Raw genomic sequence first — 115343 nt, 5'->3', positions numbered from 1 at the left:
CCTGGTCTACCACCAAAAATTGAGGTGATTAAACCAATCATAAAAGCAGCATAAAGCCCAACTAGCGGATCTACTCCAGCCACAAAGGCAAAAGCAACAGCTTCTGGTACTAAAGCCAAAGCTACCGTAATACCACTTAAAATATCGTTCTTAGCATTTGCTGCTCGTTTTCTAATAAAACTTGTCATAAGGTTGTATTATTTTGAAAGGCGCAAAAATACATTAAAATGTAGAAGCACAAACCTATATTATTATATTTCAATGAAGTTTTTTGCACTAAAACGTTTGAGATACTTACAATCTAAACGTAATATTGTTTTTCTATATACTCCTCAATAAATAACTATTGAATTTTAAAATCAAAATATGTTTTTGGAAATGGTTCGCCTCGTAATGTAAAATGCCACCATTCTTTAGCGTAATTCCTAAAGCCGTGCTTTATCATAACTTTTTGTAACAGTTGTCTATTTTGTTTCTGTTTTAAAGTTATACCATCGTAATTTACCCAGGATTCTTGCCCAAAAAAGTCGTATGGACTCCCCATATCTAATGCTTCACCTGTATTACCGTTAATAATGGTTAAATCGACTGTACTTCCGCGACTATGTCCAGATCGTGTAGCTATGTATTCTTCTCGAAACAAATGGCGTTTTTCAACTTTGGGATAAAACTCTTGTTTATTTATTGTATCATTCAAATCTTTGGCCCAAACCATAAAATGATTAACAGCTTGTTGTGGACGATACCCATCAAAAACTTTTAAACATAAATTTTGCTCTTGCAATTCTTCTTGTACTTTTTTTAAAGCCTTTGCAGTAGATTCTGTTAGAATTAGCTTATTCGCATAATAACCTGTTATGGTATCTCCTACAAAATTATTTGTAGAATAATATTTTAACTCAACTGTTATGTCTGGAATAATCTCTTGTACATTGACAAAGCCTTCTGGAAGAGTGTATTGATTATTTACCAAAAGAAATAAGATAATATACAGTGTTGTTTTAAGTTTCATCATATATTGACTAATTTAGAAAAAAATAGGTTATGGACTTATTTTCAAACGAAAAAAACACCTTTAGTTTACCAGATGCTGAACTAATTTATTATCCTAACTTTTTAGAACAAACAAAAGCCAATATTTACTTTAAAACTCTTTTAAAAGAAACCCTTTGGCAACAAGATGATATTACTGTATTTGGCAAAACCTATAAACAACCAAGATTAACAGCTTTGTATGCTGAAAATAACAAACCTTATTCTTATTCTAACATAAACATGCATCCCAAAAAATTCACAAACACGCTTTTAAGTTTAAAATCAAAAATAGAAGATGTATGCAATCACAATTTCTCTACTGTTCTTCTAAATTTATATAGAGATGGAAATGACAGTAACGGCTGGCATGCTGATAATGAAAAAGAATTGGGCAAACATCCAACAATCGCTTCTCTTTCCTTAGGCGCAAGCCGAGTGTTTAAGTTTAAGCATAAAACTTTAAAAAAAGAGAACCATAAACTGTTATTACAACATGGAAGTTTACTTATAATGAAAGGCGCAATGCAAGAATTTTGGGTACATCAAATACCCAAAACAAAACAACACGTTGGTAAAAGAATCAACCTAACATTTAGGTATATTAACTAAAAAACCGAGGTCCCTCAACCTCGGTTTTCTGTTTCATTTGCATTTATATATGTAGTTAGATTTAGGGTCTCTAGTATCAACAACATAATGCAAATATTAATTAATTAATCCATTGAACTAAAAAGTAATTTTCTAGTACACACCAAATGTATAATTAAATACCTACAAGAACGTTTAAAGACATATATTTTCGATGAAATACATGTTTTTTTAACATTTAAGGTCGAAATATTTAATTTTATCGACGAAATACACGCCTAAAAATTAAAAAATCCGTTTTATATGCTAAGAATTATTATATCTTTAGATAAAGAAAATAAAAAACAACTATGAAAAATTTGGCACGAATTATTTTAATCACATTTATAGTGTTTCCTTTAGTAACTAAAGCACAGGACACAACATTCCAAGCTAAAGAAATAGCTATTACAAAACTTATTGATGGCACATTATTAACTCCAAATAATAAAACGTCCAATTTGGTTATCATTATTGCTGGTTCTGGTCCTACCGATAGAAACGGTAACCAAAACTTTATGAAAAACAATTCGTTAAAAAAACTTGCCGAAGGAATAACTAAAAATGGTATCGCTACATTTAGATACGACAAACGATCGGTAAAACTTATCAAGCAAGGTAAAATAAATGACAACAATATTTTATTTGATGATTTTGTAACCGATGCCCAAGCAGTAGTCAATTATTTTGTGAATACTAAAACGTACAAAAACATATATATTGCTGGCCACAGTCAAGGGAGTTTAATTGGCCTTTTAGCTTCTAATAAACATGTAGCAGGATTTATTTCACTTTCGGGAGCTGGAAAATCTATAGACAATGTGTTGTTAGAACAAATTGAAAAAAGTGCGCCAATTTTTAAAGAACCTTCAGAAAAAGTGTTAGCATCGTTAAAAAAAGGACAAACAACTAGCGATTACCCACCAGCTTTAGCAAGCCTTTTTAATGAAGATTTACAACCCTTTATGATTAATTGGATACAATATAATCCACAAGAAATTATAGCCAAACTAGAAATTCCCTGTTTAATTATTAATGGCACAAAAGATTTACAAGTATCTGTCGAAGAAGCACAACTACTCCATCAATCGGCTAAAAACAGTACCCTAAAAATAATCGATAATATGAATCATATTTTCTTTACTATAAAAGGTGATACTCTAGAAAACTCGAAATCTTATAATGAATCTGCAAGATCTATAAACCCAGAAGTTGTAAAAGCAATAGTTGACTTTATTAAATAATTAATTTCCCGTTTTACAAAAAATAAAAAAGCAGTTCGAAATCGAACTGCTTTTTTTTCAACTAACTAACCAACCAAAAATATGAATACTGTATAAAACTTACTTTGTAATCTACAGTATTAAATGTAAAACAATATTTGTGCCAAACTTTAATTTGGAATTAAACAAACTTAATTATATCTTTATGATATCATTTTAATATCACTTTAAATTAAAAAATATGACACAAGAAAAAATTATTGTTCCAGCAAATGGTTATTTGATGTTATTTATTTTTGCTTTAATCTTATTTGGAAGCATAGCAGCAATTATATTAACTAAAAGTCCATGGTTTATTATATCCATCCTAAGCGCTATTATATTAGCCATTGGTTTTGTTATGGTACAACCTAACGGTTCTAGAGTTCTACTATTATTTGGAAAATATGTTGGTACAATTAATAAAAATGGTTTTTACTGGGTAAATCCATTCTATTCAAAAAAGAAAATATCATTACGTGCTAGTAATTTTGATAGCGAGCGGCTTAAAGTAAACGACAAATTAGGAAACCCAGTAATGATTAGTACTATTTTGGTATGGCGCGTAGAAAACACTTACAAAGCAGCTTTTGATGTTGATAATTACGAAAATTTTGTTCGTGTTCAAACAGATGCAGCAGTAAGAAAATTAGCAAGTATGTACCCTTATGACAATTTTGCTGATGAAGGTATGGATGAAGACATCACACTTAGATCAAGCGTAAATGAAGTTAGTGCTGCTCTAGAAAAAGAAATTGATGAAAGACTCTCTATTGCAGGCATAGAAGTTCTTGAAGCAAGAATTGGCTATTTAGCTTATGCTCAAGAAATAGCAAATGCCATGTTAAAACGCCAACAAGCAACAGCTATAGTTGCCGCAAGACATAAAATAGTAGAAGGAGCTGTAAGTATGGTAGAAATGGCACTTGAAGAATTAGGCAAAAAAGAGATTGTTGACCTAGACGAAGAACGTAAAGCAGCTATGGTTAGCAATCTAATGGTTATTCTTTGTGGTGATAAAGACGCCTCACCAGTAGTTAATGCAGGAACATTAAATCATTAAAATAAAATCCAAATAATCAATGAAAGAGTATAAAGTCATTTCCAAATCTATTGGGTTTAGAAACCCTACACAAAAACTGGAAGATCATCTTAACCAATATGCAAGGGAAGGTTGGCAAGTTATACATATTAACACATCTATGACAACTATAGTCTTTGAAAGAGAGAAAAACAGGTAACAATGTCTAAGAAAAAAGCATTTGCATTACGACTTAACGAAGATATGCTCAAAGCCATTGAAAAATGGGCTTCTGATGAATTCAGGAGCACCAATGGCCAAATCGAGTGGATATTAATGCAAGCCTTAAAAGAGCACAACAGAGTTCCTAAAAACAAATCCGATAAAAATAAAAGCGACTAATAAGTCGCTTTTTTTATACCCATTAATTTTGGTATTTTGCAGCACAAATTATAACGACACATGGAAAACCAACCAATATTCACAAACGATGCCATAGTTTTTGGCCTTTTAATGCTAGCTCTTGGCTTTGTATTTTATACCGAATCTAAAAAAACAGGCTTCTGGCCCGTATTTTACAAATACATTCCAGGGCTGTTAATGTGTTATTTAATTCCAGCTATTTTTAACTCTTCAGGGTTAATCTCTGCCGATATTTCTAAAACTTACTTTATTGCTAGTAGATATTTACTACCTGCATCATTAGTTTTATTAACCTTAAGTATTGATTTAAAAGCTGTATTTAACCTAGGTTGGCGTGCTTTAGCTATGTTTTTCACAGGAACTATAGGTATTATAATTGGTGGACCAATAGCTATTTTAATTGTATCGACATTTTCTCCAGAAACCGTTGGTGGCGCAGGATTTGATGCCGTTTGGAGAGGTCTTGCAACTTTAGCAGGAAGTTGGATTGGCGGTGGTGCTAATCAAGCTGCTATGCTAGAGATTTACGAATTCAATCAAGAGCTTTACGGTGGTATGGTATTAGTTGATATTGTAGTTGCAAACATTTGGATGGCTATTATTCTTTTAGGTATTGGAAAACGAAAAAAGATTGATAATTGGTTAAAAGCCGATAATACAGCCATTGATGAGTTACAACAAAAAGTACAAAATTTTAGTGATAAAATTACCAAAATACCAACGCTAACCGACTTAATGCTTATTCTCATGTTTGCTTTTGTGGCGGTTGGAATTGCGCATTTTGGATCGGAAAAAATTTCAACATTTTTAAACGACAATTTTGAAGCTGTTAGCGATCCTAAAAGCGCTTTATCCTCGTTTGGAAGTGGATTCTTTTGGTTAATATCTATTGCTACTTTAATTGGTATAATACTATCATTTACCAAAGCGAAAAACTTAGAAGGTGCTGGCGCAAGCAAAATAGGAAGTGTTTTTATTTATATTCTTGTTGCAACCATTGGTATGAAAATGGATTTAGGGAAAATATTTGAAAACCCTGGACTAATTTTAATTGGTTTAATTTGGATGGCCATTCATGCTGGATTGCTCATTTTAGTCGCAAAACTTATTAAAGCACCTTATTTCTTCCTAGCTGTAGGAAGTCAAGCAAATGTTGGTGGAGCCGCTTCTGCTCCAGTTGTTGCCGCAGCATTTCACCCGTCTTTAGCAACTGTTGGTGCTTTACTGGCTGTTTTTGGGTATGTTGTTGGAACCTATGGCGCCATTATATGTACCGAACTTATGAAAATAGCTTCAGGTGCTTAAAAAATCGTTTATATTTGCCGCTTAATTTTTAGAACATTTAGTATGAAAAAACTGTTTTTAGCCTTAATTACTTTATCTATTATTAGTTGTAATAACACATCGCAAGACCTCATTGTTAAAGGTCATGTAAAAGGTTTAAAAAAGGGAACACTTTACTTAGAAAAAGTACAGGATTCCTCAATTATTATTTTAGACTCTTTGCTTCTTAAAGGAGATTCCAACTTTGAATTATCTTCTGCATTAGAAGTTCCAGAGGCCTTATATTTAAGGTTAGATAAAAACAGTACAAAAAATACCGATAATCGTATTGTATTTTTCGCCGATAAAGGAATAACTGAAATTAATACAACACTAAAAAACTTTGTTGTTGATGCCACTATTAAAGGCTCTAAACAACAAGCGCTTTACGAAGACTATTTAAAAGTAATGAGTCGTTTTAACGATAAAAGTTTAGAGTTGTACAAAGATAAACTTGAAGCTATAAAATCAGGAGATTCATCAAAAATAAATGAAAGTCAAATTGCTATTAATAAGCTTATTAAAAGTAAGTATTTATATACCGTAAATTTTGCTGTAACTAATAATGACAGTGAAATAGCGCCATATTTAGCCCTTTCTGAAGTTTACGATGCGCAACCAAAATGGTTAGATACCATTAACCAATCGCTTACACCTAGAATTAAAGATTCTAAATACGGAAAAATCCTGGACAACTACATTTTAGAGTTGAAAGAAAACTAATAAAAAAAGCCTCTCAAAATTTTGAGAGGCTTTTTTATTTAAGAGCCGATGGAGGGACTCGAACCCACGACCTGCTGATTACAAATCAGCTGCTCTAGCCAGCTGAGCTACATCGGCAAAAAACGTGCGCAAATATAACTCTGTAAATTAAATTTGCAAACATTTTTTTAACCAAGTTTATTTATTTTATCCACTAAAGATCTAGCCTTGGTTTCTAAATCGTTGTTAATTGCCTTAAAATGAGCCTTTGCATCATCAAGACCTCTTTTATTTACACGTTCCATTAAATCGTCAAACGTTTCAATAGCTTCATCTATGATAGCTTCACCTTTTTTAGAGTTTTTATCGGTATTAGTATATTCCCATATATAAACCGATTCGATAATGTCTCCTAAAACATAATTAATGTCTTTTTTTAAATCTCTTTTATTTGCCATAATTTACTTATTTTATTCTTTTAAATTTATATATAAACTTCCAAAAGCTTAGTGCTTTCAGCTTTTATTTTAAATGTTTTTAATGCAGCAGGAAGTAATACGGTTTCTCCTGCTTGTAATTCAACGGTTTTATTTTCTGAAACAATTTGGGCATCACCTTCAACACACATATAGATTATAAAAGAATCGTATGTGTTTTCTTTGTCAAGTACTGTATCGAGTTCTAAATAGTTTGTCGTGAAGTAAGGACAGCTCACCATTGAGTTCGATTGATTTTTATCCTTATTGTAAGCTATCTTAAAATTATTAGGCATATCAAAACCAATAGCATCAAGAGCCAAATCGTTGTGTAACTCACGCCCATTACCATTAGCATCAACACGATTCCAGTCATAAATACGATAGGTAATGTCGCTGGTTTGTTGTATTTCTGCCAACATTACGCCTGCTCCAATGGCATGTACACGGCCTACTTCTATAAAAAATGTGTCGCCAGATGTTACGTTTTCAAAATTTAATACTGAAGGTAACGTTTTAGCTTCTAAATGTTTTAAATAAACTTCTGGTGTAATTTTTTCTTTAAAATCTATAATCAGGTTGGAGCCTTCATCGGCCTGCATAACGTACCACATTTCGGTTTTACCAAATGAGTTATGACGTTTTTTTGCCAATTCATCATTAGGATGCAATTGAATAGATAAATCCTGCTTGGCATCAATAAACTTGATTAACAAAGGAAATTTGTCGCCAAAAACCTTATAGTTCTTCTCGCCTATTAAGTTAGATTGGTAGGTTTTTAATAATGTTTTTAGTGTTTTTCCTTTTAACTCACCATTTGAAACAATTGATGTATCTCCTTCTACATCGCTAATTTCCCAACTTTCACCAATATTAGACAAATTACTTTGCTTGTTAAGTAATTGTTTTAATTTTTCGCCACCCCAAATTTTTTCTTTAAGTATTGGTGTAAATTTTATGGGATACAATAATTCTTCTTTCATAAGTTTAGTTTCCTGAATAGGTCACAAAGTTTCTTGGTGTTTCGTAAAGGGTTATTTCCAAACTTAAATTTGAAGGTAACTTAGGTTTTAGCTTGTTATAAATGACAACCGAAATGTTCTCCGCTGTTGGGTTAAGTTCTTTAAACTCTGGGACCTCTAAGTTTAAGTTTTTATGATCGAAAGCCTCTTCTATTTCTACTCTAATAAGCTCTTTAAGCTCTTTTATATCTATCACATAACCCGTTTCTGGATTAATATTGCCAGTAACACTAACGATTAACTCATAGTTGTGACCGTGAAAATTAGGGTTATTACACTTACCAAAAACTGCCTTGTTTTTGACATCGTCCCAATCTTTTCTATTCAACCTATGTGCTGCGTTAAAATGTGCTTTTCTACTGACGGTGACTTTCATCCTTCTACATTAATATGTTCGTAAAACTTTTCGAAAATAATTTTAAACCACGCTGTATACTGATTTGGATTCGCTTTTATGTCTGTATTTACAGCATGTAAACTCATCCACTTCCAATCGGCTACTTCACTTGGATTAATGTTTGGGGCATCATTATAATACCCGATTAAAATATGATCGTATTCGTGTTCGGTCAAACCATTATCAAACGGTGCTTTATAAATAAACGATATGGTTTCCTTTAAATCGGTTTTAAACCCCATTTCCTCCTGCAAACGACGTTTCCCTGCCGAGATATTATCCTCACCTTCTCTTTGATGACTACAACAGGTGTTAGTCCAAAGCAACGGCGAGTGGTATTTATGTCCCGCACGTTGTTGTATCATTAATTCATTTTTATCATTAAACACAAACACCGAAAATGCCCGATGCAGTAACCCTTTTTCATGGGCTTCCATTTTGGGCATTAATCCTATTTGTTCGTCTTTTTCGTTAACTAAAATTACTTGTTCTTCTTTCATTAAAACAAAAATACCAAATCCGTTTTTTTAAAGTATTAATATTTCTATAAAAATAAAAACCTAATCATTACATTCATTTTTATTGTAAACAATAATAGTATCTTTGCACACCATTGTTTTATTTGATTTTATGAGCTTTAAAAAAGAAATAGAAAGACGACGTACCTTTGGTATTATCTCGCATCCAGATGCTGGTAAAACAACATTAACCGAAAAATTACTGCTATTTGGTGGCGCCATACAAGAAGCTGGTGCTGTAAAAAGCAACAAAATAAAAAAAGGGGCGACGAGTGACTTTATGGAGATTGAGCGCCAACGTGGTATATCGGTAGCAACATCTGTTTTAGCTTTTGAGTATAATGGTACCAAAATTAACATTTTAGATACACCTGGTCACAAGGATTTTGCCGAAGATACTTTTAGAACCCTAACAGCTGTCGATAGTGTTATTGTGGTTATTGATGTGGCTAAAGGGGTTGAGGAACAAACCGAAAAGCTAGTTGAAGTTTGTAGAATGCGAAACATCCCGATGATTGTTTTTATAAACAAGTTAGACCGTGAAGGAAAAGACGCTTTCGATCTTTTAGATGAAATAGAACAAAAGTTAGGTTTAAAAGTTGTTCCTATGAGTTTTCCTATTGGTATGGGCTACGATTTTAAAGGTATTTACAACCTATGGGAAAAGAATGTGAATCTTTTTAGTGGCGATAGTAGAAAGCATATTGAAGAAACTATAGAGATTTCAGATTTGGCTTCTGAAGAACTTGACGAACTTGTTGGAGAAACATCAGCCAATACCTTACGCGAAGAAATTGAACTTGTCGAGGGTATTTACCCATCGTTTAATAAAGACACCTATTTAAAAGGTGAACTTCAACCTGTATTTTTTGGGTCGGCTTTAAACAATTTTGGTGTTCGCGAACTTTTAGATTGCTTCGTTGAAATAGCGCCAAGACCAAGACCAAAACAAAGTGAGGAACGCCTGGTAAAACCCGATGAAAATAAGTTTACAGGCTTTGTTTTTAAAATTCATGCGAATATGGATCCTAACCACAGAGACCGTTTAGCATTCGTAAAAATTGTGTCTGGCGAATTTAAAAGAAACACACCTTACCTACACGTTAGAAATGGTAAAAAGCTAAAATTCTCAAGCCCAAATGCTTTTTTTGCTGAAAAGAAAGAAATTGTAGACATTTCTTATCCTGGTGATATTGTAGGATTACATGATACTGGAAACTTTAAAATTGGAGATACTTTAACCGAAGGTGAAGACATTCATTACAAAGGTATTCCTAGTTTCTCTCCAGAGCATTTTAGGTATATTAATAACGCCGATCCTTTAAAATCTAAACAATTATATAAAGGTATCGATCAGTTAATGGACGAAGGTGTTGCCCAATTATTTACTTTAGAGCTTAATGGACGAAAAGTAATAGGAACTGTTGGCGCCCTGCAATACGAAGTGATTCAATACCGTTTAGAACACGAATATGGTGCTAAATGTAGTTATGAAAACCTAGCCGTTCATAAAGCGTGTTGGGTGGATCCTGACGATCCTAAAAATGATGAGTACAAAGAGTTTTTAAGAGTAAAACAACGCTATTTAGCTAAAGATAAGCAAGGGCAATTGGTGTTTTTGGCAGATTCGCCATTCTCATTACAAATGACCCAACAAAAATATCCAAGTATAAAATTTCATTTTACATCTGAATTTGACTAAACATTATCAATTTCTCAAAAAAACGTGAGAAAATTAAGATAAATAAATTTTTAACCACTTAATATTAGGATTTTATCGATTTTTTTACTTATCATTGAATTGAATTCATAAATTCATATTGATTATTAACCCCAAAGATGATCTACTATGGAAATTCAATCTAATGTTTTTACAAACGGTGATATTACCGTTACCTACGAACCCTGTAAATGTATTCACGCCGAGAAATGTGCACGAGAACTGTCGAGTGTGTTTAGAACATCTGTAATCCCTTGGGTGGATTTAGGTGGGGCTTCCACACAACAAATTATCAATCAAATTAACAAGTGTCCTTCTAAGGCATTACAATATTATTTAAACAAAAAAGAAGCTTCTTAAATTTATCAAAAAAAGAAAAAGCCCTTATAAATAATTTATAAGGGCTTTTTTTTTAAGCTTCACCAGTTGGACCAAAATTAAGTGGTATTGGTGGTTGCTCATAATCTTTTATTTCTCCATGAGCACTTTCAAATCGTTGTACGTTGTCATTTAATGCCTTAAGCAAACGTTTGGCATGCTGAGGCGTTAAAATAATTCTAGATTTTACTTTACTTTTAGGAGTTCCAGGCATAATACGAACAAAATCGACTACAAATTCAGATACTGAGTGGTTAATGATTGCCAAATTAGAGTAAACGCCTTCGGCTACTTTTTCGTCAAGTTCTATATTAATTTGCCCTTTTTTCTTTTTATTATCGTTTTCTGCCATAATTATAATGGTTAAAAAATCCCGCACTAGGCGGGATTTAATTTATGTATTAATTAAAATTAACTTCTTGTTTAGCTTGCATCATTTCATCAAACTCTTCTTTAGAACCCACTATAATGTTGCTGTAAGTTCTCATTCCTGTACCTGCAGGAATTCGGTGTCCAACAATAACATTTTCTTTAAGTCCTTCAAGCGTATCAACTTTACCGTTAACAGCTGCTTCGTTAAGTACTTTTGTTGTTTCCTGGAACGATGCTGCAGAAATAAATGATTTAGTTTGAAGCGAAGCTCTAGTAATACCTTGTAAGATAGGTGTTGCTGTTGCTGGTTTTGCATCACGAGCTACAACAAGCTGTTTATCTTCACGACGTAAAATAGAGTTTTCATCTCTTAAATCTCTAGGCGAAATAATTTGACCTGCCTTAAGATTTTCTGAATCTCCTGCTTCTTCTACTACTTTCATTCCAAACATGGCATCATTTTCCTCGATAAAGTCTGATTTATGAACTAATTGATCTTCTAAGAATGTTGTATCACCAGAGTCGATAATTTTAACCTTACGCATCATTTGTCTTACAACAACCTCGAAGTGTTTATCGTTAATTTTCACCCCTTGTAAACGATATACTTCTTGTACTTCGTTTACTAAGTATTGTTGTACTGCTGATGGTCCTTGGATATTTAAAATATCGTTTGGTGTAATAGAACCGTCTGATAATGGCATACCTGCTTTTACAAAATCGTTTTCTTGTACAAGAATTTGATTTGATAATTTTACAAGGTATTTCTTAATTTGACCTGCTTTAGATTCTACAATAATCTCACGGTTACCACGCTTAATTTTACCAAAAGAAATTACACCATCAATCTCACTCACTACTGCTGGGTTAGATGGGTTACGTGCTTCGAATAACTCGGTTACACGTGGTAAACCACCGGTAATATCACCTGCCTTAGCCGATTTACGTGGTATTTTAACTAAGATTTTTCCTATCTTAATCTTATCACCATCATCAACCATTAAGTGAGCCCCTACTGGTAAGTTGTAAGATCTGATAACTTCGCCTTTTGAATCTTCAATATGAAGCGTTGGAATAAGTTTCTTATTTCTAGTCTCAGAAATCACTTTTTCTTGGAATCCGGTTTGCTCATCAATCTCTACTTGGTAAGTCACCCCTTGTTCAAGGTTTTCATATTTTACTTTACCAGCAAATTCTGAAATAATAACACCGTTATATGGATCCCATTGACAAACCACATCACCTTTAGATAGTTTTTGACCATCTTTTACAAATAAGGTCGATCCATAAGGAATATTATTGGTGCTTAATGTAATACCTGTTTTCTTATCGACAAGTTTAAGTTCAGACGTTCTTGAGATAACGATATCTATTTCGTTACCGTCTTGATCTTCACCTTTAACGGTTTTAAGATCTTCGATTTCGGCTACACCATCGTGCTTAACAATTAACTTGTTTTCTTCTGAAATGTTACCTGCAATACCACCCACGTGGAATGTACGGAGTGTTAACTGTGTACCAGGCTCACCAATAGATTGAGCTGCTACAACACCAACGGCTTCACCTTGCTGTACCATTTTACCAGTTGCTAAGTTTCTTCCGTAACATTTAGCACAAATTCCTTTCTTAGCTTCACATGTTAATGGCGAACGAACCTCGACAGTTTCAACCGCAGAAGCTTCAATTTTCTTGGCTATGTCTTCGGTAATTAAATCGTCTGCAGATACCAATAATTCATCTGTAATAGGATCTGTGACATCGTTTAATGATACACGACCTACTATTCTATCTTTTAATGGTTCTACAACTTCGTCATTTTTCTTTAATGGCGATACTTCAACACCTCTTAACGTACCACAATCTTCGCTATTTACAATAACGTCTTGTGATACATCTACTAAACGACGTGTTAAATAACCAGCATCGGCTGTTTTAAGTGCGGTATCGGCAAGACCTTTACGAGCACCGTGAGTTGAGATAAAGTATTCTAAAATTGAAAGTCCTTCTTTAAAGTTAGAAAGAATTGGATTCTCAATAATCTCGCCACCTCCAGCATTCGATTTTTTAGGTTTAGCCATCAGACCACGCATACCTGTAAGCTGACGAATCTGTTCTTTCGATCCACGAGCTCCAGAATCAAGCATCATAAACACTGAGTTAAATCCTTGTTGGTCTTCGCGAATACGCTTCATAGACAACTCGGTTAACTCGGCATTAGTCGATGTCCAAATATCAATAACTTGGTTATAACGTTCGTTATTTGTAATTAATCCCATGTTATAGTTTGCCATAATACCATCTACTTGCTTGTTAGCAGAGTCTATCATGGTATGTTTTTCAGCTGGGATAATAATATCACCTAAACTAAACGACAATCCTCCTTGGAAGGCGAAATTATAACCTAAAGATTTTATTTTATCTAAGAACTCGGCTGTTTCTGGCACTGACGTTGCTTTTAATATATCACCAATAATGTTTCTTAGCGATTTTTTAGTCAATACTGCATTTATAAATCCAGCTTGTTCTGGTACATTTTGATTAAATAACACACGACCAACTGTAGTTTCTACAATTTGCATGACAAGTTTACCTTCGTCATTAAAGTCTAGTGTTCTTACTTTTATAGAAGCATTAAGGTCTACACGTTTTTCGTTGTATGCAATAACAACTTCTTCATCTGAATAGAATGTTAACCCTTCACCTTTAATTGGGTGGTCTTTGGTTGACTTTCTTTCTTTAGTCATATAATAAAGACCAAGAACCATATCCTGAGATGGTACGGCTATTGGCGATCCATTTGCAGGGTTTAAGATATTATGAGAGGCTAACATTAATAGTTGCGCTTCTAGAATAGCTTCTGGCCCTAATGGTAAGTGAACCGCCATTTGGTCACCATCGAAATCGGCATTAAATGCCGTACATACTAATGGGTGTAATTGAATAGCTTTACCTTCAATTAATTTTGGCTGGAACGCTTGAATACCTAAACGGTGTAAGGTAGGAGCACGGTTTAGTAATACAGGATGTCCTTTTAATACGTTTTCAAGAATGTCCCATACAACTGGCTCTCTTCTATCTATAATCTTTTTAGCAGACTTAACTGTTTTTACAATACCTCTCTCTATTAGTTTTCTAATAACGAATGGTTTGTAAAGTTCGGCTGCCATGTTTTTAGGAAGACCACATTCAAATAATTTTAATTCTGGTCCTACAACAATTACAGAACGCGCCGAGTAATCAACACGTTTTCCTAATAAGTTTTGACGGAAACGTCCTTGCTTACCTTTTAAAGAATCAGATAACGATTTTAATGGTCTGTTAGAATCTGTTTTTACCGCAGAAGATTTACGTGTGTTATCGAATAACGAATCTACAGATTCTTGTAACATACGTTTTTCGTTACGTAGGATTACTTCTGGCGCTTTAATTTCAACTAGACGCTTTAAACGGTTATTACGGATGATAACACGACGGTATAAGTCGTTAAGGTCTGATGTTGCAAAACGGCCTCCATCTAATGGTACTAATGGACGTAATTCTGGTGGAATTACTGGTACCACTTTCATAATCATCCATTCTGGACGATTCTCTCTATTTTCATTAGATTCTCTTAAAGCTTCAACAACTTGTAAACGTTTTAAAGCTTCGGTTTTACGTTGCTTAGACGTTTCTGTATTTGCTTTATGTCTTAGTTCGTAAGACAGTTCATCTAAATCTATTCTTGATAATAGCTCTATTAAACATTCAGCTCCCATTTTAGCGATAAACTTGTTAGGGTCTGAATCTTCTAAATATTGATTTTCTTGAGGAATAGTTTCAAGAATATTTAGGTATTCTTCCTCTGTAAGGAAGTCCATTTTTTGTAATGGATCGCCTTCGGCATTTTTAGCAATACCTGGTTGAATTACTACGTATCTTTCGTAGTAAATAATCATATCTAACTTCTTAGAAGGTAACCCTAAAAGGTAGCCTATTTTATTTGGTAACGAACGGAAATACCAAATATGAGCTACTGGTACAACTAAGTTAATGTGCCCTACGCGATCGCGACGTACTTTCTTTTCTGTAACTTCTACGCCACAACGGTCGCATATAATGCCTTTATATCGGATACGCTTATATTTTCCACAAGCACATTCGTAATCCTTTACAGGACCAAAAATACGCTCACAGAATAAACCATCTCTTTCTGGTTTGTGAGTTCGATAATTAATAGTTTCTGGCTTTAAAACCTCACCTCTTGACTCTGCTAAAATAGATTCTGGTGACGCTAAACCAATGGAGATTTTATTAAATCTCTTTACTGTATTCTTATCTTGTTTTCTTGCCATAATATATGGTACTATCGAATTATTTGTAAACTTATGATTCCTAGAAACTCCTAAAGATTATACTTTAGGAGTTAAAAGGATGTATTATTCTTCTAATCTGATGTCTAATCCTAGACCTTTCAATTCGTGCATTAATACGTTGAAAGATTCTGGTAATCCTGGTTCTGGCATTGGTTCGCCTTTAACAATACTTTCGTATGTTTTAGCTCTACCAAGAACATCATCAGATTTCACGGTCAATATTTCTCTTAAAGTACTAGATGCACCATAAGCTTCTAATGCCCAAACTTCCATTTCACCAAAACGCTGACCACCAAACTGTGCTTTACCACCTAATGGTTGTTGTGTAATAAGCGAGTATGGGCCAATAGAACGCGCGTGCATTTTATCGTCAACCATGTGACCTAGTTTTAACATGTAGATAACACCTACAGTTGCTGGTTGGTCGAAACGTGATCCTGTTCCACCATCGTAAAGATAGGTATGACCAAATCTTGGAATACCAGCTTCGTCTGTAAAGCCGTTTATTTGATCTAATGTGGCACCATCAAAAATAGGTGTTGCATATTTGCGTCCTAATTTTTGACCTGCCCAACCTAGTACAGTTTCATAAATCTGACCAATGTTCATACGAGATGGTACCCCTAATGGATTTAATACAATATCGACTGGTGTTCCATCTTCTAAGAATGGCATATCTTCATCTCTTACAATACGTGCCACAATACCTTTGTTACCGTGACGACCTGCCATTTTATCTCCTACTTTAAGTTTACGTTTTTTAGCAATATAAACTTTTGCTAATTTGATGATACCTGATGGTAACTCATCTCCTACTGAAATGGTAAATTTCTCACGACGTAAAGCTCCTTGTAAGTCGTTTTCTTTAATCTTATAGTTGTGAATTAAATCGGCAACTAATTTATTTGTGTAATCGTCTGTTGTCCACGTTCCTGTTGTTAGGTGTGTGTAATCATCAACAGAGTTTAACATTTTTTGCGTATATTTCTTACCTTTTGGTAAAACTTCTTCTCCTAAATCGTTAAATACACCTTGAGCAGTTTTACCATTTACAATGGCGTAAAGCTTATCGACTAAGATAGATTTTAACTCGTCGAATTTCACTTCATACTTTTGCTCTAATTGTGCTATATCTTCTTTATCCTTAGCTCTTTTACGCTTGTCTTTTATAGCTCTAGCGAAAAGTTTTTTATCGATTACAACACCATTTAATGACGGTGATGCTTTTAAAGAAGCGTCTTTAACGTCTCCAGCTTTATCACCAAAGATAGCACGTAATAGCTTTTCTTCTGGTGTAGGATCGCTTTCTCCTTTAGGTGTAATTTTACCAATTAAGATATCGCCAGGTTTAACTTCGGCACCAACGCGAATCATTCCGTTTTCATCAAGGTCTTTTGTGGCCTCTTCAGAAACATTTGGTATATCGTTAGTTAACTCTTCGTTACCTAATTTTGTATCTCTTACTTCTAGTGAGTACTCATCAATATGGATTGATGTAAAGATATCTTCACGTACTACTTTTTCTGAAATTACAATCGCATCCTCAAAGTTATAACCTTTCCAAGGCATGAAAGCTACTTTCATGTTTCTTCCTAAGGCAACTTCTCCTTTTTGTGTGGCGTAACCTTCACATAATACTTCGCCCTTCTTAACTTTATCGCCTTTTCTTACAATAGGTTTTAAGTTAATTGAAGTTCCTTGGTTAGTTTTTCTAAACTTAACTAAAGGATACGTTTTTGTTTCGCTATCGAAACTTACTTTAGCTTCGTCTTCTGTTCTATCATATCTGATAGTGATTTTTTGAGCATCTACATACTCTACAACACCATCTCCTTCAGCATTAATTAGTACTCTAGAATCTGATGCGACTTGACGTTCTAATCCGGTTCCAACAATAGGTGCATCTGGACGTAATAATGGTACGGCTTGACGCATCATGTTAGATCCCATTAAGGCACGGTTGGCATCATCATGCTCTAAGAACGGAATTAACGACGCCGATATAGAAGCAATTTGGTTAGGAGCAACATCTGTGTAGTGTACCTGATTTGGTTCTACTACTGGAAAATCGCCTTCCATTCTTGCAATTACCTTATCGTGTACAATTTTACCATTATCATCTACTTCTACAGTAGCTTGAGCAATCATTTGCTCTTCTTCTTCCTCTGCACTTAGGTAAATTGGTTTTCCTTTAATATCTACAACACCATCTTCTACTTTTCTATAAGGTGTTTCAATGAATCCCATAGAGTTTACTTTCGCATAAACCGAAAGTGATGATATAAGTCCAATGTTTGGACCTTCTGGTGTTTCGATAGGACATAAACGACCATAGTGTGTATAGTGAACGTCACGAACCTCGAAACCTGCTCTTTCTCTTGATAAACCTCCAGGGCCTAAAGCTGATAAACGACGTTTGTGAGTAATCTCGGCTAATGGATTGGTTTGATCCATAAATTGAGATAACTGGTTTGTACCAAAGAAAGAATTGATAACAGAAGATAAGGTCTTCGCGTTAATCAAATCTATTGGTGTAAACACTTCGTTATCACGAACGTTCATACGTTCACGAATAGTACGTGCCATACGAGCTAAACCAACACCAAATTGCGATGATAATTGTTCACCTACGGTACGTACACGACGGTTTGATAAGTGATCGATATCATCTATCTCTGCTTTAGAGTTTATAAGCTCGATTAAATACTTTATAATAGTAATGATATCTTCTTTGGTAAGCACTTGCTTATCCATGCCAATATCAAGACCTAATTTTTTGTTCATTCTGTAACGACCTACTTCCCCTAAAGAGTAACGTTGGTCACTAAAGAATAATTTATCTATAATACCACGCGCAGTTTCTTCGTCTGGCGGCTCGGCATTACGTAATTGACGGTAAATATGTTCTACAGCTTCTTTCTCAGAGTTTGTAGGATCTTTTTGAAGTGTATTATGAATAATGGCATAATCTCCTTGTTGTGCACTTTCTTTATGTAAAAGAATTGTTTTTACGTTTGTTTCAAGGATTTCTTCAATATTATCTTTATCTAGTACCGTATCACGGTCTAGAACTATTTCGTTACGCTCGATAGATACTACTTCTCCTGTATCTTCATCTACGAAGTCTTCGTGCCATGTGTTAAGTACACGAGCAGCTAATTTACGTCCTAAGACTTTCTTTAATCCAGATTTAGAAACTTTTACTTCTTCTGCTAAATCAAAGATTTCAAGAATATCTTTATCTCTTTCAAAGCCAATGGCTCTAAATAATGTTGTTACAGGTAATTTTTTCTTACGGTCGATGTAAGCATACATTACGCTGTTAATATCTGTTGCAAATTCAATCCAAGATCCTTTAAAAGGAATAACTCTGGCAGAATACAACTTGGTTCCATTTGCGTGGAAAGACTGTCCGAAGAAAACTCCTGGCGAACGGTGTAATTGCGATACTACAACACGTTCTGCTCCATTAATAACAAATGTTCCACTAGGTGTCATGTAAGGGATTGTTCCTAAGTACACATCCTGGACAATGGTTTCGAAATCTTCATGTTCAGGGTCTGTACAGTACAATTTAAGTCTAGCCTTAAGTGGCACGCTATAGGTAAGTCCTCTTTCTATACATTCTTCTATGGTATATCTTGGAGGGTCGACAAAGTAATCTAAAAATTCTAATACGAACTGATTACGGGTATCTGTTATTGGGAAATTTTCCATGAAGGTATTGTAAAGCCCTTCGTTTCCTCTTTCTTCAGATTTAGTTTCTAACTGGAAAAAATCCTGGAAGGATTTAATCTGAATATCCATAAAGTCTGGATATTCTGTTCTATTGATAATAGAAGAGAAATTTAATCTTTCAGCTTGTTTTGCTAACATCAATGGACGGAATTTAGATTAAAAAAAATGAATGCGCGTACACTTACTTTTATATACGCAAAATGGTCTAGGTCATATCCCGCTTTTGGGATAGACCTAAACCTTTAAAGTTTTGGGTTGTTAAGCTTACTTAAGCTCAACCTCTGCACCAGCTTCCTCTAATTGAGTTTTTAAAGCTTCTGCTTCGTCTTTTGCAATACCTTCTTTGATTGGGCTTGGAGCGTCATCAACTAAACCTTTTGCTTCTTTTAATCCTAAACCAGTTAATTCTTTAACTAATTTTACTACTGCTAATTTAGAACCACCAGCGGCTTTAAGGATTACATCAAATTCAGTTTGCTCTTCAGCAGCTTCACCACCACCAGCAGCAGCGCCACCAGCAACAGCTACAGCAGCAGCTGCAGGCTCAATACCGTATTCTTCTTTTAAAATATCAGCTAACTCATTAACTTCTTTTACTGATAAGTTAACTAATTGTTCTGCGAAATCTTTTAAATCTGCCATTTTTCTATCGTTTTAATGTGTGTTTTTAATTTAAATATAATTGTGTAAAAAGTGCGTACTCTTTTGGTTTATCCTTCTTTTTCGGATAATGTTTTTAAGATACCTGCTAACTTGCCACCGCCAGATTGAAGTGCTGAAATAACATTCTTCGCTGGAGATTGTAATAAGCCAATGATATCACCAATAACTTCTTCTTTAGATTTGATCTCAACTAAAGTATCAAGTTGTTCGTCTCCTAAGTAAATAGCCTCTTCGATAAAAGCACCTTTTAAAAGTGGTCTATCTGACTTTTTACGGAAATTCTTAATTACTTTTGCTGGAGCATTTCCAGTTTCAGAATACATTACTGAGGTGTTACCTTTTAATGTAGAAGGTAAATCGCCAAAGTCTTTTTCTGATGATTCCATTGCTTTTGCAAGCAAGGTATTTTTAACTACTGCTAGTTTTACGTTTGCTTTAAAGCAAGCGCGTCTTAAGTTTGAAGTACTTGCTGCATCTAAACCTGAGATATCGGCTAAATAAATATTAGCAGATTCGGCTAATTGTGCAGTTAGGTCTTCAATTACTTGTGATTTTTCTTCTCTTGTCATAATAAAAGTTTTAACTACTTAACCGACCAGTTTTTAGTATCTACAGCTACACTAGGACTCATTGTACTAGACATAAAAATACTTTTTACATAAGTACCTTTTGCAGCAGTTGGTTTAAGTTTCATTAATGTTTGTAATAACTCGTTTGCGTTACCTGCTATTTTCTCAGCATCGAAAGATGCTTTTCCTATAGAGGCGTGTACAATTCCGGTCTTATCAACTTTAAAGTCAATTTTACCAGACTTCACATCGTTTACTGCTTTAGCAACATCCATAGTTACCGTACCTGTTTTTGGGTTAGGCATTAATCCTCTTGGCCCTAAAATACGTCCTAGAGGTCCTAATTTACCCATAACACTTGGCATGGTTATTATAACGTCTACGTCTGTCCAACCACCTTTAATTTTATCAAGGTATTCGTCTAAACCTACGTAATCTGCTCCAGCTTCTTTAGCTTCGGCCTCTTTATCTGGCGTTACTAATGCTAAAACTTTAACGTCTTTTCCTGTACCATGTGGTAATGTTACAACACCTCTTACCATTTGATTAGCTTTTCTTGGATCTACTCCTAAACGAACTGCTAAATCTACAGAGGCATCAAACTTGGCGTTTGTGATGTCTTTTACTAATGCAGATGCTTCAGCGATAGAATAAAGTTTTCCTTTTTCTATTTTTGCTAAAGCTTCTTTTTTCTTTCTTGTTAATCTTGCCATTTAATAATTTTTTAGATTAATTAGGGGCTTCGCCTCCTTTTACAGTTATCCCCATAGATCTTGCTGTCCCAGCCACCATTCTCATGGCAGAATCGATTGTAAATGCATTTAAATCTTGCATTTTATCTTCAGCTATGGCTCTAACTTGATCCCAAGAAACTTTAGCTACTTTTTTTACATGAGGTTCTCCTGAACCTTTCTTCACCTTGGCCGCTTCTAATAATTGTACAGCAGCAGGAGGCGTTTTGATTACAAAGTCGAATGATTTATCTGAATAAACAGAAATCACAACTGGTAATACTTTACCTTGTTTATCTTGGGTTCTTCCGTTAAATTGCTTACAGAACTCCATGATATTAACTCCTGCGGCACCTAAAGCGGGTCCAACCGGTGGCGAAGGATTCGCGGCACCTCCCCTAACTTGTAGTTTAACTACTTTACTTAACTCTTTTGCCATTTTAATTAATTTAATTTGATACAAGCCTTAATTATGGAAGCAAAGGTTGCATCTATATCATGTAACAATTATTATACTTTTTCTACTTGCATATAGCTTAGTTCTAATGGTGTTTTTCTTCCAAAAATTTTCACCATGACTTCTAGCTTACGCTTTTCTTCGTTTATTTTTTCAATGGTACCATCAAATCCGTTGAAAGGTCCATCGATAACTTTTACGGTTTCACCAACTTTGTAAGGTATCGCTACATTAACATCAGCTTCTACAGCTAGCTCATCTACCTTACCTAACATTCTGTTTACTTCAGATTGTCTTAATGGTACTGGATCACCGCCTTTGGTTTCACCTAAAAAGCCAATAACATTAGTTACAGACTTAATAATATGTGGTATTTCACCTGTTAAGTTAGCCTGTATCATAATGTAACCAGGAAAATATACTTTTTCCTTGTTTATTTTTTTTCCGTTACGGATTTGGATGACCTTTTCCGTTGGAACTAAAACTTGGTCTACATAATCCTCTAAACCTAGTCGAGCAATTTCATTCTCTATATAGGTTTTTATTTTATTTTCCTGACCACTAACGGCTCTAACCACATACCATTTTTTCTCGCTCACTTCAGACATATTCTAACCGTTAATCCATTTAAAATAAAAGCCAACAACCTTACTAAAAACAGTATCTACTCCCCAGATTGCTAGAGAAAAGATAATTGAAAACACTGCTACTAACACTGTTAAACTTTGTCCTTCTGACCAAGTTGGCCATGTTACATGGTGTTTTAGTTCTTCGAAAGATTCTTTAATATATTTTACAATTCCAGCCATTGTATTATTTTATTTGCACGGGTTGAGAGGCTCGAACTCCCGACACCTGGTTTTGGAGACCAGTGCTCTACCAACTGAGCTAAACCCGTAAATACAAGTCAAGGCATTTCGATTTATCGAAACACCTTAACCTATATATTAAACTTTTAATTAGTCTAAAATCTCAGTTACCTGACCAGCACCAACTGTTCTACCACCTTCACGGATTGCGAAACGTAAACCTTGGTTTAGTGCAATTGGCTGAATTAAATCAACAGTAATAGTTAAGTTATCTCCTGGCATAACCATCTCAACTCCATCAGGTAAGTTAATGTTACCTGTTACATCAGTTGTACGTACGTAGAACTGTGGACGGTAGTTGTTATGGAATGGTGTGTGACGACCACCTTCTTCTTTTTTAAGGATATAAACCTCTGCTTTAAATTTAGCGTGAGGAGTAATTGATCCTGGCTTACAGATTACCATACCACGACGGATATCTGTTTTCTCGATACCTCTTAATAAGATACCTACGTTATCACCAGCTTCACCTCTATCTAATATTTTACGGAACATCTCAACACCTGTAATAGTAGATGTTAATTTTTCAGCTCCCATACCAATAATCTCTACAGGATCTCCAGTGTTTGCAACACCAGTTTCGATACGTCCAGTTGCTACTGTACCACGACCTGTAATAGAGAATACATCTTCTATTGGCATTAAGAAATCTTTATCGGTATCACGTACTGGCTCTTCAATCCAGTTATCAACAGCCTCCATTAATTCCATTACTGTATCTACCCATTTTTGCTCACCGTTAAGTGCACCTAAAGCAGAACCAGAAATTACAGGACCATTATCACCATCGTATTCGTAGAAAGATAATAAATCTCTAACTTCCATATCAACAAGCTCTAAAAGCTCTTCGTCATCTACTAAATCTACTTTGTTTAAGAAAACAACAATACGAGGAATACCTACCTGACGTCCTAAAAGGATGTGCTCACGTGTTTGTGGCATAGGACCATCTGTAGCAGCTACCACTAAGATAGCACCATCCATTTGCGCAGCACCAGTTACCATGTTTTTTACGTAATCGGCGTGACCTGGACAGTCAACGTGTGCATAGTGACGGTTAGCTGTTTGGTATTCTACGTGAGATGTATTAATTGTAATACCTCTTTCTTTTTCTTCTGGAGCATTATCGATAGTATCGAAATCTCTTTGCTCAGATAAACCTGCGTTAGCTAATACTGTAGTAATTGCTGCAGTTAAAGTTGTTTTACCGTGATCTACGTGTCCAATTGTACCTATATTTAAGTGCGGTTTGGAACGATCAAAAGTTTCCTTTGCCATGTTTGTAAAATTTAATCTTAGTTATATAATAATATTAGTGTAAAAACAAAATTTATTCCTAGCAGAGCCAATGACGGGATTTGAACCCGTGACCTCTTCCTTACCAAGGAAACGCTCTACCCCTGAGCTACACCGGCTTAAAAGTTCAAAGTTTAAAGCTCAAAGTTTCGCTTTGAAGTTTTAAACGACACTCAAAGTTTAGAGCGGGAGACCGGGTTCGAACCGGCGACATTCAGCTTGGAAGGCTGACGCTCTACCAACTGAGCTACTCCCGCAATTCTCAACTTAAATAATTTCTTATTTTTTTGAGTTTTCCGTTTTCACGGAAATTTTTGTGGGGAGAGCAGGATTCGAACCTGCGAAGTTAAAAAACAACAGATTTACAGTCTGTCCTCGTTGGCCGCTTGAGTATCTCCCCAATGTTTGGTATAATTCAGTATTTCTTAGAACTTAGAGCCGATGGAGGGACTCGAACCCACGACCTGCTGATTACAAATCAGCTGCTCTAGCCAGCTGAGCTACATCGGCTTTTTTATTGACTTTTTTTGCCTAAAAAAAGCCCGCTATTTCTAACGGACTGCAAATGTATATATTTATTTTCTTATTCAAAACATTTTTTAAAAAATTTTCATTAAAATTTTACAAATAAGATTTTAACTTGCCTTTACGCCTTTTTAATTGCCTTTCTAATGAGGCTACAGCCATATCTGTTCCCTCTTCAAAACTCTTACATTGTTTCTTTACAATTAAGCTATCTCCTGGCACACTAACTCTTGCTTCAAAAATTTTATTTTCTTTATCGCTGGTATTTTCTACTTTTAAATAAACATCTGATTGAATTATCTTATCGTAAAACAAATCTAACTTATCCATGCGTTTTTGAATAAAATCTATCAACTTTCTATCGGCAGAAAAATTGACTGACTGCGTGTTTACTTTCATATTTTTAATTGTTTTAAGGGTTAGACATAAGATTTAATGCTATTTATTACTTCTTGGATGGGCATTTAGATAGACTTTTTTAAGCTCAGCAATACTGTTGTGTGTGTATATTTGTGTAGCAGCTAAGCTGGAGTGCCCTAAAAGTTCTTTAACAGCATTTAAATCGGCTCCTTGATTTAATAAATGCGTCGCAAAAGAGTGCCTTAATATATGTGGGCTTTTTTTAACCTTTGCAGACGCTTTACTAAAATACTCATTAATTGTTCTGTAAACAAGAGTTTCATAAATTTTAACGCCATTTTTGGTTAAAAATAAATGGTCGGAATCTTGAATTGTATTTAATGATTCGCGTTTCTCGAGGTATAATTTTATGGTTTCTATGACTTTAGTTAGCAATGGCACATAACGTTCTTTATTTCGCTTTCCCACAACCTTTAACATTTTATTAGGCAAGTCTAAATCGGGAAGTTTTAGTTCGATTAATTCAATACGACGCATGCCAGTTGAGTAGAACAATTCGATTATTAAACGGTCTCTTAAGCCTTCAAAGTCGTCTTCAAAATGTAATTCATCAAGAACGGTAGCAACTTCGGCCTCGGAAAATGGTACTTGTATTTTTTTGCTTGTTTTTAAAGCTTTGTGTTTGGCTAATGGATTGGATGCTACGTCGCCAATTTTTAGTAGAAATTTATAGTAGGAGTTTAAGGCTGATATTTTTCGGTTTATACTCCTATTTGATATACCGTCTTCTACCATAAGAACAATCCAGCTTCGTATTTGCGAATAGTTAACTTCAACCATATTATTTGTGTCGCAGTTCTCTTTTAGAAATGCTAAAAAATTCTCCAAGTCGGTTTTATAGGCTTTTACCGTAAGCTTAGAGTATTTTTTTTCTAGTAATAAATAATCTAAAAAGGGGTGAAAAGGCATTTATTCTTATTTAGTATAGCAATATAATGATATTAACTATAAAATGAAAGGCTGCATTATCGCAGGAATTGTTTTATTTACTATTCATTTTTTCCATCGATGAAAAAACGAATCAAAAAAAAATCTAGACTTACGAATCTTTATCTAAATTTATTGCTTGCCACCTAAATTTTAAGAACTCATCCGATTTTAATCGGATTCAAACAGCTCAAAACTTAACGGTACCTTCTCTTCAAATTTCACGATAAATTTTCGTAGGTCAAAACTAACTTCTATAATATAAAATATCACAAATTGAAATATAACAACTAAATTTACTCCATAAAAAAATCCTGCAATTTGCAGGATTTTATATTCTTTTAAAAAGCTAAACTTAGATGTTTTCTTGATCTCTAAGTCTTTGTATATACTGTGCTTTTTGTACTTGCGCTCTTCTTGCGACAGAAGGTTTTGTAAATTGCTTACGTGTTTGCAATTGACGTTTAGCTCCTGTTCTATCGAACTTACGCTTAAAACGCTTTAGCGCTCTATCTATATTTTCTCCTTCTTTTACTGGTATTATTAACATAGTGCCTTAACCTCCTCTCTTTTAAAATTTCGGTGTGCAAATATACTTTCTTTTTTTATACGTGCAACTGTTATTTTAAAATAATTAGTTAATCTTTATATAGTTTAGATCTTTTGGTTAAATCTTGAATTAATTTTTCGTCCTCTTCGCTTTCTAAAAGGATGTTATAGCCTTTCCAGAATTCTTTATTGTATGGCTTAGGTGAAAAAATATCGGCGTCCCAATCTTTGCTTAATGCTTCAGAGATTTTCTCCTTATCTTCTACAACTTCTGAAAATAATATCTCTTGTACTGTATAATAATAACGTTCTTCTTTGTTATAACGTTTTTCTTCTTCTTTATTCATTTTTCCTTTGGGCTTATACCCTACATTAACCAACTTAGGGGTTTCGTAATACATATAACTAGGATACATTTTATCGTTATACGCCATGTAATTAATAACCAGTTTATGATTAGTTTGTGTTCCAAAGAGTGTTTTACTACGACTTTTTTGTGCTGGTGACGCGGCTACTAATTCGTACTCTATTTTTTTAATGGCATAATTATCCCAATAAATGTACATCCAACCTTTTGGGTAATAACCTTCATTATAAATACCTTCTGTATTTAAGCCAACATACTCGTTTCCTTTTGCTATTTGAATTTTGTAAATCTTCCTATCGTTATCGACTAAAATAGTGTCTATTGCAAATAAGTGTTTGTCTAAAATATCTTCACCAAAAAGGGCGTCTTCTTCTTTCGAGTTTCTAACTAAGTTAAGTTTTCCTTTAAAAAGATTAGGTAAGCCATTAACTCGCGTATCATTCCATTTAATAGACTTTGTTAATCTAGATGTTGGAATGGTATCGCGTTTTAAATTTTCGGCTTTTAGGCTTCTGTTTCCTGTTGTGTTTTTTAGGTATGTATAGTAGGTAAATAAACTATCTACATCGCGTAAGTCGTAACTCTTACGCATTTGATCGACGTTTACTTTTAAATACTCACTACTAGGAGACGCAAAACCAGAATCATAAACCGATATGGCACTTTCTATAAGCCACTTAAATTCTTTAGTGTTTCGTTCTTTATGGCGCAAAAACCCTTTTTGTATATAAGCCGAATCGGGCATATTCTCTTGTAGTTTCTCTAAAGCTTTTAACACTACTCCATTCCCTGTTTCGGGTCTAGGGTCGGCCACAATTAAAACTTCATCCAGGGAAGCCACATCTTCATCTAAATAAATTATAGCGTCGTTATCAAACTCATCAACAGGTGTTTTGTAACTTTTGTACCCTATGGTAGAAATAACCAAAGTATCTTTCGCATGTTTCTTAGGTACTTGCAACACAAACTTTCCATCAATGTTACTTACTGTTCCAATAGTGGTATTTTGAACATATATACTTGCACTCTCTATGGGATAGTCTAAAATTGAATCGACAATTTTATTTTTTAATTCAATTTGAGAATAACTCGAAAAACTAAAAGCTACAATTAGTACAATTAATAAACTTAAGTTTTTGTTTTTTGAAACCATAGATAAATTATTTTGCTGGTTTATATGTTTTTTCGTCTATTATCATTTTGGCGATAATAGATTGGTATTTTCGCCAAAACGCTAAACTATTTTATTTTGCCGGTTTATATGTTTTTTCGTCTATTATCATTTTGGCGATAATTTCACGAAGAATTTCAGAGGTTCCACCTCCAATAGGCCCTAAACGACTATCGCGAAGCATTCTTGCCATTGGATATTCTTCCATATAACCGTAACCTCCTAAAAACTGTAAGCAATGATAAATCACTTCATCGGCCATTGCTGTTGATTTTAACTTAGACATTGTAGCTTCTTTTACAACATATTCTCCTTTATTTAATCTATCTGCTACGGTGTAATTAAAAGTTTTACACATGGTCATATCGGTATATAACTCTGCAAATTTGTGTCGTAATGCTTGAAACTTATCTATGGTTTGCCCAAATGCCTTGCGTTCGCTCATGTATTGCTTTGCATACTCTAAAGCGTATTCTGCTCTGGCGTGAGCATTAACTCCCATGATTAACCTTTCTAAAGCAAAATGCTGCATAATGTAAGGAAATCCTTTTCCTTCTTCACCCATTAAATTTGATGCTGGGATTTTAACATTATCGAAAGCGATTTCTGCTGTATCTGAAGCACGCCACCCTAACTTATCTAACTTTGTGGATGATATTCCTGGTGTATCTCTATCCATAATAAAGATACTTATTCCTTTGTTTCCTAACTCTGGATTTGTTTTAGCTGCTACAACTAAATAATCGCTATAAACACCGTTGGTAATAAACGTTTTTGAGCCGTTAATAACATAAGAATCGCCTTCTTTAACAGCTGTTGTTCGCATACCAGCGACATCGCTACCTCCAAAAGGCTCTGTTATACACAAACAACCTATTTTATCGCCTGTAATACTTGGTGTTAGGTATTTTTCTTTTATCTCGTGACTCCCTTCGGCATTAACATGCGTCATCGCTAAATAAGTATGTGCCCAAATATTAGCGGCAAAACCACCTGAGTTTATTTTTTGAAGTTCTTCTAAAAGAATTACGGTATAAAACGTATCTAACCCCATACCGCCATAGGCTTCTGGATATACTAATCCAAAAATCCCCATATCGCCAAACTTTTTCCAAATAAATCGTTCTACAGTTCCTGTTTCTTCCCATTTATCGATATGCGGTACAACTTCTTTCTGCAAAAATTCTTTAAAACTTTGCCTAAATAATTCATGTTCTTCTGTGAAGTACATATTATTCATATATAAAAATTTAATTATTCTTAGTTTAGGGTCAAATATAACTTAATTATATCAAATTTATTTAAAGGAAAGTCCTCAACTTTTAACAATTCGTCATAAGATTTAAACCCATCGCGGAGCGTTCTTTGTTCTAAAATATTATGAGCGACTTCATAATCAATATATGGTATTAATACTAATTGGTCTCTTGTTGCTGTATTAAGTTTAATTTTTTGAATCGTTTTAGGCGTTTTAACCGTAAAGTGCTGCAAAACCCTTTCAATAACCTCTTGCTGTAGGCCGTAAACTTCTTGTAATTCTACATTAGCTATAAAGCCATTGTTTTTAGTTCTATAATCTACAATACGCTTGCTTAAAGTTTTTCCTATACCATACACTTTTTGAAGTTGACTTGCTGTAACAACGTTTAAATCGGTTTTTTCTTTAAAGGTTTTTGGTATATTATTTTTACTACTGAAAGTTTTTCTAGGCTTAGGGTTTGTAACCCATTCTGGAAATTTAAAATATGGAGAAATTACTTTTAACAAGGAATCGGATACCTTGGTAACTTGCTGAAATTCTTTGGCGGAATTTACCCATTGGTTTTTTGATCGGAACTTATGAAGCCTATCAATTTCCTGATTACTCATCCCTAAAACGTACCCTTTATAATCTGTAATGTAATTCGGGTTAAAAGGATAAATTTTAGGTTTATTGTTTTCTTTGGCAACCTTTTTTAATGAGTCTATTTCTTTTTCATAATCTTCAAGATTGGTAGGATTGGGCTGGTTTTTAGGCGTGAAATTCACAAACGAATACACCAATTGAATAACTATAATAAGGAATATCAACAAAAAAATCCCATTTCGCTGTTGATTAGTAAACTTGAAATGGGATTTTATATTTTTCATAAAACTTTATTACATATGCTTGGTCAAGTCTTCGGCTCCATCTTCTAGAGCATCTTCTTTCTTATTAATAGCATTCATGTATTTTTTTAATTCTTTTCTAATTACTGGAGATAGCATAATGACACCTATTATATTAGGTACAACCATAGCAAAAATCATAGCATCAGAGAAGTCTATTACTGCTCCTAAACTAATAGATGCTCCAACAATTACAAAAATTAAGAAAAGAAATTTATAAATTAAATCGGTTATTTTTCCTTTTCCAAATAAATAAGCCCATCCTTGCATCCCATAATAAGACCATGAAATCATAGTTGAAAAGGCAAATAATATAACAGCTACTGTAAGTATCACTGAGAAATGAGGAATAACGGTATCGAAGGCACTTGCTGTTATTTCTACCCCTTCCTTAATTTCTACACCATATTGCATAAATCCACCATCAAAATTTGTAATTACAATAACTAATGCCGTCATTGTACAGATTACAACAGTATCGACAAAAGGCTCTAATAATGCTACAATACCTTCAGAAGCTGGATATTTTGTACGTACAGCGGAGTGTGCAATTGCTGCAGAACCAACCCCGGCTTCGTTTGAAAAGGCTCCTCTTCTAATTCCTTGAATCATTACACCAACAAGACCTCCGGCAATTCCTAGACCTGTAAATGCACCGTCATAAATTAAACCAAAAGCATCGTCGATTAAAGTAAAATTAGCGCCTAAAATGATTAATGCGGCTAATACATAAATACCCGCCATAAACGGTACTATTTTTTCTGTTACAGAGGCAATACGTTTAATTCCTCCAATAATAACAATTGCTACAAGACCTGCCATTACAAAACCAAAATACATTCCTGCATTATCGCTTTCAAAATTAAAAAGCTTAGTAAACTGAGCTGCAGCTTGATTAGCTTGGAACATATTTCCACCACCAAAAGAACCTCCAATAACAAAAACAGCAAATATGGCAGCTAAAATTTTACCTAATCCACCAGCTCCTTTTTCTTTTAATCCTTTTGACAAATAATACATTGGGCCACCATATACGGTACCATCTTCGCCTACATCTCTATACTTTACCCCTAAAGTACACTCGGCAAATTTAGAAGCCATTCCTAATAAACCAGCAATAATCATCCAAAAGGTTGCTCCTGGTCCACCTATAGATAAGGCCACGGCTACTCCGGCTATATTTCCTAATCCTACAGTTGCCGATAATGCTGCGGTTAAAGCCTGGAAGTGCGACACTTCGCCATGTGCACTATCATCTCTTAGGGTTTCTATGATGTTGTGATCTTCATTGGGTGTTGGATCTCCATAAAGTGTATCGGCTCCATGTTTTTCAATGTCTTCATACTTACCTTGTACCACTCTTACAGCAGTTCCAAACCCTGTAATATTTATAAGTTTAAAGTAAAAGGTGAAAAATAGTGCGCCACCTACTAAAACGATGAGCACCCATGGAATTTGAAATGTATCGGAAAAAGGTATTTCATAAAAAATAGCATCTACAAACCAACCTGTATAGTCTTTAAAAAGTCTGTCAAACTTCTCGGAAGTTGATTCTTGAGCAAACGTTAAAAAAGGTAAAATTGCAGTAAAAAAAGTAAGAAGATATCTCTTCATTGTTGTGTTATTTTTTAGTTAGTTTTTAGAAAATAAATTGTTAAAGCCGACAAGATGCTAAAAAAAAATGAGTTATTAAAACATCTCGCGTTAAAATGGGAAGTTACTAATCAATGTTATACACTGTATTTAGCTTTTGAATTTGCTCTGGGCGACCTAGTACAATAATCTTAGAATTAGGCACTAATCGTGTTTCGGCTTCTGGGTTTACTACGTAATCGCCTTCGCCATCTTTAAAGCCTATCACGTTACAGCCTGTTTTTTGTCTTAAATCTAAATCTTTAATTGTTTTTACTGTTGATACATTATAGAGTTTCTCGACTTCTATTTCTTCTATATTAATATTTGATTTACCAACAATAGATAAATTATCAATAAACTCTATTAAATCAGGCACAACAACTAACGATGCCATGTGGTCGCCTCCTATTTTATCTGGTAAAATAACATTATCTGCCCCGGCTAATTTTAATTTTTTATACGAGGTCTCTTGCGATGCTCGACTAATAATACACAGGTTTTTGTTTAGTTGCCTTGCCGAAAGCACAACAAAAAGATTATCGGCATCGTTGGGTAAAGCACAAATTAAAGTACTTGCTCTATTAACGCCTGCTTGTATTAAAGTTTCATCTTCATTTGCATTACCATGAATAAAATGCATGTCATCATCGGTAAACCTATCAATTAGTTCCTTATCTTTTTCTATAACCACAAAAGCTTTGTTATAAGCCAATAGCTTTCTTGCTGCTTGCGTTCCGTTACGGCCATAACCACAAATTATAATGTGATTGTTTAATTGGTCTATTTTCTTTTGCATTTTTTTTTGCTTTAATTCTTCTAAATTATTCTTGCTTAAAATGTATTCGGTAATCACGCTAATGGCAAAACCTACAATAACGACACTGGCTAAGATTAAAAATACGGTAAAAACTTTAGAGTATTCGTCAAGTGGTTGCACTTCTCCAAAACCAACTGTGGTAATGGTAATAACCGTCATGTAAAGCGAATCTACCCAGGAATATCCAGACATAAACCGATAGCCAAAAACACCTATTACAAGCACACAACCCAATAACAGTATAGCCGTGTAAATTCGAGACTTAAAAAGTTTTAAGAAAGTATTATTCATAAATGTTATAAATCAAAAACCGAGGTACGCTTTGTATAGATTAAGTCTTTTATTCGCATCCAAAAAGCAATAAACAAATACAGGGCAAATCCAAAACCTAAGGTTACAAAAGTTAAATATAAGAAAGATGTTCTTACAACTTTTGCACGAATACCCAAACGGTCGGCAATACGCTGACAAACATAATAGCCTCTTTTTTGAAAGTATAGTAATGCTTTATAAAAAATATTCATACTACAAAGTAACGGTTTATTTTGCAATTAACGTATTGCCAATAGCACATTGCAAACACTTATTATAATTACAGTACTTATTTTTAAGTTGCAGTAACGCTTGTGTTTGTAATGCCGAATTTGCCATAGGACGCAACTTGTTAAATGCAGTAATCACTTGGTTTTTTTCTGGTTTTATTTGACTTACTAGTTTTAGTATGGCTTCGTTATTACGTTTTCCAATAGATTGATTATAAGCGAATTTTAAAGGAATAATGGTGTTAATAATTAAGAGATCTATAAAAGATTTTGATAAGTTTTTTTGAGTGGCTTTTGATTCTTTTTGAAACGTATAATGTGTTTCCCAGAATGTTGATGTTCCTGTTTTAAACATCTCGTAAATATCTTTTTTGTTCTTTACATTTATTACTTTAAAAAACAGCCCTTGATGTGTACTGTAAAGCATAGCCAATTGAGACAACCTTATGGTTGGAAAGTTTTTAGGGCGCAACCTAAAGAACTTTAATGGTAAAACCGACTCATTAGATAACCTAAATTTTTGTTTTATAAAATTGTATTTTGAAGATAGCTCAAGAAAGTACGGAACTTCTGAAACCTCATTAAATAATCCAGATTGTCCAAAAAACAAAGCTTCCAATTCGTCTGGTTTTGATGATAATTTTCTAACTACAGAAAAATCGAATGATTTCGACATGCTAAAAAATGCCTCGCCATTAACTTTCAATCCAAAATTTTTAGCTAACAGCTTAAACAACACGGCTTCCCAATCGTTGTTAGATGTTTTTAAAAGTTGTTGTATAACGTTGGTTTTATCTTCTAGCCTTTCAAAGTATAAACGTTCAAGCCAATTATCAATAATAAAATCTTCTACTAAATTAATTTGATTTTCACAGTTAAGCCACTTTTCCGATTTGGCAAGTAAGCTATTATAATTAGATAATATGTCTTTGGAGATGTAATTCTTTAGTTCTAAAGTTGGTAATACCGAATTGTCTTGCCTAAAAATATCGGTATCGTGGTTATAAACCACATGCAGAATCACATTATCATAAGCTTTATCCTGTTCGTGATGATGTGCAAACCAATCGCTAGAGTTTATATGTATTTCTACATTTCCCGCCCAAAGCTGTTCACCTATTCGTATTTGAGCATTAAAAAAATCTGGCCCAGAATTGTGATTATGTTGCCCAACTGAAGTTATAGTTAAACTTTCGTATTGTGTTGTTTGGGCGTGCAACACATCAAACTTTTTATGTTTCCAAATATAATGTAGAAACGCTTCTTGCATGTAACTAATATAGTGTAGTTTAGACTATATAGCAATAAAAAAGCCCAAAACATCATTTGGGCTTCTTCTTTATTTGTTATTTGAAACGTTGGTTTTTTACTCTAAAAACCCTTGTTCTTTCATCCAATCGTTATTAAACATTTTTCCAACATAGCGGCTACCATGATCGTGAAAGAGCACAATTACTACATCGTCTTCTTTAAAATGTTCTTTTAATTGCAACACACCTTTTATGGCTGCTCCAGCAGAATTCCCTAAAAACATACCTTCTTCTTTCGCTAATCTTTGTGTGTAAACTGCTGCGTCTTTATCGGTTACTTTGGTAAAGCCATCTATAATATCAAAATTTACATTTTTAGGTAGAATATCTTCACCAATACCCTCGGTTACATAAGAGTAGATTTCATTTTCATCGAAAACCCCAGTTTCATGGTACTTTTTAAAAACACTCCCATAAGTATCTACGCCCCAAACTTTCACATTGGGGTTTTGTTCTTTTAAATATTTTCCTACGCCAGAAATGGTTCCTCCTGTTCCTACACCAACAACAAAATGCGTGACTTTACCATCGGTTTGTTTCCAAATTTCTGGCCCAGTACTTTCGTAGTGTGCTTTTGTATTGCTTGGGTTATCGTATTGGTTAACATACCAAGCATTAGGTGTTTCTTCTGCCATTCTTTTAGATACCGAATAATAACTTCGTGGATCTTCTGGAGCAACATTTGTTGGGCATACAACCACTTCGGCACCAACGGCACGAAGCACATCAATTTTTTCTTTTGACTGTTTATCGGCTATAACAAATATACACTTATACCCTTTTACAATGGCAGCTAATGCCAATCCCATTCCTGTATTCCCTGAAGTTCCTTCAATAATTGTTCCGCCTGGTTTTAGTCTCCCATCGGCTTCGGCATCTTCAATCATTTTTAAGGCCATTCTGTCCTTAACCGAGTTTCCTGGATTAAAGGTTTCATATTTGGCTAATACTAAACAAGGTAAATCTTTGGTAAGTTTATTTATTTTAACCAGTGGTGTATTACCTATGGTTTCTAAAATATTTTTTGCGTATTCCACTCTATAATTTTTTGTGCGGCAAAGTTACGTGTATTGTTTGAAAATAAAAGTTAATCAATTCTTATTTCCATCCTATTCAAACCTCATGGCTTTTACTGGAGATATTTTAGAAATTAAATACGATGGCACTAAAAGCATGATTAAACACATTAAAAATGTCCCTAAATTTAATAGTAAGATATAACTTAGGTTTAAGTATATAGGGACTTCGGTAACATAATACACTTCGGGGTTTAATGGTATAAACTTAAAGTATTTCTGTGCAAATAATAAACCAAGTCCTATTACATTTCCCCAAAACAGACCTAGTAAAATAAGGTAAGATGCATTGTATAAAAATATCTTTCTTATGCTCCAATTATTACTTCCTAAAGCTTTAAAAACGCCAATCATTTGTGTACGTTCTAATATAAGAACCAACAACGCTGTAATCATGTTAATTCCCGCAACTAGTATCATAACACCTATAATACCGTAAATGTTATTTTCGAAAATTTTTATCCATTCGAAAATAGAGGCGTATTTTTCTTCAACCGAATAACTATTAAGTTGTGATGGCGTATTTTGGTAAACTTCGATGAGTTTGTCGTTTATCTGGCTATAATCATCTAAAAAAATCTCAAAATTCCCAGCTTGATTTTCACCCCATTTATTAATGCGTTGCAAATGCTTTAAATCGCCAATTATATAGGTTTTATCAAAATCGCTAAAACCAGAATTATATATACCTACTATGTTATACGATATCATTCGTGGCGGTTTGTTAGGATCGTCTTCTCGCCTAAACATGGTTATAAACTTATCGCCCACTTTAAAATGCATTCTATTCGCTAAATATTCCGATATTAAGACATCTTCATTCATTTTACCTGAATAATCTGGTAAATCACCATCGACTAAAAACTCTTTAAAATAGCTCCAATCATAATCGCCACCAACACCTTTAACTATAACAGCTTCAAAATCGGTTTCGGTTCTAATAACACCAAGTTTTGTTGCCACAGCTTGAATGTGCTTTATACCACTAACCGATGAAAATTCTGGGTAAAAATCTTGCTCCATAGAAACTGGTGCGCCGCTTTCTTGTGAATTGTTACTGTCGAAGTTTGAAATAATTAAATGTCCGTTAAAGGCCGATACTTTATCACGGATTTTATGTTGTAGCCCAATCCCTGTGGCAATAGAAATAAGCATCACCACCACACCAATAGCAATAGCAGTAATTCCAATTTTTATAATTGGTGCCGAAACGCTACTTTTATACGTTTTATTATCAATTATGCGTTTTGCTGTAAAATATTCGAAATTCAAACTATGCGCTTACTTTTAAAGATGTTCAAAAATACAGTTTTATTATTTGTTTTAGTATTGATTTCTTGCGGAAACTCTCCAAAAGAAAAATCGTTACTCAACACACCTATAAAAAATCAAGTCTTAGAAACAAGTCGTGATTCTGTAATAAAAAAACCTATTGTTGTTGGTGCCAATAAAACACAAGATTACTTTCCTAAACTAACAGGTAAAACTATTGGTATTGTAGCAAACCAAACATCGGTTATTTTTAACGAGAATGACTATACGCATATTGTAGATTCACTTTATAATTCTAACATAAATATTAAAGCCGTTTTTGCCCCAGAACATGGTTTTAGGGGTAAAGCAGATGCCGGTGAAATTGTAAAAGATGGTATAGACACAAAAACAGGTTTGCCAATTGTATCGTTATACGGAAACAATAAAAAACCAACCCCAGAACAATTACAGGATATAGACCTTATTGTTTTTGATATTCAAGATGTGGGGGCTAGATTTTACACTTACATTTCTACATTACATTATGTTATGGAAGCTTGTGCCGAAAATAACATTTCGGTTTTAGTATTGGACAGGCCAAACCCCAACGGACATTACATTGATGGCCCTATTTTAGAACCAGAATACAAAAGCTTTGTTGGTATGCATCCTGTTCCTATTGTTCATGGTATGACCATAGGTGAATATGCCCAAATGATTAATGGTGAAGGTTGGTTGAAAAATGGTGTGTCTTGCGGTTTATCTGTTATTAAAATGATTAACTATTCGCATAAAACGCCATATAGCTTACCTATAAAACCATCTCCTAATTTGCCAACAGATCAAGCGATAAACTTATATCCTAGTTTATGTTTTTTTGAAGGCACTAATGTTAATGCTGGTCGCGGCACAAAAACACCTTTTGAAGTTTTTGGCAGTCCGTTTTTAAGTCAAAATACATACACTTACACATACACACCACAATCTAACGATGGCGCAAAATACCCTAAACACAAAGATGTATTGTGCTACGGAAAAAACTTAAGCCACATTAAACAACTAAATCATTTAGATTTAAATTATCTAATTGAAGCTTATAACAATACGAGTGACCAAACAACGTTTTTTAATAGCTTTTTCACCAAGTTAGCAGGAACCAAAACACTTCAAAAACAAATTGAAGATGGGCTAACAGTTTCCGAAATTAAAAAAACTTGGGCTTTAGACTTAAATGCTTACGAGAAGATGCGCAAACCGTATTTGTTGTATAATTAAAGTTAGTCTTTCAACAATGGGATTAACTTATTGGGGTAATCGGTAATTATAGCGTTTACACCAAAATCTATCATAACTTTCATATCGTCGACTTCGTTTACCGTCCATGGAATAATTTTAAACCCTTGCTTTTGGTAATCTTTCACCTCGCTTTTTATAAGAAGCTCATAATAAGGACTAATAATCTCTGGTTTAAAAGATAGTTTAGCTAATTTGTCATCGATTTCTTCGTTATCATCAATTAACAACGCGACATCCATTTTAGGTGCTTGTTGTTTTATTTCTTCTAAAATACGCACATCAAACGATTGCAAATTACATCTATTAAAAACTTGTTGGTTATTTATTTCTTTTAAAACAAGTTCTACAAACTCTTTTGGCTCTGGTGTATACACATTATCGTATTCTGGTCTCGCTTTTAACTCAATATTATATTTAATGTGCTCGTTTAAAGAATCTGCCATAACAAAAACCTCATTTAATAAAGGTTTGTAGGTTTTCATCTTTTCCTGCTCTGGGTAGCGTTCGTGTTTTTTACTACCACAATCAAACTGTTTAATCACCTCGTAATTCATAGTATAAAGGTTTAACAGTTTATCTACTTCTTTAGGAATTTCTGCGCCGCTTGGATCTAAACAATAAAACCGACTAATAAAAGGTTCATGAGAAACAACCACTTTTTTATCTTTTGAAATCGCTAAATCTAGTTCAAGCGTGTTTACTCCTATCTCGATAGCTTTTTTAAATGCTGGCAGCGAATTTTCTGGTAAAATCCCTCTGCAACCTCTGTGACCTTGAACACCAATGGTATTCTTATGTTCACAACTCATAATAATTGTTGACAATGTAATAGCAAATACTGTTTTAAGAGATTTCATTTGTAGGTAGAGTTGTGGGCTTTTTATATTTTTGAAAGGGTTGGGTTAATAAGTTTTTTATACGGCTATTTTCATCTTCATAAGGAAATACATCTACGCCGTACACTAGCTTTTCTCTATCTAATTCCACATATGTTCCAAATAATCTATCCCAAACAGAGAAAATATTACCATAATTAGAATCGGTATATGGTAATACATAATGGTGGTGAACCTTATGCATGTCTGGTGACACAAAAAAATAGCTTAATATTTTATCAACTTTTTTGGGCAGTTTAATATTGGCATGTGTTAATTGTGTGAAAATAACAGAAAGTGATTGGTATAAGAACACCAAAGCTATTGGTGTACCAATAATAAACACCCCTAGTAAAGTAAAAGCAAATCGTATGACACTTTCTATGGGATGATGCCTGTTTCCTGTTGTTGTATCGACTTTATGATCGGTATGATGTACTAAATGCACCATCCATAATGGTTTTACTTTATGCTCGACATAATGTGCTAAATACGCGCCAAAAAAATCTAACAACATCACGCCCAAAATAGCGTATAACCAGAGTGGCATTTCGGGCAGCCAGTTTATAATTCCAAAGTTAGTTGTTTTTACCCAATCGGCTGTTTTAAGTAGTATAAACGCTAATCCAAAGTTGATGATGATAGTGGTAAGTGTAAAAAAGAAGTTAGGAATAGCATGACGCCATTTTTTATAGTTGAATTTAAACAACGGCACTGCACCTTCTAATACCCAAAAAAAAGTAATCCCCCCAACCAATAAAATGCTACGGTGTAAGGAAGGAATAGTTTCGAAATAGTTTAAAATACTTTCCAATAAAGTAACTTTTTGTGTTTAAAGATAAAAAGTTTGATGTAATAAATTAAAATTTAATGCGCTTTTTCATGGTTTCAACAATATTAAATGCTGCTGGGCAAATAGCCACATTTTTCATGGTTAAGTTTGAAATTTGCTGAAATTTCTTCCTATCAGTATGCGGAAACTCACGACATGCTTTTGGTCTTACATCGTAAATCATGCAGTAATTATCGGCACCTAAAAATGTACACGGTACACTTTTCAACACATAATCGTTATCTTCATCAATGCGTAAATATTGGTCAATAAATTGCGATGGTTTCATTCTAAAATGTTTAGAAATACGCTGTATATCTTTATCTGTAAACAACGGCCCAGTAGTTTTACAACAATTAGCACAGGTTAAACAATCGGTTTTTTCAAACTCCTCTTCATGAAGTTCTTGCATAATATAATCCAATTGCTTTGGCGGTTTCTTTTTTAGCTTTTTAAAGAACTCTTTATTTTCCTTATGCTTATCTTTGGCGCGTTCTGGTAAATTATCTAGTTGCTCTTGCATAGGGTAAAAATACTTAAACTTTTAGTTAACATAAAAAGAGTTTCTCTTTTCCATAGAAAATAAATATGAAAGATATTTTTGGTAAAGCCTTATTAGATTACCATAACGGTAATTATACCGAAGACATTACAACAGCTACAAATATTTCTGATGAGGATACGTTACCGCTTCCTTATTTGTTTAGAAGTTATAACAATATGCCTAAGCTAGAACAAAAAGCGCTTCAACTAGCAAAAGGCACTGTTTTGGATATTGGTTGTGGTAGCGGAAGCCATAGCTTGTATTTACAAGAAAAAGGACTACAAGTTAAAGCGATAGATATTTCTAAAGGTGCTGTAAAAGTGGCTAAAAAAAGAGGTGTTAAAAACGTTGCGTTAGCATCTGTTTTGAATGAAACCGAAACTTTTGATACCATTTTATTGCTAATGAATGGCACAGGAATTTTTCAAGAAATAGCACAAGTCTCAAAACACCTAACCCATTTAAAAAGTCTTTTAAATCCAAACGGACAAATTTTAATTGATTCGTCTGATATTGCTTATATGTATGAAGATGATGACGGCGGACTTTGGATTGACACCAACGCGAATTACTATGGCGAATTGGATTACTTTTTAAGCTATAAAGGCGAACAAGAATTACCTATGAAATGGTTATATCTTGATTTTAACACGCTTTATACTGCTTGCAAAGCTGTTGGTTTAGAATGCGACTTAATTATGGAGGGCGATCATTTTGATTATTTAGCTAAACTTTCGTTAGCTTAAAAGCTATTGCTCTTCTCCATCAATAAATAAGCTTTCAACTTTTATAGTAGGTATTTTGTTTACCTCAACAGCCATAATATCCTTATCTAGGATAACAAAATCGGCAAATTTACCTTTTTCAATACTTCCTTTTTCTTGATCTTCAAAGTTAGCATAAGCCGCCCAAATGGTCATCCCTTTTAAAGCTTCCTCACGTGTTAACGCATTTTCTTTTTGGAAACCTCCTTCTGGAAATTCTTCTAAATCCTGTCGGGAAACAGCGGCATAAAATGTTAAAAATGGGCTTACTTTTTCTATAGGAAAATCGGTTCCTAACGCAATCTTTCCAGAAGCTTTTAACAACTCCTTATAAGCATAAGCTTGTTTAATTCTATCTGCCCCTAACCTATCTTCAACCCAATACATATCACTCGTGGCATGTGTAGGTTGCACCGATGGAATAATGTTACTATCCTTAAAAAACTCAATGTCATTATTGGTTAAAACTTGCGCATGTTCTACACGCCAACGCTTGTCTTTTTTATCTTTTAAAGCAGCTTTGTATGCTTGAAGTACAACTCTATTCGCCGAATCGCCTATGGCATGCGTATTCATTTGAAAGTTTGCTTGTTCAATCTTTTTGGCCAATGCTTTAATGTTTTTAGGGTTTGTTACCATCGTTCCAAAATGATTATGCTTGTCGCTGTAAGTTTTTTTTAACGCTGCTCCGCGTGATCCCAAAGCACCATCGGCATATACTTTTACCGATTGCACATTAAGTTTATCGGTTTTAATTGGCCCATTGTTTAAGTAATAGTCAAGGTTTTTTTGGGTATTACTCACCATAGCATACACGCGCATGTTTAAACCTCCTGTTTGTTGTAAACTATCGATAAGCTGAATGACGCTTTTATCTAAACCAGCATCGGAAACTGTGGTTAGTCCTAAATCGAAACAAATATCTTGGGCTTGTAATAAAGCGTTTATTTGCTCTTGTTTGGTTGGATTTGGGTAAACAGCCTCAACCATCGCCATAGGGTTATCAATTAAAATACCTGTAAGTTCGTTATTTTCAATAACGACTTCTCCCCCTTCAATTTTTGTCTGTTTAGTAATTCCCGCTAAATCTAATGCTGCTTGGTTACACAACATAGCATGCCCATCTATTCTAGTTAAGGCAACTGGCGTATTAGGAAAAAGGGCATTTAACAATTTATTGTTTGGAAAGGCTTTTTCTTCCCAATCGTTTTGATCCCAACCGAGACCTATTATAAAATTAGTTTGTTTGGTATTTTGAAAATCTAACACACGTTTCATAACCTCATCAAAACTAGAGGTCTCTGCAAGATTTACTCGATTTTGCTCTAGTCCTAATCCGTAAAAATGGCAATGTGCATCGATAAACCCTGGTACAATCGTTTTACCAGAAACGTCTAAGATATTTTCGGCATCAAATTTATCTGTAATTGCTTTTGAAGTACCAATAGCAACAAATTTACCATCTTTTACTGCAAAGGCTTCAGCTTTATCAAAAGTGTTATTTACTGTATACACATTAGCATTTACAATTACAGTGTCAACGACTTCTTTATTTTTTGCACATGACCATATTGTAATGGCTATTAATAGGGTTAAAAGCTTTTTCATTGATAAAAAAATGATTGGTAGTTAGTTAATGCTCTTAAAAATCGAATTTATAGGTTGCTCCTGCTAAAGCTTGAAAACTTTGTACCGGATAGTTTAGCCAACGGTTATAATTTTGATTGGCAATGTTATTTACTTTTGCAAATACTGATAATTTATCGTTTACATGATACCCAGCATGGGCATTGGCATCGAAATAGCTATCTAATGCTATTGTTTCAATAGTAACAGGCACTAAAGAATTGGTATAATCCATTTGCGCTTTTCGTTCGCCTACATAATAAATGTTTGCGCCGGCAAACCAATGTTTGTTTATTTGGTAATCCATAAACAACGATCCTGTAATTTCTGGTAAGTTCCAAGCTTCTTCTTGATTATCTACATCGTACGCAAAATAATCGGCTTTAATACCTAAAGTAAAGTTACGGTTAATATCTACGCTTAATTGGCCACCAATATTAAATGTAGACACATCATCGTAAACAAGGCCGTAAGAATTAGCATGCTGATATACCTCTTCGGCACCGTTAACAACCAATTCGTTACTTTTAAACAAAGCTTTATCACGTTCGGCTAAATACGCCCCTTTAATGTTATAACTTACACTATTAGACACTTTTCCTTTTAAACCTACAAAAGCATTGTATTGCTGATTGGTAGGTGCAATAAATAATGTTGGCGACACAAATGGGTTATCTTGTGCAAAATCGTAATAAGAATTTTGAATTAAATCTCCTTTTATGCCTCCATAGGCAATTAATACCTCATTAACCACTTTATAAGACGCCGAAATGTTTGGATAGATGTAAAACTTATTATCACTATTCTCTATATCGTTTAAATAAAAAGTAGAAACACCTAAATCTAATGTTAAATCGTCGTAAATCATTCTGTAGGTTGGCTTTAATCCAATATTAAAATTACCATATTTTAACGCTTCACTGGTATAATAATTTCTATCAAAACTCCCGCCTAAATAATCCAGCACTAAAGTTGTTGTGATTTCTTCATCAACAATTGGAATATCTGCTGTTGCCGTGGCTTTAAATCTATTTTCAGCCGAACTATAATCATCGCCAAAATGTCTAAACAAGACATCTATATTTTTTAAATAAGTGTCTTCAAATTGAATATCGCCTCCTATGTTAGCGCCATAAAATGTATGGTTTACATCCATGTTTGCTTCTGGCGATTCTGTGGTAAAATACGGTTGTGGTAAACCATACCAATTATAAGCTTGATGCAAAAATCCACCTTCAATATTCCAAGATAAATCTCGTAATGTTCTAGAGTAATTTACATTTATCTCACTGTCGTAAAAATGGTCGTCTAGCAACACCTCTTCAATACCACCTTGAGAAGAATGATGGCTAACATATCCACCAACATTATCTGTTCTACTAATAGCATGATTTAAATATACTTCACCTAAAATGGTGGTATAACTACCAAAGCCTAAAGTGGCATAATTATCATATAATTTCGCTGGCTTTTCTTTTTCTACTGTTGCGGCTTTTCCTTTTGCTGGTGTAAATGTAGACGCCACAGGAAACGAAAAAATATTATATTTCACCTCTTTTTTTGTTGCGGTAACCTCATCATCTAAAGATGGGGTTTCCTTAACCTTAAAGGCATCGGAAATCGATGGTGTATAAGGTTTTACAACATTAATTACATTAGTTCCTATGGTATCGTTGTCGCGTTCTTGACTCCAACTTAACATTCCTGTTAAAGTAAATAATACAACGGATAAATATTTCATGTGCTTGCGCATAAATTTCATTTAATGTTTTTGACTGATTTTTTTAATCTTCTGGTTGAACAGACATGTTGGTTTTAGCTTCTTCTGCTTTAATTTTAGACAACTCGGCCTGGGCTTCTGCAACAACATCGTCGTAACCTTTAAAGTTTTCTATCACACTTTCAAGAATGTAAGTTGCCTGAAAAGCATCGCCTAGTTGGTAATGGTTTTTCGCCATAATAACCAATCCTTTTGCACTGTAATATTTATATCCAGAAAAATTCTTTACTAAATTTTGAACTGTACTATTAGAGGTTTCGAAGTCGCCTTTTTTATGCTGAAAATAAGCTTTGTAAAACATGGCTTCGGCAGCGGCTTCGCCTGTAGCTGTTTTTTCAACTTCTTGATAAGCTTGTTCTGCTTTTGGCTCATTGCTTGTTTTTATAGCCGAACGTGCTATAATTAAATAGGCATCGCTTTTTATTTTATTGTCAATGGTGTTTTGTTCAAGTACTTTCTCTGCGTAGGAAACGGCTTGTTCATATTGTTCTAATTGATAATTGGCTTTCATTAAGTTAGATTGCGCAAAAACCACATTTTGTGGAAAACTAGCCTGAACCTCTAAACGTTCTAATAACGGAATTGCTTTATACCAACTTTTCTGCTCTAGTTCAATTTGTGAAGCACGCAATAAAGCTTCTTCTGTAAACTCATTTGAAGTTCTATTAACAACCTCCATATAATGTGGCAACGCATTTTCTTTTAAATCTTTTTTAAAGTACAATTGTGCGACATAAAAATGCGCTTGTAAGGCATGTAATCCTTTTGGGAATTGATTTAAATATCCATTAAACTGACGAATTGCAGCATCTGATTGGCCATCTAAATACTTTTTTTCTGCCGATTCGTAAGTGGTATTATCTAAATCGGCGTCGGTCACTTCTACATAATCTAACGTTTGCACCCAAGCAGCATAAGCATCTACTTGCCCTAAGTCGATATAAATTAAACGTGCTGTGGCAACTGCTTGATTTGCTTCTGGTGTATTGGGAAACTCTTCGGCGACTTGCTTAAACTTGGTTAAAGCTTGATCGTTAGTTCCAGAATTATAATGCACCAAACCTTGGCGTAATTTAGCCTTTGGCACAAAGGTACTCATACGGTATTCGTTGTTTAAGCGACTATACATACTTAACGCTTCTGAATTTCTATTAGCTTTTACTAGAGAATTTCCCAGCTCGTACATGGCATCGTCACGCAAGGTTGACTTTGGGTAACGCTCTATAAATGTGTTAAGATCTGTGATTTTTTTATTGGGATTTCCAGCGTAACCAATACTCATTGTTTTTTGAAAAAAGGCATAATCTGAATTCACCTGATTAATTTTTATGGCCTCGCTGTATGCGTTAATAGCATCGTTATATTTACTAGATACAAAATTGACATCGCCCAACCTTAAATAAGCATCATTTAACCTAACGTTATCGTTCTTATGCTTATTTATAAACTGATTAAAAAAGGTAATGGCTTGTGCATAGTTTTTCTGTTTAAAATACGTGTAGGCCAAATTATAATCAATGTTTGCTATCTCTTTTGTTGTCGACGCTTCTTCTATTTGCTTAAACTGTTTAAAACCAATTAAAGCATCGGCGTAATTTGATAAATTATAATTTGTTTCCGCTTTCCAAAAAATGGCTCGTGCCGTATAAGTAGGATTTATTTCTTCTTTTAGCGACTTATTAAAAAAGTCTTGAGCGTTTTGATAATCGCCTTCATTATAAAGCTCTACACCTCTATAAAAGGCCACTTTTTGATACGCTTTTTTATTTTCGAAGCTATTTTTTCCTTCTAGTAACTCTAAAGCTTCTTTGTAGTTTTTTGAGGTAATGTAAGAATCGATTAAAAGCGTTTCTATTTCATCTTTATATGCAGTATCTGGATAAGCCTCTAAATACTGGGTTAATACTTGTGGCACCGATTGGTAAGGATTTCCTATTTCGTAACTAATCTTAGCATAGTTTAACCAAGCATCTTCTTGAATTTTTAAATCGTAAGTCATTTGTGAGGCATTACGAAACGCATTTAAAGCTTCTTGTTTTTTATTTAAATGCACATAACTTTCGCCTAAATGATAATAAGCATTTTGAGCAACGGCATCTTTTCCGTCTATAATTTTGCTAAACTCGGCTACTGCATTATCGTAATCTTTTTGCTTGTAATACGTATATCCTAATTGGTAATAATCGGTGTTGGACCATTTACCACGCTTTCCTTTATATTCTTTCAAGTAAGGAAGTGCTTCTTCATACTGCTCTAAGTTGAAGTAGCTTTCGCCTATAATTTTATTAAGTTCTGAAATTTCTTCGCGATTACTTTTTGGTAATTGCTCTTTAGCTAACTCGATAGCTTTTTCAAATTTACCTAGTTTAAAGTTTAAATCGGCTTGATAATAGGATAGCTTTTCTTGGTATTTTTCTTGGTCGCTAACTTGATCGAAATATTGTGTTGCTTGGTCGTAATCATCGCCTTCATAAGCCATAAAACCAATATAGTATTTAGCTTGCGAGCCATATTTTTTAGAGTTTTCAACACGACTTAAATATTTCCTAGCGTCTTTATAGTTTTTGGTTGTAAAGGCGACGTAACCATTATTGAAGTTAAATTTTTCACGCTCGTTGCCTGCCAATGAGTTTTCATCTACTTTATCATACCATTTTTTGGCATAGGCATACTTTCCGTTAGTAAAATAATAGTCGGCAACATCTACAAAAGCTGTATTTCGTTTGGTGCTTGTAGGATAATCTTCAACAAAATCTTCCATTAAGGTATCGGCGTTTTGCTGATTTAATCTTACCGCACAATTGGCAATATAAAAGGCACAATCAGATTCTAAAACATCTGTTTCAGCCATTTTTTTCACTTGTTTAAAAAGTGTTTGCGCTGCTAAGTATTGATGGTTGTTATATAACGAAAGGGCTTTTTGGTAATCTACTAATTCGCTAGTGTATGCTGCGGATTGTTGTGCATAGGTTACACCACAAAAACAAAGAGTTATAATGAAAAGGAAAACTCTATTAAGACTCATAAAGTATATGATTTGTTTATATTAAGTTCAAAGATAATTTTTCTATACATTTTATAACGTTAGAATTCTGTTATAATTATAAACACTAAAAAAAAATGATTTATATAGACCTGTTGTAACACAGCTTACCTTAAAAACCTTTGATGGTTTAGGTTTTTAATAATACATTTACAAAAATCGTTTCCTTGTTTTTAAATATTTATGGCAAACACTTGCATTATCATTCCTTGTTATAACGAAGCAAACAGATTGCCAAGTGAAGATTTTTTAGCGTTTTCTAAAAACAATAATTCTATTCACTTACTTTTTGTGGATGATGGTAGCCAAGACAATACCTTAGCTGTTTTAAAAGATATATCGGATTCCTTCTTATCGGTTTCGTTATTAGCTTTAGAAAAAAACTCAGGAAAAGCCGAAGCTATAAGACAAGGTCTTTTACATTTAAACAATCATTACAAAACTATTGGCTATTTAGATGCTGATCTTTCTACACCTTTATCAGAAATAACACGTTTAATTACAATAGCTCACACTAAGAATATGCCTTTTGTCATGGGATCTCGGGTAAAACGGTCTGGTGCAACAATTAACCGGCGGCTTAAAAGACATTTATTTGGTAGAATTATTGCCACACTTATAGATTCGTGTATATTAAAATTAGGAATTTACGACACCCAATGTGGTGCTAAAGTCATTGACGCACCTTTAGCAAAAGAGCTTTTTAAAACACCTTTTAAAACCAAGTGGCTTTTTGATGTAGAATTACTACTTAGAATGAAACATAAATACGGAAAAGCCTACTGTAAAAACAACATTCTTGAAATCCCTTTAGAGTATTGGCGCGATGTTGGCGCATCTAAAATTAGTTTTTTAGATATTTTAATAATTCCTTTCGACCTCTTAAAGCTTTATTTTTCAAGAAAATGATCATAAAAAAACTATACGCATCGGTTTTAAAGTCACCTTTAAAGTTTTTACTTATTTATAGTGTTTTAATAAGGGTATTTTTTGTGTTTACTTACCAGTCGGTTACTATATTCCCAGACAGCGAAGATTATATTACATTAGCTAAGTACATTTCTAATTGGAGCTTACAAGGTTACACCGGAGAAAGAACACCGGGTTTCCCAACGCTATTAGCATTGTGTGGCAATAGTCAAAAAATAACGGTTCTGTGTCAGTTACTTTTTGGGTTGGCAAATATGTATTTTTTATTCCAGTTAAGTTTTAAACAAACCCAACGAAAAGATATTGCTTTTTGGGTAACATTTGTTTTTGGTTCCTTTATAAATATTGTCTTTTTCGAATTTGCTATTTTAACAGAAACACTCACACTAAGCCTTCTTTTACTATCGTTTTGGTTTATCTCCAAATATAATTTACTATCCCAAAAAGCCTCTATTAAACATTTAGGTGTTTTATCTATAATCTATAGCGCGTTATACCTTACAAGACCCATGTTTATATATATTCCTTTAGGTTTTTTTCTTTACCGCCTAGTACTTCTTTGGAATATAAAAAGTATTTATAAAACGTTAATTGTTATTATGTTTCCGGCTTTGGTTTTTTATGGTTGGAATACATTAAACAAAAAAAATATTGGGCTATTTACAAGTAGTTATTACCTTGGTTTTAATTTGGCTCAAACAGCTACTTCATTTTTTCACCTTGCACCTGATGAAGATTATATTATTCGAGATATTTTTGTTAAACACAGAAACGCTGTTAAAGAAAACGAGCCATACCATGTTTACCCTATGAGCGTTTGGAAAGCACACGACGAACTCTTAGAAGAAACCCAATTAACTCGTGTTGAGCTTTCTCAAGAATTAAAACGTATTTCTATAAATTTATTTAAAAAACACCCCGATTTGTACGTAAAACAAGTCCTAATTTCTTGGAAAGACTTTTGGGGTTCTACAGAAGCCATTCTCTGGAATGTTTCAAAATTTCAAAATAAACTAGTTAGAAAAGCTCTTATTGGCTTTTGGATTTACTTTCAAAAGTACCTTTTAATAACGATTAACATACTATTTCTTGTTTTTGGGTTTAAAAAACTGTGGTCTTTTATTAAACATAAGCACATGGATTTTAATCTTTTTTTAGTAGCTATTGTATTATCTGGTTCCTTAACTCAAGCATTAGTTGCTTACGGATCAAATTCTAGATTTTGTATTCCTTTTTTCCCTTTAATTGTTTACTTTGTAATTTACAGTATATTTACTTCAAAATTTATAGCAAAACTTTATGCAAACAGTACTTCATCTTAAAGATGCTTCAATATATCAAGGTAACAACTTAGTATTAACCGATGTTAATGTAGATGTTAACAAGGGTGAATTTGTTTACCTAATTGGAAAAACAGGAACTGGTAAAAGTAGTTTTATGAAAACTCTTTACGGAGACTTACCGCTAACAAAAGGTGAGGGGCAAATTGTTGACTTTGATTTAAAAACACTTAAAGAAAAAGAGATTCCATTTTTAAGACGAAAGTTAGGTGTTGTTTTTCAAGACTTTAAACTACTTACAGACAGGACTGTTAACGAAAATTTGGCGTTTGTACTAAAAGCTACAGGTTGGAAAGATAAAAACGACATTAAAACTAGAATTGATGAAGTTCTTGACAAGGTTGGCATGAAAACTAAAGGCTTTAAGTTTCCCCATGAACTTTCAGGTGGAGAGCAACAACGTGTTGCCATTGCGCGTGCTTTATTAAATAACCCAGAACTTATTTTGGCCGACGAGCCTACTGGAAACCTTGACCCACAAACTAGTGTTGAAGTTATGGAAGTGCTTCGAGATATTAATAAAAACGGCAATACTATTCTCATGGCTACACATGACTATGCCTTGCTTTTAAAATATCCTAGTAAGACTTTAAAATGCGATGATAATCAGGTTTTTGAAGTGGTGCAGAGAAAATAATACTTTTATTAAGGAGTAAGCCCTAAAAAACATCATTACTCAGAATGCTTTCAATTTTAATTCCCACATACAATTACAATGCTTATCCGTTAGCCAAAGAAATTGAAAAGCAAGCAATAGCAAGTAATACAATTTTTGAGATTATATGTATTGATGATGGTTCTAATTCGCCCATAAATGTTGAAAACCAAAAAATAAATACATTAAAAAATAGTGTGTTTATTGAAAACAACCAAAATATAGGAAGTTTAGGAACAAGAGTTAAATTAGCTAGTAAAGCAAATTATAATTGGTTATTATTTCTTGATGCTGATACATTTCCAAAAAATCATGATTTTTTGTCCAATTATCTTAAAGAAATCCCAAATAGTTACGATGCCTTTTTTGGAGGTTTTGCTTACAAAAAGTCTTCATATTCTCTTAACAAATCCTTACGTTATACTTTTGGCAAACAAAGAGAAGAGGTCTGCGCTTCTATAAGAAACAAAACACCATATAAAATTATTATCTCCGCTAATTTTTTGATTAAAAAAACTGTTTATCTAAAACTTAATAAAAATCATCTAGATAATAATTATGGCATGGATTATTTATTAGGTTCTTTACTTAAAACAAAACAAATAAAAGTAAAACATATTAACAATGAAGTTTATCACTATGGTCTAGATGATAATTATAAATATCTAGAAAAAACAAAACGTGCTGTAGAAACACTGGCTGGTTTATATTTGAATAACAAAATCCCAGAAAACAATATTAGCTTAATAAAAGCTTACCAAAAAATTAAAAATCTGAGGTTACATTATCTCTTCGGAAAATTGGTTGCAATTTTTAATAAGCCCATTGAGAAAAATCTAAAAAGCCACTCGCCTAGCTTATTTCTATTTGATTTGTACAGATTAGGGTATTTTTGTAAAATAACGTCTTAAAATTACTTTTCTACTTTTTTTTATTAGATATCATTTGCTTAAAAAGCGTTTCCCATTGATTCATTATTTTTTCTACATTATAGCTTTTAAGAGTTTCAAAAGCTTTTTCAGATAGTTTCTTTCTTAAGTTTTCGTCTTGCATTAGCAACTCTGCCTTAGATGCAAACTCTTCTATATTAGCATATTTTACTAAAACTCCATTGTCTCCATTCTGAATTAAAGAAGACGGCCCAACAGGACAATTAAAAGCAATACTAGGAATACCATAAGCCATAGCTTCTAAAATCACCATACCAAATCCCTCGTACCTAGAAGGTAAAAACAAAAGCGAAGCATCGTCATAAATTTCATCTACATTTTTTACTGGTTGATGGTGTATTATGTTCCTATTCTTATTTGTGATTAATGAAAACTCTTTGGTGTTCTCTCCAAATACATGAAGTTCCCAATCTGGAAATTTCCTGTAAAGGATTTTCCATATTTCAAGTAAAAAATCGACTCCTTTTTCTTTAGTCAACCTTCCTACAAAAATGACTTTCTTCTTCTTTTTTTCATGTTCTATTACTTTGGGATTAAACCAAAGTGCATTTGGAATAACACAAATATTTTTGTGTTCCCACTCTTTTTTCATTTGTTCATTAAGTACAACAATAGCTGTAAACTGTTTAGCTAAATGTAAAATAGGTGACTTTACAAATACATTCTTTATTTTTTGAAAAACACTTCCTCCAACGGTAGGAAGCTCTTTAATTGAACCATGCCTTTCATAGAGAGTAGGCGTGCCTTTAATCCATCTTGGTACTAAAGTTCCTTTTAAACCATTATCTACAACCAAAACTATATCTGGTTTTTCTTGGTTTACAAAGTATGTAACTTGCTTTTTAAACTTTGTTAAATACGAAAGACCTCTTCTATGAGGTAAATCGAGTGTATGAAAAACAATTTTTTTATGAAATGAAAAATGAGGTGTCATTTGTCGTTCATTAGAAAACAACACAACTATATCGTAGCCTAAATGCTCTACAAAATAATTAAGTTTAACTGAAAGCATTCTTTGAACCCCTCCAGCGCCATTAATGTGCGGCGTTATATAAAGCAGTTTCACTTTCGAGATTTTAAAAATTCATTAAAATCTCTTATGTAATCTTCTTCTAGATAAACATCTGAAGACAACACTAAACAAACCGCTCCTGAAGAAAAGTTTTTTAACTCTCTCCATATACCTGGTTTTATATGTAATCCTTTGTTAGGTTTATTTAAAAAGTAACTTTGTTCTTGAGTACCATCGTTTAAAACAACTTCAAAACTCCCTGAAATAGCGACAAGTGTTTCGTGTTGTTGTTTGTGAGAATGCCCTCCTCTGTAAGAGGTACTTGGAACATCGTATAAGTAATATACACGCTTAAATTCGTAAGGCAGAACTTGTTTTTCTACAATAGCTAAATTCCCTCTGGAGTCTTCTACGACAGGAAAATCTATTATTTCTATATCTTTAATTGTATTCAATTTGATAAATTTAAAAGCTTATTCTTTCCTTGTTTTGAGTACTGAATGGCTTTATTTATTTGTTTAAATTTTAATTTGTTTTGTTTAAGATCAAAAAACAGTTTTAATACAATCCAAAACCACATGGTTTTTGGAAATAGCTTATAACATACGGCTCCTTGCGCTAAATACTTGTCTTTAACTGTCGTTTTATTTATAGTAGACATCTTATTGTGAAAAGCAATGGTATCTGCTTTATAAATCATGTTTAAACCGCTTTCTTTTATTTTATTTAAAAACAACTGCTCCTCTCCCATTTTAAATTCCGCTCCTAGTCCAAAACGTTCATTAAATATAATTTTCTTGTTTACAACCTCACGTCGTTTAAAAGCAACCTCAATTGATGACGTGGATAAAATATCTAGCACATTAATTTTTTTAGTGTCTAATTTAGAATAGTTTTTGAAAGGATCCCCTTCAAAAGTTTCTATTTTAAACCTGACTAAGGTAACTTTTTTATTTTCATGAAAAGTATTTAAAACAACTTCTTTAAATCCTTTTACAAAAACTTCATCATCATCAGCTATTAGGCAAATTTCTCCAACAGCATTAGCTATGGCTAAGTTTCTACTTTTACTTATACCTTTATCTAAAACATTAAAAACCCTCACATTTTCTAGAGTAGACATTAATTCTTTACCCTTAATAGTTTGATTTATAATAAGGACGCGAGTCTTGGATAAATCATTATGCTGAAACATATAATATAGAAAATCAAGCGAAGTTCTATTCATGGTTGAAATTAACACTTCAAAATCAACTTTACTTTTATTTTCCATCTAAGTTTTTAAGGTTTACCTTTGAAACAAAGGTATAAAATAAGCATGAAAATACTTTTAATAGGTGAATTTAGCCGATTACACAACTCTCTCAAAGAAGGTTTAACCAAATTAGGGCATGACGTTTTATTAGTTGGCTCTGGTGATGCCTTTAAAAAATACCCTGTAGATATTGACGTTTCACCTAAAAGCTTCAACAATAAACTAGGACGGTTCCTTAGAAAAATTACAGTTCGTGTTTTTGGCTTTGACATTGCTGATTTAGAAACTTATTTAAGGGGTAAAAAAAACCTTCATCAATTAAAAGGTTTTGATATTGTACAATTGATAAACGAAGATGCTTTTAACTTAAATCCAAGCTTACAAAAATTAATTCTAAAGCCTATATTTAAACACAATAAATTTGTTTTTTTACTTTCTTGTGGTGACGATTACTCTAGCACCAATTATTACCTAAACAATAAAAATAGATACTCTGTTTTAACACCATATTTTAATGATTCTAGTTTAAAAAACTACTTTCAATACTCCTTAAAATATGTAACACCTCCTTATAAAAAGCTCCACGACTTTATCGTAGCTAATTGTAAAGGTATTATTGCATCGGATATAGATTACCATATACCATTGCTTAAACACCCCAAATATTTAGGATTAATTCCTAATCCTATAAATATTGAAAAAATTGACTTCTCTCCCATAAAAGTGAACGACAAAATCAATATTTTTTTAGGAATAAACACACTATCTCGAATAAAAAAAGGGATTCCTTTTTTTGAAGAAGCATTAAATATTATTCAAAAAAAATATCCTGAAAAAGTTGATATAAAAATCACAAAAAACCTCCCTTATAACGAGTATATTAATATTTATCACAAAGCGCATGTTGTGTTAGATCAAGTTTATGCTTACGATCAAGGTTATAATGCTTTGGAAGCTATGGCAAAAGGTAAAGTAGTTTTTACTGGTGCAGAAAAAGAATGGCTTAACCATTATGATTTAAAAGAAGATACGGTTGCTATAAATGCACTTCCTGATGTTAATCAAATAGTAAAAAAAATAGAGTGGTTAATACAAAACCCTAAAAAAATCGAGGAGATATCAAAAAACGCTAGAGCTTTTATTGAAAAGGAACATCATTATATTACAATAACCCAATTATATTTAGACACTTGGAAAAACCATTAAGAATCCTCTGATTCTTCTTCATTATCACCTTTTAAAGTTTCATCTGGAATAACCCCAAACAGCGAAGAGCTAAATATTAATAAAATAATACCGTAATACATTACATAGGAAACAAAATGTGCTATTGTGGCTCCTTTTACGCCATACATATCTATAAAGTAAATACTTGTTGCATACAAAATAGCCACAGAAAAGGCTTCTGTAATAATGTAATGCCAAAACATTTTTTTAGCTAAGAACTGGTAAGCAATAACAATGGAAAGCACTTTTATAAAGTCGCCTAAAAGTTGCCATAAAAACAACTCTTCTACAGGCTGAAAGTCGCTTGAAAAAACAATTTGAACAATAAAACCTCTTAAAAGATAGATAACCAATAAGCCCGTAAAAAATATAGGAATGATGGATTTATAAAAGCCAAAAACTTCATTTCTAAAATCTTTCACATTATCAATTTCAGATAATCTAGGCAGTACATATAATGTTAGTAAGGAACTCACAAACATTAAGTAGTATTTAGAAATACGATTCATAGCTTCTAAAAAGCCAGCCTCTTCATCGCCTATAGTGTCTATAACATAAGTCCTTATTGCTAAAGCTACCATAGGAAGTACAATAGCGGAGAATAAAGCCATTAACGAATAAGACCCTAATTTTTTTACATAATTTAAAGAAAATCGCTTCACCTTAATTAAAGGCGCTAAACTTCTTCTATTTATTACACCTACAAGTGTTATTAAAAAAATTAATGACTCGGCAATTGCAACTGCTATTAAAGCTCCGTCTATACGGTTTTGGTAAATTAAAAGTAAGGTTACGCACAGTCCTAAAATTTGCCCAATAATGTTAATTATGATAAGTATTTTAAACTTAGAAAACCCATTAAGTATTGAAAATGTAAACATATTCAATACATAAAAAGGTAACGCTATAGCTGCAATTTTAATAACGTAAGCATAATCGTTATACGCTGGAAAGATTATTGTATTTATATAATCGGCATTAAAATAACATAAAAAGGAGACTAAAACCGTAGAAATAAACCCAAGATAGAAAACCGTGGATATGGTTTTACTTAACTCAATCGTGTTTTCTTTAAATTGAGCGATATATTTTACAACACCATTGTATAACCCTAAAGTAGCAAACGATTTTACCGAGCTAAGAAAATCTCTTAAGTTACCTATTAAAGCCAAACCTTCTGGTCCAACAAACAAGGCAATGGCTTTTGATGTTAAAAAACCAGCTACTATTCTAGTAATTACAGACGCCGAATTTAACGATGCTACTTTAAATAAAACATTATTATTTATGTACTTTAAGAGTCTTCTCAATTAATAGGTGTTTACAATTTTTACTACATAACTCACTTCTTCATCGGTCATAACAGGACTTATGGGCAAACTTACAACACTTTCATGAATAGCCTCGGTTATTGGTAGGTCTTTATCAGAAAAACTACTCATTGCCTGCTGTTTGTGTGGTGGTATTGGGTAATGTATTAAGGTTTCTATGTGATGCTGTTTTAAATAATTTATAAAACCGTCTCTATCGTTAACCCTAACCACAAACAGATGATAAACATGTGCTTTTTCACTATTTACAAAAGGAAGTTTGACCTTATTATTCTTTATTTCTGAAAAATATATTTTAGCTATTTCTTGTCTTCTAGCGTTATCTACATCTAAACTTGGTAATTTTACGTTTAAAATAGCAGCCTGAAGTTCATCTAACCGCATGTTAAACCCAAGATATTGATTAACATACTTTTTCTCGGCACCGTAATTTCTTAAACTCCTAATGACTTCGGCCAAATCTAAATGGTTAGTTGTTACTGCTCCAGCATCACCCAAAGCGCCTAAATTCTTGCCAGGATAAAAACTAAATGCAGCAGCATCTGATAAACTCCCAGCTTTATTTCCTTTTTTAGAAACAGCTCCATGAGCCTGAGCAGCATCTTCTAAAACAAGTAATCCATGCTTTTTGGCAAAAGCAATAACATCTTCCATATTAGCTAATTGCCCATATAAATGAACCGCTAAAATAGCCTTTGTATTTTCTGAAAAAGCATTTTCTATGTTCTCTATATCTATATTGAAGGTTTCTATATCTGGCTCGACTAAAACTGGCTTTAAACCAGAATTTATAATCGCTAAAATAGAAGCTATATAAGTGTTGGCCGGCACAATTACCTCATCGCCTTCTTGAAGTTTACCTAATACTTTATAAGCTTGAAAAAGCAACGTTAAAGCATCTAACCCATTGCTTACACCAATACAATATTTTGTTCCGCAGTACTTAGCATAATTTGCCTCGAAAACAGCTACCTCGTTACCAAGAATGTAACGTCCAGAGTTTAAAAACTTAGAAAAAACGTCTTGAAACTCATTTTCAAACCGCTGGTTAACCTTATGTAAATCCAAGAATTTAATCATATAAGCACGTTATTAAGTTTCTCATGGTTTTTAACGTTTATCTTATAAAAATCTTGTGTAATGCCACGTCCTCCAAATCCTTCTTTCCAATATTGCAACCCTGTATTGACTTGCTTTCCATTGTTTTCATTTGAAATTCCAAAATCGAAATACACTTTATCAGCAAACACCTGTGTTATTAAATGATGATGTAAAAAGTCTAGGCTTCCTAATTGATTTTTATCATGGTTTCCTGATATATACTGTGAATGAGCCACTTTATCGGTTATAAAAATGGTTGTCCCGGCTACAATTTTGTTATCATGATACACATTAAACTGTTTAATATTATTAGGAAACTTAGCTTTGAGTTGTTGAATTTCTTCTAAAGAATGTACTGGTTTAGCTTGATGCTTTTGTTCTAAATTAGGAATTAAAATGGTGTTCCAAAAAGCTTCAAAAGTATCATCTTCTTTTATAATTAGTTTATTCTTTCGCCCTCTTTTAACACCATCTTTTCGGTCTTTTGAGAACTTTACATGAGCCTTTAAATCAACTACCGAAAGTAAATCTCGTCTTAATAATTGAGCTTCTAGTAAAAACATTAAATAAGCTTGCTCTTCACTAGGAACATGACAATAAATGTTTGGTAATTGCTTTACAATTAAGGCATCTAGATGTTCATTTTCTAAATACTGCAAGAGTGTTTTAAAGATCTTAATAACAGAGTTAAATTTTAACCTATTACAAAACACTAAACCGCCGTAAGTTAATCCTTGATGAGAATACACGGTATCTTCTAAAATATTAGCTGGAAAGATAGCTTTTAGGTTATCCTTATCGTCAAAAAATAACAGCGAAAAATCATCGAATTTATGGTTATGATACTCCATAAAATCTCTATAAAACAAAAACGTGCTGTTTTTTGCTTTTGCAACAAAAGTATCCCAAAGGACTTTATCTGAAGTTTGATATTTTCTTACTGAATAACGATTCAAAAGGATTATTTCCTAAACTAATTTAGCATCTAAATCTAATGTATTTCTTTTTAAAAAAGAAAAAAGCCAAGTTTTAAACTTGGCTTTTAATTAATCTTAGATGTTTTTTGAACGTTTACGATCTACTTCTTTTAATAATATTTTTCGAAGACGTAAGTGATTTGGTGTCACCTCTACATATTCATCTTTTTGAATATATTCTAAAGCTTCTTCTAAAGAGAATTTTATGGCAGGAACAATTTTTGCTTTATCATCGGCTCCAGCACTACGAACATTACTTAACTTTTTAGTTTTAGTAACATTAACTGTCATATCATCTTGACGAGAGTTTTCGCCAATAACTTGTCCTTCGTAAATATCTTCTCCTGGATCGATAAAAAACTTACCGCGTTCTTGAAGTTTATCGATAGAATAAGGAATAGCTGTTCCGTTTTCCATAGAAACTAAAGAGCCGTTTAAACGTTCTGGAATGCCACCTTTTAAAGGTTGAAATTCTTTAAACCTATGAGCCATAATAGCCTCGCCAGCTGTTGCTGTAAGCAATTGATTTCTTAAACCAATAATACCACGAGATGGTACGACAAACTCGCAAACCATTCTATCGCCTTTAGCTTCCATACTTAAGAGTTCTCCTTTACGCATGGTAACCATTTCTACGGCTTTACCAGACACATCTTCTGGTAAATCTATTGTCATTTCTTCTACAGGCTCGCATTTTACGCCATCAATCTCTTTAATAATTACTTGCGGCTGACCAATTTGAAGTTCGTAACCTTCACGACGCATGGTTTCTATTAATACAGATAAGTGTAATACACCACGACCGTAAACCATAAATTTATCGGCACTATCGGTTTCTTCAACACGTAAGGCTAAGTTTTTTTCTAGCTCTTTTGTTAAGCGCTCTTTTATGTGTCTTGAGGTAACGTATTTTCCATCTTTTCCAAAAAATGGGGAATCGTTAATAGTAAACAACATGCTCATTGTAGGCTCATCAATAGCAATTGTTTTTAAGGCTTCTGGATTTTCCCAATCGGCAATCGTATCGCCTATTTCAAATCCATCAAGACCTACAACAGCACAAATATCTCCTGCAAATACTTCATCCACTTTCTTGCGCCCTAATCCTTCAAAAACATGAAGCTCTTTTATTCTAGATTTTACAATACTACCGTCGCGCTTTACCAAAGATATATTTTGATTTACTTTAAGCTCGCCGCGTGTTAAACGCCCAATTGCTATTCGTCCTGTAAACGACGAAAAGTCTAAGGATGTAATTAACATTTGCGTGTTTCCTTCAGGAATTTTAGGTGAAGGGATGTGCTCGATAACCATATCTAATAATGGTTCGATATTTTCGGTTGGTTGTTGCCAATCTTCACTCATCCAATTGTTCTTTGCAGAACCATAAACCGTAGGAAAATCTAACTGCCACTCTTCTGCACCTAATTCAAACATTAAATCAAATACCTTTTCATGAACCTCATCTGGTGTACAATTTTCCTTGTCTACCTTATTAACTACAACACAAGGCTTTAACCCTAAGTCGATTGCTTTTTGAAGCACGAATCTAGTTTGCGGCATTGGCCCCTCAAAAGCATCTACCAACAATAACACACCATCGGCCATGTTTAAAACACGTTCTACTTCACCACCAAAATCGGCGTGACCTGGTGTATCGATAATATTAATCTTTGTGTCTTTATAAGTTACCGACACGTTTTTTGAGGTTATTGTAATCCCTCTTTCGCGTTCTAAATCGTTATTATCTAAAATTAAATCGCCTGTATTTTCGTTTTCACGAAATAACTGGCAATGGTACATAATTTTATCAACCAGCGTTGTTTTACCGTGGTCAACGTGAGCTATAATTGCAATATTTTTTATTTGAGCCATAATTTAAAGCCTTGTTTTAAGCGCGCAAAGGTACGTTATATTTTAACATGTTGAGTAATAATCACTAATATTTAGTTAATTAAATGTTATAACGAAATAATTTGGCAATTTTGGGTTGTATCTTTCGTTATGGAAACAACTTACTAATCAATTCTGAGTTTTATATTAAACCCTGATAAACAAAAGAATTATGGCACTTTTTAGCAAGTATTACAAATACACTCCTTACTTGTATTTTATAGCTGTTACTGCTTACTGGTTTACGCAAGTTAATCGTACCGAAGGTATAACCGCCTATCCTATTTTACTATTTAGCCTGCCCTTTTTGTGGCAAATTATTAAACCAAACAGAAAACTAAATGCTATTTTAGGCATTACCTTTGTGTGTTTATCTTCTTATTTAATTTTAGCTTTGTTATCACATGCTTTACATCTAGTTCCAAAATCAAATGCTTTCTCGCAATATTTTACTTACGGTGGTTTATTTGCTGTTATTAATTTTATTATGGCTGTTTGGATGATACGAAATACTATTAAAAAAAGCTTTTAATTGATTATCTTTGCTGCTTAATATTTAAGCACCATGAAACTATCTGAAATCTCTAAAATAAAACATCCTAATTCTGATAATTTTTTCTTGTTATGTGGGCCTTGCGCTATTGAAAGTGAAGATATGGCATTACGCATTGCTGAAAAAGTGATTTCCATAACAGATAAATTAGAAATTCCTTATGTATTTAAAGGAAGTTTTAAAAAAGCTAATCGTAGTAGGATTGATAGTTTTACAGGTATTGGAGATGAAAAAGCGCTTAAAATTTTAAGAAAAGTGTCAGAAACATTCGATGTTCCTACCATTACAGATATTCATGAAGCTTCTGACGCAGCTATGGCAGCCGAATATGTTGATGTGCTGCAAATTCCTGCATTTTTAGTTCGTCAAACCGATTTAGTTGTAGCAGCTGCCGAAACAGGAAAAGTGGTCAACCTTAAAAAAGGACAATTTATGAGTCCCGAAGCCATGAAACACGCCGTACAAAAAGTAAAGGACTCTGGTAGTGATAAAGCTTGGATAACAGATCGCGGTACTATGTTTGGTTACCAAGACATGATTGTTGATTTTCGTGGAATTCCTACCATGAAGCAATACGCTCCTGTTGTGTTAGATGTTACTCATTCTTTACAACAGCCCAACCAAAGTGTTGGTGTTACAGGTGGCAGACCAGATATGATTGAAACAATTGCTCGTGCTGGTGTTGTAAACAATGTAGATGGTTTATTTATTGAAACACATTTTGATCCTGCCAACGCTAAAAGTGATGGTGCCAACATGTTACATCTAGATAACCTTGAAGGTTTATTAACTAACTTAACAGCTATTAGAAAGACCATTAATAGCCTGTAGTAGGTTATATAGGTAATACTTCTTACGCTTCTGTTATTTTTTTTTATTCAATATATTAAATACAAATTAATGTATGAAAATTAAAATATTTTCATTTACTTTGTATTTCAAAGTTCTTTATATGAAGTCAAAAGATTATTTAAAAGACATTAGCGAGATTAAAGATTTAATGAACAAATCCTCTCGCTTTATTTCATTAAGTGGTTTATCGGGTGTTTTAGCTGGCATTTACGCTATTATTGGGGCTACTATTGCTTACTTTCTGGTTAACAACTACAGTTATGGCACATTACTTTTAGATGGGCAAATATTTAGATGGGTCTTGTTAGACTTAATTTTAATAGCGCTATTTAGCATTATAACAGCTATTATATTAACAACAAGAAAAGCCAAGAAAAATAACGCTAAAATCTGGGATACATCATCAAAACGGTTAATTGTGAATTTTTTAATTCCTTTGGTTACAGGCGGATTGTATATTCTAATTATTTTAGGACAACAGAAGTACGGACAAGCAGGAGCGTTAATGCTTATATTTTATGGTTTATCGCTAGTAAATGCCTCAAAATATAGTATTGGAGATATTAGATATTTAGGATATATAGAAATTATTTTAGGACTTGTTTGTGCTCTATTTCCTGGTTACGGATTTTGGCTTTGGGTTTTAGGCTTTGGCATTATGCATATTATATACGGCACTTGGATGCACTTTAAATACGACAGAACATAAATTAATCTCTTTAAACATGACTATAAACAAAAAAAGAATCGCAACCATACTAATAGTAATTTCAGCACTATTACTGGTGCCTTTAATTGCTATGCAATTTAATAGCACGGTTAATTGGAGTACCTTCGATTTTGCTATTGCTGGCATCATATTATTGGCTGCTGGACTAACTTTAGAATTCATATTAAGTTCTGTTAACAAAAAAAGGATAAGAAACATACTAATTATTCTACTTATTCTGTTCTTCTTATTACTTTGGGCTGAACTTGCTGTAGGCATTTTTGGATCTCCTTTTGCGGGAAGTTAATCTAGATATTAATGAGTCTTATAAATAATATAAATAAGGTTTTTGATCATAGAGTAAGATTAGGCATCATGTCTATCCTTATGGTAAATGAGTATGCCGATTTTAATACATTAAAAGAGTTGCTAGACGTTACCGATGGTAATTTAGCTAGCCATACAAAAGCCCTTGAAAAAGCTGAATATATTATTATTGAAAAACAATTTATAGGAAAAAAACCCAACACAAGATACATTGCTACTAAACTAGGAAGACTAGCTTTTCAAAAGCATATCGATGCTTTAGAACAACTCATAAAAAACACTGAATAATTTTTTTAACTTTTTACTTTGAAAAACAAAGTGCTTTTAAAACAATAAAATATGGAAAACTCAAAAAAACCTCAAACAAGCAAATTATGGCATTGGCTAAAAACATCTATCACGGCAAGGTTACTTATGGTTGGCTTTTTAGTTGTTGTACTTTTAATACCATTATCATACATAAACAGTTTAATTACCGAACGCTCAATAAGACAAAAAGATGTTGTAAATGAAATTAATGATAAATGGGGGCAAAATGTATTGGTATATGGCCCTATTTTAAAAATTCCTTACAAAACCTATACCGAAACCAAAACCTACAACGAAAAAACCGAAACCTATTTTAAGGAAACACAAACGCATATTAACTACGCTTATATTTTTCCTGAGACTTTACATTTAGATAGTAATGTGACTTCAAAAACATTAAATCGGGGTAACTTTGAATCGGCTGTATATACTACGCAAATGACCTTTAATGGTGAGTTTAGCCCAATTCAATTGCAACAAAAAAATATTAAACATGAAGACATTGTATGGGATAAAGCCACTATTATTATAAAAACATCAAACTTAAAAGGCATTAAAAGTGAAGTCAACCTAACTTTAAACAACCAAACCTATAGTTTTAGCACTAATTTTAATAATGATAATCAAAGATACTCCGAAAGGTTAGATGAGCTGGAATCTGTTTATATTAACGAAAATCATCTTCCTAAAAATAGCAACAAACAATTCCGGTTTAACTTAAACTATAACGGCAGTAAAGACATACAAATTATTCCTATTGGTAAAACAACCACCATGACAATGACATCAAACTGGCCAGACCCTAGTTTTGTTGGCAATTTTCTTCCCAATAGCGACACAAAAAAAATTACTAAAAAGGGGTTTAAAGCAGATTGGCAAGTCCTTCATATAAACCGAGCGTTTTCGCAACAATATCTTAATAAAATACCTAATTTAAATCAGTTCTCATTTGGCACAAAATTTATGGTTATGGTAGATGAGTACCAAAAAAGTGAACGTTCTGCTAAATATGGATTTCTCGTTATTGGATTAACCTTTTTGGTATTCTTTTTAATACAAACACTTAGTAAAATTACTATTCATCCGTTTCAATATTTAATGATTGGTTTAGCCTTAGTTATGTTTTACACACTTTTAGTTTCCATATCGGAACACGGCACCTTTTTAAAAGCCTATCTTATTGCTGGCATATCGGTTGTATTATTAATATCATGGTACTCTAAATCTATTTTAGGAGCGTTGAAATTCCCTTTGTTTATAGGACTCTCTTTAACCGCACTATACACCTTTATTTATGTTATTATACAACTAGAAAGCTATGCATTGCTTGTTGGAAGCGTTGGTTTATTTGTCATATTAGCCAGTGTTATGTTTGTTTCTAGAAAAATTGATTGGGATAATAACTAACACCTATTACACCTCGCTTGTTACAAATAAGCGAGGTTCTTTTATTAAACGTTAATTATGAAAAATAGCTTAATCATCACTGGTCAAATAACTGCTTTACTAAGCTTTATAATAGGAACTAGTTTATTTTCAATTCAACTATATTTTGGCATGTTTGCCATTCCTGTCTTATTAATTGTAGGGTTTCTTTTAACAGCATTTATAGCCAACTTGGTCATCTTATCTGTTATCGTTGGTGCAAGTATTTTAAATAAAATAGACCGAAATGAAGGTTTAAAAACGTGCCTCATTATGCTATTAAATATCCCCATAGCACTACTCTACTATTATTTAACAATAACGTTTTCTAGAAACAGTTTCTTATTTTAAATCAAGAAATATCGTTGATGACAATTTATTCTTTCCTGTTTTTCTCCTGAATATTTCTTACAATATTAGCAGCCATCTTTCTAGGAACAAATCTAGGTAATGTTGCTAAAAACTTATTAAACGTCCCTGGAATAGCCACTGGCTTTCCTTTTTTTAAGGCTTTATAACCATAAACAGCAACATCTTTAGCGTTAGCCATATTAAATGTTATTTTATTCTCTGAAGTACCACTAGATACCACTTCTTGAAACGAGGTTTTTGTAGGTCCAGGACACAAAGCTGTTACCGTAACTCCTGTTCCTTTTAATTCGTTAGAAATGGCTTCTGAAAATGATAAAATATAGCCTTTTGTAGCATAATAAAGTGACATTAAAGGTCCTGGTTGAAATGCCGCTAACGACGACAAATTTAAAACTTTCCCAGAGCCTCTTGCTACCATTTGTTTTAACACAAGCTTGGTTAAATGCGTCGTTGTTACAACATGTAAGTTTAGCATTTGCGATTCACGCTCCCAAGATGTTGTATGAAAAGATCCAAACAAACCAAAACCAGCATTATTTACTAAAATTTCAATTTGCTTATCGCCAACATCTTTCATAATCTCTTCCGATATATTTGCTTGGCTTAAATCTTTAGTAAGTGTTAGCGCATTTACACCATATTTAGATTCAATTTCCTCTTTAGCTTTCAATAAGTTTTCAGGGTTAATATCTACCAAAACTAAATCATAGCCATCTTTGGCAATAACATAAGCTAACTCTAAACCTAAACCAGAAGCGCCACCAGTAATTAATGCTGTATTTTTCATGCTTATTCTTTTCCGTCTATATAGTCTTGTAAATATTTAAAACGTGTCGTTAATTGACCATTTTCGGTAATTTTAGCACGTTCTAAAACCCCTTCTTTATCGTTGTTAAAAAAGGCTGGTATAACATGTTGTAAAAACAACTCTCCAAAACCTTCGCTAGCATCTTTAGGTAACTCGCAAGGCAAATTATCAACTGCCATAACTACAATGGCCTCATCGTTCATAAAATCAATCTCTTTTTCGGTTTCTGCATGATAACCATAAATGGGATCTGCAATTGTTGAAGGTCTAATTGTGGTTGCTACTGGCCCATCAATGTCGCAACTTACATCGGCTACGAGTTTAATATTAAAGTCTTCTGATTTAGCATCGTCTCTAGTATACAAATAAGGGGATCCATCGCCGTAAAAATGGCCTGCAATAAAATAGTCGGTTACTTTTGCAAATCGCATAAAATCCGACACATAATCTTCTGGGTGATTATAAAAATCTTTATTATTTATCACCTGACCATCTTTACGCTTATTGTAGTCTAAAACATCTATTTTACAATATACAGGCTTATCAAACGAAGTGTTTAAATACTCATGTACAGAGACAGAAGTAATATGCATAGCGTCTAGCATTTCCTGTGCGCCATTTGCTACTTTTCCGCTACCGGTTAGTAGAATTTTAATATTGGGGAATTTTATACCCTGTAGTTCTTCTATTAAAGCTTTTTGGTCAGGCAAGGTTTCTGCTTTAGGCAAATTCCAAGAATTTTGTTTTAGTCCCCAAGCTCTAAACCCATTGTAAGCACCAACAATTCCAGCATATCTACCAAAACCTATTAACCTGGCACCTGTTTCCTTCACTATCGTTTCATGATCGTAAAGCTCGATATTTTTCTCTAAAATAGCTTGAAGCAGCTTTCTATTATAGGGCTGCTTTTTTATAGTATGCGAAAAGAAAAAGTATTTTTTATTAGGAATTAATGCCGTAACAGGAACTTCTTTTACTCCAAGCATAACCTCACAATCTGAAACATCTTCAGACACTTCAAAACCAAGATTTTTATAGGTTTCATCTGAAAACACTCTAATATCTGAACGTTCTATTTTAAATGAAGCTTCTGGATATTTCTCCTTTACTTCTAACAATTTTTCTGGCGAAAAAACTACACGTCTATCTGGCGGGTTTTTACGCTCTTTTATAATAGCAAACTTCATATATTTTTGGTTTTAAATAGCTGCCTGACATTTTTTAAACTGGCATAGAATTTGCACGAAAATACATGGATTTAGCGTGTTGCACAACTTTTTTTAGTAACTTCGCCATCCTTTAAAAAAATACGTTCATAAATATATTGGGGTCGACTGGTTTTGACAGCGAGATTTATTAACCAGTAAGCACGTCGTGCTATGATATTAACACACGTAACATGTTGTATCAACTTTTTAAACGGCGAGAATAACTACGCTTTAGCTGCATAATCTGAATTATAGTAAGATTTGCCTCGGCGCACAAGGTGCGCAAGCTAAATGTCCTTGGAAAGCCTTGGTTAGTGGCGTTCCGCTTAAGGGCATCGTAAAAATTAACCTAGAACCATTAGCGCTTTGATAAGGGTTCGACATTTTAAAAGCTAAGTTGTAATTAGGTTGTTTTTTGCCGGCTTACAAACGAAAATTAAGAAAAAACTAAACGTGTAGAAAGCTGCTTGGTAACTTGTTTGGACGAGGGTTCGAATCCCTCCGACTCCACTTATAAAAAAAGCCTCTCAACTTTGAGAGGCTTTTTTATTACTTTACGGTAACTTGATGGCCTTCATGCTTCCATTGTGAAATACCACCATCTAAATCGTAAACCTTTACAAAACCTGCTTTAATAAGTTTTTCGGCGCATTTGGCGCTTCTGCCTCCCGATTTGCAATATACAATTACAGGCTTTGTTTTATCTAGCTCAAGTATATCTTCTTCAAAAGTATCAGAATAATAATCTATATTTTGTGCATGGTCTATATAACCTTCTTTATATTCCTCTGGTGTTCGTACATCTACTAATTGTACATCATCCATATCGAGTAATGTTTGCATTTCTTCAGATGAAACAACGTTAACATTCTCACTCCTACTAATGCAAGACATAGCAACTATAGAAAGTAAAACTAAAACAAAGGCTGATTTTTTCATAATTATATATTTTCTACATCACCTTCCCATTCGCTAAAACCACCAAGAAGGTTATGGGTCGTTGTAAATCCTAATTGGTTCATGATAGCACAAGCTTGACCACTTCTATTACCTGAACGACAATAAATATAGTAATTTTTTGACTTATCTAGTTTTTCTACTTCATCTATAAATCCTTGCCCCATGTAAATGTCTATATGTTTGGCATTAGGGATAATGCCGCCTTCTACCTCTTCTTGGGTTCTTACATCTAAAATAATTGCATTATCATCTTCTGATAATTGCGCTAACCATTGGTCTTGTGTTAAATCTGCCATATTATCTTTTTATTTGCAAATTTAAGGTTTTACAAAGACATTTATCATAAAAAAACCGAAGACTTATTTCTTCGGTTTTTTCAATAAAATTAGTTTCTTTTTTAACGGTTATACTTTTATAGTACAACCAATAGCTCTTGTATGTGTTTCTTTAACAGATTTACCTTCTAATAAAGCATCAACAGCGTCTTCTACATACTTTTGGTTAACAGCATTAACGTCTTTATAATTATCATCAATAGCTCCAATATATTTTACTACATTTCCTTTGTTTTCTTTTTGAAGCACGAAAACATGTGGTGTTTTTGTGGCGCCATATTGCGGATATATTTCCTGACCTTTATCCATTAAATACGGAAATGTAAACCCTTTAGCTTTAGCTCTAGCTTGCATAGCTTCCATACGGTCTCCTGATTGTACTTCTGGATTGTTTGGCATAATAGCAATAACAGGATAGCCTTTTTGGGCATATTTTTTATCGAGTGCTATTATTCTGTCTTCATAAGCTACTGCATAAGGACATGTATTGCAAGTAAAGACAACGATAAAGCCTTTGGCATCTTTATAATCCGATAATGATACCATTTTACCATCTATATTTTCTAATGCAAAATCTGTAGCTACATCGCCTACTTTATAGCCTTTGTTTTCTGTAGTATTAGTAAATGCTGAAAACAGCAAAATGGCCATAATCACAAATAAAGATTTTAGTGTTTTCATAATATTTTTAGTTTAAGAATGGTTTAAGTTCGGTTTCTAGCTCATTATAAGTAAAAGATTTTTCAAAAAACTTCCGTTCTGTTTTGTTAAAAATAAGTGTAGCCGGAATGGCTCCAGACCAATTTTCGTCTACTTTAGGAATCCATGTATTCATATCTGGATCATCTAATGCCACTACATTTGATTGTAAATTGTGTTCCTTTATAAAAGGTTTTAATTTACTCTCGTACTTAGCAGGAAAATCTAGGCTTACAAGAAGTAGCTCCACGTTTTTCTCTTTGTAATTACTACGTAACTGCTCAAAATAAGGCAATTCCTTTACACAAGGTTTGCACCAAGTTGCCCAAAAATTAACCACGTAAGTTGTATCGCTTTGAGTTGAAAGCATTTTTTCAAGTCCTCTAAAATCGTAAACCTCAAGCTCTATAGCTTCTGAAGTTTCAACACCTTCTTTTTGAACAATAGATGTTGTTTTTTTCTCTTTACAAGCAACCAATACAATAGTCGCAATTACCAATGCAATTCTTTTCATACGTTTAAAAATAAACACTTCAAACCTTAGCGCTTGTTCATTTAACAAAATTTTATTGCTTTTAACATTCGTATGCCTAAAATAAATTTTCAACAAAAGTTTGAAAAGCAGAATTTCGTTTCTATATTTGACCCATATTAAATCATTAATGAACACAATTTTAAATAATACTTGGTGGTGGAACTTTCGAAACGCAACTTTCGTGAAGTAACCCTATTGTATATTTAAAACTTATAATATCAAGGCTTGTCAATTCACGACAAGCCTTTTTTTTATCTAAAAATGAAAAAATTCAGTCTTTATACACACTACAAAAAAATCCTAGCAGATACTATCACACCTGTTAGCATTTACTTAAAAATTCGGGATAAGTTTCCCAATAGTATTTTATTGGAAAGTAGCGATTATCATGCTAGCGACAATAGTTTTTCATACATCTGTTGCAATCCCATTGCCTCCATAAAAGTTCAAAATGAAACCATTACCGAACGGTTTCCAGATGGTAGCATCCTAAACACCAACACAGGACAAAACACTAAGGTTTCTGAATGCATTCATAAATTCACAAAACGTTTTAAAGTTAATATTGACAAAGACTTCAAATTTATAAACAATGGTATTTTTGGATATTTGACTTACGATGCTGTACGTTATTTTGAAGATATTGATATTCAAAAAAAAGCAAACAACAATAACATTCCCGATGCTTATTATGCCGTTTACAAAAACATCATAGCCATTAATCATCACAAGAGCGAAGCCTATATTTTTGCACATTGTTTTGATAATGATAATAATATTGAGCAAATCCACCAGCTCATCAAAGCTAGAAATCACGCTGTTTTTAACTTTTCAACAGTAGAAAAACCAACTTCCAACCTCACTGATAATGATTACAAAAACCACGTAAAACTGGCCAGAAAACATTGTGCGCGTGGCGATGTGTTTCAATTGGTGTTATCAAAAAAATTCACACAACAATTTAAAGGCGACGAGTTTAATGTTTATCGTGCTTTAAGAAGTATCAACCCCTCGCCTTACTTATTTTATTTTGATTATGGCGATTTTAAACTCTTTGGAAGTTCACCAGAAGCACAACTTATCGTAAATGATGGTACTGCTGAAATTCACCCTATTGCAGGAACCTTTAAACGCACAGGAAATGATGAAAAAGATGCTGAACTTGCCAAAAAATTAGCACAAGACGACAAGGAAAATAGTGAACACGTGATGCTTGTGGATTTGGCTAGAAACGATTTAAGTCGCCACAGCAGTCAAGTCACCGTAAAGACCAATAGAGAAATTCAGTTTTTTTCGCACGTCATTCATTTGGTAAGTAAAGTCACAGGAAAAATCCACGACAACACTACCACCATGGAAGTTGTCGCTGATACTTTCCCTGCCGGAACCCTAAGTGGCGCTCCAAAACACAGAGCCATGCAACTCATAGAGCAGTATGAAACCTCAAGCCGGGAGTTTTATGGTGGCGCTATTGGATTTATGGATTTTAACGGTAATTTTAATCACGCCATAATGATAAGAACCTTTTTAAGCAAAAACCACAAACTCCATTGGCAAGCTGGCGCTGGAATTGTATCAAAATCCAATGCCGAAAACGAATTACAAGAAGTATATAACAAATTAGGGGCGCTTACAAAAGCCTTGGAAATTGCAGAAAAAATTTAACATAGATGAAGCATATTTTAGTCATTGATAATTACGATAGTTTCACTTACAATCTAGTACATTACTTAGAAGACTTAGATTGCAAAGTCACGGTAAAACGCAATGACCAACTAAGTTTGGAAACGGTTGAAGATTACGATAAAATATTGTTATCGCCAGGACCTGGAATCCCAGACGAAGCTGGTTTACTTAAAACCATTATTGCAACATATACAGGTAAAAAAAGCATTCTGGGCGTATGTTTAGGTATGCAAGCCATAGCTGAAGTTTTTGGAGGATCGCTTATTAATCTTGATACCGTTTATCACGGTGTTGCCACTAAGATTACCATAACCAAAGACGACGAACCTATTTTTAAAAACTTACCACATAACATTTCGGTAGGTCGCTATCATTCTTGGGTAGTCAACAAACAGCTTCCAGACATTCTTGAGGCAACGTCGTTTGATGAAAACGGTGAATTGATGTCACTTAGACATAAAATTTACGACGTTAAAGGTGTTCAATTTCATCCAGAATCGGTGTTGACTCCAGACGGCAAACAACTATTAAAAAACTGGGTGAATAGTTAAGAAAACCACAATGAAAAATATCTTAAACAGACTTATTAATCACGAAAACATATCCACAGAAGAAGCTAAACAGGTTCTAGTGAATATTTCCAAAGGCGATTACAACCAAAGCCAAATTGCAGCCTTTCTTACGGTATATATGATGCGTAGCATTACCGTTGAGGAATTGCAAGGCTTTCGTGATGCCTTATTGGAGCTTTGCATTCCTGTAAATTTAGAAGACTACAACACCATTGATTTGTGCGGTACTGGCGGCGATGGCAAAAACACCTTTAATATTTCAACTCTGGCATCATTCATTACTGCTGGAGCTGGCGTAAAAGTTACTAAACACGGTAATTATGGGGTGTCTTCGGTTTCTGGTTCGAGTAATGTTATGGAGTTTTTTGGTGTTAAATTCAGTAATGACGAAGGATTTTTAAAAACCTGTTTGGAGCAAGCCAACATTTGCGTGTTGCACGCCCCGTTATTTCACCCCGCAATGAAAAACGTAGCTCCTATTAGGCGAGAACTTGGTGTAAAAACATTTTTCAATATGCTTGGCCCCATGGTTAATCCGGCATTTCCAAAAAATCAATTGGTTGGTGTTTTTAATCTGGAATTGCTGCGTCTCTACGCTTATCTCTATGAGCAAACTGACAAGAATTATTGCATTGTTCATGCCTTGGATGGCTATGACGAAATTTCCTTAACCGGAAATGCCAAAGTTGTAAAAAACGAGGCTGAACATATACTTAAACCTTCTGACTTCAACTCCGAAACTTTTAAACAATCGGCCATTCACGGTGGAAACAGCATTAAAAGTTCGGCTAAAATCTTTGAACATATCCTTTCTGGTTTTGGTACTGAAGCCCAAAACAATGTGGTTTGTGCCAATGCGGCTTTAGCCATCTCAACCGTAAAACATTGCAACTTAGAAGATGCTTATAATTTGGCTTACGATTCTCTAAAAAGTGGAAAAGCAAAAGTGAGTTTCAACACCTTAATCCAATTAAGTCAATGAGCATTTTAGACCAAATTGTAGCAGACAAACGCCAAGAAGTGGCTTTAAAAAAAGCACTCATTCCTGTATCTCAACTCGAGCAATCGGTATTGTTTGAACGCAATACCATCTCATTAAGCAAACGATTAAAAAACAGTCATTCGGGCATTATTGCCGAACACAAAAGGCGTTCGCCTTCAAAATCGGTCATCAATAATTCGTTAAGTGTGCAAGCTGTTGCCAAAGGTTACGAAAACGCAGGTGTTTGCGGAATATCAGTGCTTACCGACGGAAGGTATTTTGGCGGATCGCTGGACGATTTAATACTTGCAAGGGCAAATTGCAACCTGCCGCTTTTAAGAAAAGAATTTATTATTGATGCATATCAAATTTTGGAAGCCAAGGCTTATGGTGCCGATGCTATCTTACTTATTGCGGCCATATTAACACGTGATGAGATAAAGCAATTTTCTAAACTCTCGAAACAACTCAATTTAGATGTGCTTTTAGAAGTTCACAATGAAGAGGAACTCAACAAATCCATAATGCCTAGTTTGGATATGCTAGGCGTTAACAATAGAAATCTTAAAACGTTTGAGGTCAACTTAGAAACCAGTAAAAACCTGAGCGCTCAAATCCCCAATGATTTTGTAAAAGTTTCTGAAAGCGGCATCAGTTCTATTAAAGCTATTCAAACGCTTAAATCCTACGATTTTAAAGGGTTTTTAATAGGTGAAAATTTTATGAAAACCGACAACCCTGGTAACAGCGCAGCACAATTTATAAAACAACTGGAGCAATGAAATTAAAAATCTGCGGGATGTTATACGAGAACAACATTGTTGAGGTTTCTAAATTGCAACCTGACTACCTAGGATTCATTTTCTATGAAAAATCCCCTCGATATTTTGATAAAACCATTCCAAAACTTCCCAAAACCATTAAAAAAGTGGGTGTTTTTGTCAATGACGGTTTAGAAAGCATCAAAACCAAAATAAAAATCCACGATCTACAAGCTGTGCAATTACACGGCCAGGAATCTGTTGAGTATTGCAAACATTTAAAGCACACGAATGTTGAAGTCATTAAAGTATTGTCAATTAAGGACACCTTTAATTTTGATACCCTGAAACCTTATGAGCCTTATGTAGATTTCTTTCTTTTTGATACCAAAGGAAAACTTCCTGGTGGTAACGGTTACACGTTCAATTGGGAGATTTTAAAAAAATACACCGCAACAACGCCTTATTTTTTAAGCGGTGGAATTGGATTGGACTGCATTGAAAACCTCAACAGCTTTTTTAAGACATCGGCCTCAAAACAATGTCATGCCGTGGATGTCAACAGCAAGTTTGAAATTAAACCAGGGTTAAAAAACAGTCAATTATTAACTGAATTTAAATCTCGATTATGAGTTACAACATAAACAACAACGGGTATTACGGAAAGTTTGGCGGCGCTTACATTCCTGAGATGTTATATCCCAATGTCGAAGAACTTCGGCAAAACTATATAAATATTATGGCTGAACCCGATTTTCAAGAGGAGTTTCAGCAGCTTTTAAAAGATTATGTTGGCAGACCTTCACCTTTATATTTTGCCAAACGCCTTTCAGAAAAGTACACTACCAAAATTTATTTAAAGCGCGAAGACTTAAATCATACTGGCGCCCATAAAATAAACAATACCATTGGACAAATATTGATGGCAAAACGCTTGGGAAAAACACGCATTATTGCTGAAACTGGTGCGGGACAACACGGTGTTGCCACAGCCACAGTTTGTGCGCTTATGGGTATTAAATGTGTGGTTTATATGGGTGAAGTTGACATAAAAAGACAAGCACCAAATGTCGCCCGAATGAAAATGCTGGGCGCAACAGTTGTTCCCGCCACTTCTGGAAGCAAAACCTTAAAAGATGCGACTAATGAAGCTATTAGAGATTGGATAAGCAATCCTACAGACACGCATTACATTATTGGCAGCGTGGTAGGGCCACATCCTTACCCTGATATGGTAGCACGTTTTCAAAGTGTAATTTCCGAAGAAATACAAAAGCAATTATTAAAACACGAAAACAGTAGCAACCCAGATTATGTTATCGCCTGTGTTGGTGGCGGTAGCAATGCGGCTGGTGCTTTTTATCATTTTTTGGAAGATACCAATGTAAAACTTATTGCTGCGGAAGCAGCTGGTCACGGCATAGATTCTGGTGAAAGCGCGGCGACTTCAGCTTTAGGTCGTGAAGGCATTATACACGGTAGCAAAACCCTACTTATGCAAACTTTGGACGGTCAAATCACCGAACCCTATTCAATTTCGGCAGGATTGGATTACCCTGGGGTTGGCCCAATGCATGCCCACTTGTACGACTCTGGTCGCGCAGAGTTTATCTCGGTTACCGATGCTGACGCTATGAAAGCTGGACTTGAACTCTGCCAATTGGAAGGTATTATCCCAGCCATTGAAAGTGCTCACGCTTTGGCTGTTTTCAGCAAAAAACAATTTAAACCAAACGATGTTGTTGTGCTGTGTCTTTCAGGGCGTGGTGACAAGGATTTGGACAATTACATTAACTATTTCAATATTTAAATGAGATAAATATGAATAGAATTAACAAAGCGCTGCAAAGCGACAAAAAACTGCTTTCCATATATTTTACAGCAGGGTATCCTGAATTAAAAAACACAATAACCATTCTTGAACACCTTGAACAATCGGGTGTTGATTTGGTTGAAATAGGTTTACCGTTTAGCGATCCATTAGCCGATGGGCCAACTATACAAGCGAGTTCTACGCAAGCTTTAAAAAATGGTATGACCACCGAAGTGTTATTCGAACAATTAGAAAATATTAGAAAAACCGTGTCCATTCCCTTGATCATTATGGGCTATTTTAATCCTATTTTGCAATATGGCGTAGAAGCATTTTGCAAACAATGTCAAGCCATTGGGATTGACGGCCTTATTATTCCTGATTTACCGATAGATGTTTACCAAAATGAATACCAAGCCATTTTTGAACGTTATGGCCTGATTAATGTGTTTTTAATCACACCACAAACCTCTGAAAAACGTATTCGTTATATCGATTCTGTTTCCAACGGATTTATTTATATGGTGAGTTCGGCAGCGACTACTGGAAAAACATCAGGCTTTGGTGATATGCAAATGGCATATTTTAATAGAATTTCAGCATTACAGCTGAACACGCCTCAAATTGTGGGGTTTGGCATTAAGGACAACGCCACTTTTAAACAGGCGACTACTTACGCCAAAGGTGCCATCATTGGAAGTGCTTTTATAAAGCATTTAAATGAGTTTGGTATTGAAAAAATAGATACTTTTATCAAAACTATAAGAGACTAAACACATGTTTAACGAGAAAAATTTCATCGTCTTATTTATTACGTTATTAGCCTTAGAACTTCTTTGTTCAAGTATACCGGAACTGAATTCTTTTCGCTATGTTACCAAACCACTAATTCTATTATCATTAATTATTTTTTTTAAGAATAATTATTCTCACTTAAGTAAACGTATACAAAACCTAATGTTACTGGCTTTAGTTTTTTCGCTATTGGGTGACATTTTCTTGTTATTTCCAGATATATCTCCTCATTTTTTCACATTAGGTTTAGTGTCCTTTTTAATAGCACATATTATGTATGTTTTAGTGTTTTCCAAAAAGGCAAAACCATTTTTTAAAGCCTGGTTTTTTATAATTGTTTTACTAGGTTATGCGGCATTTTTGTTTACTAAATTAGAAAACGGCCTAGGCAATATGCTAATTCCTGTTATTATTTATATGGTTGTTATTTTAAGCATGGCAGCATCAGCTTTCTTAAGATATAATAAAGTTGTTAAAACTAGTTTTACACTGGTTTTTATAGGCGCACTTCTTTTTTTGACTTCAGATAGTATTCTTGCTTTAAACAAATTTTACAAGCCTATTACTTTTGCTAATGTTAGTATTATGCTTACTTACGGTTTGGCTCAGCTTTTAATTGTTCTGGGAATTTTAAAACAAAAAAATGATTAAAACTGTAACAACTTGAGAATTTAGTATACAAATACATTAAACACCAACCACAAATATTTGAGCAAATCTTTAGAACATAGTTTTGTTGAACTGCTAGAAAAGCATCAAAATATTGTGCATAAAGTTTGTAGGCTTTACACCAATAATCAAGCAGCACATAACGATCTTTTTCAAGAAGTAACCATACAACTTTGGAAAGCTTACCCAAAGTTTCGTGGCGACTCCAAATTTAGCACATGGATGTATCGTGTGGCTCTTAATACTGCCATAACACTATACAGAAAATCGACAAGACGTGTAAAAACACAAGCGTTTGATGCGGTTCAATTTAAGATAAAAGCTGAGGAATATGATCGTACCGAAGAACAACAACTTAAACTTATGTACCAAGCCATACACGAGCTTAACGATATTGAAAAAGCGTTGGTACTACTTTATTTAGAAGATAAAAATTACAACGAAATTAGCGAGACTTTAGGAATTACCGAAGTTAATGCAAGAGTGAAAATGAATCGTGTAAAAAAGAAATTAAAAACCATATTAAATCCGTGAGATTATGGATGAATTGGAATTATTAAAAAAAGACTGGCAGAAAAACGACGGAAGATACCCTAAACTATCTTACGACGAGATATATAGAATGATTCTTAAACGATCATCCTCTATTGTAAAATGGATTTTTATTATAAGCCTATTAGAGTTTATTTTTTGGACTGTTATTTCATTTTTCCTAAAGGATAATGAAGGCATGAAGCGTTTTCAAGAATTAGATACCGACATGGTCATGATTCCTCTCGCTGTTATTGGGTATGGTATTTTAGCCTACTTTTTTTACTTATTTTTTAGGAACTACAAGCGCATCTCTGCTACCGATAGTGCCAAAGTGCTTATGGAAAATATTTTAAAAACTAGAAAAACGGTAAAACAGTATGTTGCCTTTAACTTAATTTATCTTGTGGTTTCTGTAATAGTTGTGTTATGTGTTGAATTTAAAATGGATCAACAACTAATCTCACAAGTAAATGAAGCCGCTACAAACGGAGAAGCTTTCAAGTTTTACGCCACATTCATTCTTATAGTAGCGGGTATGCTAATTTTAATTATTGGAGTTCTTTTACTATTCTATTGGTTAATCTATGGTATTTTATTAAAACGGTTAAATAAGAATTACAAAGAACTAAAACGTTTGGAGGCTTGAAACTATTACCACTCGCGCTGTTTATTGAGTTTTTCTTGTTCTTCTAAAACATCTTGTGGAATTACCTTTAAGAATGATGAGTGTTGCTCTATGGCATATTCTATTTTCTCTACAATATCGGCAACAGATTCGTTATCATAATCTATATCTAAAGGATTTTTAATTTCCATAGATTGAAGAATATTCTTCTTTTTAATACGCAGTCCTTTTTTATCGAAAGAGCGTCTAAAACCATCTATTACAATAGGCACAACAATTGGTTTGTATTGTTTTATAATATGTGCTGTACCACGCCTGATAGGTTTAAAAGGTGTTGTCGTACCTTGTGGAAAAGTAATAACCCAACCATCATCTAGAGCCTTTTTTATGTTAGTAATATCGCTCATTTTTACTTGGCGCTTGACTTCTTTTCCTGCAGAACGCCAAGTTCTCTCTATAGGAATAGCGCCTGCATAAGCCAAAATTTTAGGTAAAAATCCAGCTCTCATAGTTTCTTTAGCAGCCACATAATAAATATTTAGTTTGGGCTTCCACAAGTAACTAATATTCTTAATACTATCGTCACGATTGCTTAAACTGGCATTAAACACATGAAACATAGCCACTACATCGGCAAAGTAAGTTTGGTGGTTGGAAATAAAAAGCACATTAGTTTCTGGCAGGTTTCTTAACACATCAGAGCCTTCAATTTGTAATTCATTGAATCCTCGAAATCGCCTATGACTTATGGCTCCCATTATTCTAATGAGCCATTTTTTCAAAAAAAGTATATGTCCAAAAGGATTTTTTTTAAATAATCCCATAACGTGTGTTCGGTATTAAACAGAACTACAAAAATAATAAAACTACACGTTTATAACGCCTTATTTAACAAGTCTTTTATTTCGCTTAGCATCATGGCTGTTGCTCCCCAAACCACATAACCATTTAATTTAAACGCTGGCACAACAACATCTTTTTTATATGATGTAGACACCGTCTTGTTAATCACATTTTTAGGATTTAAAAAATCGGCTAATGTTACGTGAATAATCTCTTCTACCTCTTCGTCTTGTTTAGAAAAAACAGGTGTTTTTTTGGTATATCCTATAAACGGATACACAAAAAAATTGCTGGGCGGAATGTAAACTTGGGTTAGACCTCTTAAAACATCAACATAATGCCTAGAAACCCCAACTTCCTCTTCGGTTTCTCTTAAAGCAGCACTTTCCATAGAGTCGTCAAACGCCTCTAGCTTTCCTCCTGGAAACCCAACTTGCGCAGAATGCACACCACGATACGTTTTTCTTAAAATAAGAACTAAACGCGTTGTTTTTGTGCTATCTGGATAAAACAACGCTAATACTGCTGCTTTTCTAGCTGTTTTTATGGCGTCTTTTTGTTGCTCTTGTAATGCTTCTCTAAATGGTGGCGACATTTTAAGTTGCGACAATTCTGCTGGGAGTGGTATATTTTTTATTTTTGGGATTGAATTTAAAAAAACTGTAAAATCCATTTGTAATAACTTTAATGGAACCAAAAACGACTCCTAAATAATGAAAAAAATCTTCTTCATACTTCTCTCTACATTACTACTTGTAAGTTGTGAAAATAATAAAAATAAAACATCTATATCTAAGTCTAAAACTTTAACGAAACAAAAAACAATAAAAAAAGATTCGATAAAAAAACCTGAAAGAGAATTCCCGCTTCTTACAGATGATAATGCAATGGAATTTTTTCTTCAATATGAAAAAGAACACCAAGAAAATAAGGTTAGAATTACTACAGAATTTGGTGATATTGATATTTTACTTTTTAATGAAACCAAATTCCATAGAGCAAATTTTATTTTTTTAACGAAACAAAAATACTTTGATGACACCCAATTTTATCGCGTGGTTAATAATTTTATTATTCAAGGGGGAAGTACTGACGATAGGGACGTTATGAGAAAACGTACTAAAATAGGCAAATACCTTTTACCTCCAGACACAAAACGAGGGTTTAAACACGATCGTGGTGTGGTAAGTATGCCAAGTAGTGAGATTGAAAACCCTTATAAACTAGCATCGCCTTACGAGTTTTTTATTGTTCAGCAGAAAGGTGGCGCTCATCATTTAGATGGTGATTACACCATTTTTGGGAAAGTTATAAAAGGTATGGATGTTGTTGATGAAATTGCCAAACAAAAAACCGACGATGGCGAATGGCCATTACACAACATTTATATTAAAAAAGTTAGGCTTATAGACTAATCTTTATAAATACTTGGCAGACTAATTTTAAATCTTACAGCTAGTAACCTAATAATAATAACAACTAGTCCTGAGATAATAAAAACAAAGTTTTCTACTATTGGCAATTCCTGTAATAAAAAATAAGTCGCACCGCCTAAAATACATGCTGTAGCATAAATTTCTTGTCTAAAAATAACAGGGATTTCATTACTTAAAATATCTCTAATAACGCCACCAAAACATGCAGTCATGGTACCTAAAGACACACAAATTATAGGGTGTAAACCTATACTTAAACCTTTTTCTATGCCAACAACAGTGTATAATCCTATACCAATAGTATCAAATAGAAATAATGATTTTCTTAAATAATTAATTTGCTTTCTAAAAATAATAGCAAAAATTGTAGAGGCAAAAATCACGTAAACATACGTCATATTGGTCATCCAAGACACTGGTGTTTGACCAATAAGAACATCTCTTAATGTACCGCCTCCAACCGCTGTTACAAACGCTATAATAAGAACTCCAAAAGGATCCATTCGTTTTTCTTGCGCCACTAATACGCCAGAAATAGCAAAAGCAATTGTTCCTAATATGTCTATTACTTGAAAAAACATTACATTTTTTGTGTGTAGTAGTTATAATCTTTTATAACCGTAGAGACAAAATCTACCGGTTTTTCTACGGGTTCAACTTGCATAACTAGTTTTAGGCGTTTTTGTAAAGCTAAAATAATATTATGTTGCCCATTACGAACAGCTTTGTCGTAAAGATTTTTTATGGTTTGTATTTCGGTATCAGAAAAAACGGTTACTTGACTGTATTTAGGCACATAATTGTCTGGCAGTTCCTGCATTAAGGTTTCTTGAATTGAGACTTTAGTCTTTTCGGTAATTACTGTGGTTCCCGCTGCAATATCTCCTAGTCGTTGTCCGTTTCCTTTTATTAAAATAGTTAATACAGCAATACCACCTGTTGAAATGGTGACATCGACAATACGTAAAAGCCACCGAATTAAATAATTGGAAAACGCTGGTTTAGTACCATCTAATTTAACCACTTTTATTTTCACCACATGTTTCCCTATTGTTTTCCCATCCCAAAACGTTTCAAACAATATATAATACATAAAAGCTGGAAGCGATAATAACAAGAATATAGCCCAAGAGTCAAACATATCAATATCTAATGCATTTAAGATAATAATCATTGAAATCATATAAGCAAATACAATAACACTATCAATAAGATAAGCTAAAATACGATCGCCAATATTAGCCACTTGTTGATGAATCCCTACATTTTGAGCTGTTTCAATTTGAAATTCTTCCATATTTTCTTTTCTTTGAAAACAAATGTTGTTTTATGCGAGAAGCCGCTTTTGTCAGGCAAAATAAGGATAAATGGTTAAGATTTGAAAGCCTTCTTTCAAATAAAACAAATATAGACCCCAACGAACTTTCTAATTTGTACGTAGAAATAACCGACCATTTAAGTTACGCTAAAACGTTTTACCCTAGAAGTAAAACGGCGAGTTACTTAAATCAGTTAGCTTCTCAAGCGCATCAAAAAATCTATAAAACACAAAAAGAGTCTAAAAACAGAATTATTACATTTTTTAAAACTGAGTTTCCTTTTCAGTTTTATTATTTCCAAAGGGAGTTACTTATAGCTTTTTTAGTTTTTGCACTTTTTGCCATTGTAGGTGCTTTCTCTGCTGCTAACGAAGGAGATTTTGTGCGTTCTTTTTTAGGAGATGGCTACGTAAACATGACGCTTGAAAACATTGAGAAGGGCGACCCTATGGCTGTTTACAAACAACAAGGCGAGTTTAATATGTTTCTTGGTATTACCATAAATAATATTAGAGTAGCTCTTATGGCATTTGCGTATGGCATTTTGTTGGGTATTGGTTCGCTTTTTGTCATGCTTCAAAATGGTGTTATGCTAGGGAGTTTTCAATATTTCTTTTACGACAAAGGCTTACTTTGGGAATCGGCTAGAACTATTTGGATACATGGTACGATAGAGATTTCAGTTATTATTATTGCTGGATGTTCTGGATTGGTTTTAGGTAATGGTATGCTTTTCCCTGGAACTTACACCCGCTTAGAATCTTTTAAAAGAGGCGTTAAAAGCGGTTTAAAAATATTAATGAGCACCATTCCTTTTTTTATTATTGCTGGTTTTTTAGAAGGCTTTGTTACTAGACATACCGAAATGCCAGATTGGTTAGCTATTTTTATTATTGCTAGTTCTTTGGCACTAATTATATTTTATTACGTTATTTACCCTATTCAATTACACAAAAAAATTAACCACTCATGAAACAATACATAGAGTTTAAAAAAAGACGTGAATTAGGCGACATCTTAACAGACAGTTTTGGTTTTATAAGAAACGAGTTTAAACCCTTTTTTAAGCTTATTCTTCAAGTTTGTGCGCCTTACCTAGTGCTGTTTTTAATGGCTCTTTCATTTTACCTATATGCTTCGGGAGGTGTTCTCGACTTTCAACCAGGACAAACAGCGCTTCCAGAAAATCTTGGGATAATGTTTTTAGCCTTGGGACTATTTGCTATAACAGGTATTCTCACCTATGTTTACGCCAATTCTACGGCTATCCATTATATTAAATCTTATATTAAAAATCAAGGACAGGTTGATGCTATTGAGGTAAAACAACAAGTAAAACAAACTTTTTGGGGCTTTACAGGATTAAGCATTTTAAAATGGGGAACACTTTTTATAGCTATGATGCTTTGTATATTACCCGTTTTATACTTTATGGTTCCTATGTTTATTGTGTTTTGTGTATTTATTTTTGAAGATAAAAACGCTACCGATGCCTACAGCTATAGCTACACCTTAATTAAAGAAGACTTTTGGTCTACCTGGGCCTCAATTGTTGTTTTAGGGCTAATTATTAGTGTTGCCGGATATGCTTTTGGGCTTCCTGCTGGTATTTATAGTATGGTAAAAATGGGGATCTTTTCTGGTGAAGTTGACCCTGCTACTATGCAAGAATCCTTTATCGATCCTGTGTACATAATTTTAAATATTATTAGCTATCTTTTTAAGTTTGTTTTAAATTTAGTTTTAACTATTGGAGCCGTTTTAATTTACTTTAATTTAAACGAAAAGAAGAACTTTACAGGAACTTTAGAACGTATTGATGCCATTGGTAAAAACGATTAAATTGTGATAAAGTTTCTCCTAGTCTTTTTATTCTGTACCACTTTGGCTTTTGGCCAAACAGATTCGCTTAATATTGTTTACGACAATACAAAAGTCGAGGTTAGAGACATTACTGAAAAAAACTTAGAACAGTATAAAGACAATCCCGATTTTAACTATACAGAGAAATCTGAAAGCACCTCGGTAATAGCCAAGTTTTTTAGATGGCTAAAAAATATTGTCTATAAAATTTTCGAATACCTTTTTGGAGTTGAAAAAGCAACAGGCATTTTAAGTTTTATATTAAAAGCATTACCCTATGCGCTTCTTGGGCTTTTAGTCTTTCTTTTGGTTAAGTTGTTTTTAAGATATAATCAAAAACACGCCCATACACCACAAAAGCTTGGAAATATTACAATATCCGATGAAGAGCATATTATTAAAAACGAAGATATTGAAGCCCTCATAACAAACGCATTAAAAGAACAAAACTTTAGGCTTGCCATTAGGTATTATTACCTGCTTTCTTTAAAATATTTAACCGAAAAAAAGTTAATAGACTGGCAACAGCAAAAAACAAATACCGATTATATTTCTGAGCTTGAATCGGAAGATTTAAAACACAATTTTGAACAGGCAACTCATGTTTACGATTATGTATGGTATGGCGAATTTCAAGTAGAAAACACCAAATTTGAAAGCCTAAAAACTATTTTTGAAACCCTTAATAATTCCATTAAAGCCATTTGACAAAAAAAGCGAAAATATATATTACCTTAATTGTTTTTACCATGCTATCGCTTGTGGCTTACGAGTACTTAAAACCTAAAGAGATAAATTGGTTTCCATCGTATGCCAAACATCATAAAATTCCATTTGGCACTTATGTTCTACACGATCAAATAGAGGCTCTATTTCCTAAAATTAAAGATGTTACCATTCCGCCATTCGAATTTTTAAAAAACGACACCATTACAGGAGCCTACTTTTTTGTAAATAACAGTCTAGAATTTGATAAAAGTGAAACCGAAAAACTACTATCTTGGACAAGCCAAGGCAATACGCTTTTTATAGCTTCAGAAAATTTCTCAAGTACTTTATTAGACACACTAAACCTTGAAACGTCTTTTATAAGTAATCTAGATAATATTAATAACGTGTATGGCTTACAGTTAAAAAACAAGCATCTTAATCAAGAGATTGTTTCGTTTGAAAAAGCCGATTACATCACCTATTTTAAAAAAATAGATACGCTTAAAACTAAAGTTATTGGTGTTGTTGATAATTTTGATAGTTATTCAGCAATTAAAAATGAGCATGTCAATATTATTAAGCAAAACTTTGGAGACGGCACCATAATTTTATGTGCTTTCCCACAAGCATTCACCAACTACTTTATGCTTGAAGATAATACAGTACAATTTACATCTAGCCTATTATCGTATTTAAACATCAAAGAAACCATCTATATAGATAATCATTATAAATCTGGAAAAGCTTTTTACACATCGCCATTACATATCATGCTTAATACTAAGCAATTAAAATGGGCGTATTACATTATGTTAATTGGTGTGTTGTTTTATATTCTATTTGATGGTAAACGAAAACAACGTGCTATTCCAGTAATTACACCTTTAAAAAACCAAACCATAAACTTTACTCAAACGGTAGCCAACATGTACCTTAATAAAGGGAATCATAAGGATATTTTTAATCATAAAGTAAAGCACTTTTTAGATTATATTAGGCAACATTACAATCTAGACACCAACGAGATTAATGCTTTATTCCTTAATCATCTAGCCTCTAGAAGTAATAATACTATTGAAGATACCAAAGCACTATTTAATAATATAATCGCGCTACAAAACAAAACACATATTAATCAAAAAGAACTAGAAGACATTAACACGTTAATAGATTCTTACAAACATAACAACGCATGGAAAACGAAAACTTAGACTTTAACAATAGGATTTCTTTAACCGAATTAAAACAAGCGGTAGACAATATTAAAGCCGAATTGAGTAAAGTTATTATTGGTCAAGACAACTTTATCGAGTTACTTATTGTCGCTCTTTTAGCAGATGGCCATGTGCTCATTGAAGGTGTTCCTGGTATTGCCAAAACAGTTACAGCAAAACTGTTTGCAAAGTCTTTAAAAACGCAGTTTAGCCGCATTCAATTTACACCAGATTTAATGCCTAGCGATGTTTTAGGAACTTCTATTTTTAACACTAAAATATCCGATTTCGAATTTAAACAAGGCCCTATTTTTTCAAATATTGTTTTAATAGATGAAATAAACCGTGCGCCTGCCAAAACGCAAGCTGCTCTTTTTGAAACCATGGAAGAACGTCAAGCCACTATAGATGGAAATACCTATAAGTTTAAAAGTCCATTTATGGTTTTAGCCACTCAAAATCCTATAGAACAAGAAGGTACTTATGCGTTACCCGAAGCACAGCTAGATCGTTTTATTTTTAAAATAAAAGTCGATTATCCCTCTCTTGAAGAAGAAATAAAAATTATTGAAAGTCACCACAATCGTAAAGGCGAGAAACCACAAACCGTTATTTCTCCTGTTCTAGATGCCGAAAAACTGGCCGATTTTAAAACCAAAACTCAAGAGATTATTGTAGAAGGTAAAATTATAAATTACATTGCCGAGATTGTTCAAAAAACAAGAAATCATCCACACTTGTATTTAGGTGGCTCACCAAGAGCTTCTTTAGCCATTTTAAACACATCGAAAGCGTTTGCGGCTATTAATGGACGTGATTTTGTAACTCCAGAAGATGTCAAAAAATCGTTAACGCCTGTTTTAAATCACCGTATTATTTTAACCCCAGAACGCGAAATGGAAGGTATGACCACCGAGAATGTAGTAGAAATGATTGTCCAATCTGTTGAAATACCTAGGTAATCCCTTAATATGCGCTTTATAAAATCGCTTTACATACACGGCAATTTCTATAGCTACCTAGCGCTTGTTTCGGTATGTTTTTTACTATCGTATTGGATTCCCGTTTTATATCCTGTAGCTTGGAGTGGTGTTATTATTATAAGTGTACTCTTTATTGCCGATTTACTTATCATTTACAATCCTAAATATAGCATAACTGCTAGTAGGTTGCTTCCTGAGCGATTTTCTAATAGCGATAAAAACCCCGTTTCTATAACTATAAAAAGCTCCTATGCTTTAAACGTTTTTCTTGAAATAATTGATGAACTACCGGAACAGTTTCAAAAACGTGATTTTTTACATAAAGCTACTTTAGAATCTTTTGATAATTATCATTTCGATTATTTTGTAAGACCAGTAGACCGTGGCGAGTACCGTTTTGGATATGTCAATATTTACCTTTCTAGCAGACTAAAAATTATAAAACGAAAATACAGTTTTCAAAACGAGCAAATGGTAAAAGTATATCCGTCTTTTATACAAATGCAGAAATATGATTTTCTCGCCATAAGCAATCATTTAACAGCTTTTGGCATGAAAAAAATTAGGCGTATTGGACATACACAAGAGTTTGAACAAATTAAAGACTATGTACAAGGTGATGATTTTAGAACCATAAATTGGAAAGCAACAGCCAAGAAAAGTCAACTTATGGTTAACCAATATCAAGATGAAAAATCGCAACCTATTTATTCTATTATCGATACTGGTCGTGTTATGAAAATGCCTTTTGAAGGCTTGAAACTATTGGATTATGCTATAAATGCTACATTGGCCTTTAGTAATGTTGCCTTAAAAAAGCATGATAAAGTTGGTATGGTTTCTTTTTCTAAAACTATTGAAACGTTTATTCCTCCTGTAAATAAACTAACACACCTTAATAACATTATAGAAAATCTTTACAATATAAACACGCAATTTCACGATAGTGATTTTGGCAACCTTTACGCACATTTAAAACGCAAAGCAACCCATAGGGGCTTAATGATGCTTTACACAAATTTTGAGCATATTAGTGCTTTAAAACGACAACTTCCTTATTTATTAGCCATTTCAAAACAACATTTGCTTGTTGTTATTATGTTTGAAAATACCGAACTCTCTAAACTTGTACTACAGGATGCCGAGGATATTGAAACGATTTACCACAAAACTATTGCCGAAAAGTTTCAATATGAAAAAAGACTTATGGCGAAAGAACTTAATAAGCATGGTATTCAAACCGTTTTAACTCCACCAGAAAAACTCACGATAAACACCATAAATAAATATTTAGAAATTAAAGCTAGAGGATTAATTTAAGTATTTACAACAACTCATCTTATAAAAACTACAATTCAGTAAGCAATTATTTTCACCTATTTATATCTTCACAATATTTGCAAAGAATATTAATCAAAAAAACATCATAAAATGAAACATCTAGCTATTGTAGTTATGTTAACACTACTGCCTTTTATCATAAAAGCTCAAGATTCAACAAACACCTATACGGTAGACGTTAAAATTGCCAATATTTTAAATCAAAAAGGACATATTTTAATTGGCTTGCACAATCAGGACACGTTTATGAAAGCTAAGGGTATTCAAAATGCGAAATTAAAAGTAGAAGGAGATACTGTTGTGGCTACTTTCCCTAACCTAAAAGCGGGAACTTACGCTGTTATGGTCCTCCATGACGAAAACGATAATAATCGTATGGATTTTGATCCTTCGGGTATGCCAATAGAATCTTATGGCATGAGCAACAACCCCATGTTATTTGGCCCACCAACATTTAACGATGCTAAATTTGAAGTTACCAACAACAACCTGGATTTAACCATTAGGTTTTAAACATAAAAAAGCCCTTACTTGTACAATACAAGTTTGGGCTTTTAATCAATCTACTAACTAACCAAATATTTATACGGTTTCGCCTAACCAAGCTTTCATCATCCAAACGGTTTTTTCTTGTTCGGTAATAAAGTCGCTCATCATAGCATTGGTTCCTTCGTCACCAACTTCATCAGATTTTTCAAGAATAGTTCGTTCAATCTTTAAGAGCTCTGACAATGAATCAACAATTAAGCGTACCGCTTTTTCATCTTGAGAAATGTTTTTTCCTACAGGTACTTGCCCTGCTTTAGTATAATCGTCAAACGTATGTAAAGGTGTTACCCCTAACGTAAGAATACGCTCTGCAATTTCATCAACTTTTACATTAGCATCGGTATACAATTCTTCAAACTTAGTATGAAGGTCAAAAAATGCCTTTCCTTTAATATTCCAGTGAATACCTCTTAAATTTTGATAATACAACTGAAAATTTGCCAAAAGTGTATTTAAATCACCTGCTAAATCTTTAGTTTCTTCTTTATTTAATCCTATTGTATTTAAAGTCATTTTCATTCGTTTTTCTATGGTTTCTTTTACAGTTCAAAAATACTCATAATAAGCTGCTTTTTTTAATAAATATAATTGATAGATTTTATATTTTTATAGCCTAAATTGATACTTATGACGATTACACAATTATATTATGTTTTAGCGGTTGCCGAACATCAAAACTTTACCAAAGCAGCTCAAAGTTGCTTTGTTACGCAACCTACATTAAGCATGCAAATACAAAAGCTTGAAGAAGAGCTTGATGTATTAATTTTTGATAGAGGTAAAAAACCTATCGAACTTACCGAGGTTGGTAAAAAAATAGTATTACAGGCTAGAAATATTGTAAATGAATCGGATAGAATTCAAGATATTGTCGATCAGCAAAAAGGATTTATTGGTGGCGAATTTAGGTTGGGTATTATTCCTACTATTATGCCTACGCTACTTCCTATGTTTTTAAAAACGTTTATAAAAAAACATGCTAAAGTAAAATTAAAAATTGAGGAGCTAACCACCGAAGAAATTATCCAACGCCTAGAAGATGGACACCTTGATGCTGCCATTGCTGCAACACCTTTAGAAAAGGATAACCTTAAAGAAAGACCTATTTATTACGAACCTTTTGTTGGTTATATTCCACAAAACCACAGACTTTTTGAAAAAAAGCACATTGAAGTTAATGATTTAGATTTGCATGATATGCTTTTATTGGAAGATGGTCATTGTTTTAGAGACGGTATTATTAATCTTTGTAAATCTTTAAAAAATCAAAACGAAGACGCGTTTCAATTGGAAAGTGGTAGTATTGAAACTTTAATAAAATTATCAAACGAAGGATTAGGCATGACATTGCTTCCTTATTTACATACTTTAGATCTTAAAGATAATTTAAAAACTAACTTACGTCACTTTACCGAGCCAAGTCCTGCCAGAGAGGTTAGTTTAATATATCATAAAAGCGAATTAAAAATGCAAATTATAAATGCTTTATACGATACTATTTCAAGTATTGTTCGCGGGGCAATAGCGTTTCAAAATGTTAAAATTATTAGTCCCCTCCCTAAAAAGTAATAATATGCTATTAAAACATAAAAAAGCGATCTAAAAAGATCGCTTTTTTATTTAGTTCTTTAAGTGTATTAAACATTGATTTAATTCTGGGTTCTGTCGGATTAAAGATTGGATAAAAATCCTAAGTTCTTCAATCTCGTAAGGCAATAAGCGTTGCATTGCTTTTTGCACTTCTTTACAGAACAACGTAGTGTCAAAACTTACTTTTTTAAGCACAGTTTTGGTGTACTCAAACATTGCTCTCGCCATAATTAATTTTTAGGTTTTGGGTTAATAAAGTAGAAATGTTTTATAGGCTATAATTCTATTAAGTTAGATACTAAAGGTAGTAAAAAAAGTGTTTAAAAACATAAAATCAACAAAATTTTAACACTTAAATTTATAACTATTTAACCACGAATAATATAAGATTAAAATCTATTATCGCCGTCTAATAAGTCTCCTAAACCTCCTAAAATACTTCCTTCACCTTTATCTTTACCGCCTGCTCTTGGCGCAGATGCAAGCACTCTACCAGCTAATCTACTAAATGGTAACGATTGAACATAAACTGTTCCAGGCCCTTGAAGTTTAGCAAAGAATAACCCCTCGCCACCAAAAATGGTATTCTTAATGCCGCCTACAAACTCAATATCATAATCTATACCTTTTGTAAAACCAACTATACAACCTGTATCTACTCGTAATGTTTCTCCTGCTTTTAATTCTTTCTTTGCCATAGTTCCTCCTGCATGAACAAAGGCCATACCATCACCTTCTAGTTTTTGCATAATAAAACCTTCACCTCCAAAAAGGCCACGACCTAGACGTTTACTAAACTCTATACCGACGCTTACACCTTTAGCGGCACACAAAAAAGCATCTTTTTGACAAATAAACTTCCCGCCAAAATGAGTTAAATCTATAGGCACAATTTTTCCTGGATATGGCGACGCAAAACTTACATTTCGTTTTCCAGATAGGTTATTATAAAAAGCCGTCATGAACAAACTTTCTCCTGTAAGGATTCGCTTTCCTGCACCCAAAATTTTACCTAAAAATCCAGAATCGTTTTTAGAGCCATCACCAAAAATGGTTTCCATCTTTATGCCGTCATCCATCATCATAAAGCTTCCGGCTTCGGCAATAACACCTTCTTGTGGATCTAACTCAATTTCTACAAATTGCATTTCTTCTCCAAAAATTCTGTAATCTATTTCGTGTGCTGTCATAATATTATGCTTTTTGATTGATTTTATAAATAGGTTGCTTAAATATCGATTTTGTTACAGTAATTACTTTACTTTTAGTGTCCACTCAAAACCAAATTGAGAAACTTCATCTCCAGACTCATCAACACCATTGGCATACAACCAAATAGTTTGCCCTTCTCCTGTTTCTATCGCTTTTTTTATTACTTCGTTAATTGCGTCTCCTTGATGGCATTTAAATGTAATTCTTCCTGTTGCCTTTTTAGTAAAACTACCTTTGTTATTGGCTACCAACATAGAAATACGCTTTCCAGAAGCTTTTATTTTGGTTAGCATTAAAGCCCCAGTGGTCAATTCAGCCGCCATACCTTGTACTGCCCAAAACATAGATTTAAAAGGGTTTTGGTTAATCCACTTGTGTTTTACTTTAACCTCGCAACTATTGTCGTCTATAAATGTGGCTCTTACTCCTGTAAAGTAAGCAGAAGGTAATTTAAATAATAAAAATAGGTTTAGTTTTTTGGGTGAAATTGTCATGAGAGCTTTTTTAATTGCCCACTAAAGTACCGAAAAAAACTGAATTCACTTTTGTTAAAAATATGTTAATTTTTAGTACTTTGTATTGCATAATACCTTTTTTTAGATATATATTTGCATAAGAAACTATTATATGAATCATCAATCATGCTAAACAATCATCAAAAAAACATCGCTACGTTTATTCATTTATCCACCTTTTCTAGGTTTATTATCCCTTTAGGAAACTTTATTGGTCCTATACTTTTATGGAGTATTAATAAAGATAAAGGCGAATTTGTAAATGAGCACGGTAAACAAGCTATTAACTTTCAAATAAGTATACTGTTGTACACCATTATTATAGGTATGATAACCATTCCTTTTTTTATTTTTAAGTTTTTTGGTGGGATAGACTTTATAGATATTAATGGGTTCCAAAATTTTCACATTGATTTAGATAACCCTTCTCCTTTATTATACTTTACAGGTTTTATGGGATTTTTAGGTATTATAGCTTTCATCTTGGAACTGGTTTTTATTGTTACAGCTAGTTTAAAGGCTAGAGATGGTTTGCCCTATAAATACCCACTTACTATTAATTTCATCAAATAAACTAATCATCAATTAAAATCAATCAAAAAATGAACAGTTTCATCATTAAACCGAATTAGACCATGAAGATAGAAAACACAAAAGCACAAATGCGAAAAGGTGTTCTGGAATACTGCATCTTATCTATTTTAAAAGATGAAGACGCTTATGTAGCCGAGATTCTAGACACCCTAAAAAACGCCAAAATGCTAGTGGTTGAAGGGACTATTTACCCTTTACTTACTCGACTTAAAAACGCAGGACTTCTTTCCTATCGTTGGGAAGAATCAACATCTGGACCACCACGAAAATATTATGGTCTTACAGAAACAGGAAAATTATTTCTTAAGGAACTAAACAGCACTTGGGAAGATTTACAAAACGCAGTTAACATAGTAACCAGTCAAAAAAATAAAACAAAATGAATAAAACAGTCAACATAAACCTAGCAGGTACATTCTTCTATATAGATGAAGATGCGTACTTAAAATTGCAACGCTATTTGGAGGCTATAAAACGTTCATTTACAGACGCACAAGGACGCTCTGAAATTATAGCCGATATTGAAGCTCGTATTGCCGAGCTTTTTACAGAGCGTATGAAACACGATAAACAAGTGATTAGTAGTAAAGAGGTTGACGACGTTATTAATATAATGGGACAACCTGAAGATTATCTTGTTGATGAAGAAATTTTTGAAGACGACCCCAAAAGTACTTATACCAAACGGTCATCAAAAAAGCTATATCGCGATACAGATAACTCGTATATAGGCGGTGTATCGTCTGGATTGGGGCATTATTTGGGTATCGATGCGGTTTGGGTACGCTTATTATGGATTTTATTGGCATTAGGATCTGGTGGAACATTTATTCTTATTTATATTTTATTCTGGATTTTAGTTCCAGAAGCCGTTACTACAGCCGAAAAACTTACCATGACTGGCGAGCCGGTTAACATTACCAATATTGAAAAAAAAATTCGTGATGGCATTGACAACGTTTCAGAAACCGTAAAAAATGTCGATTACGAAAAATACGGCAACAAAGTAAAATCTAACTCTAAATCCTTTTTCGATACTTTAGGCGATATCATTATGTTTTGCCTTAAAGTTTTTGCCAAATTTATTGGTGTTCTTTTAATACTTATTGGTGCATCAACATTAATAGGTTTAATAATTGGGTTATTTACCTTCGGGATATCAGATTTTGCAAACATACCAGGATTCGACTTTATTGATGCCGCTAATGCAGCCAATACGCCTGTATGGCTATCATCGTTACTAACATTTTTCTTTTTTGGAATTCCTTTTTTCTTCCTGTTTTATTTAGGGTTAAAAATATTAGTGAATAACCTTAAATCTATAGGAAACATTGCTAAGTTTTCGTTATTGGGGCTCTGGATACTTTCTATTGTTGGGTTAATTATTATTGGCATAAGACAAGCCAGCGAACATGCCTTTGATGCTAACGCAACTAAAACCGAAACCTTACAAGTAACCGCTCAAGACACATTGTACCTTAAAATGCAAGGAAACACCTTGTACAGTAATAGTGTGTATAGAAACCATACACCTTATAAATTGGTTTACAACGAAGCCGATGAAAAACTTATCTATTCATCGGATGTTCGATTAATTGTAAAATCAACCAAAGATTCGTTAGCCAGTATTCGTATTGAAAAAACAGCCGAAGGTAACAGCTACAAAGCCGCTAGAGAACGTGCCAACGATATAGATTATAGCTATTTACTTTCTGGAAACGAATTACAATTAAATGCCTATCACACAACAGCCTTTAAAAGTAAATTTAGAGATCAAGAAGTAGAAGTTACACTTTATTTACCAGAAGGACTTACTTTATATGCCGATGATAATACATATTCTTTTCACAGAAACTCTAGTTATTACAACGACATATTACACAACGATATGGAAGAACATTACTTAAAAGTTATGGATGACGAATTACAATGTTTAGATTGCGATGATGAGGATTTTGAAGTTAATATAGATATTAAGAAAAAAGACAAAGGCGTTATAATAAATGGCGATAGCCTAGAAATTAAAGGCGATAAAAGCCTTATAAAAATAAACGATGAAGGGATTAATGCTAAATCTGAAAGTGTAAACGTAAAAATAGATGACAATGGCGTAAACATTAGCTCTAAAAAAGACTAACAATTCATCATAACCAAACCACAGTTCGGTTAACTAATTTTTATAAAATAAACCATCAACTATATATTTCAATAAATAATCAATCAAAAAAAACAACAAATCATGTCAACACTAACAAAAATAATCGTCTCCAGCATTCTAGCTATTTTTTTAAGCTCGTGTGTTTTTGAAAACTTTGGGGTTAATGGCAACGGCAATGTTGTCTCCAAAGAGCGTACTATAAACGGTAATTTTAACGAGATTAAAATAAGTCGTGGATTAGACGTTTATTTAACCCAGGCAAATACTACAAGTGTTAAAGTACAAGCCGATGAAAACCTTCACGACATTATTAAAACAGAGGTTAAAGATAATGTGTTAAAAATTTATGCTGAAGAAAATATTGCCTCATCGGCTGCTAAAAAGGTTATGGTTAGCTTTAATAAGCTTTCAAAAATAGAATCAAGTAGCGGCAGCGATGTCTTTTCTAACAACACCATACAGTCTAAAGAATTAGAACTATCGGCAACAAGTGGTAGCGATATGGAGCTTAGTATAGAAACCGAAACTTTAATATGCGACACCTCAAGCGGGGCAGATATGGAACTATCCGGAAAAACACAATCGTTAATTGCCAAAGCCTCTAGTGGCAGTGAAATTGATACTGAGAACCTCAGCTCTGAAACAGCACAAGTTAAAGCTAGCAGCGGTGCTGGAATTTCTGTTAATACTAGTAAGAAAATTACAGCAAGCGCTAGTAGCGGTGGCGACATTACCTACTACGGTAATCCAGAAATTGTTGAAAAAAGCGACAATGTTTCTGGTAGTATTAGAAAACGTTAACTTAACACAATCAACCAAAAAGCAAACCATCTTATGCGCTCATCAAGTATAAGATGGTTTTTTATTTATATTTGCTTCAAATTAATTATCCATTTTTATCATGAAAAAATGCTTATTCCTTACAGGAATTTTTGCCATACTAACATTATCGGTATTTGCCCAAGAAAAAATAAAAGGTAACCGAAATGTTACCATTGTAGAAACCAAAATCGATCCCTTTAACAAGCTTGTTGTTAGTCAAGATTTTCAAGTTGTTTTAGTAAAAGGGTTTGATGCATCGGTAGAAATTGAAGCAGACGAAAACCTACATGATATTATAAATTTTGATGTCTCTAACGGTGTATTATCTTTAAGTACTGATTATAAAATCAGATCTAAAAGGAAACTCAATATAACTATTAAATACACCGAAGATTTATCCTTTATTCAATTAAAAAACGCTGCCAAAATATCGGCTATTAGTACTTTTGGTAATCCAGAAATAACTTTAGAACTTCATGATGACTCTAATACCGAATTAAATATTGAGTCTAAAAAACTGAATATAATTGCTCAAGCTAAATCTAAATTAAAGCTTAATATACAAAGTGATTCTGTACATTTAGAACTAAATGAAAGTAGCAAAATGGAAGCGCTAATTAATGGGCAATATTTAAAAGCCGATTTATATCAAAGTGCCAAGGCCAATATTGAAGGAACTTGTGCTAAACTTGATTTGAACACTATGAATTTTTCCGATTTTACAGGCAAAAACTTTACATGTAAAAACAGTACAATACTTGCCGAAGACAGTAGCGATGTTGCCATCCATACCGAGGAACATTTAATTTTAGAGGCTACTGGAGACTCCGAAATTGAACTTTATGGCTTGCCTAAAATTACTATTAATACATTTTCTGGAACAACAGAGCTTAAGAAAAAAGAGTTATAAAAATAAAAAAGCCAAAGCGTATAAGCTTTGGCTTTTTTTATAGATGCATTAACATCTTTTTAAGACCAAATCAAAATTTATAGTTATAACATCTTTTACTTTTATTAATCCAAATACCTTTTGTGGTGGTTCTAAATGGAAATCACTTATGTTTAAGTGCAGTTGCCCTTTTACGTTAATCCCTTGGCCTTGGTTTACAGTAACAGGTATTTTGTAAGGTTTTAAAACACCAGCCATATCAATTTGTAAATAAGCTTCAACAACATTATTATTTGCTGCATTGTAAACAAGCTCGTTTAAATGCAATACAATTTGTGGATGTTGTTCTGTTTTTAAAAGTTTATTAAAGTCTTTATTTATGCCTTTGTTGCCGCAATCAAAGCATGAATTATTTAAGGTTAATTTGGCTTTTTTAAACAGCAACCCATTGGCTTTTGATACAAAGCTTACTGGAATTTCTTTTTTAATGGCAGCAACGTCAAATTCGCAATTAAAGTCTTTTATATTAGTAGTACCTTCAACATAAAGTTTACTTTCGGGAGAAAGCAATATTGATGTTTCTGTTTCTTTCATATACCTGAAAGACACAAAGGTTAAGACTACAAAAAATATTAATAAACGTTTCATAATTTATTACCATTACATGATTAAAAAAGTAAGCTCTATAGACTTACCTATAGAGCTTACAAATTTACAACCAATTTAGAAACTTATCACAGCTTCAACCATAAGGCCATCAAACTGACCTTCATCTAAAATGCTTCCTGTTCCGTAACCGTCGTATTGTTGGTTTACATATTCTACTTTTGCTAAGATATTTTTGGTCATAAACCAACCTGCACCTAATTGGAATCTATCAATAGTTACATCGCCAGCGGCTTCTTCAGCATCTACTGTATTATAACGTCCTCCTACATAGAAATTTTCAGTATTTCCAAAACGGTATATTACTTCTCCTGCAAATTGGTTAGCGTCTCTTCTGTCTGCTTCGGTATGTCTTCTACCATTAGCAAGTTCTACAGTTCCAAAGAATTCTAGACCTTTATATTTAACAAAAGGATTAAACATTATCGCGGTTACTTTGTTACCAAATCCAGGGTTATAACGTCCAGATCTAAAGTTATCATTTGCACCTTCTTCTTGCATAACATGATAGTATCTTGATCCTGTACGATCTGCACTATATAGGTAAGAATTTGCTACACTTCCAGTGTTATAAATAGATCCTGTAAGACGCACTCTTAAATCTTCGTTAATTTGATTATCATAACCTAACTTAGCTAAAAAAGAAGCACCATTAGCATCATTTTTCTCTGTAGATTGATTTAGTTTACCATTAGAGAAACCTACCATACCAAATAATCCATTATCCATTCTGTAATAAACCTCTGCTCCAACTTCTGTTGTAAAGGCATCCATAATTAAGTTTCCTACAAAAGGGTTATAAATAGCTTGTGCATTGTCTGTTCTTCTAAAGTGTGCATCACCATAGTTGTTTTCCATGTGACCAATTTTAATGGTTGCATGTTTCATGAATTCGCTTAAAAAACCTTCTTTGATAAAGTCTAATTTATCTATTTGAAAGTAACCACCTTTTACGTAAGGTTCTGGGTGGTGACGAGAAGATAAATAGGTTCTTAAGTGCATTCTTACACCATCGTAAAGTGCTACATCTAAATCTAAGTTGGCTGTTGCCAAGTTGAAGTTGCTTCCAAGTTCTTCTAGAGCTACATCACCTGAATTTTCATGGGTAACAGCTTGAAATTGTAGTGTTGATGACCCGCCAATTCTTACTTTTACTTTTTCAAAAGTAGATACGGTGTCTTTTGGTGCCTCAAAAACATTTATACCGTTTTTATCTGGCTCCCTGTAATTATCTAATTTCCTGTTTTGTGCAAATACTGTGAATCCTACAAATAAGGCTACAAAAAATATTGCTTGTTTAATTGTTGCTTTCATGATTTTTGAATTTTAAATTTTTAATTAGTTGAAAACTGTATTGAATTGTATGGTTATTTCATCTCCTGTGGTAATAGTGCCAAGTAACGCTGTTGGTGGTTCAACATTAAAGGTTGTCATTTTTAAGTCTTTCTCTCCAGACAGTGAAACTGTTCCGTTTAATGGACTTAAGGTAAAAGGCAATTCTATAGATTTTGTGGTTCCTGCTATGGTTAAATTACCTACAGCTACAACACTATATCCTGTCCTTTTTTTAGTTATAGACTTTACTTTAGTAAGCTTAAAGTTTATGGTTTTATAATCTGAATAGTCAAGAGCTTTTCTAGTGTTCTTATCCATAGAAGACTTACCACTCTTTAAGGCATTAACATCAAAAGTCATTGTTAAGTCTTTTAAGGCAAACTGCTCGGTATTTTCAATTTGAATAGTACCTTTTTGTTGTTCTGCAGTAATTTCCCAATCGTGTAAACTTGAAGTCCCTAATACTAATAATGATGATTTTTGATTATTGACTGAATAGTTTTGTGCAACCAAATCTACTTGGTTGAACAGTCCTAATATTAGAAATACGACTAATAATCGGAGGGTCTTAAATTGTACCATAGTTCTTGTTTTAATGTTACAGTACAAAGGTCTTTATTATAACCATGCTAGAATATGACATAAATCATAAAACGCGAAAAAACTTACATTTTGTTATTTTTTCTTTATTTAACAACAAAAAAAAGCCCAGAGCATTGCTCTGGGCTTTTTCTAATATAAAGTCTTAAAAAACTAGTTGTAAGTAGAGGTACTTACTTCAAACTCTGAGTCTTTTGCAGCTAAGTAGCGTTCTGCATCCAAGGCTGCCATACAACCTGTTCCAGCAGCCGTAATGGCTTGTCTATATACATGATCTGCAGCGTCACCACTTACAAAAACGCCATTAACATTTGTTTTTGCTGTTCCAGGCTTATTTATAATGTATCCTGTTTCGTCTAATTCTAGGTATTCTTTAAAAATATCGGTATTTGGTTTATGCCCAATAGCAACAAAAAATCCAGTAGCGGGTATTTCAGTTACCTCATTAGTTTGGTTATTCTTTACTTTTACTCCTGTAACCACTTGTCCATCACCTATAACCTCTTCGGTTTCCGTATTCATTAAAATTTCAATGTTTTCTGTGTTTCTTACACGTGCTTCCATGATTTTCGACGCTCTAAATTCATCACGGCGTACTAACATGGTTACCTTCTTACATAATTTGGATAAGTAATGTGCTTCTTCGCAAGCAGAATCTCCAGCACCAACAATAACCACTTCTTGATTACGATAAAAGAACCCATCACAAACAGCACAAGCAGAAACACCTCCACCAAGTTTTAAATATTTTTGTTCGGAATCTAAACCTAAATATTTAGCCGAAGCTCCTGTTGAAATTATAACCGTTTCACAGTGAATTTCTTTTTCTTCATTTACCCAAACCTTATGCGTATCGCCAGAAAAATCTACTTTGGTAATCCAACCATCTCTCACATCGGTACCAAAACGTTGCGCCTGTTTTTGTAACTCAATCATCATTTCAGGGCCTGTAATTCCTTCTGGGTAACCTGGAAAATTTTCAACTTCATTAGTGGTTGTTAATTGTCCTCCTGGTTGTGTTCCTTGGTATAACACAGGATTCATATTTGCTCTAGCTGCATAAATTGCCGCAGTATATCCCGCAGGACCAGAACCTATTATTAAACACTTTACGTTTTCTATTGTATCAGACATAATTATTGCTTTAATTTCTCTAAACAAAAGTAGGATTTTTGCCCCAAACCTTACATATAAGTTATCAACACTTTAAATAATAGCATAGGTCAATTTTATATCAGTTAAAATTCTTATTTCTACCAAAACTTTCTTAAATTAATATTTAAAATAACATAAGTCATGGCAACTACAATAACAACCCAAAATCCTTTTAACGAAAAGCCTTTAAACACCTACTCGCTATTTACTGAAAAGCAACTTGAAACTGTTTTACAGGCCTCCCAAAACACGTTTTTAACATGGCGAGAAACCAAAATAAAACAACGTTGCAAATTGTTGAAAAAACTAAAAGCCCTACTTCTTGAACGAAAAAACGACTATGCCTTATTAATGACTCAAGAAATGGGTAAGCCAATTTCGCAAGGTGTTGCCGAAATTGAAAAATGTGCTTGGTTATGTGATTTTTACAGAAAAAACGGTGAAGACTTCCTCGCTGATGACATGATAAAAACCGAGGCTCACGAAAGCTTTATTAGTTACGATCCCTTAGGTGTTATTTTATCTATTATGCCTTGGAATTATCCTTTTTGGCAAGTCTTACGGTTTGCCATACCTACAATAACAGCTGGAAACACAGCTATTTTAAAACACGCTTCCAACGTAACGGGGTGTGCTTTAGAGATTGAAAAACTATTTAAAGATGTTGGCTTTCCCGAAGGTTGCTTTACAACTATTCTAGCCAATCACAAACAAGTCGAAACACTTATTAATGATAGCAGAATTAAAGCTGTTTCCTTAACTGGTAGTGAAACAGCAGGAAGAAAAATTGCTGAAATAGCTGGAAAAAATCTTAAAAAATGTGTGTTGGAATTAGGTGGAAACAATGCCTGTATTGTTTTAAACGATGCCGATTTAGATACGCATATAAACACCGTGGTAACAGCTAGAATGCAAAATAACGGACAAAGTTGCATTGCCGCAAAACGCTTTATTGTGGAAGAAGGTATTTATGACACATTTGTACAAAAATTTCAAGATAAGATAGTCCAACTAAACACTGGCAACCCGGAAGATAATAATACAGAAATTAGTGTTCTAGCAAGAACAGATTTAGCAGAAGAATTAGAGCATCAAGTGAAAGAATCTATCAAGCAAGGCGCTATTGTATCCTATGGAAACAAAAGAATGAACGCTTACTACCAACCAACTATAGTTACAAATGTAACACCAGAAATGCCCGTTTTTAAAGAAGAAACCTTTGGTCCTGTAGCAGCCATAATTAAAGTGAAAAATAAGGAAGAAGCTTATAAAATGGCTTCACTTTCTAAATTTGGTTTAGGTTGCATGGTTTTTACTAAAGATACAGAAGATGCTTTAGCAAGAATTAGTCAAATTGAAGATGGCGCCTTTTTTATTAACGAAATGGTAAAGTCTGATCCTCGATTACCTTTTGGCGGTACAAAAGCTTCTGGTTTTGGTAGAGAATTATCAAAAGAAGGAATTTTAGAGTTTGTAAATAAAAAAAACGTGTATTTAAAGTAATTCTAACTTACACAAAATGAATCTGTCATTTCGTTTATTTTAATTATATTGGGTGACCAATTATTTTAACTTATGACTAAACGCTTACTAATTTTACTGTTTGCAATTGTTATTGTTGCATGTAGTAAAGACGACGACCAAACACAACAAACAACACCTATTTGTAACCCTCCTGAGAATATTACGATAAACAATATTACTTCGGCTAATGCTGAATTACAATGGGAAGAATCTAGTAATGCCAACTCTTATTTAATTGAATATGGTATAAGCGGGTTTTCTTTAGGTAGCGGTGAAACCATAAGCACCTCGGAAACGTCAATCATATTATTAGGCTTAGAAGGCAATACTACTTACGAGGCTTATATAACAACCATTTGTAGCTCCAGTAATGAAAGCATGATTTCTGATCCTATTAGCTTTACAACTACTATCGCTAATGTTATAGCTGAATTTTTGCCAAACTTATCAGATTTAAACTTATATCAAGGTAATTTAAGTCATTTAACACCTAGCAGTAAAACGTTTGAATACAACTTAAACACACCTTTATTTACAGATTACGCCCATAAACAACGTCTTATAGCGCTTCCTGAAGGCACTACTATGACGTATGTAGACGATTTACTTCCTGAGTTTCCTGACAATACTGTAATTAGTAAAACGTTTTACTATTATAATAACGAACAAGATGAAAGTCAAGGAAAAACAATAATAGAAACTAGAGTATTAATTAAAAAGAATGGTATTTGGGAAACTGGAAATTACAAATGGAATGCTGCACAAACCGATGCTACTTTAGATAATACCACTAGTACTACATCTATTACATATATCGACCAATCTGGAGCTACTCAAAATGTTAACTATGTTATCCCTTCTAATACAGATTGTACTACCTGTCATGGTAATAACACAACCATTACTCCTATTGGACCTAAATTAAGAAATCTTAAACGTGATAATCAAATTCAAACGTTAATTGATGAAAACTTTATTAGTAACCTAACCAATGCTTCTTTAGTTTCTGCACTTCCAAACTGGGAAAACACCTCATTATCTCTTGAAGAACGTGCCAGAGCATATTTTGATGTTAATTGCGCACACTGCCATAGTTCTGGTGGTTCGTGCGAAGACCAATCGCTCTTAAGACTACGTTATGAAACACGTTTTAATGAAACTAACATTTATGAAAGTAGCACAGCAATCGCCTACAGGATGTCTTTTTATCAAGATGGTTTAAGCATGCCTTTTATTGGTACAACTATGGTTCATGATGAAGGTTATGCATTAATTTCAGATTATATTGATAGCTTATAACTTCTGTTAATCTTTTATTAAACACGTAAAGCGGTTTAAACCTTTTTCTCATATCTATGTCTTAAAAGTAATAACCTTTAAAACATATCATTATGAAAAAATTAATCATAATTGCCTTGGCTTTTATGACTTTTACGGCAAACGCTCAAGACCGAAAAATGCGTCATGATAGAATGTCTGATTATTCGCCAGAGGAGATTGCAGAACTTCAAACAAAACGTATGACTCTTAATTTAGATTTAACTGAAGCTCAGCAACAAAAAGTGGCTAAAATCAATCTGAAGAACGCCAAAAAGAGACAAGAAAAAATGCAGGCTTTTAAGGCTAAAAAAGAAGATAGAGAGACCAAGCTTACAAAAGAAGAGCGTTTAAAAATAAAACATGACTTTCTTGATAGTCAAATAGAAACTAAACGCGATATGCGAAAGGTTTTAAATGATGATCAATATGAAAAATGGACTAAAAGCCTAGAACACAAGAAAAGAAGGTTTGCCAAAAGAGATGGTAGGCATAAAAGAAAATAACTAAGAAAAAAGCATTGGCCTAAAAAACCAATGCTTTTTTTATTTATAAACTAGCAGCTACCTTATCGCAGGCTGCAATAGTATCATCTAAATCATCGTAGGACAAAGCATTCGTAATAAACCAGGTTTCAAAAGCACTTGGTGCTATATAAACGCCATGATTTAGCATACCATGAAAAAAGGCTTTAAACTTATCATTATTACCTTTTACTGCAGATTGAAAATCTTTTACTTCATCGTCACTAAAATGAATAGACATCATAGAACCTACTCTATTTATAGTATGTTTAATACCATGTTTTGTTAATACTTCGGTGCAACCTTTATGAAGGTATTTTGTTTTTTCCTCTAGCTCATTAAAAATAGTAGCTTCATCATTTAACGCTGATAACATTGCCAATCCCGCTGCCATAGCTAAAGGATTTCCGCTTAATGTTCCTGCCTGATAAACAGGTCCAACGGGCGCTAGACAATCCATAATTTCGTTTCGTGCTGCAAAAGCACCAACAGGTAATCCGCCACCAATTACTTTACCAAAACAAACAATATCAGCATTAACATTATAAAGCTCTTGGGCGCCACCTTTGGCTAATCTAAAACCAGTCATTACTTCATCGAAAACTAAAAGAATATTATTGGCATCGCATAATGCTCGTAACGATTGTAAAAAGTTATTTTTAGGCGGAATGCACCCCATGTTACCAGGCACGGGTTCTAAGATAATACAAGCAATATCGTCTTTATTACTTTCTACAATTTGCTTAACATTATCAATATTATTAAACTCAGCTAAAAGGGTATCTTTAGCAGTACCTTGTGTTACTCCTGGACTATTGGGTGACCCAAATGTTATTGCACCACTTCCTGCTTGAATTAAAAAAGCATCGCTATGACCATGATAACAGCCTTCAAACTTTATAATTTTATCTTTTCCTGTAAAACCTCTGGCTAGTCTAACAGCGCTCATACAGGCTTCTGTACCAGAGTTTACAAACCTAATTTTATCTACATTAGGCACCATGTTTACAGCTAATTCGGCTATTTTGGTTTCTATTTCTGTTGGCGTTCCAAACGAGGTGCCTTTTTTTGTGGCTTCTATTACCGCATCGACAACAGGTTGGTAAGCATGACCTAATATCATAGGTCCCCATGAATTAATATAATCGATATATTTATTGTTATCCTCGTCAAACAAATAAGGTCCTTTTGCTTGGTTTATAAAAATAGGTGTTCCGCCAACGGCTTTAAATGCTCTAACAGGGGAATTTACGCCACCTGGAATTACTTGTTCGGCAGCTTTAAACAATGTACTGCTTCTTTCGTATGTCATAAAAAAATGTGCTTTTTAATTAATTGTCAAGACTTGACCAACATCAATATTGGTTCCTGAAAGATTATTAATTTTTTGTAGTTGCTTAACAGTAAGATTAAATTGTCTTGAAATGGAATATAATGTGTCTCCTTTTTTCACTACATATTTGTCTTGAGAATGCGAACTAACTCGAGTATTATTTGTACTAGCACGACTATAACTATTACCTAACACCTCATCATCAAATTCATATAACCGGTAACGTTCTATTAAGCTTATTAATTTATCTGGATATTTTCTATCTGTAGCATAACCTGCTGCCTTTAACCCTTTTGCCCAGCCTTTGTAGTCGTCTTGTTTTAAATCAAATAATCCGCGGTATCGTTTACGTTCTGTTAAGAATAGTGAATGGTCTCTAAAGGAGTATTTAGAATGGTTATATTTTCTAAAGCACTCTTGACGCCTATCGTCATCATGATAAATTTTAGCGCCTGTCCACTCATGACATTTTATTCCGAAGTGATTATTTGCCTCTACAGATAATCGTCCTTTTCCTGATCCAGACTCCAGAATACCTTGCGCTAAGGTAATACTTGCAGGTATGCCGTAAAGCTTCATTTCTTCTTGAGCAATAGAACTAAAGTTCGCTATATAAGCCTCGGTTGGACTAGCATAAGTCGTTCTAGAACCATTGGTATTGTTATTTTGCTCTGAGGTGTTATTTGTAGGGTTGTTGGTTGTGCGCTTGTCTACCACAACGCGCTTAGAGTCACTACGCCTTTTAGTTGTTGTTTTTTTTGATGATCCGCAACTAAATATAAAGATGCCTAGAGTTATGTATAATAGTGTTTTTTTCATGAATTTTTAATCAATTAGCGGCATATTCTTTTTTTCTAGCCTTTTATTCATTCCTGGTATTCCTTGTAAACCTCCTGTATGAATAGTTAATATTTTTGAATTTTCATTAAAGTACCCTTTATCTATTAAATCAAAAACACCAAACATCATTTTACCTGTGTAAATAGGATCTAAAGGAATTTGATACGTTTTTTTAAACGTATTAATAAAACTGATTAATTGAGTATTTATTTTAGCATAACCACCAAAATGATAGTCTCGTATTAATTCCCAATTATCATGTTTTGCAAATTTACGAATATCATCTGACAAAAAATCACCTTTCAAAGCAGGAAAGCCAAGAATTTTTTGGTGTGACTTAGAGGCGTTTATTAAACCCGAAATAGTTCCTCCTGTGCCAACAGGACAACATATATAATCAAAATTTATATCGTCATCTGTTAAAATTTCTTCACACCCTTTAACGGCTAATTGATTGGTACCGCCTTCTGGGATTAAATAAAATTCTCCAAATTCATTTTTTAGGTTTTCTATGAAGCTAGTCTTGGTTTTATTTCTATAATCAGAACGCGATACAAATTTAAATTGCATACCACAAGATTGTGAAAAAGATAGGGTCGGATTATTGGCTATTTTTGCACTAACCTCTTCTCCTCTAATAATCCCTATGGTTTTAAAACCATTCGCTTTTCCGGCTGCTGCTACTGCTGCAATATGATTTGAAAACGCGCCTCCAAAGGTTAACAACGTTGATTTATTTTGATTTTTTGCCTCTAAAATATTGTATTTTAATTTACGGTATTTATTGCCAGAAACAAACGTATCTATTTTATACTCGGGCTTTATTGATAACCTATTATCAATCTCAACATTAATTACATCCAAACTTTTTAGCACTTTATCTATTTTTACACATTAACCAACAATTAAATCTTTTTATTAATTATTTTAACAACAATAATCTTAAAAACATGTCAATGCGTTAATAAATTAACTGTTTTTACGATTTAAAAAACCTCAATATCTTAAACTTTTCCTATTAATCATATGGAACAAATTATAATTTGTTTTCGTAAAAATAATAGCAAAGTATATGATAAGAAAATTTCCCTCAAAAAAGCATCTTCCTAACATTTTTTTATTACTCCTGTTAACCCACTACTCTTTTAAATTACTCCTAACAATACAGGCAATACAATTTTCACAAAAAAACTAAAAATTCAAAACATTCATTTGATTTATAACACCATACCTATTCCTCAAAACTATACAACATGAAAAAAAGCATACTATTAGCATTATTTATAACATTTACCATTAAAAGCTTTTCTCAAGGAGATGACTGCTCCACTGCTGCTGTATTAACAGTAAATTCAGGGTGTACTTTTACGCAATACACTAATACAGGGGCTACTAATTCTGCTATTCCTGATCCAGGATGCGCTAATTACTCTGGTGGCGATGTATGGTTTTCATTTACGGTTCCTACAAGCGGCAACTTTACAATTGACAGCAATTCTGATACTATAACAGATAGTGGAATGGCTCTCTATTCTGGTAATTGTGGCTCTTTGTCCTTAATTGAATGTGATGATGATGGTAGCAATAATGGGCTTATGTCATCTATAACACAAATTGGAGCAATTCCAGGCGAAATATTATACATTAGGTTTTGGGAATACGGCAACAACAACAATGGCACATTTTATATATGCATTAGGGAATTACCTGGCCCACCAAATAACGATGATTGCTCTGGGGCTATTTCACTAACACAAAGCAATTTATGTACATATAGTTTTTTCGACACAACTTCGGCTACTTCTAGCTCAGGCATACCAGCTCCAGGATGTGCCAACTATTCTGGAGGAGATATTTGGTTTTCCACCGTAATTAACAGTACTGGAGAATTAACAATTGACACAGAGTCTGCTGCAATAACCGATGGCGGCTTAGCCCTTTATTCAGGTGACTGTGGCTCCTTATCGTTAATTGAATGTGATGATGATGATAGTGCAAACGGATTAATGCCCTCTATTACCATAACAGGAAGAACCCCTGGTGAAACTATCTATATCCGTTTTTGGGAATATGGCAACAATGCTTCAGGTACATTTGGTATATGTGCCTCTTCACCAATACCTCCCGGGTTATATGGCGTAAATTTATGCCCAGGAGATCCAAGTCAAGCTTTAACCTCAACTTACTCTTGTCAAGGTGAAACTAGCATAGGAAATACTATTACAGGAAATTTAAACGCTGCTACAGACCCTATTGCGCTACAACCTGAAATATTTATATCTAGTAACGACCCTTGTAGTTTTGAAACAACAAATACTGCTAATTACACAACAGTTAGTTTTACAGTTAATACAACTGGCACTTATGTTTTTGCTATGGAAACACCAACACAACCAGAATATTTTGACGCTATGGGTTACATCTATGAAACAGCTTCTGGTTTCACACCTGGAACTTGTTCAGCTGGCTACATAGCTGGCGATGATGATGATGGTCCTGATTTAGACCCTCTGATTACAGCAAACCTAACTACTGGTATCACTTACACCCTAGTTACTACTGTATTTTCTTTTGGCAGTACAACTCATACAGGGGCATTTACATGGAATGTTATTGGCCCTCCTAGAGATATTGATTGGTATATTAGTGAAACTGGCGGTAGCCCAATTGGTTCTGGCGCATCATTTGATCCCGTTGGAGTACCAGGTTCACCTCTAACAGACACAAACACTCCTGGTGTTTATACATTTTGGGGAAGTTGTCCAGATTCCCCTTCTAGTAGAACTCCTGTTGAATATACCATAGGTAAAGTTTGGAACGGCTCTGTAGACACCGATTGGTATGAAGCCAATAACTGGACGCCTAATGGTATACCAACCAATACTGACTGTATTATTATTCCTGATGTTACTACTACAAACAACAGATCTCCTATTGTTATTGGATCTACACCAATACCACCAATTCCTGGCTACGGAAGAAACCTTACAGTACAAGACAATGGGTATTTAGAAATTCAGCAGTATGCTAACATCATGATTACAGATTGGATTAATATTGATACTAATGGGATGCTATTGGTTAGAAATGGGGGAAACCTAATACAAATAACCAATACTGGAACTAATGCCATTAATTCTGGAGATATTCAAGTACAAAGAACAGTTTCCAATGTAGAGAATCAAGATTATATTTACTGGGCTTCACCCACCGATAATTTTAGTGTAGATAACATCTCGCCAGGTACAAGTAACAGCTATATTTGGGAATGGATTCCCTCCACAACTAATACGTATGGTATTTGGCAAAACGCATCGGAAAACATGATTGCCGGAAAAGGCTATATTGTTAGAGGTATTTCAGGCACCAACCCAACTTCTACACCTGCACTCAATACAACCGAATTTATTGGAACTGCGAGAAATGGACAAATTACCAAACAAATAAGTCATGGTAATTACACAGGACCAGACTATCCAGGAGGTGGAAGTACGATTGCAACAGAATTAGACGACAACTGGAATCTAGTTGGAAACCCTTACCCTTCTGCCATTTCTGCCGATGAATTTATAGCTTCAAACGCAACTGTTATTACGGGTAATACACCTCCTATTTCGGGAACAGTTTACTTATGGAGACATCTTAATGCGCCTAGCAACGCTATTGGCGATCCATTTTATGCCGATTACGTGTATAACTATGATGCCAATGATTATATAGCCTATAATAGCACAGGATCTAACCCTCCTGGTTTTAATGGTAGCATAGCATCGGGACAAGCCTTTTTTATTCTGATGAATCATAACGAGTCTTCTCCTTCAACCATTACATTTAATAATGATATGCGTGTAGATTCTGGTTTTGCTCCTTATGATAATAATCAATTTTACAGAACTAGTGAAAATAATCATTTAGAGAAACATCGTATTTGGGTTGATTTAATTACTCCTAGTCAAAAAGCTTCATCTATTTTAATAGGATATATTGAAAACGCTACTAATAATCTTGATAATCTTTATGACAGTTACTTTTTATCAGCTACTTCGACAAAGTTTTATTCTATTTTAAACGAAAACTTTTTAGCGATTCAAGGCAGAACACTTCCTTTTTCAGATTACGATACTGTTCCTTTAGGGTTTACCGCAGCACAAAATGGAAGTTATAAAATTGCTATAAATACGTTAGATGGATTATTTGAGACCACAAACCAAACTATTTATCTAGAAGACCTCTACAATAACACGTTACACGATCTTAGATCTTCTCCATACAACTTCACTACCAATTCTGGTGAATTTAACGATCGGTTTATATTACGTTACAGAAATAACAGATTATCTATTAATGATATTGAAGAAAGTCAAGACAACATTATAATTGCAACTCCTAATTATAATTATGTTAAGGTTACCGCCAAATCAAGTGTTATTACAAATGCAACTATTTATGACATGTTAGGCAAGAAAATATTCGAGGATAATAATCTAAATGTTTTAGAAACGACCATTAAAAACTTCACACATTCTGACGGCACTTATATCATAAACATTACATTAAAAAATGGAATGCAAAAATCACAAAAAGTAGTTATAAAGCCCTAGTATAATGTATAAAGCACTTTCATTCTTTACTTTTGTATGGATAATCCTCTATATAGTTCTGTTTTCGTAATTTTACACGAAGTCTATAAAAATTGGTTTCTATTGTTCTTAACGACACATTAAACTTAGCAGCAAGATCTTTATGAGATAAATTAAAAGGCTGTAAAGCAGCATATAGCTTTTCGGTTTTAGTTAAAAAATCTAATTGCTCTACAACCAATATTAGGTCTTTATATTCTTCTACATAGCAGGTTTTAAAATCGTTCCAACTTTTAACCTTTCCATCATCATCTTTTAAACACCAAATATTGTGGTTTTTCTCATTTAAAACCTCTTTCGGCTCTTCCTTTTGCCATTTACTTTTAACTTTTGTAATTAAAAACAACCAATTGGTATATATAGCTAAAGTAATAATTAACAGTGTCATAATCAGATTAAATACATGTGTTAAATGATATAAAGCCTTAATACCAGCTACATTGTTAAAAATAAGTATCAAACCAACAAAAAACAGTGTATCGAGTATGTAATACACAATAAAAAGCACACTAAACACTTGTTTATACACACCATCAAAAAGCTCATTACCTTTTGTTATTTCTATTTTATTTAAAAAATATAAAAACACCCCAAATAAGGTTAAGTTATAAACAATCTGTATCCAAATATTTATTAAAATATTCTTATTGGTATTATAAAATATCATACTATTTGAACCATCTCTAGCTATGAGATAGTGAATAAAAGCAAAACTGAGTCCTATTAAAAAAATTACACCAAAACGTTTTAAAATTCCTGATGTAGATATAGCCTTACCAAAAAGTGACGCACAAAATATGGGAGTTAATAGAGCCAAATTTTCGTTAACAACGCCATAATAATCTAAAATTACCGAAGGCAAATCTGAGTAGTAATCTAAATAAAGCCAAACACCAGATGATGAGAAAAACAAAAACGAAAAGAACGTAAGGAACTTCTCAAATGGTTCTTGGTTTTTACTCCTAATAATAAATAGAATAAACCCTATAGCACTTAACACAAAAACCAAGTGGCTTAAAAACATAGTTTTAGTAGTTTTGTAGTAGCGTTTTCAATCTAACTACTTCTTTAATAAATTACATTTACAAATCTTGAAAACGTTGCTAAATTACCAAAGAAACTCCCAAATTCCTAAAGGAAATTCAAAATAAGCTTTCTAGTCACGTTTTCTAAACACAACTTAAAAACAACTTACAAAAGCTCATCAACTAACAATTGTTAGGGTAAAACGATTATTTTTAAAATGAAAAACAGAATCTACGTTTGTTTACAAAAAAGAGGATCCCTTCTTTTAATCTTAAATTTATATTTTATTTTATCAACACAAACACTAACAGGGCAAACTATTTTAATAGACCCAACTGGCAATGGTGGATTTGAATCAGGCACAACCTTTGCCGCAAACGGGTGGAATAACAGTAGTGATGTTGCCGGAACTACAACAAATCAATGGACGTGTAATACAGGAGCCACTACAGGTTTTAGTGGAGCTCGATCGGCATATATTACTAACAATACCACATCTACACCGCCGCCGCACACCTATACAAACAATGTAACAAATGCCTCACACCTTTATAAAGATATAATGGTTCCTGTAGGAGAAGAATTTATTACCCTAAGTTTTGATTGGATAGTTGATGGCGAAAGTACTTGGGATCATTTGCAAATTTGGTTGGTTCCAACAAGTTACACACCAACTTTTGGTACTAAAATAGCTGCTACAGGAAGTGCTCCAACAGGCCATATCCAGATTAGTGGAGATTTTAGCGAACAGCCTAGCTGGACCAGCGATGCATATTCACTGCCTCCTTCCTATGCAGGCACTACATTTAGACTAGTTTTTGAATGGTTTAACGATAGCTCCTTGGGAGGAAACCCTCCTATCGCTATAGACAATATAGAACTAACTTCATCCATTCCTACACCTCCTGTAAATGATGACTGCACCAATGCACTTACAATAACCACTAATTCTGACTTAAATTGCACGAATACAACAAGTGGTACGGTAGCTTTTGCTACAAACTCTGGTGTAAACGACTGTACTGGCACATCAGATGATGATGTTTGGTTTAAGTTTACAGCTTCAAACACATATCATAGTATCGACTTACTTAATGTATCCGGCTCTACAACTAATTTAGTACATGCCATTTACGGCCCTATTAATGAAGCTAATTGTAACACAGAAATTACGACTGCTAACCTACTGCAATGTAGCGATCCAAATTCTTCTACTCTCTCAGGACTCACAGTGGGGGAAACCTATTACATTCAAGTATATAGTTATAGTAATTCTTCACAAACAACGACTTTTGATATATGTGTAGGCACATCACCACCACCGCCAGCTAATGATGACCCTTGTAATGCTATCTCCCTCACCGTAGACCCAGGAGGTAATTGTACAACCTCCTCCGGCACTACAGCCTACGCAACCGACTCTGGAATTGTTAATTCCAGTTGTCTTACCAGTGGAGACAATGACGATGTATGGTATAGCTTTGTGGCTACATCAGCGTTTCATAACATTCAAATAAGTAATACTGGTGGCGCTACAGATATTTATCACATAATTTACGAAGGAACTTGTAATGGTTCTTTAACTAGTCTTAGTTGCTCCGACACTGATTCTGGAAGTTCAGTATCAGGTCTTACCATAGGGAACACTTATTATGTTCAGTTGTTTACATATTCAAGCAATATAGGAACAAGCTCATCGTTCAACATTTGTACTGTAGCTTTAGAGGATCCTTGCGATAATATTATACCTCTTAGTTGCGACACACCAACACCACTATCTCTTAACACGGGTAATGGCACATTAGAATCTAACGATTGCGGAGGATGGGATGTCGAGGGACAAGAAGCCTTATATTCTTTTACCCCAACCATAACAGGAAATTATAGTATTACTCAGTTTTCTGCTACAACATCAGGTAGTCTATCCTCTTTAGATAACCATATTAATTATTATTATAAAGATGCTAGTTTAGGTTGTGATGATAATAACTGGGATTGTATTGATCATCTTACTAGCTCTACAACGGTTTCTACACCATCCTTTTCATTAACAGCAGGAATTACTTACTATTTTAGACTGGACACAGAATCAACCGAATCTAACGATATAAACTTTCAGCTTAATTGTCCGCCACCACCACCTGGTTGTGGTCTTAATTTTTACGATTCCGGAGGTATTTCTGGTGATTACGGCAATTATGAAAACGAAACCATTACTATTTGTCCAGATATATCTGGAAGCTCAGTTACCGTTGAATTCTTAAGCTTCCTTGTAGAAGGTGCAGGAACAAACTCTTGTTACGATAACCTTAGAATTTATGATGGATCAGATGCTACAGCACCACAAATTACACCTGCCAGTTTAGGTTTGGGTATAGGAACAGATGGGTTTTGTTGGCAAAACGCTAGTGATGGTACTGCAGATTTAACAGGACAATCCATAACATCAACTAATCCAACCGGATGTTTAACATTTGTATTTACCAGTGATAGCTCTTTAGGATTAGCAGGCTGGGAAGCAGAAGTAACTTGTTGTATTGTATGGAATGGCTCTGTTGATAACGATTGGAATACTGCAGCTAATTGGTCGCCAAACGAAATACCTACCATTGATGATTGCATCATTATTCCTGATAATACCACCACACCAAACACTCCTATATTAACGTATCCTGGCACACCTATTCCTCCTCAACCTGGCTTTGGCTTAAATTTAACCCTAAAAGATAATGCACTTCTTGAACTAGATAACAATACCGAACTTACCATTAAGGAATGGGTCGATGTTCAAGGTAATGCCATATTTAACTTAAAGAACAATGCTAGCCTAATTCAAATAGATGACGTCAACCTTAATAGTGGAAACATCTATGTACAACGTGCTCCTAACACTGACTTTTCTACAGTAAGTAACTTAGAATACGTATATTGGTCTAGCCCAGTTAGTAATTTTGATATTGGAGCTGTTTCTCCAGGCACCAATAGCGGACTTATTTTCGAGTGGGAACCTACTGTAACGGGTTTTGGAACAGGCAATCATGGGTATTGGTATAATGCTACTGGAAACATGGTTAATGGCCAAGGATATATTATTAGAGGTCTTTCTGGCACACCTACTAGTATTTCCAACACTTTAAATCCAATTATATCAATTCCCGTCACAAACAATACAGCTTTATTTTCTGGCACACCAAACAATGGAGAGGTGATTAAAAATGTGTTTCACGGAGGATATAACGTTACGGGAGACCCCGGATATCAAGGTAATAGCTCTACAGGAACACTTGCTTATAATGATGATGATAACTGGAATTTAATTGGCAATCCATATCCTTCAGCAATTTCTGCCGATACCTTTTTATCGCTTAACACCAATATTGATGGCACTGTTTATTTGTGGCAACATAGCTCTTTACCTAATACCATAGTAGATCCCTTTTACGAAGATTATAATTTGAACTATGATCCTTCTAATTATGTAGAATACAATAGCTCTGGATCAATTCCTCCAGGTATTGATGATTTACATATTGCCTCTGGGCAAGGGTTCTTTGTTTTAGCAAACCACAGTGCTCCATTAAGTTCTACAGTAACATTTAATAATAGCATGAGACAATATTCTACAGAATATAATAACAACACTTTTTTTAGGGAAAATAATACTAATTCTAACTCCCAGTCAACGTCTATAGAACGTCACAGAGTTTGGCTTGATTTGGCCAACTCAAACAATATGGCCAATACTTTATTAATTAGCTATATTGAAGGAGCCACCAATGAATTTGATCGTCTTTATGATGGTATTGAAGTAAAATCAACAGACCTGAGTTTTTATTCCATAAATAATGATTACAGATGTTCTATTCAAGGACGCGCTTTACCTTTTAATCAAGAAGACGCAATTCCTCTAGGCATGTACCTTACTGAAAACGATAACTACTCTATTGGAATTAACACGTTGGAAGGGCAATTTGTAGAAGACTCTCAAAATATTTACTTAGAAGACATGTATTTAAACATTGTTCACAATTTAAAAGAATCACCTTATAGTTTTACTGGCACTATTGGAGCTCTTAACGATAGGTTTATTTTAAGATACAATGCTTATAATACGTTGCATACAAATAATAATTCTTTTGATAATAGTATAATCATCACGACGCCAAATAACCAGTTTATTACAATCAAATCTAATAAACATCTTATAAAAACTATTACTGTTTACGATTTATTAGGACGACCAATTATCAATAAAAACGACATTACTAATCATAGCACTACTATTAACCACACATTTTCTGATGGTGCTTACATAGTAGTTGTTGCATTAGAAAATGGTCGAAAAAAAAGAAAAAAAGTTATATTAAAGCATTAATTATTTTTATAGATAAATTAAAAATCTCCACAACGGCCTTGACTTTAAATAGTCAAGGTTGTTTTCATTAGCATAAGCTTCACGCTCAAACGAAATATGTTTATAAGCAAGTTGCCTATTCTTATGTATTGCCCATCTATATAAAAACTCAACAACATACCACAAGTAAAAGAATATAATTGAAAGCTCTAGCTGTTGTTTTAAATGAATTTTTTCATGATTAATCAATGTCTTACTTGTCCTCTTAATACTATGTTTTAAAACAATAAAAGGAAACAAAGTAATTCCTATAAACCCTTTGGGTACTAAATATTTTG

Annotated in this window: 115 protein-coding genes, 6 tRNA genes and 1 other RNA gene (1 of these 122 only partly in view); 53 read left to right on the top strand and 69 right to left on the bottom strand. The window is 33.6% G+C overall.

Translation table 11 applies throughout. From position 1 onward, the window contains the following. On the bottom strand, nucleotides 1-188 hold the start of the coding sequence (locus tag EJA19_RS09795) for a SulP family inorganic anion transporter (RefSeq protein ID WP_125468192.1). It extends 1435 nt beyond the left edge of the window; 188 of the gene's 1623 nt are visible here — the first part of the coding sequence; the start codon lies at nucleotides 186-188; the stop codon falls past the left edge of the window. A 155-nt stretch (nucleotides 189-343) separates the two neighbouring features. After that, nucleotides 344-1012 carry a M15 family metallopeptidase gene (locus EJA19_RS09790; protein WP_125468356.1) on the bottom strand — a complete coding sequence of 223 codons (669 nt, stop codon included), beginning with the start codon at nucleotides 1010-1012 and terminating at the stop codon, nucleotides 344-346. Nucleotides 1013-1044: 32 nt separating this feature from the next. Between EJA19_RS09790 and EJA19_RS09785 the strand changes: the two genes are divergently transcribed. The 7 genes from EJA19_RS09785 (at nucleotide 1045) to EJA19_RS09755 (ending at nucleotide 6414) form a co-directional block, all read left to right on the top strand. Further along, complete coding sequence (locus EJA19_RS09785; protein ID WP_125468191.1) at nucleotides 1045-1644, top strand: alpha-ketoglutarate-dependent dioxygenase AlkB family protein; 600 nt, start codon at nucleotides 1045-1047, stop codon at nucleotides 1642-1644. 329 nt (nucleotides 1645-1973) lie between these two features. After that, complete coding sequence (locus EJA19_RS09780) at nucleotides 1974-2906, top strand: alpha/beta hydrolase (protein WP_125468190.1); 933 nt, start codon at nucleotides 1974-1976, stop codon at nucleotides 2904-2906. A gap of 220 nt (nucleotides 2907-3126) precedes the next feature. Next, the gene (locus EJA19_RS09775) at nucleotides 3127-3987 is read left to right on the top strand and encodes an SPFH domain-containing protein (RefSeq protein WP_125468189.1); all 861 of its coding nucleotides are present in this window, start codon (nucleotides 3127-3129) and stop codon (nucleotides 3985-3987) included. 19 nt (nucleotides 3988-4006) lie between these two features. Next, entirely contained in the window at nucleotides 4007-4165 is a 159-nt protein-coding gene (locus EJA19_RS09770; RefSeq protein WP_125468188.1) for a DUF4177 domain-containing protein, read from the top strand. Between the two features lie 2 nt (nucleotides 4166-4167). Continuing rightward, nucleotides 4168-4347, top strand: coding sequence for an Arc family DNA-binding protein (locus EJA19_RS09765; protein WP_125468187.1), 180 nt, complete (start codon nucleotides 4168-4170; stop codon nucleotides 4345-4347). Nucleotides 4348-4407: 60 nt separating this feature from the next. Next, on the top strand, nucleotides 4408-5673 hold the full coding sequence (locus tag EJA19_RS09760; RefSeq protein ID WP_125468186.1) for a DUF819 family protein: 1266 nt from the start codon (nucleotides 4408-4410) through the stop codon (nucleotides 5671-5673). 42 nt (nucleotides 5674-5715) lie between these two features. Next, nucleotides 5716-6414, top strand: coding sequence for a DUF4369 domain-containing protein (locus EJA19_RS09755; RefSeq protein WP_125468185.1), 699 nt, complete (start codon nucleotides 5716-5718; stop codon nucleotides 6412-6414). A 43-nt stretch (nucleotides 6415-6457) separates the two neighbouring features. On the opposite strand, the gene EJA19_RS09750 is transcribed toward EJA19_RS09755, so the two are convergent. The 5 genes from EJA19_RS09750 to idi all read right to left on the bottom strand — a co-directional run bounded on the left by EJA19_RS09750 (nucleotide 6458) and on the right by idi (nucleotide 8788). Then, nucleotides 6458-6531: transfer RNA gene (locus EJA19_RS09750), tRNA-Thr, on the bottom strand. Nucleotides 6532-6581: 50 nt separating this feature from the next. Then, a complete protein-coding gene (locus tag EJA19_RS09745; protein ID WP_125468184.1) occupies nucleotides 6582-6851 on the bottom strand; it encodes a hypothetical protein in 270 nt (89 codons plus the stop codon). Between the two features lie 26 nt (nucleotides 6852-6877). Then, nucleotides 6878-7852, bottom strand: coding sequence for a type I phosphomannose isomerase catalytic subunit (locus tag EJA19_RS09740; RefSeq protein WP_125468183.1), 975 nt, complete (start codon nucleotides 7850-7852; stop codon nucleotides 6878-6880). Between the two features lie 4 nt (nucleotides 7853-7856). Next, nucleotides 7857-8267, bottom strand: coding sequence for a 6-pyruvoyl trahydropterin synthase family protein (locus EJA19_RS09735; protein ID WP_125468182.1), 411 nt, complete (start codon nucleotides 8265-8267; stop codon nucleotides 7857-7859). Continuing rightward, nucleotides 8264-8788 (bottom strand): isopentenyl-diphosphate Delta-isomerase, encoded by a 525-nt coding sequence (gene idi, locus EJA19_RS09730; RefSeq protein WP_125468181.1) that lies wholly within the window; start codon nucleotides 8786-8788, stop codon nucleotides 8264-8266. Before idi ends, EJA19_RS09735 begins: the two co-directional genes overlap by 4 nt. A gap of 130 nt (nucleotides 8789-8918) precedes the next feature. Here idi and EJA19_RS09725 point away from each other — a divergent pair, with 130 nt between their 5' ends. Together EJA19_RS09725 and EJA19_RS09720 are read left to right on the top strand one after the other, a co-directional pair. After that, nucleotides 8919-10508: a peptide chain release factor 3 gene (locus EJA19_RS09725; protein WP_125468180.1), complete on the top strand. Its 1590-nt coding sequence runs from the start codon at nucleotides 8919-8921 to the stop codon at nucleotides 10506-10508. 147 nt (nucleotides 10509-10655) lie between these two features. Next, on the top strand, nucleotides 10656-10886 hold the full coding sequence (locus EJA19_RS09720) for a (4Fe-4S)-binding protein (protein WP_125468179.1): 231 nt from the start codon (nucleotides 10656-10658) through the stop codon (nucleotides 10884-10886). Between the two features lie 52 nt (nucleotides 10887-10938). Here the strand turns inward: EJA19_RS09720 and EJA19_RS09715 are convergent, their stop codons facing one another. The 27 genes from EJA19_RS09715 to EJA19_RS09585 all read right to left on the bottom strand — a co-directional run bounded on the left by EJA19_RS09715 (nucleotide 10939) and on the right by EJA19_RS09585 (nucleotide 36710). Further along, nucleotides 10939-11256, bottom strand: coding sequence for a DUF3467 domain-containing protein (locus EJA19_RS09715; protein WP_125468178.1), 318 nt, complete (start codon nucleotides 11254-11256; stop codon nucleotides 10939-10941). Nucleotides 11257-11305: 49 nt separating this feature from the next. Continuing rightward, complete coding sequence (rpoC, locus tag EJA19_RS09710) at nucleotides 11306-15607, bottom strand: DNA-directed RNA polymerase subunit beta' (RefSeq protein WP_125468177.1); 4302 nt, start codon at nucleotides 15605-15607, stop codon at nucleotides 11306-11308. Nucleotides 15608-15691: 84 nt separating this feature from the next. Continuing rightward, nucleotides 15692-19504 carry a DNA-directed RNA polymerase subunit beta gene (rpoB, locus tag EJA19_RS09705; protein WP_125468176.1) on the bottom strand — a complete coding sequence of 1271 codons (3813 nt, stop codon included), beginning with the start codon at nucleotides 19502-19504 and terminating at the stop codon, nucleotides 15692-15694. A 126-nt stretch (nucleotides 19505-19630) separates the two neighbouring features. Next, entirely contained in the window at nucleotides 19631-20008 is a 378-nt protein-coding gene (rplL, locus tag EJA19_RS09700) for a 50S ribosomal protein L7/L12 (RefSeq protein WP_125468175.1), read from the bottom strand. A 68-nt stretch (nucleotides 20009-20076) separates the two neighbouring features. After that, entirely contained in the window at nucleotides 20077-20598 is a 522-nt protein-coding gene (gene rplJ / locus EJA19_RS09695; RefSeq protein WP_125468174.1) for a 50S ribosomal protein L10, read from the bottom strand. Between the two features lie 14 nt (nucleotides 20599-20612). Beyond that, entirely contained in the window at nucleotides 20613-21311 is a 699-nt protein-coding gene (gene rplA / locus EJA19_RS09690; protein ID WP_125468173.1) for a 50S ribosomal protein L1, read from the bottom strand. A gap of 16 nt (nucleotides 21312-21327) precedes the next feature. After that, nucleotides 21328-21768 carry a 50S ribosomal protein L11 gene (gene rplK / locus EJA19_RS09685; protein WP_125468172.1) on the bottom strand — a complete coding sequence of 147 codons (441 nt, stop codon included), beginning with the start codon at nucleotides 21766-21768 and terminating at the stop codon, nucleotides 21328-21330. A 71-nt stretch (nucleotides 21769-21839) separates the two neighbouring features. Continuing rightward, nucleotides 21840-22394, bottom strand: coding sequence for a transcription termination/antitermination protein NusG (nusG, locus tag EJA19_RS09680; protein ID WP_125468171.1), 555 nt, complete (start codon nucleotides 22392-22394; stop codon nucleotides 21840-21842). A 3-nt stretch (nucleotides 22395-22397) separates the two neighbouring features. Further along, on the bottom strand, nucleotides 22398-22595 hold the full coding sequence (secE, locus tag EJA19_RS09675; protein WP_125468170.1) for a preprotein translocase subunit SecE: 198 nt from the start codon (nucleotides 22593-22595) through the stop codon (nucleotides 22398-22400). Between the two features lie 16 nt (nucleotides 22596-22611). After that, nucleotides 22612-22684 (bottom strand) — tRNA-Trp (locus EJA19_RS09670). Between the two features lie 61 nt (nucleotides 22685-22745). After that, entirely contained in the window at nucleotides 22746-23933 is a 1188-nt protein-coding gene (gene tuf / locus EJA19_RS09665) for an elongation factor Tu (RefSeq protein WP_125468169.1), read from the bottom strand. A 65-nt stretch (nucleotides 23934-23998) separates the two neighbouring features. After that, a tRNA-Thr gene (locus tag EJA19_RS09660) sits at nucleotides 23999-24070 on the bottom strand. A gap of 65 nt (nucleotides 24071-24135) precedes the next feature. Beyond that, nucleotides 24136-24208: transfer RNA gene (locus EJA19_RS09655), tRNA-Gly, on the bottom strand. Nucleotides 24209-24268: 60 nt separating this feature from the next. Further along, nucleotides 24269-24351 (bottom strand) — tRNA-Tyr (locus EJA19_RS09650). A gap of 36 nt (nucleotides 24352-24387) precedes the next feature. Then, a tRNA-Thr gene (locus EJA19_RS09645) sits at nucleotides 24388-24461 on the bottom strand. Between the two features lie 111 nt (nucleotides 24462-24572). After that, entirely contained in the window at nucleotides 24573-24875 is a 303-nt protein-coding gene (hpf, locus tag EJA19_RS09640; RefSeq protein WP_125468168.1) for a ribosome hibernation-promoting factor, HPF/YfiA family, read from the bottom strand. A 39-nt stretch (nucleotides 24876-24914) separates the two neighbouring features. After that, nucleotides 24915-25805 carry a tyrosine-type recombinase/integrase gene (locus EJA19_RS09635; RefSeq protein ID WP_125468167.1) on the bottom strand — a complete coding sequence of 297 codons (891 nt, stop codon included), beginning with the start codon at nucleotides 25803-25805 and terminating at the stop codon, nucleotides 24915-24917. 373 nt (nucleotides 25806-26178) lie between these two features. Next, nucleotides 26179-26373: a 30S ribosomal protein S21 gene (rpsU, locus tag EJA19_RS09630; protein WP_125468166.1), complete on the bottom strand. Its 195-nt coding sequence runs from the start codon at nucleotides 26371-26373 to the stop codon at nucleotides 26179-26181. 88 nt (nucleotides 26374-26461) lie between these two features. Further along, on the bottom strand, nucleotides 26462-27892 hold the full coding sequence (locus tag EJA19_RS09625) for a carboxypeptidase-like regulatory domain-containing protein (protein ID WP_125468165.1): 1431 nt from the start codon (nucleotides 27890-27892) through the stop codon (nucleotides 26462-26464). A 91-nt stretch (nucleotides 27893-27983) separates the two neighbouring features. Next, nucleotides 27984-29150 carry an acyl-CoA dehydrogenase family protein gene (locus EJA19_RS09620; RefSeq protein WP_125468164.1) on the bottom strand — a complete coding sequence of 389 codons (1167 nt, stop codon included), beginning with the start codon at nucleotides 29148-29150 and terminating at the stop codon, nucleotides 27984-27986. A 20-nt stretch (nucleotides 29151-29170) separates the two neighbouring features. Further along, nucleotides 29171-30040 carry a ComEA family DNA-binding protein gene (locus EJA19_RS09615; RefSeq protein ID WP_125468163.1) on the bottom strand — a complete coding sequence of 290 codons (870 nt, stop codon included), beginning with the start codon at nucleotides 30038-30040 and terminating at the stop codon, nucleotides 29171-29173. Between the two features lie 9 nt (nucleotides 30041-30049). Beyond that, a complete protein-coding gene (locus EJA19_RS09610) occupies nucleotides 30050-31672 on the bottom strand; it encodes an alanine/glycine:cation symporter family protein (RefSeq protein WP_125468162.1) in 1623 nt (540 codons plus the stop codon). A 106-nt stretch (nucleotides 31673-31778) separates the two neighbouring features. Next, a complete protein-coding gene (locus EJA19_RS09605) occupies nucleotides 31779-32801 on the bottom strand; it encodes a potassium channel family protein (protein WP_125468161.1) in 1023 nt (340 codons plus the stop codon). A gap of 5 nt (nucleotides 32802-32806) precedes the next feature. Further along, on the bottom strand, nucleotides 32807-33034 hold the full coding sequence (locus tag EJA19_RS09600) for a PspC domain-containing protein (RefSeq protein ID WP_125468160.1): 228 nt from the start codon (nucleotides 33032-33034) through the stop codon (nucleotides 32807-32809). Nucleotides 33035-33050: 16 nt separating this feature from the next. Further along, on the bottom strand, nucleotides 33051-34322 hold the full coding sequence (locus tag EJA19_RS09595) for a DUF2851 family protein (protein ID WP_125468159.1): 1272 nt from the start codon (nucleotides 34320-34322) through the stop codon (nucleotides 33051-33053). Between the two features lie 96 nt (nucleotides 34323-34418). Beyond that, the gene (locus EJA19_RS09590) at nucleotides 34419-35399 is read right to left on the bottom strand and encodes a PLP-dependent cysteine synthase family protein (protein ID WP_125468158.1); all 981 of its coding nucleotides are present in this window, start codon (nucleotides 35397-35399) and stop codon (nucleotides 34419-34421) included. A gap of 72 nt (nucleotides 35400-35471) precedes the next feature. Beyond that, complete coding sequence (locus EJA19_RS09585) at nucleotides 35472-36710, bottom strand: ABC transporter permease (RefSeq protein ID WP_125468157.1); 1239 nt, start codon at nucleotides 36708-36710, stop codon at nucleotides 35472-35474. A gap of 3 nt (nucleotides 36711-36713) precedes the next feature. On the opposite strand from EJA19_RS09585, the gene EJA19_RS09580 reads away from it, so the two are divergent. Further along, a complete protein-coding gene (locus EJA19_RS09580) occupies nucleotides 36714-37967 on the top strand; it encodes an exo-beta-N-acetylmuramidase NamZ family protein (RefSeq protein ID WP_125468156.1) in 1254 nt (417 codons plus the stop codon). A 2-nt stretch (nucleotides 37968-37969) separates the two neighbouring features. On the opposite strand, the gene EJA19_RS09575 is transcribed toward EJA19_RS09580, so the two are convergent. Genes EJA19_RS09575 through EJA19_RS09565 form a run of 3 tightly spaced genes read right to left on the bottom strand, consistent with a single transcriptional unit; the run spans nucleotide 37970 to nucleotide 40218 of the window. Further along, on the bottom strand, nucleotides 37970-38845 hold the full coding sequence (locus tag EJA19_RS09575; RefSeq protein WP_240640264.1) for a glycerophosphodiester phosphodiesterase family protein: 876 nt from the start codon (nucleotides 38843-38845) through the stop codon (nucleotides 37970-37972). Next, on the bottom strand, nucleotides 38832-39677 hold the full coding sequence (locus EJA19_RS09570; protein WP_125468155.1) for a sterol desaturase family protein: 846 nt from the start codon (nucleotides 39675-39677) through the stop codon (nucleotides 38832-38834). Before EJA19_RS09570 ends, EJA19_RS09575 begins: the two co-directional genes overlap by 14 nt. Before the next feature lie 46 nt (nucleotides 39678-39723). Beyond that, a complete protein-coding gene (locus EJA19_RS09565) occupies nucleotides 39724-40218 on the bottom strand; it encodes a YkgJ family cysteine cluster protein (protein WP_125468154.1) in 495 nt (164 codons plus the stop codon). A gap of 65 nt (nucleotides 40219-40283) precedes the next feature. Between EJA19_RS09565 and EJA19_RS09560 the strand changes: the two genes are divergently transcribed. Further along, a complete protein-coding gene (locus EJA19_RS09560; RefSeq protein WP_125468153.1) occupies nucleotides 40284-40985 on the top strand; it encodes a class I SAM-dependent methyltransferase in 702 nt (233 codons plus the stop codon). Between the two features lie 3 nt (nucleotides 40986-40988). Here EJA19_RS09560 and EJA19_RS09555 read toward each other — a convergent pair whose 3' ends face one another. Genes EJA19_RS09555 through EJA19_RS09545 form a run of 3 tightly spaced genes read right to left on the bottom strand, consistent with a single transcriptional unit; the run spans nucleotide 40989 to nucleotide 47434 of the window. After that, the gene (locus tag EJA19_RS09555; protein WP_125468152.1) at nucleotides 40989-42611 is read right to left on the bottom strand and encodes an amidohydrolase; all 1623 of its coding nucleotides are present in this window, start codon (nucleotides 42609-42611) and stop codon (nucleotides 40989-40991) included. A 34-nt stretch (nucleotides 42612-42645) separates the two neighbouring features. Beyond that, complete coding sequence (locus EJA19_RS09550; protein ID WP_240640263.1) at nucleotides 42646-44370, bottom strand: TonB-dependent receptor; 1725 nt, start codon at nucleotides 44368-44370, stop codon at nucleotides 42646-42648. 43 nt (nucleotides 44371-44413) lie between these two features. Beyond that, nucleotides 44414-47434, bottom strand: a complete 3021-nt coding sequence (locus EJA19_RS09545) for a tetratricopeptide repeat protein (RefSeq protein WP_125468150.1) — start codon at nucleotides 47432-47434, stop codon at nucleotides 44414-44416. 201 nt (nucleotides 47435-47635) lie between these two features. Between EJA19_RS09545 and EJA19_RS09540 the strand changes: the two genes are divergently transcribed. Genes EJA19_RS09540 through EJA19_RS09525 form a run of 4 tightly spaced genes read left to right on the top strand, consistent with a single transcriptional unit; the run spans nucleotide 47636 to nucleotide 51288 of the window. Next, nucleotides 47636-48361 carry a glycosyltransferase gene (locus EJA19_RS09540; RefSeq protein ID WP_125468149.1) on the top strand — a complete coding sequence of 242 codons (726 nt, stop codon included), beginning with the start codon at nucleotides 47636-47638 and terminating at the stop codon, nucleotides 48359-48361. Next, nucleotides 48358-49704 (top strand): hypothetical protein, encoded by a 1347-nt coding sequence (locus EJA19_RS09535; protein ID WP_125468148.1) that lies wholly within the window; start codon nucleotides 48358-48360, stop codon nucleotides 49702-49704. The genes EJA19_RS09540 and EJA19_RS09535 overlap by 4 nt, the downstream gene beginning before the upstream one ends. Further along, the gene (locus EJA19_RS09530) at nucleotides 49682-50359 is read left to right on the top strand and encodes a cell division ATP-binding protein FtsE (RefSeq protein ID WP_125468147.1); all 678 of its coding nucleotides are present in this window, start codon (nucleotides 49682-49684) and stop codon (nucleotides 50357-50359) included. Before EJA19_RS09535 ends, EJA19_RS09530 begins: the two co-directional genes overlap by 23 nt. A gap of 44 nt (nucleotides 50360-50403) precedes the next feature. Then, entirely contained in the window at nucleotides 50404-51288 is an 885-nt protein-coding gene (locus EJA19_RS09525) for a glycosyltransferase family 2 protein (protein ID WP_125468146.1), read from the top strand. A 10-nt stretch (nucleotides 51289-51298) separates the two neighbouring features. Here the strand turns inward: EJA19_RS09525 and EJA19_RS09520 are convergent, their stop codons facing one another. From EJA19_RS09520 to EJA19_RS09510, 3 genes are read right to left on the bottom strand one after another with little or no spacing between them, the layout of a single operon-like run. Then, nucleotides 51299-52393 (bottom strand): glycosyltransferase family 4 protein, encoded by a 1095-nt coding sequence (locus tag EJA19_RS09520; protein WP_125468145.1) that lies wholly within the window; start codon nucleotides 52391-52393, stop codon nucleotides 51299-51301. After that, complete coding sequence (locus EJA19_RS09515) at nucleotides 52390-52800, bottom strand: sugar 3,4-ketoisomerase (RefSeq protein WP_394342053.1); 411 nt, start codon at nucleotides 52798-52800, stop codon at nucleotides 52390-52392. The genes EJA19_RS09520 and EJA19_RS09515 overlap by 4 nt, the downstream gene beginning before the upstream one ends. Further along, nucleotides 52791-53612: a glycosyltransferase family A protein gene (locus tag EJA19_RS09510; RefSeq protein ID WP_125468143.1), complete on the bottom strand. Its 822-nt coding sequence runs from the start codon at nucleotides 53610-53612 to the stop codon at nucleotides 52791-52793. Before EJA19_RS09510 ends, EJA19_RS09515 begins: the two co-directional genes overlap by 10 nt. Nucleotides 53613-53657: 45 nt before the next feature. Here EJA19_RS09510 and EJA19_RS09505 point away from each other — a divergent pair, with 45 nt between their 5' ends. After that, complete coding sequence (locus EJA19_RS09505) at nucleotides 53658-54800, top strand: glycosyltransferase family protein (protein WP_125468142.1); 1143 nt, start codon at nucleotides 53658-53660, stop codon at nucleotides 54798-54800. Here the strand turns inward: EJA19_RS09505 and EJA19_RS09500 are convergent. The 4 genes from EJA19_RS09500 to typA all read right to left on the bottom strand — a co-directional run bounded on the left by EJA19_RS09500 (nucleotide 54797) and on the right by typA (nucleotide 60105). Then, nucleotides 54797-56131 carry an O-antigen translocase gene (locus EJA19_RS09500; RefSeq protein WP_125468141.1) on the bottom strand — a complete coding sequence of 445 codons (1335 nt, stop codon included), beginning with the start codon at nucleotides 56129-56131 and terminating at the stop codon, nucleotides 54797-54799. The two genes, EJA19_RS09505 and EJA19_RS09500, sit on opposite strands and share 4 nt — an antisense overlap. After that, nucleotides 56132-57232, bottom strand: coding sequence for a DegT/DnrJ/EryC1/StrS family aminotransferase (locus EJA19_RS09495; protein ID WP_125468140.1), 1101 nt, complete (start codon nucleotides 57230-57232; stop codon nucleotides 56132-56134). Beyond that, complete coding sequence (locus EJA19_RS09490) at nucleotides 57229-58209, bottom strand: GNAT family N-acetyltransferase (RefSeq protein WP_125468139.1); 981 nt, start codon at nucleotides 58207-58209, stop codon at nucleotides 57229-57231. Before EJA19_RS09490 ends, EJA19_RS09495 begins: the two co-directional genes overlap by 4 nt. A 96-nt stretch (nucleotides 58210-58305) precedes the next feature. After that, nucleotides 58306-60105: a translational GTPase TypA gene (gene typA, locus EJA19_RS09485; protein WP_125468138.1), complete on the bottom strand. Its 1800-nt coding sequence runs from the start codon at nucleotides 60103-60105 to the stop codon at nucleotides 58306-58308. A gap of 190 nt (nucleotides 60106-60295) precedes the next feature. Between typA and EJA19_RS09480 the strand changes: the two genes are divergently transcribed. From EJA19_RS09480 to EJA19_RS09450, 7 genes are all read left to right on the top strand, one after another. Next, nucleotides 60296-60655 (top strand): hypothetical protein, encoded by a 360-nt coding sequence (locus tag EJA19_RS09480; RefSeq protein WP_125468137.1) that lies wholly within the window; start codon nucleotides 60296-60298, stop codon nucleotides 60653-60655. A 33-nt stretch (nucleotides 60656-60688) separates the two neighbouring features. Beyond that, the gene (gene kdsA / locus EJA19_RS09475; RefSeq protein ID WP_125468136.1) at nucleotides 60689-61507 is read left to right on the top strand and encodes a 3-deoxy-8-phosphooctulonate synthase; all 819 of its coding nucleotides are present in this window, start codon (nucleotides 60689-60691) and stop codon (nucleotides 61505-61507) included. Nucleotides 61508-61628: 121 nt separating this feature from the next. Continuing rightward, nucleotides 61629-62237 carry a hypothetical protein gene (locus EJA19_RS09470; RefSeq protein WP_125468135.1) on the top strand — a complete coding sequence of 203 codons (609 nt, stop codon included), beginning with the start codon at nucleotides 61629-61631 and terminating at the stop codon, nucleotides 62235-62237. A 16-nt stretch (nucleotides 62238-62253) separates the two neighbouring features. Continuing rightward, entirely contained in the window at nucleotides 62254-62544 is a 291-nt protein-coding gene (locus EJA19_RS09465; RefSeq protein WP_125468134.1) for a hypothetical protein, read from the top strand. Between the two features lie 11 nt (nucleotides 62545-62555). Further along, nucleotides 62556-62852 (top strand): winged helix-turn-helix domain-containing protein, encoded by a 297-nt coding sequence (locus EJA19_RS09460; RefSeq protein WP_125468133.1) that lies wholly within the window; start codon nucleotides 62556-62558, stop codon nucleotides 62850-62852. A gap of 51 nt (nucleotides 62853-62903) precedes the next feature. Continuing rightward, nucleotides 62904-64280: a cell envelope integrity protein CreD gene (creD, locus tag EJA19_RS09455; RefSeq protein WP_125468132.1), complete on the top strand. Its 1377-nt coding sequence runs from the start codon at nucleotides 62904-62906 to the stop codon at nucleotides 64278-64280. 57 nt (nucleotides 64281-64337) lie between these two features. Beyond that, nucleotides 64338-64649 carry a hypothetical protein gene (locus EJA19_RS09450; RefSeq protein ID WP_125468131.1) on the top strand — a complete coding sequence of 104 codons (312 nt, stop codon included), beginning with the start codon at nucleotides 64338-64340 and terminating at the stop codon, nucleotides 64647-64649. Between the two features lie 25 nt (nucleotides 64650-64674). Here EJA19_RS09450 and EJA19_RS09445 read toward each other — a convergent pair whose 3' ends face one another. Beyond that, a complete protein-coding gene (locus tag EJA19_RS09445) occupies nucleotides 64675-65457 on the bottom strand; it encodes an SDR family NAD(P)-dependent oxidoreductase (protein ID WP_125468130.1) in 783 nt (260 codons plus the stop codon). A 2-nt stretch (nucleotides 65458-65459) separates the two neighbouring features. After that, nucleotides 65460-66665 carry an NAD(P)-dependent oxidoreductase gene (locus tag EJA19_RS09440; RefSeq protein ID WP_125468129.1) on the bottom strand — a complete coding sequence of 402 codons (1206 nt, stop codon included), beginning with the start codon at nucleotides 66663-66665 and terminating at the stop codon, nucleotides 65460-65462. A 139-nt stretch (nucleotides 66666-66804) separates the two neighbouring features. Here EJA19_RS09440 and ssrA point away from each other — a divergent pair. Beyond that, nucleotides 66805-67199: a transfer-messenger RNA gene (ssrA, locus tag EJA19_RS09435) on the top strand. A gap of 36 nt (nucleotides 67200-67235) precedes the next feature. Here the strand turns inward: ssrA and EJA19_RS09430 are convergent. The 4 genes from EJA19_RS09430 to EJA19_RS09415 form a co-directional block, all read right to left on the bottom strand. After that, a complete protein-coding gene (locus tag EJA19_RS09430; RefSeq protein WP_125468128.1) occupies nucleotides 67236-67625 on the bottom strand; it encodes a rhodanese-like domain-containing protein in 390 nt (129 codons plus the stop codon). Nucleotides 67626-67627: 2 nt separating this feature from the next. Next, nucleotides 67628-67942 carry a rhodanese-like domain-containing protein gene (locus tag EJA19_RS09425; protein ID WP_125468127.1) on the bottom strand — a complete coding sequence of 105 codons (315 nt, stop codon included), beginning with the start codon at nucleotides 67940-67942 and terminating at the stop codon, nucleotides 67628-67630. Nucleotides 67943-68050: 108 nt separating this feature from the next. Further along, complete coding sequence (locus EJA19_RS09420) at nucleotides 68051-68662, bottom strand: thioredoxin family protein (RefSeq protein WP_125468126.1); 612 nt, start codon at nucleotides 68660-68662, stop codon at nucleotides 68051-68053. A 7-nt stretch (nucleotides 68663-68669) separates the two neighbouring features. Beyond that, on the bottom strand, nucleotides 68670-69194 hold the full coding sequence (locus tag EJA19_RS09415) for a TlpA family protein disulfide reductase (protein WP_125468125.1): 525 nt from the start codon (nucleotides 69192-69194) through the stop codon (nucleotides 68670-68672). A gap of 282 nt (nucleotides 69195-69476) precedes the next feature. Here EJA19_RS09415 and EJA19_RS09410 point away from each other — a divergent pair, with 282 nt between their 5' ends. From EJA19_RS09410 to EJA19_RS09365, 10 genes are read left to right on the top strand one after another with little or no spacing between them, the layout of a single operon-like run. Further along, on the top strand, nucleotides 69477-70880 hold the full coding sequence (locus EJA19_RS09410; protein ID WP_125468124.1) for an anthranilate synthase component I family protein: 1404 nt from the start codon (nucleotides 69477-69479) through the stop codon (nucleotides 70878-70880). 5 nt (nucleotides 70881-70885) lie between these two features. Beyond that, nucleotides 70886-71452 (top strand): anthranilate synthase component II, encoded by a 567-nt coding sequence (locus EJA19_RS09405; RefSeq protein WP_125468123.1) that lies wholly within the window; start codon nucleotides 70886-70888, stop codon nucleotides 71450-71452. Between the two features lie 10 nt (nucleotides 71453-71462). Next, nucleotides 71463-72455, top strand: a complete 993-nt coding sequence (trpD, locus tag EJA19_RS09400) for an anthranilate phosphoribosyltransferase (protein WP_125468122.1) — start codon at nucleotides 71463-71465, stop codon at nucleotides 72453-72455. Beyond that, a complete protein-coding gene (gene trpC / locus EJA19_RS09395) occupies nucleotides 72452-73237 on the top strand; it encodes an indole-3-glycerol phosphate synthase TrpC (protein WP_125468121.1) in 786 nt (261 codons plus the stop codon). The genes trpD and trpC overlap by 4 nt, the downstream gene beginning before the upstream one ends. Continuing rightward, nucleotides 73234-73848, top strand: a complete 615-nt coding sequence (locus EJA19_RS09390; protein WP_125468120.1) for a phosphoribosylanthranilate isomerase — start codon at nucleotides 73234-73236, stop codon at nucleotides 73846-73848. Before trpC ends, EJA19_RS09390 begins: the two co-directional genes overlap by 4 nt. Further along, nucleotides 73845-75026, top strand: coding sequence for a tryptophan synthase subunit beta (trpB, locus tag EJA19_RS09385; RefSeq protein ID WP_125468119.1), 1182 nt, complete (start codon nucleotides 73845-73847; stop codon nucleotides 75024-75026). Before EJA19_RS09390 ends, trpB begins: the two co-directional genes overlap by 4 nt. 11 nt (nucleotides 75027-75037) lie before the next feature. After that, a complete protein-coding gene (gene trpA, locus EJA19_RS09380; protein ID WP_125468118.1) occupies nucleotides 75038-75802 on the top strand; it encodes a tryptophan synthase subunit alpha in 765 nt (254 codons plus the stop codon). 4 nt (nucleotides 75803-75806) lie between these two features. Next, nucleotides 75807-76475 (top strand): lysoplasmalogenase, encoded by a 669-nt coding sequence (locus EJA19_RS09375; RefSeq protein ID WP_125468117.1) that lies wholly within the window; start codon nucleotides 75807-75809, stop codon nucleotides 76473-76475. Nucleotides 76476-76532: 57 nt separating this feature from the next. Beyond that, nucleotides 76533-77027, top strand: a complete 495-nt coding sequence (locus tag EJA19_RS09370) for an RNA polymerase sigma factor (RefSeq protein WP_125468116.1) — start codon at nucleotides 76533-76535, stop codon at nucleotides 77025-77027. 4 nt (nucleotides 77028-77031) lie between these two features. After that, complete coding sequence (locus EJA19_RS09365) at nucleotides 77032-77673, top strand: hypothetical protein (RefSeq protein ID WP_125468115.1); 642 nt, start codon at nucleotides 77032-77034, stop codon at nucleotides 77671-77673. Between the two features lie 5 nt (nucleotides 77674-77678). Here the strand turns inward: EJA19_RS09365 and EJA19_RS09360 are convergent, their stop codons facing one another. After that, a complete protein-coding gene (locus tag EJA19_RS09360; RefSeq protein WP_125468114.1) occupies nucleotides 77679-78476 on the bottom strand; it encodes a lysophospholipid acyltransferase family protein in 798 nt (265 codons plus the stop codon). A gap of 50 nt (nucleotides 78477-78526) precedes the next feature. After that, nucleotides 78527-79168 (bottom strand): NUDIX hydrolase, encoded by a 642-nt coding sequence (locus tag EJA19_RS09355; protein ID WP_125468113.1) that lies wholly within the window; start codon nucleotides 79166-79168, stop codon nucleotides 78527-78529. A 40-nt stretch (nucleotides 79169-79208) separates the two neighbouring features. On the opposite strand from EJA19_RS09355, the gene EJA19_RS09350 reads away from it, so the two are divergent. Beyond that, entirely contained in the window at nucleotides 79209-79910 is a 702-nt protein-coding gene (locus EJA19_RS09350; RefSeq protein WP_125468112.1) for a peptidylprolyl isomerase, read from the top strand. On the opposite strand, the gene EJA19_RS09345 is transcribed toward EJA19_RS09350, so the two are convergent. Continuing rightward, nucleotides 79907-80512 carry a trimeric intracellular cation channel family protein gene (locus EJA19_RS09345; protein ID WP_125468111.1) on the bottom strand — a complete coding sequence of 202 codons (606 nt, stop codon included), beginning with the start codon at nucleotides 80510-80512 and terminating at the stop codon, nucleotides 79907-79909. The genes EJA19_RS09350 and EJA19_RS09345 overlap by 4 nt on opposite strands. Next, nucleotides 80512-81228 (bottom strand): RDD family protein, encoded by a 717-nt coding sequence (locus EJA19_RS09340; protein ID WP_125468110.1) that lies wholly within the window; start codon nucleotides 81226-81228, stop codon nucleotides 80512-80514. Before EJA19_RS09340 ends, EJA19_RS09345 begins: the two co-directional genes overlap by 1 nt. A 32-nt stretch (nucleotides 81229-81260) precedes the next feature. On the opposite strand from EJA19_RS09340, the gene EJA19_RS09335 reads away from it, so the two are divergent. From EJA19_RS09335 to EJA19_RS09305, 7 genes are all read left to right on the top strand, one after another. Next, nucleotides 81261-82223 (top strand): stage II sporulation protein M, encoded by a 963-nt coding sequence (locus EJA19_RS09335; RefSeq protein ID WP_125468109.1) that lies wholly within the window; start codon nucleotides 81261-81263, stop codon nucleotides 82221-82223. Next, nucleotides 82220-83092, top strand: coding sequence for a hypothetical protein (locus EJA19_RS09330; RefSeq protein ID WP_125468108.1), 873 nt, complete (start codon nucleotides 82220-82222; stop codon nucleotides 83090-83092). Before EJA19_RS09335 ends, EJA19_RS09330 begins: the two co-directional genes overlap by 4 nt. Before the next feature lie 3 nt (nucleotides 83093-83095). Further along, nucleotides 83096-83821 (top strand): DUF4129 domain-containing protein, encoded by a 726-nt coding sequence (locus tag EJA19_RS09325; protein ID WP_240640262.1) that lies wholly within the window; start codon nucleotides 83096-83098, stop codon nucleotides 83819-83821. Next, nucleotides 83818-85035 carry a DUF4350 domain-containing protein gene (locus tag EJA19_RS09320; protein ID WP_125468106.1) on the top strand — a complete coding sequence of 406 codons (1218 nt, stop codon included), beginning with the start codon at nucleotides 83818-83820 and terminating at the stop codon, nucleotides 85033-85035. The genes EJA19_RS09325 and EJA19_RS09320 overlap by 4 nt, the downstream gene beginning before the upstream one ends. After that, nucleotides 85017-86000, top strand: a complete 984-nt coding sequence (locus EJA19_RS09315) for an AAA family ATPase (protein ID WP_125468105.1) — start codon at nucleotides 85017-85019, stop codon at nucleotides 85998-86000. Before EJA19_RS09320 ends, EJA19_RS09315 begins: the two co-directional genes overlap by 19 nt. Nucleotides 86001-86009: 9 nt before the next feature. Beyond that, complete coding sequence (locus tag EJA19_RS09310; protein ID WP_125468104.1) at nucleotides 86010-87341, top strand: DUF58 domain-containing protein; 1332 nt, start codon at nucleotides 86010-86012, stop codon at nucleotides 87339-87341. Nucleotides 87342-87452: 111 nt separating this feature from the next. Then, nucleotides 87453-87875 carry a DUF2141 domain-containing protein gene (locus tag EJA19_RS09305; protein WP_125468103.1) on the top strand — a complete coding sequence of 141 codons (423 nt, stop codon included), beginning with the start codon at nucleotides 87453-87455 and terminating at the stop codon, nucleotides 87873-87875. Nucleotides 87876-87944: 69 nt separating this feature from the next. On the opposite strand, the gene EJA19_RS09300 is transcribed toward EJA19_RS09305, so the two are convergent. Next, entirely contained in the window at nucleotides 87945-88424 is a 480-nt protein-coding gene (locus EJA19_RS09300) for a Dps family protein (RefSeq protein ID WP_125468102.1), read from the bottom strand. 114 nt (nucleotides 88425-88538) lie between these two features. Between EJA19_RS09300 and EJA19_RS09295 the strand changes: the two genes are divergently transcribed. Continuing rightward, nucleotides 88539-89480 carry a LysR family transcriptional regulator gene (locus tag EJA19_RS09295; protein ID WP_125468101.1) on the top strand — a complete coding sequence of 314 codons (942 nt, stop codon included), beginning with the start codon at nucleotides 88539-88541 and terminating at the stop codon, nucleotides 89478-89480. Nucleotides 89481-89531: 51 nt separating this feature from the next. Here the strand turns inward: EJA19_RS09295 and EJA19_RS09290 are convergent, their stop codons facing one another. The 3 genes from EJA19_RS09290 to EJA19_RS09280 form a co-directional block, all read right to left on the bottom strand. Then, complete coding sequence (locus EJA19_RS09290; RefSeq protein WP_125468100.1) at nucleotides 89532-89729, bottom strand: hypothetical protein; 198 nt, start codon at nucleotides 89727-89729, stop codon at nucleotides 89532-89534. 161 nt (nucleotides 89730-89890) lie between these two features. Beyond that, on the bottom strand, nucleotides 89891-90691 hold the full coding sequence (locus EJA19_RS09285; RefSeq protein ID WP_125468099.1) for a TIGR00266 family protein: 801 nt from the start codon (nucleotides 90689-90691) through the stop codon (nucleotides 89891-89893). A gap of 63 nt (nucleotides 90692-90754) precedes the next feature. Further along, nucleotides 90755-91207 (bottom strand): DUF4442 domain-containing protein, encoded by a 453-nt coding sequence (locus EJA19_RS09280; protein WP_125468098.1) that lies wholly within the window; start codon nucleotides 91205-91207, stop codon nucleotides 90755-90757. Nucleotides 91208-91354: 147 nt separating this feature from the next. Between EJA19_RS09280 and EJA19_RS09275 the strand changes: the two genes are divergently transcribed. From EJA19_RS09275 to EJA19_RS09255, 5 genes are all read left to right on the top strand, one after another. Then, nucleotides 91355-91801 (top strand): DUF4870 domain-containing protein, encoded by a 447-nt coding sequence (locus tag EJA19_RS09275; RefSeq protein WP_125468097.1) that lies wholly within the window; start codon nucleotides 91355-91357, stop codon nucleotides 91799-91801. 62 nt (nucleotides 91802-91863) lie between these two features. Further along, nucleotides 91864-92205 (top strand): PadR family transcriptional regulator, encoded by a 342-nt coding sequence (locus EJA19_RS09270; RefSeq protein ID WP_125468096.1) that lies wholly within the window; start codon nucleotides 91864-91866, stop codon nucleotides 92203-92205. Continuing rightward, nucleotides 92202-93959 carry a PspC domain-containing protein gene (locus EJA19_RS09265; RefSeq protein WP_125468095.1) on the top strand — a complete coding sequence of 586 codons (1758 nt, stop codon included), beginning with the start codon at nucleotides 92202-92204 and terminating at the stop codon, nucleotides 93957-93959. The genes EJA19_RS09270 and EJA19_RS09265 overlap by 4 nt, the downstream gene beginning before the upstream one ends. Nucleotides 93960-94061: 102 nt before the next feature. Further along, nucleotides 94062-94781 (top strand): head GIN domain-containing protein, encoded by a 720-nt coding sequence (locus EJA19_RS09260; protein ID WP_125468094.1) that lies wholly within the window; start codon nucleotides 94062-94064, stop codon nucleotides 94779-94781. Nucleotides 94782-94881: 100 nt separating this feature from the next. Beyond that, the gene (locus EJA19_RS09255; RefSeq protein ID WP_125468093.1) at nucleotides 94882-95712 is read left to right on the top strand and encodes a GIN domain-containing protein; all 831 of its coding nucleotides are present in this window, start codon (nucleotides 94882-94884) and stop codon (nucleotides 95710-95712) included. 48 nt (nucleotides 95713-95760) lie between these two features. On the opposite strand, the gene EJA19_RS09250 is transcribed toward EJA19_RS09255, so the two are convergent. The 4 genes from EJA19_RS09250 to trxB form a co-directional block, all read right to left on the bottom strand. After that, on the bottom strand, nucleotides 95761-96339 hold the full coding sequence (locus EJA19_RS09250; RefSeq protein WP_125468092.1) for a YceI family protein: 579 nt from the start codon (nucleotides 96337-96339) through the stop codon (nucleotides 95761-95763). A 75-nt stretch (nucleotides 96340-96414) separates the two neighbouring features. Next, on the bottom strand, nucleotides 96415-97671 hold the full coding sequence (locus tag EJA19_RS09245) for a hypothetical protein (protein ID WP_125468091.1): 1257 nt from the start codon (nucleotides 97669-97671) through the stop codon (nucleotides 96415-96417). Nucleotides 97672-97695: 24 nt separating this feature from the next. Next, nucleotides 97696-98274, bottom strand: coding sequence for a YceI family protein (locus tag EJA19_RS09240; RefSeq protein ID WP_125468090.1), 579 nt, complete (start codon nucleotides 98272-98274; stop codon nucleotides 97696-97698). A gap of 171 nt (nucleotides 98275-98445) precedes the next feature. Continuing rightward, nucleotides 98446-99426, bottom strand: coding sequence for a thioredoxin-disulfide reductase (trxB, locus tag EJA19_RS09235; protein WP_125468089.1), 981 nt, complete (start codon nucleotides 99424-99426; stop codon nucleotides 98446-98448). Between the two features lie 162 nt (nucleotides 99427-99588). Between trxB and EJA19_RS09230 the strand changes: the two genes are divergently transcribed. From EJA19_RS09230 to EJA19_RS09220, 3 genes are all read left to right on the top strand, one after another. Next, the gene (locus EJA19_RS09230; protein ID WP_125468088.1) at nucleotides 99589-100950 is read left to right on the top strand and encodes an NAD-dependent succinate-semialdehyde dehydrogenase; all 1362 of its coding nucleotides are present in this window, start codon (nucleotides 99589-99591) and stop codon (nucleotides 100948-100950) included. Nucleotides 100951-101022: 72 nt separating this feature from the next. After that, nucleotides 101023-102270 (top strand): fibronectin type III domain-containing protein, encoded by a 1248-nt coding sequence (locus tag EJA19_RS09225; protein ID WP_125468087.1) that lies wholly within the window; start codon nucleotides 101023-101025, stop codon nucleotides 102268-102270. A gap of 92 nt (nucleotides 102271-102362) precedes the next feature. Next, nucleotides 102363-102794 (top strand): hypothetical protein, encoded by a 432-nt coding sequence (locus EJA19_RS09220; RefSeq protein WP_125468086.1) that lies wholly within the window; start codon nucleotides 102363-102365, stop codon nucleotides 102792-102794. 43 nt (nucleotides 102795-102837) lie between these two features. On the opposite strand, the gene hemL is transcribed toward EJA19_RS09220, so the two are convergent. From hemL to EJA19_RS09205, 3 genes are read right to left on the bottom strand one after another with little or no spacing between them, the layout of a single operon-like run. Next, nucleotides 102838-104124, bottom strand: a complete 1287-nt coding sequence (gene hemL / locus EJA19_RS09215; protein WP_125468085.1) for a glutamate-1-semialdehyde 2,1-aminomutase — start codon at nucleotides 104122-104124, stop codon at nucleotides 102838-102840. 15 nt (nucleotides 104125-104139) lie between these two features. Further along, nucleotides 104140-104964, bottom strand: coding sequence for a glucosaminidase domain-containing protein (locus tag EJA19_RS09210; RefSeq protein ID WP_125468084.1), 825 nt, complete (start codon nucleotides 104962-104964; stop codon nucleotides 104140-104142). A gap of 6 nt (nucleotides 104965-104970) precedes the next feature. After that, nucleotides 104971-105849: a 1-aminocyclopropane-1-carboxylate deaminase/D-cysteine desulfhydrase gene (locus tag EJA19_RS09205; RefSeq protein ID WP_394342052.1), complete on the bottom strand. Its 879-nt coding sequence runs from the start codon at nucleotides 105847-105849 to the stop codon at nucleotides 104971-104973. Nucleotides 105850-106238: 389 nt separating this feature from the next. Between EJA19_RS09205 and EJA19_RS09200 the strand changes: the two genes are divergently transcribed. Continuing rightward, nucleotides 106239-109586, top strand: coding sequence for a T9SS sorting signal type C domain-containing protein (locus tag EJA19_RS09200; RefSeq protein ID WP_125468082.1), 3348 nt, complete (start codon nucleotides 106239-106241; stop codon nucleotides 109584-109586). Between the two features lie 19 nt (nucleotides 109587-109605). Here EJA19_RS09200 and EJA19_RS09195 read toward each other — a convergent pair whose 3' ends face one another. Then, on the bottom strand, nucleotides 109606-110649 hold the full coding sequence (locus tag EJA19_RS09195; RefSeq protein WP_125468081.1) for a hypothetical protein: 1044 nt from the start codon (nucleotides 110647-110649) through the stop codon (nucleotides 109606-109608). Nucleotides 110650-110868: 219 nt separating this feature from the next. On the opposite strand from EJA19_RS09195, the gene EJA19_RS09190 reads away from it, so the two are divergent. Further along, nucleotides 110869-115026: a T9SS sorting signal type C domain-containing protein gene (locus EJA19_RS09190; protein WP_125468080.1), complete on the top strand. Its 4158-nt coding sequence runs from the start codon at nucleotides 110869-110871 to the stop codon at nucleotides 115024-115026. Nucleotides 115027-115343: the final 317 nt, after the last annotated feature.

It is taken from the genome of Mangrovimonas spongiae (genome assembly GCF_003944795.1).
In the GTDB taxonomy this organism is placed as follows: domain Bacteria; phylum Bacteroidota; class Bacteroidia; order Flavobacteriales; family Flavobacteriaceae; genus Mangrovimonas; species Mangrovimonas spongiae.
Note: the sequence above shows the minus strand (reverse complement) of the source record. Positions and strands in the feature narration are given on the sequence as shown.

Bases quoted from the DNA above. Each gene is read 5' to 3' on its own strand.
- EJA19_RS09790 (WP_125468356.1), bottom strand. From the start codon at position 1,012: ATGAAACTTAAAACAACACTGTATATTATCTTATTTCTTTTGGTAAAT.
- EJA19_RS09785 (WP_125468191.1), top strand. From the start codon at position 1,045: ATGGACTTATTTTCAAACGAAAAAAACACCTTTAGTTTACCAGATGCT.
- EJA19_RS09780 (WP_125468190.1), top strand. From the start codon at position 1,974: ATGAAAAATTTGGCACGAATTATTTTAATCACATTTATAGTGTTTCCT.
- EJA19_RS09775 (WP_125468189.1), top strand. From the start codon at position 3,127: ATGACACAAGAAAAAATTATTGTTCCAGCAAATGGTTATTTGATGTTA.
- EJA19_RS09770 (WP_125468188.1), top strand. From the start codon at position 4,007: ATGAAAGAGTATAAAGTCATTTCCAAATCTATTGGGTTTAGAAACCCT.
- EJA19_RS09765 (WP_125468187.1), top strand. From the start codon at position 4,168: ATGTCTAAGAAAAAAGCATTTGCATTACGACTTAACGAAGATATGCTC.
- EJA19_RS09760 (WP_125468186.1), top strand. From the start codon at position 4,408: ATGGAAAACCAACCAATATTCACAAACGATGCCATAGTTTTTGGCCTT.
- EJA19_RS09755 (WP_125468185.1), top strand. From the start codon at position 5,716: ATGAAAAAACTGTTTTTAGCCTTAATTACTTTATCTATTATTAGTTGT.
- EJA19_RS09745 (WP_125468184.1), bottom strand. From the start codon at position 6,851: ATGGCAAATAAAAGAGATTTAAAAAAAGACATTAATTATGTTTTAGGA.
- EJA19_RS09740 (WP_125468183.1), bottom strand. From the start codon at position 7,852: ATGAAAGAAGAATTATTGTATCCCATAAAATTTACACCAATACTTAAA.
- EJA19_RS09735 (WP_125468182.1), bottom strand. From the start codon at position 8,267: ATGAAAGTCACCGTCAGTAGAAAAGCACATTTTAACGCAGCACATAGG.
- idi (WP_125468181.1), bottom strand. From the start codon at position 8,788: ATGAAAGAAGAACAAGTAATTTTAGTTAACGAAAAAGACGAACAAATA.
- EJA19_RS09725 (WP_125468180.1), top strand. From the start codon at position 8,919: ATGAGCTTTAAAAAAGAAATAGAAAGACGACGTACCTTTGGTATTATC.
- EJA19_RS09720 (WP_125468179.1), top strand. From the start codon at position 10,656: ATGGAAATTCAATCTAATGTTTTTACAAACGGTGATATTACCGTTACC.
- EJA19_RS09715 (WP_125468178.1), bottom strand. From the start codon at position 11,256: ATGGCAGAAAACGATAATAAAAAGAAAAAAGGGCAAATTAATATAGAA.
- rpoC (WP_125468177.1), bottom strand. From the start codon at position 15,607: ATGGCAAGAAAACAAGATAAGAATACAGTAAAGAGATTTAATAAAATC.
- rpoB (WP_125468176.1), bottom strand. From the start codon at position 19,504: ATGTTAGCAAAACAAGCTGAAAGATTAAATTTCTCTTCTATTATCAAT.
- rplL (WP_125468175.1), bottom strand. From the start codon at position 20,008: ATGGCAGATTTAAAAGATTTCGCAGAACAATTAGTTAACTTATCAGTA.
- rplJ (WP_125468174.1), bottom strand. From the start codon at position 20,598: ATGACAAGAGAAGAAAAATCACAAGTAATTGAAGACCTAACTGCACAA.
- rplA (WP_125468173.1), bottom strand. From the start codon at position 21,311: ATGGCAAGATTAACAAGAAAGAAAAAAGAAGCTTTAGCAAAAATAGAA.
- rplK (WP_125468172.1), bottom strand. From the start codon at position 21,768: ATGGCAAAAGAGTTAAGTAAAGTAGTTAAACTACAAGTTAGGGGAGGT.
- nusG (WP_125468171.1), bottom strand. From the start codon at position 22,394: ATGTCTGAAGTGAGCGAGAAAAAATGGTATGTGGTTAGAGCCGTTAGT.
- secE (WP_125468170.1), bottom strand. From the start codon at position 22,595: ATGGCTGGAATTGTAAAATATATTAAAGAATCTTTCGAAGAACTAAAA.
- tuf (WP_125468169.1), bottom strand. From the start codon at position 23,933: ATGGCAAAGGAAACTTTTGATCGTTCCAAACCGCACTTAAATATAGGT.
- hpf (WP_125468168.1), bottom strand. From the start codon at position 24,875: ATGAAAGTAAACACGCAGTCAGTCAATTTTTCTGCCGATAGAAAGTTG.
- EJA19_RS09635 (WP_125468167.1), bottom strand. From the start codon at position 25,805: ATGCCTTTTCACCCCTTTTTAGATTATTTATTACTAGAAAAAAAATAC.
- rpsU (WP_125468166.1), bottom strand. From the start codon at position 26,373: ATGTTAATAATACCAGTAAAAGAAGGAGAAAATATAGATAGAGCGCTA.
- EJA19_RS09625 (WP_125468165.1), bottom strand. From the start codon at position 27,892: ATGGTTTCAAAAAACAAAAACTTAAGTTTATTAATTGTACTAATTGTA.
- EJA19_RS09620 (WP_125468164.1), bottom strand. From the start codon at position 29,150: ATGAATAATATGTACTTCACAGAAGAACATGAATTATTTAGGCAAAGT.
- EJA19_RS09615 (WP_125468163.1), bottom strand. From the start codon at position 30,040: ATGAAAAATATAAAATCCCATTTCAAGTTTACTAATCAACAGCGAAAT.
- EJA19_RS09610 (WP_125468162.1), bottom strand. From the start codon at position 31,672: ATGAAGAGATATCTTCTTACTTTTTTTACTGCAATTTTACCTTTTTTA.
- EJA19_RS09605 (WP_125468161.1), bottom strand. From the start codon at position 32,801: ATGAATAATACTTTCTTAAAACTTTTTAAGTCTCGAATTTACACGGCT.
- EJA19_RS09600 (WP_125468160.1), bottom strand. From the start codon at position 33,034: ATGAATATTTTTTATAAAGCATTACTATACTTTCAAAAAAGAGGCTAT.
- EJA19_RS09595 (WP_125468159.1), bottom strand. From the start codon at position 34,322: ATGCAAGAAGCGTTTCTACATTATATTTGGAAACATAAAAAGTTTGAT.
- EJA19_RS09580 (WP_125468156.1), top strand. From the start codon at position 36,714: ATGCGCTTACTTTTAAAGATGTTCAAAAATACAGTTTTATTATTTGTT.
- EJA19_RS09575 (WP_240640264.1), bottom strand. From the start codon at position 38,845: ATGAAATCTCTTAAAACAGTATTTGCTATTACATTGTCAACAATTATT.
- EJA19_RS09565 (WP_125468154.1), bottom strand. From the start codon at position 40,218: ATGCAAGAGCAACTAGATAATTTACCAGAACGCGCCAAAGATAAGCAT.
- EJA19_RS09560 (WP_125468153.1), top strand. From the start codon at position 40,284: ATGAAAGATATTTTTGGTAAAGCCTTATTAGATTACCATAACGGTAAT.
- EJA19_RS09555 (WP_125468152.1), bottom strand. From the start codon at position 42,611: ATGAAAAAGCTTTTAACCCTATTAATAGCCATTACAATATGGTCATGT.
- EJA19_RS09550 (WP_240640263.1), bottom strand. From the start codon at position 44,370: ATGAAATATTTATCCGTTGTATTATTTACTTTAACAGGAATGTTAAGT.
- EJA19_RS09545 (WP_125468150.1), bottom strand. From the start codon at position 47,434: ATGAGTCTTAATAGAGTTTTCCTTTTCATTATAACTCTTTGTTTTTGT.
- EJA19_RS09540 (WP_125468149.1), top strand. From the start codon at position 47,636: ATGGCAAACACTTGCATTATCATTCCTTGTTATAACGAAGCAAACAGA.
- EJA19_RS09535 (WP_125468148.1), top strand. From the start codon at position 48,358: ATGATCATAAAAAAACTATACGCATCGGTTTTAAAGTCACCTTTAAAG.
- EJA19_RS09530 (WP_125468147.1), top strand. From the start codon at position 49,682: ATGCAAACAGTACTTCATCTTAAAGATGCTTCAATATATCAAGGTAAC.
- EJA19_RS09525 (WP_125468146.1), top strand. From the start codon at position 50,404: ATGCTTTCAATTTTAATTCCCACATACAATTACAATGCTTATCCGTTA.
- EJA19_RS09510 (WP_125468143.1), bottom strand. From the start codon at position 53,612: ATGGAAAATAAAAGTAAAGTTGATTTTGAAGTGTTAATTTCAACCATG.
- EJA19_RS09505 (WP_125468142.1), top strand. From the start codon at position 53,658: ATGAAAATACTTTTAATAGGTGAATTTAGCCGATTACACAACTCTCTC.
- EJA19_RS09495 (WP_125468140.1), bottom strand. From the start codon at position 57,232: ATGATTAAATTCTTGGATTTACATAAGGTTAACCAGCGGTTTGAAAAT.
- typA (WP_125468138.1), bottom strand. From the start codon at position 60,105: ATGGCTCAAATAAAAAATATTGCAATTATAGCTCACGTTGACCACGGT.
- EJA19_RS09480 (WP_125468137.1), top strand. From the start codon at position 60,296: ATGGCACTTTTTAGCAAGTATTACAAATACACTCCTTACTTGTATTTT.
- kdsA (WP_125468136.1), top strand. From the start codon at position 60,689: ATGAAACTATCTGAAATCTCTAAAATAAAACATCCTAATTCTGATAAT.
- EJA19_RS09470 (WP_125468135.1), top strand. From the start codon at position 61,629: ATGAAGTCAAAAGATTATTTAAAAGACATTAGCGAGATTAAAGATTTA.
- EJA19_RS09465 (WP_125468134.1), top strand. From the start codon at position 62,254: ATGACTATAAACAAAAAAAGAATCGCAACCATACTAATAGTAATTTCA.
- EJA19_RS09460 (WP_125468133.1), top strand. From the start codon at position 62,556: ATGAGTCTTATAAATAATATAAATAAGGTTTTTGATCATAGAGTAAGA.
- creD (WP_125468132.1), top strand. From the start codon at position 62,904: ATGGAAAACTCAAAAAAACCTCAAACAAGCAAATTATGGCATTGGCTA.
- EJA19_RS09450 (WP_125468131.1), top strand. From the start codon at position 64,338: ATGAAAAATAGCTTAATCATCACTGGTCAAATAACTGCTTTACTAAGC.
- EJA19_RS09445 (WP_125468130.1), bottom strand. From the start codon at position 65,457: ATGAAAAATACAGCATTAATTACTGGTGGCGCTTCTGGTTTAGGTTTA.
- EJA19_RS09440 (WP_125468129.1), bottom strand. From the start codon at position 66,665: ATGAAGTTTGCTATTATAAAAGAGCGTAAAAACCCGCCAGATAGACGT.
- EJA19_RS09430 (WP_125468128.1), bottom strand. From the start codon at position 67,625: ATGAAAAAATCAGCCTTTGTTTTAGTTTTACTTTCTATAGTTGCTATG.
- EJA19_RS09425 (WP_125468127.1), bottom strand. From the start codon at position 67,942: ATGGCAGATTTAACACAAGACCAATGGTTAGCGCAATTATCAGAAGAT.
- EJA19_RS09420 (WP_125468126.1), bottom strand. From the start codon at position 68,662: ATGAAAACACTAAAATCTTTATTTGTGATTATGGCCATTTTGCTGTTT.
- EJA19_RS09415 (WP_125468125.1), bottom strand. From the start codon at position 69,194: ATGAAAAGAATTGCATTGGTAATTGCGACTATTGTATTGGTTGCTTGT.
- EJA19_RS09410 (WP_125468124.1), top strand. From the start codon at position 69,477: ATGAAAAAATTCAGTCTTTATACACACTACAAAAAAATCCTAGCAGAT.
- EJA19_RS09405 (WP_125468123.1), top strand. From the start codon at position 70,886: ATGAAGCATATTTTAGTCATTGATAATTACGATAGTTTCACTTACAAT.
- trpD (WP_125468122.1), top strand. From the start codon at position 71,463: ATGAAAAATATCTTAAACAGACTTATTAATCACGAAAACATATCCACA.
- trpC (WP_125468121.1), top strand. From the start codon at position 72,452: ATGAGCATTTTAGACCAAATTGTAGCAGACAAACGCCAAGAAGTGGCT.
- EJA19_RS09390 (WP_125468120.1), top strand. From the start codon at position 73,234: ATGAAATTAAAAATCTGCGGGATGTTATACGAGAACAACATTGTTGAG.
- trpB (WP_125468119.1), top strand. From the start codon at position 73,845: ATGAGTTACAACATAAACAACAACGGGTATTACGGAAAGTTTGGCGGC.
- trpA (WP_125468118.1), top strand. From the start codon at position 75,038: ATGAATAGAATTAACAAAGCGCTGCAAAGCGACAAAAAACTGCTTTCC.
- EJA19_RS09375 (WP_125468117.1), top strand. From the start codon at position 75,807: ATGTTTAACGAGAAAAATTTCATCGTCTTATTTATTACGTTATTAGCC.
- EJA19_RS09365 (WP_125468115.1), top strand. From the start codon at position 77,032: ATGGATGAATTGGAATTATTAAAAAAAGACTGGCAGAAAAACGACGGA.
- EJA19_RS09360 (WP_125468114.1), bottom strand. From the start codon at position 78,476: ATGGGATTATTTAAAAAAAATCCTTTTGGACATATACTTTTTTTGAAA.
- EJA19_RS09355 (WP_125468113.1), bottom strand. From the start codon at position 79,168: ATGGATTTTACAGTTTTTTTAAATTCAATCCCAAAAATAAAAAATATA.
- EJA19_RS09350 (WP_125468112.1), top strand. From the start codon at position 79,209: ATGAAAAAAATCTTCTTCATACTTCTCTCTACATTACTACTTGTAAGT.
- EJA19_RS09345 (WP_125468111.1), bottom strand. From the start codon at position 80,512: ATGTTTTTTCAAGTAATAGACATATTAGGAACAATTGCTTTTGCTATT.
- EJA19_RS09340 (WP_125468110.1), bottom strand. From the start codon at position 81,228: ATGGAAGAATTTCAAATTGAAACAGCTCAAAATGTAGGGATTCATCAA.
- EJA19_RS09335 (WP_125468109.1), top strand. From the start codon at position 81,261: ATGCGAGAAGCCGCTTTTGTCAGGCAAAATAAGGATAAATGGTTAAGA.
- EJA19_RS09330 (WP_125468108.1), top strand. From the start codon at position 82,220: ATGAAACAATACATAGAGTTTAAAAAAAGACGTGAATTAGGCGACATC.
- EJA19_RS09315 (WP_125468105.1), top strand. From the start codon at position 85,017: ATGGAAAACGAAAACTTAGACTTTAACAATAGGATTTCTTTAACCGAA.
- EJA19_RS09310 (WP_125468104.1), top strand. From the start codon at position 86,010: ATGCGCTTTATAAAATCGCTTTACATACACGGCAATTTCTATAGCTAC.
- EJA19_RS09305 (WP_125468103.1), top strand. From the start codon at position 87,453: ATGAAACATCTAGCTATTGTAGTTATGTTAACACTACTGCCTTTTATC.
- EJA19_RS09300 (WP_125468102.1), bottom strand. From the start codon at position 88,424: ATGACTTTAAATACAATAGGATTAAATAAAGAAGAAACTAAAGATTTA.
- EJA19_RS09295 (WP_125468101.1), top strand. From the start codon at position 88,539: ATGACGATTACACAATTATATTATGTTTTAGCGGTTGCCGAACATCAA.
- EJA19_RS09290 (WP_125468100.1), bottom strand. From the start codon at position 89,729: ATGGCGAGAGCAATGTTTGAGTACACCAAAACTGTGCTTAAAAAAGTA.
- EJA19_RS09285 (WP_125468099.1), bottom strand. From the start codon at position 90,691: ATGACAGCACACGAAATAGATTACAGAATTTTTGGAGAAGAAATGCAA.
- EJA19_RS09280 (WP_125468098.1), bottom strand. From the start codon at position 91,207: ATGACAATTTCACCCAAAAAACTAAACCTATTTTTATTATTTAAATTA.
- EJA19_RS09275 (WP_125468097.1), top strand. From the start codon at position 91,355: ATGCTAAACAATCATCAAAAAAACATCGCTACGTTTATTCATTTATCC.
- EJA19_RS09270 (WP_125468096.1), top strand. From the start codon at position 91,864: ATGAAGATAGAAAACACAAAAGCACAAATGCGAAAAGGTGTTCTGGAA.
- EJA19_RS09265 (WP_125468095.1), top strand. From the start codon at position 92,202: ATGAATAAAACAGTCAACATAAACCTAGCAGGTACATTCTTCTATATA.
- EJA19_RS09260 (WP_125468094.1), top strand. From the start codon at position 94,062: ATGTCAACACTAACAAAAATAATCGTCTCCAGCATTCTAGCTATTTTT.
- EJA19_RS09255 (WP_125468093.1), top strand. From the start codon at position 94,882: ATGAAAAAATGCTTATTCCTTACAGGAATTTTTGCCATACTAACATTA.
- EJA19_RS09250 (WP_125468092.1), bottom strand. From the start codon at position 96,339: ATGAAACGTTTATTAATATTTTTTGTAGTCTTAACCTTTGTGTCTTTC.
- EJA19_RS09245 (WP_125468091.1), bottom strand. From the start codon at position 97,671: ATGAAAGCAACAATTAAACAAGCAATATTTTTTGTAGCCTTATTTGTA.
- EJA19_RS09240 (WP_125468090.1), bottom strand. From the start codon at position 98,274: ATGGTACAATTTAAGACCCTCCGATTATTAGTCGTATTTCTAATATTA.
- trxB (WP_125468089.1), bottom strand. From the start codon at position 99,426: ATGTCTGATACAATAGAAAACGTAAAGTGTTTAATAATAGGTTCTGGT.
- EJA19_RS09230 (WP_125468088.1), top strand. From the start codon at position 99,589: ATGGCAACTACAATAACAACCCAAAATCCTTTTAACGAAAAGCCTTTA.
- EJA19_RS09225 (WP_125468087.1), top strand. From the start codon at position 101,023: ATGACTAAACGCTTACTAATTTTACTGTTTGCAATTGTTATTGTTGCA.
- EJA19_RS09220 (WP_125468086.1), top strand. From the start codon at position 102,363: ATGAAAAAATTAATCATAATTGCCTTGGCTTTTATGACTTTTACGGCA.
- hemL (WP_125468085.1), bottom strand. From the start codon at position 104,124: ATGACATACGAAAGAAGCAGTACATTGTTTAAAGCTGCCGAACAAGTA.
- EJA19_RS09210 (WP_125468084.1), bottom strand. From the start codon at position 104,964: ATGAAAAAAACACTATTATACATAACTCTAGGCATCTTTATATTTAGT.
- EJA19_RS09200 (WP_125468082.1), top strand. From the start codon at position 106,239: ATGAAAAAAAGCATACTATTAGCATTATTTATAACATTTACCATTAAA.
- EJA19_RS09195 (WP_125468081.1), bottom strand. From the start codon at position 110,649: ATGTTTTTAAGCCACTTGGTTTTTGTGTTAAGTGCTATAGGGTTTATT.
- EJA19_RS09190 (WP_125468080.1), top strand. From the start codon at position 110,869: ATGAAAAACAGAATCTACGTTTGTTTACAAAAAAGAGGATCCCTTCTT.